General features: G+C 72.7%; 121 protein-coding genes and 1 pseudogene (2 of these 122 cut by a window edge). 32 read left to right on the top strand and 90 right to left on the bottom strand.

The features are described 5' to 3' along the window. The 17 genes from ileS to AB0F89_RS15395 form a co-directional block, all read right to left on the bottom strand. Positions 1 to 2,625, bottom strand: the 5' portion of a protein-coding gene (gene ileS, locus AB0F89_RS15475; protein WP_367136731.1) for an isoleucine--tRNA ligase. Its footprint begins 483 nt before the window's first position; the window shows 2,625 of its 3,108 coding nt (coding positions 1-2,625); the start codon lies at positions 2,623 to 2,625; the stop codon falls past the left edge of the window. A gap of 296 nt (positions 2,626 to 2,921) precedes the next feature. Next, positions 2,922 to 3,431, bottom strand: a complete 510-nt coding sequence (locus AB0F89_RS15470; RefSeq protein ID WP_367136729.1) for a hypothetical protein — start codon at positions 3,429 to 3,431, stop codon at positions 2,922 to 2,924. Between the two features lie 27 nt (positions 3,432 to 3,458). Then, a complete protein-coding gene (locus AB0F89_RS15465) occupies positions 3,459 to 4,274 on the bottom strand; it encodes a DivIVA domain-containing protein (protein WP_053715530.1) in 816 nt (271 codons plus the stop codon). Positions 4,275 to 4,325: 51 nt separating this feature from the next. Further along, positions 4,326 to 4,616 (bottom strand): YggT family protein, encoded by a 291-nt coding sequence (locus AB0F89_RS15460; protein ID WP_367136727.1) that lies wholly within the window; start codon positions 4,614 to 4,616, stop codon positions 4,326 to 4,328. A gap of 20 nt (positions 4,617 to 4,636) precedes the next feature. After that, positions 4,637 to 5,260, bottom strand: coding sequence for a cell division protein SepF (locus AB0F89_RS15455; protein WP_367136725.1), 624 nt, complete (start codon positions 5,258 to 5,260; stop codon positions 4,637 to 4,639). A 71-nt stretch (positions 5,261 to 5,331) separates the two neighbouring features. Further along, entirely contained in the window at positions 5,332 to 6,030 is a 699-nt protein-coding gene (locus AB0F89_RS15450) for a YggS family pyridoxal phosphate-dependent enzyme (protein ID WP_367136723.1), read from the bottom strand. Next, on the bottom strand, positions 6,027 to 6,731 hold the full coding sequence (gene pgeF, locus AB0F89_RS15445; protein WP_367136721.1) for a peptidoglycan editing factor PgeF: 705 nt from the start codon (positions 6,729 to 6,731) through the stop codon (positions 6,027 to 6,029). Before pgeF ends, AB0F89_RS15450 begins: the two co-directional genes overlap by 4 nt. Positions 6,732 to 6,897: 166 nt before the next feature. Next, positions 6,898 to 8,235 (bottom strand): cell division protein FtsZ, encoded by a 1,338-nt coding sequence (gene ftsZ / locus AB0F89_RS15440; protein WP_367136719.1) that lies wholly within the window; start codon positions 8,233 to 8,235, stop codon positions 6,898 to 6,900. A gap of 209 nt (positions 8,236 to 8,444) precedes the next feature. Continuing rightward, positions 8,445 to 8,957: a DinB family protein gene (locus AB0F89_RS15435; protein WP_367136717.1), complete on the bottom strand. Its 513-nt coding sequence runs from the start codon at positions 8,955 to 8,957 to the stop codon at positions 8,445 to 8,447. Between the two features lie 100 nt (positions 8,958 to 9,057). Beyond that, positions 9,058 to 9,828, bottom strand: a complete 771-nt coding sequence (locus AB0F89_RS15430; protein ID WP_367136715.1) for a cell division protein FtsQ/DivIB — start codon at positions 9,826 to 9,828, stop codon at positions 9,058 to 9,060. Next, positions 9,825 to 11,291: a UDP-N-acetylmuramate--L-alanine ligase gene (murC, locus tag AB0F89_RS15425; protein WP_367136713.1), complete on the bottom strand. Its 1,467-nt coding sequence runs from the start codon at positions 11,289 to 11,291 to the stop codon at positions 9,825 to 9,827. Before murC ends, AB0F89_RS15430 begins: the two co-directional genes overlap by 4 nt. After that, positions 11,288 to 12,391 carry an undecaprenyldiphospho-muramoylpentapeptide beta-N-acetylglucosaminyltransferase gene (gene murG, locus AB0F89_RS15420; protein WP_367136711.1) on the bottom strand — a complete coding sequence of 368 codons (1,104 nt, stop codon included), beginning with the start codon at positions 12,389 to 12,391 and terminating at the stop codon, positions 11,288 to 11,290. Before murG ends, murC begins: the two co-directional genes overlap by 4 nt. 35 nt (positions 12,392 to 12,426) lie before the next feature. Further along, positions 12,427 to 13,875: a putative lipid II flippase FtsW gene (ftsW, locus tag AB0F89_RS15415; RefSeq protein WP_367136709.1), complete on the bottom strand. Its 1,449-nt coding sequence runs from the start codon at positions 13,873 to 13,875 to the stop codon at positions 12,427 to 12,429. An 81-nt stretch (positions 13,876 to 13,956) separates the two neighbouring features. Then, positions 13,957 to 14,394, bottom strand: a complete 438-nt coding sequence (locus AB0F89_RS15410; RefSeq protein ID WP_367136707.1) for an Imm1 family immunity protein — start codon at positions 14,392 to 14,394, stop codon at positions 13,957 to 13,959. Further along, positions 14,391 to 14,774, bottom strand: a complete 384-nt coding sequence (locus tag AB0F89_RS15405) for a DddA-like double-stranded DNA deaminase toxin (RefSeq protein ID WP_367136705.1) — start codon at positions 14,772 to 14,774, stop codon at positions 14,391 to 14,393. Before AB0F89_RS15405 ends, AB0F89_RS15410 begins: the two co-directional genes overlap by 4 nt. A gap of 325 nt (positions 14,775 to 15,099) precedes the next feature. Then, positions 15,100 to 15,288 carry a DUF397 domain-containing protein gene (locus AB0F89_RS15400; RefSeq protein ID WP_367136703.1) on the bottom strand — a complete coding sequence of 63 codons (189 nt, stop codon included), beginning with the start codon at positions 15,286 to 15,288 and terminating at the stop codon, positions 15,100 to 15,102. A gap of 19 nt (positions 15,289 to 15,307) precedes the next feature. Next, positions 15,308 to 16,153, bottom strand: coding sequence for a helix-turn-helix domain-containing protein (locus AB0F89_RS15395; protein ID WP_367136701.1), 846 nt, complete (start codon positions 16,151 to 16,153; stop codon positions 15,308 to 15,310). 103 nt (positions 16,154 to 16,256) lie between these two features. Here AB0F89_RS15395 and AB0F89_RS15390 point away from each other — a divergent pair, with 103 nt between their 5' ends. Further along, entirely contained in the window at positions 16,257 to 16,466 is a 210-nt protein-coding gene (locus AB0F89_RS15390; RefSeq protein ID WP_367136699.1) for a hypothetical protein, read from the top strand. Here AB0F89_RS15390 and murD read toward each other — a convergent pair. From murD to mraZ, 8 genes are all read right to left on the bottom strand, one after another. Further along, complete coding sequence (murD, locus tag AB0F89_RS15385; RefSeq protein WP_367136697.1) at positions 16,457 to 17,818, bottom strand: UDP-N-acetylmuramoyl-L-alanine--D-glutamate ligase; 1,362 nt, start codon at positions 17,816 to 17,818, stop codon at positions 16,457 to 16,459. The two genes, AB0F89_RS15390 and murD, sit on opposite strands and share 10 nt — an antisense overlap. A gap of 2 nt (positions 17,819 to 17,820) precedes the next feature. Then, entirely contained in the window at positions 17,821 to 18,909 is a 1,089-nt protein-coding gene (gene mraY / locus AB0F89_RS15380) for a phospho-N-acetylmuramoyl-pentapeptide-transferase (protein WP_367136695.1), read from the bottom strand. After that, a complete protein-coding gene (gene murF / locus AB0F89_RS15375) occupies positions 18,906 to 20,366 on the bottom strand; it encodes a UDP-N-acetylmuramoyl-tripeptide--D-alanyl-D-alanine ligase (protein WP_367136693.1) in 1,461 nt (486 codons plus the stop codon). Before murF ends, mraY begins: the two co-directional genes overlap by 4 nt. Then, entirely contained in the window at positions 20,363 to 21,823 is a 1,461-nt protein-coding gene (locus AB0F89_RS15370) for a UDP-N-acetylmuramoyl-L-alanyl-D-glutamate--2,6-diaminopimelate ligase (RefSeq protein WP_367136691.1), read from the bottom strand. The genes murF and AB0F89_RS15370 overlap by 4 nt, the downstream gene beginning before the upstream one ends. 208 nt (positions 21,824 to 22,031) lie before the next feature. Then, positions 22,032 to 23,936, bottom strand: coding sequence for a peptidoglycan D,D-transpeptidase FtsI family protein (locus AB0F89_RS15365; RefSeq protein ID WP_367136689.1), 1,905 nt, complete (start codon positions 23,934 to 23,936; stop codon positions 22,032 to 22,034). 50 nt (positions 23,937 to 23,986) lie between these two features. After that, positions 23,987 to 24,625 (bottom strand): hypothetical protein, encoded by a 639-nt coding sequence (locus AB0F89_RS15360; RefSeq protein WP_367136687.1) that lies wholly within the window; start codon positions 24,623 to 24,625, stop codon positions 23,987 to 23,989. Further along, positions 24,622 to 25,569 (bottom strand): 16S rRNA (cytosine(1402)-N(4))-methyltransferase RsmH, encoded by a 948-nt coding sequence (gene rsmH, locus AB0F89_RS15355; RefSeq protein ID WP_367136685.1) that lies wholly within the window; start codon positions 25,567 to 25,569, stop codon positions 24,622 to 24,624. The genes AB0F89_RS15360 and rsmH overlap by 4 nt, the downstream gene beginning before the upstream one ends. Before the next feature lie 187 nt (positions 25,570 to 25,756). Further along, positions 25,757 to 26,188, bottom strand: a complete 432-nt coding sequence (mraZ, locus tag AB0F89_RS15350) for a division/cell wall cluster transcriptional repressor MraZ (protein ID WP_073899631.1) — start codon at positions 26,186 to 26,188, stop codon at positions 25,757 to 25,759. A gap of 460 nt (positions 26,189 to 26,648) precedes the next feature. On the opposite strand from mraZ, the gene AB0F89_RS15345 reads away from it, so the two are divergent. The 3 genes from AB0F89_RS15345 (at position 26,649) to AB0F89_RS15335 (ending at position 31,547) form a co-directional block, all read left to right on the top strand. Next, positions 26,649 to 27,755, top strand: coding sequence for an AAA family ATPase (locus AB0F89_RS15345; RefSeq protein ID WP_367136683.1), 1,107 nt, complete (start codon positions 26,649 to 26,651; stop codon positions 27,753 to 27,755). Position 27,756: 1 nt separating this feature from the next. Next, entirely contained in the window at positions 27,757 to 29,022 is a 1,266-nt protein-coding gene (locus AB0F89_RS15340) for a DUF58 domain-containing protein (protein ID WP_367136681.1), read from the top strand. 86 nt (positions 29,023 to 29,108) lie between these two features. Then, positions 29,109 to 31,547 carry a DUF3488 and DUF4129 domain-containing transglutaminase family protein gene (locus tag AB0F89_RS15335; protein WP_367136679.1) on the top strand — a complete coding sequence of 813 codons (2,439 nt, stop codon included), beginning with the start codon at positions 29,109 to 29,111 and terminating at the stop codon, positions 31,545 to 31,547. A gap of 244 nt (positions 31,548 to 31,791) precedes the next feature. Here the strand turns inward: AB0F89_RS15335 and AB0F89_RS15330 are convergent, their stop codons facing one another. The 6 genes from AB0F89_RS15330 to AB0F89_RS15305 form a co-directional block, all read right to left on the bottom strand. Then, positions 31,792 to 32,175, bottom strand: coding sequence for a DUF3040 domain-containing protein (locus AB0F89_RS15330; protein WP_158843046.1), 384 nt, complete (start codon positions 32,173 to 32,175; stop codon positions 31,792 to 31,794). Between the two features lie 1,296 nt (positions 32,176 to 33,471). Further along, positions 33,472 to 34,425: a hypothetical protein gene (locus AB0F89_RS15325; protein WP_367136677.1), complete on the bottom strand. Its 954-nt coding sequence runs from the start codon at positions 34,423 to 34,425 to the stop codon at positions 33,472 to 33,474. A 173-nt stretch (positions 34,426 to 34,598) separates the two neighbouring features. Next, positions 34,599 to 34,856, bottom strand: coding sequence for a hypothetical protein (locus AB0F89_RS15320; RefSeq protein ID WP_367136675.1), 258 nt, complete (start codon positions 34,854 to 34,856; stop codon positions 34,599 to 34,601). 84 nt (positions 34,857 to 34,940) lie between these two features. Continuing rightward, on the bottom strand, positions 34,941 to 35,582 hold the full coding sequence (locus AB0F89_RS15315) for a Crp/Fnr family transcriptional regulator (RefSeq protein WP_367136673.1): 642 nt from the start codon (positions 35,580 to 35,582) through the stop codon (positions 34,941 to 34,943). A 109-nt stretch (positions 35,583 to 35,691) separates the two neighbouring features. Continuing rightward, positions 35,692 to 36,975: a DNA polymerase IV gene (locus AB0F89_RS15310; RefSeq protein ID WP_367136671.1), complete on the bottom strand. Its 1,284-nt coding sequence runs from the start codon at positions 36,973 to 36,975 to the stop codon at positions 35,692 to 35,694. Positions 36,976 to 37,013: 38 nt separating this feature from the next. Then, positions 37,014 to 37,217: a hypothetical protein gene (locus tag AB0F89_RS15305; RefSeq protein ID WP_367136669.1), complete on the bottom strand. Its 204-nt coding sequence runs from the start codon at positions 37,215 to 37,217 to the stop codon at positions 37,014 to 37,016. 62 nt (positions 37,218 to 37,279) lie between these two features. Here AB0F89_RS15305 and AB0F89_RS15300 point away from each other — a divergent pair, with 62 nt between their 5' ends. Beyond that, entirely contained in the window at positions 37,280 to 37,654 is a 375-nt protein-coding gene (locus AB0F89_RS15300; RefSeq protein WP_367136667.1) for a hypothetical protein, read from the top strand. A 12-nt stretch (positions 37,655 to 37,666) separates the two neighbouring features. Here AB0F89_RS15300 and shbA read toward each other — a convergent pair whose 3' ends face one another. From shbA to AB0F89_RS15285, 3 genes are all read right to left on the bottom strand, one after another. Further along, on the bottom strand, positions 37,667 to 38,278 hold the full coding sequence (shbA, locus tag AB0F89_RS15295; protein WP_367138876.1) for an RNA polymerase sigma factor ShbA: 612 nt from the start codon (positions 38,276 to 38,278) through the stop codon (positions 37,667 to 37,669). Positions 38,279 to 38,490: 212 nt separating this feature from the next. Next, a complete protein-coding gene (locus AB0F89_RS15290; RefSeq protein ID WP_367136665.1) occupies positions 38,491 to 39,075 on the bottom strand; it encodes a sigma-70 family RNA polymerase sigma factor in 585 nt (194 codons plus the stop codon). An 81-nt stretch (positions 39,076 to 39,156) separates the two neighbouring features. Then, complete coding sequence (locus AB0F89_RS15285; protein WP_367136663.1) at positions 39,157 to 39,879, bottom strand: class I SAM-dependent methyltransferase; 723 nt, start codon at positions 39,877 to 39,879, stop codon at positions 39,157 to 39,159. 34 nt (positions 39,880 to 39,913) lie between these two features. On the opposite strand from AB0F89_RS15285, the gene AB0F89_RS15280 reads away from it, so the two are divergent. Genes AB0F89_RS15280 through AB0F89_RS15270 form a run of 3 tightly spaced genes read left to right on the top strand, consistent with a single transcriptional unit; the run spans position 39,914 to position 42,611 of the window. Continuing rightward, entirely contained in the window at positions 39,914 to 40,750 is an 837-nt protein-coding gene (locus tag AB0F89_RS15280) for a ParA family protein (RefSeq protein ID WP_367136661.1), read from the top strand. Positions 40,751 to 40,783: 33 nt separating this feature from the next. Then, positions 40,784 to 41,578 carry a DNA-formamidopyrimidine glycosylase family protein gene (locus tag AB0F89_RS15275; protein WP_367136659.1) on the top strand — a complete coding sequence of 265 codons (795 nt, stop codon included), beginning with the start codon at positions 40,784 to 40,786 and terminating at the stop codon, positions 41,576 to 41,578. A gap of 10 nt (positions 41,579 to 41,588) precedes the next feature. Next, complete coding sequence (locus AB0F89_RS15270; protein WP_367136657.1) at positions 41,589 to 42,611, top strand: quinone-dependent dihydroorotate dehydrogenase; 1,023 nt, start codon at positions 41,589 to 41,591, stop codon at positions 42,609 to 42,611. Here AB0F89_RS15270 and AB0F89_RS15265 read toward each other — a convergent pair whose 3' ends face one another. From AB0F89_RS15265 to AB0F89_RS15225, 9 genes are all read right to left on the bottom strand, one after another. Continuing rightward, positions 42,612 to 43,856 (bottom strand): uracil-xanthine permease family protein, encoded by a 1,245-nt coding sequence (locus tag AB0F89_RS15265; protein ID WP_367136655.1) that lies wholly within the window; start codon positions 43,854 to 43,856, stop codon positions 42,612 to 42,614. A 213-nt stretch (positions 43,857 to 44,069) separates the two neighbouring features. Beyond that, the gene (locus tag AB0F89_RS15260; RefSeq protein ID WP_367136653.1) at positions 44,070 to 44,849 is read right to left on the bottom strand and encodes a hypothetical protein; all 780 of its coding nucleotides are present in this window, start codon (positions 44,847 to 44,849) and stop codon (positions 44,070 to 44,072) included. 16 nt (positions 44,850 to 44,865) lie between these two features. Next, entirely contained in the window at positions 44,866 to 45,723 is an 858-nt protein-coding gene (locus AB0F89_RS15255; protein WP_367136651.1) for a PspA/IM30 family protein, read from the bottom strand. A 283-nt stretch (positions 45,724 to 46,006) separates the two neighbouring features. After that, entirely contained in the window at positions 46,007 to 46,432 is a 426-nt protein-coding gene (locus AB0F89_RS15250; RefSeq protein WP_367136649.1) for a helix-turn-helix domain-containing protein, read from the bottom strand. A 156-nt stretch (positions 46,433 to 46,588) separates the two neighbouring features. Next, on the bottom strand, positions 46,589 to 47,062 hold the full coding sequence (locus tag AB0F89_RS15245; protein WP_367136647.1) for a CinA family protein: 474 nt from the start codon (positions 47,060 to 47,062) through the stop codon (positions 46,589 to 46,591). Next, positions 47,059 to 47,592: a CDP-diacylglycerol--glycerol-3-phosphate 3-phosphatidyltransferase gene (gene pgsA, locus AB0F89_RS15240; protein ID WP_367138874.1), complete on the bottom strand. Its 534-nt coding sequence runs from the start codon at positions 47,590 to 47,592 to the stop codon at positions 47,059 to 47,061. Before pgsA ends, AB0F89_RS15245 begins: the two co-directional genes overlap by 4 nt. 47 nt (positions 47,593 to 47,639) lie before the next feature. Then, positions 47,640 to 49,016 carry a 30S ribosomal protein S12 methylthiotransferase RimO gene (gene rimO, locus AB0F89_RS15235; protein WP_367138872.1) on the bottom strand — a complete coding sequence of 459 codons (1,377 nt, stop codon included), beginning with the start codon at positions 49,014 to 49,016 and terminating at the stop codon, positions 47,640 to 47,642. 76 nt (positions 49,017 to 49,092) lie between these two features. After that, positions 49,093 to 49,788: a helix-turn-helix domain-containing protein gene (locus tag AB0F89_RS15230; protein WP_367136645.1), complete on the bottom strand. Its 696-nt coding sequence runs from the start codon at positions 49,786 to 49,788 to the stop codon at positions 49,093 to 49,095. Further along, positions 49,785 to 49,973 (bottom strand): hypothetical protein, encoded by a 189-nt coding sequence (locus AB0F89_RS15225; protein WP_367136643.1) that lies wholly within the window; start codon positions 49,971 to 49,973, stop codon positions 49,785 to 49,787. Before AB0F89_RS15225 ends, AB0F89_RS15230 begins: the two co-directional genes overlap by 4 nt. Positions 49,974 to 50,399: 426 nt before the next feature. Between AB0F89_RS15225 and AB0F89_RS15220 the strand changes: the two genes are divergently transcribed. The 5 genes from AB0F89_RS15220 to AB0F89_RS15200 all read left to right on the top strand — a co-directional run bounded on the left by AB0F89_RS15220 (position 50,400) and on the right by AB0F89_RS15200 (position 53,414). Further along, a complete protein-coding gene (locus AB0F89_RS15220) occupies positions 50,400 to 50,900 on the top strand; it encodes an amino-acid N-acetyltransferase (protein ID WP_367136641.1) in 501 nt (166 codons plus the stop codon). Between the two features lie 63 nt (positions 50,901 to 50,963). Next, entirely contained in the window at positions 50,964 to 51,818 is an 855-nt protein-coding gene (locus AB0F89_RS15215; protein ID WP_367136639.1) for a MerR family transcriptional regulator, read from the top strand. Next, positions 51,815 to 52,189, top strand: a complete 375-nt coding sequence (locus AB0F89_RS15210) for a hypothetical protein (RefSeq protein ID WP_367136637.1) — start codon at positions 51,815 to 51,817, stop codon at positions 52,187 to 52,189. The genes AB0F89_RS15215 and AB0F89_RS15210 overlap by 4 nt, the downstream gene beginning before the upstream one ends. Continuing rightward, positions 52,186 to 52,443: a hypothetical protein gene (locus tag AB0F89_RS15205; RefSeq protein ID WP_367136635.1), complete on the top strand. Its 258-nt coding sequence runs from the start codon at positions 52,186 to 52,188 to the stop codon at positions 52,441 to 52,443. Before AB0F89_RS15210 ends, AB0F89_RS15205 begins: the two co-directional genes overlap by 4 nt. Before the next feature lie 539 nt (positions 52,444 to 52,982). Next, positions 52,983 to 53,414, top strand: coding sequence for a phospholipase (locus AB0F89_RS15200; RefSeq protein WP_367136633.1), 432 nt, complete (start codon positions 52,983 to 52,985; stop codon positions 53,412 to 53,414). 136 nt (positions 53,415 to 53,550) lie between these two features. Here the strand turns inward: AB0F89_RS15200 and AB0F89_RS15195 are convergent, their stop codons facing one another. Next, complete coding sequence (locus tag AB0F89_RS15195) at positions 53,551 to 53,898, bottom strand: hypothetical protein (protein ID WP_367136631.1); 348 nt, start codon at positions 53,896 to 53,898, stop codon at positions 53,551 to 53,553. Positions 53,899 to 53,908: 10 nt separating this feature from the next. Further along, positions 53,909 to 56,173 carry a DNA translocase FtsK gene (locus tag AB0F89_RS15190; RefSeq protein ID WP_367136629.1) on the bottom strand — a complete coding sequence of 755 codons (2,265 nt, stop codon included), beginning with the start codon at positions 56,171 to 56,173 and terminating at the stop codon, positions 53,909 to 53,911. A 52-nt stretch (positions 56,174 to 56,225) separates the two neighbouring features. Between AB0F89_RS15190 and AB0F89_RS15185 the strand changes: the two genes are divergently transcribed. Together AB0F89_RS15185 and AB0F89_RS15180 are read left to right on the top strand one after the other, a co-directional pair. Next, the gene (locus AB0F89_RS15185) at positions 56,226 to 56,447 is read left to right on the top strand and encodes a hypothetical protein (RefSeq protein ID WP_367136627.1); all 222 of its coding nucleotides are present in this window, start codon (positions 56,226 to 56,228) and stop codon (positions 56,445 to 56,447) included. Positions 56,448 to 56,565: 118 nt separating this feature from the next. Continuing rightward, positions 56,566 to 57,339: a lysophospholipid acyltransferase family protein gene (locus AB0F89_RS15180; protein WP_367136625.1), complete on the top strand. Its 774-nt coding sequence runs from the start codon at positions 56,566 to 56,568 to the stop codon at positions 57,337 to 57,339. A 60-nt stretch (positions 57,340 to 57,399) separates the two neighbouring features. On the opposite strand, the gene AB0F89_RS15175 is transcribed toward AB0F89_RS15180, so the two are convergent. From AB0F89_RS15175 to thyX, 8 genes are all read right to left on the bottom strand, one after another. Continuing rightward, entirely contained in the window at positions 57,400 to 57,882 is a 483-nt protein-coding gene (locus AB0F89_RS15175) for a hypothetical protein (protein WP_367136623.1), read from the bottom strand. Positions 57,883 to 58,347: 465 nt separating this feature from the next. Beyond that, complete coding sequence (locus AB0F89_RS15170; RefSeq protein WP_367136621.1) at positions 58,348 to 58,917, bottom strand: dienelactone hydrolase family protein; 570 nt, start codon at positions 58,915 to 58,917, stop codon at positions 58,348 to 58,350. A gap of 31 nt (positions 58,918 to 58,948) precedes the next feature. Next, positions 58,949 to 60,631, bottom strand: coding sequence for a ribonuclease J (locus tag AB0F89_RS15165; RefSeq protein WP_367136619.1), 1,683 nt, complete (start codon positions 60,629 to 60,631; stop codon positions 58,949 to 58,951). After that, a complete protein-coding gene (dapA, locus tag AB0F89_RS15160; RefSeq protein WP_367136617.1) occupies positions 60,628 to 61,524 on the bottom strand; it encodes a 4-hydroxy-tetrahydrodipicolinate synthase in 897 nt (298 codons plus the stop codon). The genes AB0F89_RS15165 and dapA overlap by 4 nt, the downstream gene beginning before the upstream one ends. 38 nt (positions 61,525 to 61,562) lie before the next feature. After that, a complete protein-coding gene (locus AB0F89_RS15155; protein ID WP_367136615.1) occupies positions 61,563 to 62,183 on the bottom strand; it encodes a TIGR03085 family metal-binding protein in 621 nt (206 codons plus the stop codon). 9 nt (positions 62,184 to 62,192) lie between these two features. Next, positions 62,193 to 63,656, bottom strand: coding sequence for a serine/threonine-protein kinase (locus AB0F89_RS15150; RefSeq protein WP_367136613.1), 1,464 nt, complete (start codon positions 63,654 to 63,656; stop codon positions 62,193 to 62,195). A gap of 71 nt (positions 63,657 to 63,727) precedes the next feature. Continuing rightward, positions 63,728 to 64,117, bottom strand: coding sequence for an ACT domain-containing protein (locus AB0F89_RS15145; protein WP_367136611.1), 390 nt, complete (start codon positions 64,115 to 64,117; stop codon positions 63,728 to 63,730). Positions 64,118 to 64,123: 6 nt separating this feature from the next. After that, positions 64,124 to 64,876 (bottom strand): FAD-dependent thymidylate synthase, encoded by a 753-nt coding sequence (gene thyX / locus AB0F89_RS15140; RefSeq protein ID WP_367136609.1) that lies wholly within the window; start codon positions 64,874 to 64,876, stop codon positions 64,124 to 64,126. Between the two features lie 141 nt (positions 64,877 to 65,017). Here thyX and AB0F89_RS15135 point away from each other — a divergent pair, with 141 nt between their 5' ends. Further along, positions 65,018 to 65,539 (top strand): toxin-antitoxin system HicB family antitoxin, encoded by a 522-nt coding sequence (locus tag AB0F89_RS15135; RefSeq protein WP_367136607.1) that lies wholly within the window; start codon positions 65,018 to 65,020, stop codon positions 65,537 to 65,539. A gap of 9 nt (positions 65,540 to 65,548) precedes the next feature. Further along, on the top strand, positions 65,549 to 66,436 hold the full coding sequence (locus tag AB0F89_RS15130) for a DUF4097 domain-containing protein (RefSeq protein ID WP_367136605.1): 888 nt from the start codon (positions 65,549 to 65,551) through the stop codon (positions 66,434 to 66,436). Between the two features lie 71 nt (positions 66,437 to 66,507). Here the strand turns inward: AB0F89_RS15130 and AB0F89_RS15125 are convergent, their stop codons facing one another. From AB0F89_RS15125 to AB0F89_RS15110, 4 genes are read right to left on the bottom strand one after another with little or no spacing between them, the layout of a single operon-like run. After that, positions 66,508 to 67,092, bottom strand: coding sequence for a TetR family transcriptional regulator (locus AB0F89_RS15125; RefSeq protein ID WP_367136603.1), 585 nt, complete (start codon positions 67,090 to 67,092; stop codon positions 66,508 to 66,510). Positions 67,093 to 67,139: 47 nt separating this feature from the next. Beyond that, positions 67,140 to 68,153 carry an aldo/keto reductase gene (locus AB0F89_RS15120; RefSeq protein ID WP_367136602.1) on the bottom strand — a complete coding sequence of 338 codons (1,014 nt, stop codon included), beginning with the start codon at positions 68,151 to 68,153 and terminating at the stop codon, positions 67,140 to 67,142. 49 nt (positions 68,154 to 68,202) lie between these two features. Further along, positions 68,203 to 69,414, bottom strand: coding sequence for a winged helix-turn-helix domain-containing protein (locus AB0F89_RS15115; RefSeq protein ID WP_367136600.1), 1,212 nt, complete (start codon positions 69,412 to 69,414; stop codon positions 68,203 to 68,205). Positions 69,415 to 69,439: 25 nt separating this feature from the next. Then, positions 69,440 to 70,300 (bottom strand): EamA family transporter, encoded by an 861-nt coding sequence (locus tag AB0F89_RS15110; RefSeq protein WP_367136598.1) that lies wholly within the window; start codon positions 70,298 to 70,300, stop codon positions 69,440 to 69,442. A gap of 132 nt (positions 70,301 to 70,432) precedes the next feature. Between AB0F89_RS15110 and AB0F89_RS15105 the strand changes: the two genes are divergently transcribed. Both AB0F89_RS15105 and AB0F89_RS15100 read left to right on the top strand, forming a co-directional pair. Beyond that, positions 70,433 to 70,996 carry a GNAT family N-acetyltransferase gene (locus tag AB0F89_RS15105; RefSeq protein WP_367136596.1) on the top strand — a complete coding sequence of 188 codons (564 nt, stop codon included), beginning with the start codon at positions 70,433 to 70,435 and terminating at the stop codon, positions 70,994 to 70,996. Between the two features lie 10 nt (positions 70,997 to 71,006). Further along, the gene (locus tag AB0F89_RS15100) at positions 71,007 to 71,504 is read left to right on the top strand and encodes a hypothetical protein (RefSeq protein WP_367136594.1); all 498 of its coding nucleotides are present in this window, start codon (positions 71,007 to 71,009) and stop codon (positions 71,502 to 71,504) included. Here the strand turns inward: AB0F89_RS15100 and AB0F89_RS15095 are convergent. From AB0F89_RS15095 to rimP, 22 genes are all read right to left on the bottom strand, one after another. Beyond that, positions 71,455 to 71,832 (bottom strand): PRC-barrel domain-containing protein, encoded by a 378-nt coding sequence (locus tag AB0F89_RS15095; protein ID WP_367136592.1) that lies wholly within the window; start codon positions 71,830 to 71,832, stop codon positions 71,455 to 71,457. The two genes, AB0F89_RS15100 and AB0F89_RS15095, sit on opposite strands and share 50 nt — an antisense overlap. A 60-nt stretch (positions 71,833 to 71,892) precedes the next feature. Further along, the gene (locus AB0F89_RS15090; protein WP_367136590.1) at positions 71,893 to 72,684 is read right to left on the bottom strand and encodes a cellulose-binding domain-containing protein; all 792 of its coding nucleotides are present in this window, start codon (positions 72,682 to 72,684) and stop codon (positions 71,893 to 71,895) included. 227 nt (positions 72,685 to 72,911) lie between these two features. Further along, positions 72,912 to 73,367: a tetratricopeptide repeat protein gene (locus tag AB0F89_RS15085; RefSeq protein WP_367136588.1), complete on the bottom strand. Its 456-nt coding sequence runs from the start codon at positions 73,365 to 73,367 to the stop codon at positions 72,912 to 72,914. A 16-nt stretch (positions 73,368 to 73,383) separates the two neighbouring features. Then, a complete protein-coding gene (dapB, locus tag AB0F89_RS15080) occupies positions 73,384 to 74,142 on the bottom strand; it encodes a 4-hydroxy-tetrahydrodipicolinate reductase (RefSeq protein WP_367136586.1) in 759 nt (252 codons plus the stop codon). Then, positions 74,139 to 75,545, bottom strand: coding sequence for a M16 family metallopeptidase (locus tag AB0F89_RS15075; protein ID WP_367136584.1), 1,407 nt, complete (start codon positions 75,543 to 75,545; stop codon positions 74,139 to 74,141). The genes dapB and AB0F89_RS15075 overlap by 4 nt, the downstream gene beginning before the upstream one ends. Then, the gene (locus tag AB0F89_RS15070; protein WP_367136582.1) at positions 75,542 to 77,779 is read right to left on the bottom strand and encodes a polyribonucleotide nucleotidyltransferase; all 2,238 of its coding nucleotides are present in this window, start codon (positions 77,777 to 77,779) and stop codon (positions 75,542 to 75,544) included. The genes AB0F89_RS15075 and AB0F89_RS15070 overlap by 4 nt, the downstream gene beginning before the upstream one ends. A gap of 225 nt (positions 77,780 to 78,004) precedes the next feature. Next, positions 78,005 to 78,274, bottom strand: coding sequence for a 30S ribosomal protein S15 (rpsO, locus tag AB0F89_RS15065; RefSeq protein ID WP_033432682.1), 270 nt, complete (start codon positions 78,272 to 78,274; stop codon positions 78,005 to 78,007). 123 nt (positions 78,275 to 78,397) lie between these two features. Beyond that, entirely contained in the window at positions 78,398 to 78,850 is a 453-nt protein-coding gene (locus AB0F89_RS15060; protein ID WP_367136580.1) for a 2'-5' RNA ligase family protein, read from the bottom strand. 4 nt (positions 78,851 to 78,854) lie between these two features. Continuing rightward, complete coding sequence (locus AB0F89_RS15055) at positions 78,855 to 79,340, bottom strand: helix-turn-helix domain-containing protein (RefSeq protein ID WP_367136578.1); 486 nt, start codon at positions 79,338 to 79,340, stop codon at positions 78,855 to 78,857. Positions 79,341 to 79,432: 92 nt separating this feature from the next. After that, positions 79,433 to 80,374: a bifunctional riboflavin kinase/FAD synthetase gene (locus AB0F89_RS15050; RefSeq protein ID WP_367136576.1), complete on the bottom strand. Its 942-nt coding sequence runs from the start codon at positions 80,372 to 80,374 to the stop codon at positions 79,433 to 79,435. 10 nt (positions 80,375 to 80,384) lie between these two features. Further along, a complete protein-coding gene (locus AB0F89_RS15045) occupies positions 80,385 to 82,100 on the bottom strand; it encodes a tetratricopeptide repeat protein (protein WP_367136574.1) in 1,716 nt (571 codons plus the stop codon). Positions 82,101 to 82,188: 88 nt separating this feature from the next. Beyond that, a complete protein-coding gene (locus tag AB0F89_RS15040) occupies positions 82,189 to 82,554 on the bottom strand; it encodes a hypothetical protein (protein WP_367136572.1) in 366 nt (121 codons plus the stop codon). A 17-nt stretch (positions 82,555 to 82,571) separates the two neighbouring features. Then, on the bottom strand, positions 82,572 to 83,486 hold the full coding sequence (truB, locus tag AB0F89_RS15035; RefSeq protein WP_367136570.1) for a tRNA pseudouridine(55) synthase TruB: 915 nt from the start codon (positions 83,484 to 83,486) through the stop codon (positions 82,572 to 82,574). A gap of 11 nt (positions 83,487 to 83,497) precedes the next feature. Continuing rightward, positions 83,498 to 84,841 (bottom strand): nitrate/nitrite transporter, encoded by a 1,344-nt coding sequence (locus tag AB0F89_RS15030; RefSeq protein ID WP_367136568.1) that lies wholly within the window; start codon positions 84,839 to 84,841, stop codon positions 83,498 to 83,500. Between the two features lie 102 nt (positions 84,842 to 84,943). After that, positions 84,944 to 86,245 (bottom strand): MATE family efflux transporter, encoded by a 1,302-nt coding sequence (locus AB0F89_RS15025; RefSeq protein ID WP_367136566.1) that lies wholly within the window; start codon positions 86,243 to 86,245, stop codon positions 84,944 to 84,946. A gap of 110 nt (positions 86,246 to 86,355) precedes the next feature. Then, positions 86,356 to 87,369 (bottom strand): bifunctional oligoribonuclease/PAP phosphatase NrnA, encoded by a 1,014-nt coding sequence (locus AB0F89_RS15020; protein ID WP_367136564.1) that lies wholly within the window; start codon positions 87,367 to 87,369, stop codon positions 86,356 to 86,358. 10 nt (positions 87,370 to 87,379) lie between these two features. After that, positions 87,380 to 87,829, bottom strand: a complete 450-nt coding sequence (gene rbfA / locus AB0F89_RS15015) for a 30S ribosome-binding factor RbfA (RefSeq protein ID WP_367136562.1) — start codon at positions 87,827 to 87,829, stop codon at positions 87,380 to 87,382. Positions 87,830 to 87,877: 48 nt separating this feature from the next. Continuing rightward, positions 87,878 to 88,174 carry a DUF503 domain-containing protein gene (locus AB0F89_RS15010; protein WP_367136560.1) on the bottom strand — a complete coding sequence of 99 codons (297 nt, stop codon included), beginning with the start codon at positions 88,172 to 88,174 and terminating at the stop codon, positions 87,878 to 87,880. Positions 88,175 to 88,244: 70 nt separating this feature from the next. After that, positions 88,245 to 91,313 (bottom strand): translation initiation factor IF-2, encoded by a 3,069-nt coding sequence (infB, locus tag AB0F89_RS15005; RefSeq protein WP_367136558.1) that lies wholly within the window; start codon positions 91,311 to 91,313, stop codon positions 88,245 to 88,247. 88 nt (positions 91,314 to 91,401) lie between these two features. Then, on the bottom strand, positions 91,402 to 91,827 hold the full coding sequence (locus AB0F89_RS15000) for a YlxR family protein (RefSeq protein WP_367136556.1): 426 nt from the start codon (positions 91,825 to 91,827) through the stop codon (positions 91,402 to 91,404). Then, positions 91,769 to 92,791 carry a transcription termination factor NusA gene (nusA, locus tag AB0F89_RS14995; protein ID WP_367136554.1) on the bottom strand — a complete coding sequence of 341 codons (1,023 nt, stop codon included), beginning with the start codon at positions 92,789 to 92,791 and terminating at the stop codon, positions 91,769 to 91,771. Before nusA ends, AB0F89_RS15000 begins: the two co-directional genes overlap by 59 nt. Further along, on the bottom strand, positions 92,788 to 93,312 hold the full coding sequence (gene rimP / locus AB0F89_RS14990) for a ribosome maturation factor RimP (RefSeq protein ID WP_367136552.1): 525 nt from the start codon (positions 93,310 to 93,312) through the stop codon (positions 92,788 to 92,790). Before rimP ends, nusA begins: the two co-directional genes overlap by 4 nt. Positions 93,313 to 93,460: 148 nt before the next feature. Between rimP and AB0F89_RS14985 the strand changes: the two genes are divergently transcribed. Next, positions 93,461 to 93,904 carry a hypothetical protein gene (locus tag AB0F89_RS14985; protein WP_367136551.1) on the top strand — a complete coding sequence of 148 codons (444 nt, stop codon included), beginning with the start codon at positions 93,461 to 93,463 and terminating at the stop codon, positions 93,902 to 93,904. After that, complete coding sequence (locus AB0F89_RS14980) at positions 93,901 to 94,335, top strand: ferritin-like domain-containing protein (protein WP_367136549.1); 435 nt, start codon at positions 93,901 to 93,903, stop codon at positions 94,333 to 94,335. Before AB0F89_RS14985 ends, AB0F89_RS14980 begins: the two co-directional genes overlap by 4 nt. Before the next feature lie 103 nt (positions 94,336 to 94,438). Here AB0F89_RS14980 and AB0F89_RS14975 read toward each other — a convergent pair whose 3' ends face one another. The 4 genes from AB0F89_RS14975 to AB0F89_RS14960 are packed head-to-tail and all read right to left on the bottom strand — an operon-like array spanning position 94,439 to position 97,535. Next, a complete protein-coding gene (locus AB0F89_RS14975) occupies positions 94,439 to 95,158 on the bottom strand; it encodes a hypothetical protein (RefSeq protein ID WP_367136547.1) in 720 nt (239 codons plus the stop codon). A gap of 55 nt (positions 95,159 to 95,213) precedes the next feature. Next, positions 95,214 to 96,221 carry an aminotransferase class V-fold PLP-dependent enzyme gene (locus AB0F89_RS14970; RefSeq protein WP_367136545.1) on the bottom strand — a complete coding sequence of 336 codons (1,008 nt, stop codon included), beginning with the start codon at positions 96,219 to 96,221 and terminating at the stop codon, positions 95,214 to 95,216. Positions 96,222 to 96,228: 7 nt separating this feature from the next. After that, complete coding sequence (locus AB0F89_RS14965) at positions 96,229 to 96,708, bottom strand: DUF4442 domain-containing protein (RefSeq protein ID WP_367136543.1); 480 nt, start codon at positions 96,706 to 96,708, stop codon at positions 96,229 to 96,231. 41 nt (positions 96,709 to 96,749) lie between these two features. Then, entirely contained in the window at positions 96,750 to 97,535 is a 786-nt protein-coding gene (locus AB0F89_RS14960) for an SDR family oxidoreductase (protein WP_367136542.1), read from the bottom strand. A gap of 56 nt (positions 97,536 to 97,591) precedes the next feature. Here AB0F89_RS14960 and AB0F89_RS14955 point away from each other — a divergent pair, with 56 nt between their 5' ends. Continuing rightward, entirely contained in the window at positions 97,592 to 97,999 is a 408-nt protein-coding gene (locus AB0F89_RS14955; RefSeq protein ID WP_367136540.1) for a YjbQ family protein, read from the top strand. Here the strand turns inward: AB0F89_RS14955 and AB0F89_RS14950 are convergent. Next, a complete protein-coding gene (locus AB0F89_RS14950; protein ID WP_367136538.1) occupies positions 97,895 to 98,926 on the bottom strand; it encodes an ABC transporter permease in 1,032 nt (343 codons plus the stop codon). The genes AB0F89_RS14955 and AB0F89_RS14950 overlap by 105 nt on opposite strands. 127 nt (positions 98,927 to 99,053) lie before the next feature. Here AB0F89_RS14950 and AB0F89_RS14945 point away from each other — a divergent pair, with 127 nt between their 5' ends. The 3 genes from AB0F89_RS14945 to AB0F89_RS14935 are packed head-to-tail and all read left to right on the top strand — an operon-like array spanning position 99,054 to position 101,361. Then, positions 99,054 to 99,986, top strand: coding sequence for a hypothetical protein (locus AB0F89_RS14945; protein ID WP_367136536.1), 933 nt, complete (start codon positions 99,054 to 99,056; stop codon positions 99,984 to 99,986). Next, positions 99,983 to 100,675, top strand: coding sequence for a hypothetical protein (locus AB0F89_RS14940; protein WP_367136534.1), 693 nt, complete (start codon positions 99,983 to 99,985; stop codon positions 100,673 to 100,675). Before AB0F89_RS14945 ends, AB0F89_RS14940 begins: the two co-directional genes overlap by 4 nt. Next, positions 100,672 to 101,361 (top strand): HAD family hydrolase, encoded by a 690-nt coding sequence (locus AB0F89_RS14935; protein ID WP_367136532.1) that lies wholly within the window; start codon positions 100,672 to 100,674, stop codon positions 101,359 to 101,361. Before AB0F89_RS14940 ends, AB0F89_RS14935 begins: the two co-directional genes overlap by 4 nt. On the opposite strand, the gene AB0F89_RS14930 is transcribed toward AB0F89_RS14935, so the two are convergent. After that, positions 101,351 to 103,096, bottom strand: coding sequence for a proline--tRNA ligase (locus AB0F89_RS14930; RefSeq protein WP_367136530.1), 1,746 nt, complete (start codon positions 103,094 to 103,096; stop codon positions 101,351 to 101,353). The two genes, AB0F89_RS14935 and AB0F89_RS14930, sit on opposite strands and share 11 nt — an antisense overlap. Positions 103,097 to 103,258: 162 nt before the next feature. On the opposite strand from AB0F89_RS14930, the gene AB0F89_RS14925 reads away from it, so the two are divergent. Next, complete coding sequence (locus AB0F89_RS14925; RefSeq protein ID WP_367136528.1) at positions 103,259 to 103,618, top strand: VOC family protein; 360 nt, start codon at positions 103,259 to 103,261, stop codon at positions 103,616 to 103,618. A gap of 53 nt (positions 103,619 to 103,671) precedes the next feature. Then, entirely contained in the window at positions 103,672 to 104,409 is a 738-nt protein-coding gene (gene yaaA / locus AB0F89_RS14920) for a peroxide stress protein YaaA (protein ID WP_367136526.1), read from the top strand. A gap of 21 nt (positions 104,410 to 104,430) precedes the next feature. Here yaaA and AB0F89_RS14915 read toward each other — a convergent pair whose 3' ends face one another. Further along, a complete protein-coding gene (locus tag AB0F89_RS14915; protein WP_367136524.1) occupies positions 104,431 to 104,712 on the bottom strand; it encodes a hypothetical protein in 282 nt (93 codons plus the stop codon). 86 nt (positions 104,713 to 104,798) lie between these two features. Between AB0F89_RS14915 and AB0F89_RS14910 the strand changes: the two genes are divergently transcribed. From AB0F89_RS14910 to AB0F89_RS14895, 4 genes are all read left to right on the top strand, one after another. After that, complete coding sequence (locus AB0F89_RS14910; RefSeq protein WP_367136522.1) at positions 104,799 to 105,746, top strand: helix-turn-helix domain-containing protein; 948 nt, start codon at positions 104,799 to 104,801, stop codon at positions 105,744 to 105,746. Positions 105,747 to 105,813: 67 nt separating this feature from the next. Beyond that, positions 105,814 to 106,338: a hypothetical protein gene (locus AB0F89_RS14905; RefSeq protein ID WP_367136520.1), complete on the top strand. Its 525-nt coding sequence runs from the start codon at positions 105,814 to 105,816 to the stop codon at positions 106,336 to 106,338. A gap of 291 nt (positions 106,339 to 106,629) precedes the next feature. After that, entirely contained in the window at positions 106,630 to 107,550 is a 921-nt protein-coding gene (locus AB0F89_RS14900; protein WP_367138870.1) for a serine protein kinase RIO, read from the top strand. 533 nt (positions 107,551 to 108,083) lie between these two features. Further along, entirely contained in the window at positions 108,084 to 109,427 is a 1,344-nt protein-coding gene (locus tag AB0F89_RS14895) for a DEAD/DEAH box helicase (protein ID WP_367138868.1), read from the top strand. A 129-nt stretch (positions 109,428 to 109,556) separates the two neighbouring features. On the opposite strand, the gene AB0F89_RS14890 is transcribed toward AB0F89_RS14895, so the two are convergent. From AB0F89_RS14890 to AB0F89_RS14875, 4 genes and pseudogenes are all read right to left on the bottom strand, one after another. Beyond that, positions 109,557 to 109,757: a hypothetical protein gene (locus AB0F89_RS14890; RefSeq protein ID WP_367136518.1), complete on the bottom strand. Its 201-nt coding sequence runs from the start codon at positions 109,755 to 109,757 to the stop codon at positions 109,557 to 109,559. A 97-nt stretch (positions 109,758 to 109,854) separates the two neighbouring features. Continuing rightward, positions 109,855 to 111,117, bottom strand: coding sequence for a helix-turn-helix domain-containing protein (locus AB0F89_RS14885; protein WP_367136516.1), 1,263 nt, complete (start codon positions 111,115 to 111,117; stop codon positions 109,855 to 109,857). Positions 111,118 to 111,210: 93 nt separating this feature from the next. After that, positions 111,211 to 111,939, bottom strand: a pseudogene (locus AB0F89_RS14880) (SDR family oxidoreductase); the annotation flags it as partial. 63 nt (positions 111,940 to 112,002) lie between these two features. Then, positions 112,003 to 112,857: a DUF5937 family protein gene (locus tag AB0F89_RS14875; protein ID WP_367136514.1), complete on the bottom strand. Its 855-nt coding sequence runs from the start codon at positions 112,855 to 112,857 to the stop codon at positions 112,003 to 112,005. 124 nt (positions 112,858 to 112,981) lie between these two features. Between AB0F89_RS14875 and AB0F89_RS14870 the strand changes: the two genes are divergently transcribed. After that, positions 112,982 to 113,050, top strand: the beginning of a protein-coding gene (locus tag AB0F89_RS14870; RefSeq protein WP_367136512.1) for a hypothetical protein. The gene runs 231 nt beyond the window's last position; only the first 69 of its 300 coding nucleotides appear in the window; it begins with the start codon at positions 112,982 to 112,984; its stop codon lies off the right edge, out of view.

Here is a 113,050-nt window from a genome sequence, read left to right as displayed (position 1 = left end):
GACCGCCAGCTGGAAGTGGCCGTGCGCGTCCACGTCCGTGGTCAGCTCGACCTCCTTGACGTTGACCTCGTCCCGCAGCACGCCGGTGAACGCCTCCAGCTGCGCCACGTCCGCCGCCGCGATGACCAGCTTGGCCAGCGGCAGCCGGACCCGCAGCTTGTTCGACTTGCGCAGCGACAGCGCCGTGGACGCCACCTGGCGCACCTGGTCCATCGCGGCCACCAGGGCGTCGTCGGCGGGCAGGTCGGCCGCCGACGGGTAGTCGGCCAGGTGCACCGACCGACCGCCGGTCAGCCCCCGCCACACCGACTCGGCGGTCAGCGGCAGCAGCGGCGCGGCCACCCGGCAGACGACCTCCAGCACGGTGTGCAGCGTGTCGACCGCGTCCCGGTCGCCCGCCCAGAACCGGTCGCGCGAGCGCCGCACGTACCAGTTGGTCAGCACCTCCAGGAACTCCCGGATCGACGCGCACGCGCCCGAGATGTCGTAGACGTCCAGCTGGGCGGTCACCCCGGCCACCAGGTCGTGGGTCTTCGCCAGCGCGTACCGGTCCAGCACGTGCTCCGACGACGTCCGCCAAGTGCCCTCGACCCCGTCCGCGTTGGCGTACAGGGCCAGGAAGTACCACGAGTTCCACAGCGGCAGCACGGCCTGCCGCACCGCGTCGCGGATGCCGCGCTCGGTCACCACCAGGTCGCCGCCGCGCAGGATCGGCGACGCCATCAGGAACCAGCGCATGGCGTCCGAGCCGTCGCGGTCGAACACCTCGTTGACGTCCGGGTAGTTCTTGCGCGACTTGGACATCTTCTGCCCGTCGTCGCCCAGCACGATCCCGTGCGCCACGCAGTTGCGGAACGCGGGCCGGTCGAACAGCGCCGTGGCCAGCACGTGCATGGTGTAGAACCAGCCGCGCGTCTGGCCGTTGTATTCCACGATGAAGTCGCCCGGGTAGTGGTCCTCGAACCACTCGCGGTTCTCGAACGGGTAGTGCACCTGGGCGAACGACATCGAGCCGGACTCGAACCAGCAGTCCAGCACCTCGGGCACCCGGCGCATGGTCGACGCCCCGGTCGGGTCGTCCGGGTTCGGCCTGGTCAGGTCGTCGATCGTGGGCCGGTGCAGGTCGGTCGGGCGCACGCCGAAGTCGCGCTCCAGCTCGTCCAGCGAGCCGTAGACGTCCACCCGCGGGTACGCCGGGTCGTCCGACACCCACACCGGGATCGGCGAGCCCCAGAACCGGTTGCGGGAGATGTTCCAGTCCCGGGCGTTCTCCAGCCACTTGCCGAACTGGCCGTCCTTGATGTGCTCGGGCACCCAGTTGATCTGCTGGTTCAGCTCGACCATGCGGTCCTTGAACCGCGAGACCGCGACGAACCACGACGACACCGCGCGCTGGATCAGCGCGTTGTCGCACCGCCAGCAGTGCGGGTACGGGTGGTCGTAGGTCTCGTGGCGCAGCAGCAGACCCGCTTCCTTCAGGTCCTTGATGATCGCCTTGTTGGCATCGAAGACCTGCTGCCCCTCGTACGGCGGCACCTCGGCGGTGAACCGGCCGTGCGCGTCGACCGGCACGACGACCTCGATGTCCGCCGCGTCGGTGACGACCTTGTCCTCCTCGCCGAAGGCGGGGGCGATGTGGACGATGCCCGTGCCGTCCTCGGTGGTGACGTAGTCCGCGGCCAGCACCTGGTGCGCGTTCTCCCGGCCGACGAAGAAGTCGAACGGCGGCGCGTACTTCCGCCCGACCAGGTCGGCGCCCTTGAACCGGGCGACGACCGGCGGCTCCTCACCCAGCTCGCGGGCGTACGCGGGCACCCGCGCCTCGGCGAGCAGGTAGCGCTCGCCGTTCGCCTCGACCGCCACGTAGTCCACGTCGGGGTGCACGGCGGCGGCCAGGTTGGACGGCAGCGTCCACGGCGTCGTCGTCCAGACCAGGGCCAGCTCGCCGGTCTCCAGGCGCAGGCCGACGGTCACCGCCGGGTCCTGCCGGTCCCGGTAGGTGTCGTCCATCTTGGTCTCGGTGTTGGACAGCGGCGTCTCGCAGCGCCAGCAGTACCAGAGCACCCGGAAGCCCTCGTAGACCAGGCCCTTGTCCCACAGGGTCTTGAAGGCCCACATGACGCTTTCCATGTAGTCCAGGTCGAGGGTCTTGTAGTCGTTGTCGAAGTCCACCCAGCGGGCCTGCCGGGTCACGTAGTCGCGCCACTGGCCGGTGTACTGGAGCACCGACGTGCGGCAGGCCTCGTTGAACTTCTCGATGCCGAACGCCTCGATCTCGCTCTTGGACGAGAACCCGAGCTGCTTCTCCGCCTCGACCTCGGCGGGCAGGCCGTGGGTGTCCCAGCCGAAGCGGCGCTCGACGTGCTCGCCGCGCATGGTCCGGTAGCGCGGGACGACGTCCTTGACGTAGCCGGTGAGCAGGTGGCCGTAGTGCGGCAGGCCGTTGGCGAACGGCGGGCCGTCGTAGAAGACGAACTCGTTCGACCCGTTGTCCCCGGCCGGGCGGGCGTCGATCGACGCCTGGAACGTCCGGTCGGACTTCCAGAAGTCGAGCACGCCCTCTTCGAGGGCGGGGAAGGACGGCTGGGAGGGGACGGAACCCCCACCTGCCTTCGGGTAGGCCATCGTGCTGCTCCTCGCGTGCGTCGACCGGCTCACGGGGACGACACGCCGGTCACGGCGCACCGCGGTACCACCCCGCTTGCCAGGGCACGAGGGCACTGGCCTCTCTTCGACGGCTGTGACGGGCCGCACCCGTCCGGTTCTACTGAGGCGCGTCCCGCCGGGGGCGCCCGTTCTTCCGGAGGCTCACCGGTGATGGCCGGATCATCGCCTTGCTGCCACCAAGGGTAGCCGAGCGGCGCAACCCGCTTTGCGCGGTTCCACCCACGTCGGGTCCCGGTGGCCGACCGCGCGAGCGGCTAGGCGGTCTCCTGCTGGTCCGCGGCGCGCTTGCGGGCCGCGAGGTGGGCGTCCGGGCGGCACACGGCGCACGGGGTGAAGCCCAGCTGCCTGGCCTCGTCGACCGGCAGGCCGAGCGACGGCCGCGCGGCGAGCCACGCGCACGCGGCGAGGTGGTAGCGCGGACGTTCGTCCAGCACCCGCACCTCGTCGGTGAGCTCGGTCACCACCAGCGCGTCGGCGGCGTCCGCGTCCTCCTCGTCGGGCTCGACGCCCTGGTCGGGAGGGGGGTCGTCCGACACCGCCGGCACGACCTGTCGATCACCGGCGCCGAACCGGCGACCGCCTGCCGCGGCACCGGCAGCCCCGGAGCCCGACCGGCGGCGAAGCCACCAGTCGAGCACCAGGACCACCGCAGCGGCCCCGCTCGCACCCACGGACAACCACGCCCAGTACGTCTGGTCGCCGGTCAGCGCGGGCACGAGCAACCCCAGGGCTGCCAGCACCAACAGCAGGACTGTGTACAGCACTCGCGCAGACTAGATCAGCCGCGCCGATCAGCCGGCCTCGGCGCGCGCCCCGAAGGAGTACCCGCCCTGCTGGCGACCGTCGGACGGCGCGGCGGGGCCGCGGTCCTGCAGGTCGCGCAGCGAGGACTCCAGCATCGTCTTGAGCCTGGTCCGGTACTCGCGCTCGAAGGTCTGCAGCTTGTCGATCTGCTTCTCGAGCGTGTTCTTCTCCTGGGTGATGTTGCCCATCACCTCGGCGTGCTTGCGCTGCGCGTCGCGGTCGAGCGCGCCGGCCTTCTCGCGGGCCTGCCGCTCCAGCGTCTCGGCGCGGGTCCGCGCGTCGTTCAGCATGGTCTCGGCACGCGTGCGCGCCTCGTTGACCATCGTGTCGGCCTTGGCCCGCGCCTCGGACAGCAGCTGCTCCGACTTGGTCCGGGCCTCCGACAGCATCCCGTCGGCCTCGGCCTTGGCCTCGCCGGTGAGCCGGTCGGCCATCTCCTGGGCCAGGCCGAGCACCTTGGCCGCCTGGACGTGGTGGTCACCACCACCGCCGGGCGACGTCTGCTCCAGCGCCGAGGGGGGCGGCACCGGTGCGAGCCTGCGGGGCTCGTCCACGACGCGGCTCGGGCCGACGCCCGCGGCAACCTTCGCCCGGGCGTCTTCGAGGTCGGCACGCGCGGTCTCGACCTGCTGGTCGAGCTGCTCGACCTGCTGGCGCAGGTCGTTGTTCTCCTCGATCAGGCGGGCCAGTTCGCCCTCAACCAGGTCGAGGAACGCGTCCACCTCGTCCTCGTTGTAGCCCCGCTTGCCAATCGGCGGCTTGCTGAACGCGACGTTGTGCACGTCCGCGGGGGTCAACGGCATCAGATCACCTCACGCACTCCTGGGCTGTGGAGATCCCTGGACCCTGTCCCCTCACAACGGCCTGGGATCGGCTACTCGCATCAGAATGATAACGACCAGCAACAGCACAATAATGGACAAGTCCAGACCGACGCCCCCGATCCGCACGGTCGGGATGAGCCGACGCAGCAGGCGGACCGGAGGATCGGTCACGGTGTAGACGGTCTCAAGCGCCACCGCGACCCCGCCCGCAGGCCGCCATCCCCTGGCGAAACTTCGGACGAGCTCCACGACGACACGCGCCGTGAGCAGCAGCCAGAACGAGAACAACACGTAGTAGACCACGAGCCAGAGGGCATCCACATGCTCAACTGTGCCACCACTCAGCCCTGGTTGAGGAACCCGCCCTCCGCGAGTCGCCTTCGGTCCTCCGCGGTCACGTCGATGTTCGGGGGTGAGAGAAGGAACACCTTGTTCGTCACCTTGTCGATCGAGCCGCGCAGGGCGAAGGCCAGACCGGCCGCGAAGTCGACCAGCCGCTTGGCGTCCGCGTCGTCCATGTCGGTGAGGTTCATGATCACCGGGGTGCCGTCGCGGTAGTGCTCGCCGATGGTCCGCGCCTCGTTGTAGCTGCGCGGGTGCAGCGTGGTGATGCGGCCGAGCTGGTGGTTGTTGGTCGCGGGCTCGGCGGCCGGCCGCAGCCTGCTCACCGGCTCGCGCTGGGGTTCGACGGCCAGGGCGCCGTGCGTCTCGGGGCTCCACGGGCGACGGGGGCGCGGGCCGCGCTCCGGCTCGTAGTCCTCGGCGTCGTCCGGTTCGGGGCGGTAGCCGTTGAACGAGCGGCGGCGCGCGGTGCGCTGTTCCGGGTACGTCTCGTAGTCGTCCGCTTCGGCGTACTCGGACCGGTAGTCCGCGTAGCGCCGGTCGTCGTCGTAGGCGGCCGGGTCGTCGGCGTACTCGGCGGGAACCATCCCGAAGTAGGCCTTCAGCTTGTGAAACCCGCTCATGGCTAGAGCCCTTCCTCCGCCGAGATCCCTACCCGCAAGGACGTCGCGGCCGTCCCAGAGGTTCCAGACAGTTACGGCGAGGCTAGTCCGCGGCTGCCCATCAACGCTGTTCCGACACGCACGCACGTGGATCCGTGCGCTATCGCATCCTCCAGGTCACCGCTCATCCCCGCCGAGATCACGGTGGCATCGGGATGATCGGCACGCAAGCGGGTTACCGCTTCATATAGAGCGGCAAACGCCTGCTGTGGAGACATCCCAAGGGGTGCGACGGTCATCACACCGCGCAGAAGAAGTTCACTCGATTGTGCTACGTGATCGGCCAGTCGCGGAAGGTCATCGATCGGGTGCCCGCCACGGGCCCCGTCCCCGTCGATGCTGACCTGGAGCAACACCTCCGTCGGTTTCGCCGCCGCCTTGGCGAGCGCGTCGGCGAGGCGGGTCGAGTCGACCGTGTCGACCCGGTCGGCCCAGCTCAGGACCGACTTGGCCTTGTTGCGCTGGAGCGAGCCCACCATGCGCCAGGTCACGGGGGTACCCGGTCGCAGCTCGGCGAACTCCTGCGTCTTGCGACCGGCCTCCTGGTCGCGGTTCTCGGCGAACGCGGTCAGGCCCAGGTCGCTGAGGATCGCCACGTCCTGCGCCGGGAACGTCTTCGTGACGGCCAGCAGCTCCACCTCGTCCGGCGACCGGCCCGCCGCCGCGCACGCCGCGGCGATCCGCTCCCGCACCTCGGCCAGCGACAGGGCCAGCTCGTCGCGCCGGTTCACGGTTCCATCCAGACGACGCCCGCGAGCCGCCCCGTCCCCGGGTCGCGGCGGTGGCTGAAGAGCGACCGCTCCTCCACCGTGCACCTGGGGTCCACGCCGATCCGGCCCACCCCGGCGTCGGCGAGCTGCTGCCACAGGCCCGCGCGCAGGTCGAGGGCGGGCTTGCCGGAGCGGGTCTTGGACGCGCTGCCGGGCAGGTGCTCCTCGACGTCGTCGCGCATGGCGGCGGGCACCTCGTAGCACTGGCCGCAGACGGCCGGTCCGAGCAGCACCTCGACCCGGTCCCTGCTCGCGCCCAGCTCGACCATCCGGTCCAGCGCCGCCGGCACGACGCCGACCCGCGCGCCGACGCGTCCGGCGTGGACGGCGGCGATCACGCCCGCCTCGGGGTCGCCGAGCAGCACCGGCACGCAGTCCGCGGTGAGCACGACCAGCCCGAGCCCTTCCCGCGCCGTCACGACCGCGTCCGTCGCCTCCAACGGCTCCGGCGCCGGTCCGTCCACGACGCCGACCGTCCGGCCGTGCACCTGTTCCATCCAGACCAGCCGGTCCGGGCTCAGCCCGATGCCCTCGGCCAGCCGCCGCCGGTTGGCCGCGACGGCGCCCGGGTCGTCGCCGACGTGGTCACCGAGGTTGAAGGAGTCGTGCGGCGGTTTCGACACGCCGCCTTCACGAGTGGTCAGGACACGACGGATGCGCACCCCCCCAGCTTCCCAGACCCCGCGAGTCGAACCCCCGCGTCCCGCGTGTCGAACGTTCAAGACCCCCGAGTTCCACGTTCGCGGCGGCTGGTGTGCCGTCCTGAACGCAGAACTCGGGGGTCCTGGGTGTTCGACTCGCGGGGCGCGAGCGTTCGACTCGCGCGGGCTAGCGGCGCATGAAGGGCGGGACGTCCACCTCGTCGTCGGGGTCGTCGGTCACCGGCACAGCCCGGTTCGGCAGCGAACCGCTGACGCTCCCCGGCACGTTGGGCTGCAACGACCGCGGCATGGTGGGCTGCGGCGCGCCGTAGGGCGAGCCGTTGCCCTGGCCGGGCTGCGGCTGCTGCGGCACGGTCGGCCGCGGCGGGACGACCTGGGCCTGCTCGACCTGCTGCACCGGCTGCGGCTGCGGCTGTTGCTGCTGGACGGGCGGGGGCTGCTGCACCTGCTGCACGACCTGGGGCACGTGGTTCACCTGCCCCGCCGTCGCCGGCGCCACCGGTGTGCCCCGCGGCGGGCTGGACAGGGCCTGTGGCTCCAGCTTCTTGTGCGTCGGCCCGCCACTGTCAAAACCCGCCGCGATCACCGTCACGCGGACCTCGTCGCCGAGCGAGTCGTCGATCACCGTGCCGAAGATGATGTTCGCGTCGGGGTGCGCGGCCTCCTGCACCAGCGAGGCCGACTCGTTGATCTCGAACAACCCGAGGTCGCTGCCACCGGCGATGGAGAGCAGCACGCCGTGCGCGCCCTCCATCGACGCTTCCAGCAGCGGCGAGTTGATCGCCTTCTGCGCGGCCTGGACGGCTCTGCCCTCGCCGCGGGCCGAGCCGATGCCCATCAACGCGCTGCCCGCGCCGGACATCACCGACTTCACGTCGGCGAAGTCCAGGTTGATCAGACCGGGCGTGGTGATCAGGTCGGTGATGCCCTGGACACCGGACAGCAGCACCTCGTCCGCGGAGCGGAACGCGTCCATCAGCGAGACACCGATGTCGCCGAGCTGCAGCAGCCGGTCGTTCGGGATCACGATGAGGGTGTCGCACTCGTTGCGCAGCGCCTGGATGCCCTCTTCGGCCTGCTTGGCCCGGCGCTTGCCCTCGAACGAGAACGGCCGCGTGACCACACCGATGGTCAGCGCGCCGAGCTTGCGGGCGATCGAGGCGACGACGGGCGCGCCACCGGTGCCCGTGCCACCGCCCTCGCCCGCGGTCACGAACACCATGTCCGCGCCCTTGAGGACTTCTTCGATCTCTTCGCGGTGGTCTTCGGCGGCCTTGTGGCCGACTTCGGGGTTGGCGCCTGCGCCGAGGCCGCGGGTCAGCTCGCGGCCGATGTCGAGCTTCACGTCGGCATCCGACATGAGCAGCGCCTGGGCGTCGGTGTTCACCGCGATGAACTCGACGCCCTTGAGCCCGACCTCGATCATGCGGTTGACGGCGTTGACACCGCCACCGCCGATGCCGACGACCTTTATCACCGCGAGGTAGTTGTGCGGGGGCGTCATCGGTCCGCCTTCCTGATCGTGTCCGTGCTCATGTGCTGGAGTGGATGACCACCGGTGTCACAGCCCGGACGGATCTCCACCCGGATTGAAACTCTCAACCAGAGGTTCAGAGTTATGTCAACCCCGTATGTTCCTGCTGGACGTTATGCATCAGCAATGCCTCGGTCCAGCAGCCACGCCGTGTTGTGTCCTGACCGGGTGAGCTGTCTCTACTCGCCGGTCACCCCGTCGAGCAGTTCGCGCACCGCGTCCAGGTGTCCTGCGTGCCGACCCGTCTCCTCGAGCATGTGGATCAGCACCCAGCGCACCGAAAGCCGCTCGTCCCCGCGGAACACCACCTCGTGGTCGAGGTCGAGGCCCGCGGCGACCTCCCGGCTCACCGCGCACTGCGCAGCGTAGTCGGCGAGCAATCCGGAGATCGTCTCGCCCGGCTCGACGCGCCAATCGGCGTCCGGGTCCTCCTGGGTGTAGGGCGCTTTCGACGGCCGTCCGGACAGGACGACCTCGAACCAGTAGTGCTCGACCCAGCGCAGGTGCTTGACGATGCCCGCGGCCGTGTTGAGCTGGGACGGGAGCACCGGGCGGCGTGCGTCCGCCTCGGCCAGGCCCGCGCACTTGAACTCGATCGTCCCGCGCATGAAGTCCACGAAACCGCTCAGCAGCGTGCGCTCGTCGCCGGTGTGGGGCAGTTGGATCCGGTTGTCCACCGGCGTCGGGGCCATGGCCGAAGTATCGCCCGCCGGGCGACGAGCTGACGATCGACTTGCGCGGATATGCGATGTGGCGGTTTTCACCGGAATCCGGCGTTTGGCGCGGATTCGCTCACGAGACGGTCGGCAGCTCCGGGCTGGACACGTCGAACACCGAGCCCTTGCGGGTCATCAGGACGTCGAGCACGGCGGCCTTGCGCGGCGAGTCGTCCGACGACCCCCAGCGCACCTCCCGCCCGCCGCTCAACGCCAGCCGCACGTCCGACGGCGAGTCGGCGGCGACGCTGAGGACTTCGGCGCGCAGCCCTTCGGGAATCCGGGTCAGCACGGCCACCGCCGCCGCCACCGCGTCCTGCGCCGCCTTCAGCTCCGGCAGCCCGTCCGGCGGCTGCACGACCGTGGCGTAGTCCTTGCCGGTCGCGTCGACCAGGTGCGCGCCGTCCGCCGCCACGACCACCCCGACCGGCTCGCGCTCGTCCACGGTGAGCCGCACGGTGCCGGGCACCACGCGCTCGACGGTGACCCCGGCGACGCGCGGCAGCTCGCGGACCCGACCGGCGACCGCGTCGACGTCCAGCTGCACCAGCGGTGTGCCGGACTCGACCGCGGCGGCCTGGCGGACCTCGTCGGCGGTCAGCTCGGCGGTGCCGCGCACGTCGACCTCGCGGACGCCCAGCACGGGCGTGAACCAGACCGTGCAGACGACCGCCGTCACCACGAGCATGGCGAGGATCGCGCCGATCCGGCGGCGCACCACCTTGCGCCGGTACAGGTGGGCCCGGGTGGGGCGGCCGGGCGCGCCGCGCGGTCGGCGGCGCGCGGTCGGCCGGGAGCCCGGCCCGGTGGCCGCTCCTGAACGACGACGCGCCGCCTGCGTGCTCATGCCCCGTCCAGCTCCCCGGCCTCGACCGTCTCCCCCGCCGCGGCGGGCTGCCCCGCCTTGGCCAGCTCCCCGACGATCTCCGGCCCGAGCATGGTCACGTCGCCCGCGCCCATCGTCACGACCAGGTCGCCGTCCGACACCAGGCCCGCCACCAGCGCGGGCACCCGGTCGAACGACGGCTCGTAGACCACGTCGCCGACGTCCAGCGACACCAGGCCCGAGACCAGCGCGCCGGTGACACCGGGCTCCGGCTCCTCCCGCGCGCCGTAGACGTCGAGCACCACGACCGCGTCGGCCAGGCTGAGCGCGGCGGCGAACTCCTCGGCGAACAGCCGGGTCCGCGAGTACAGGTGCGGCTGGAACACGACCACCAGCCTGCCCTCGCCCGCGACCGGCCGGGCGGCGGTGATCTGCGCGGCCACCTCGGTCGGGTGGTGCGCGTAGTCGTCGTACACCCGCACGCCACCGGCCTGGCCCTTGAACTCGAACCTCCGGCGCACGCCGCCGAACGCGGCCAGGCCGGCCAGCACGCCCTCGCGGTCCGCGCCCAGCTCCAGCGCGGCGACCAGCGCGGCGATGGCGTTGGCCGCCATGTGCTCGCCGGGCACGGCGACCCGCACGTCCAGCACCTCGTCGGCGTCCGCCCCGCCGGCCAGCTCGACCCGCGCCACCCCGCCGGAGTCGGCGGGCCGGTAGTCGACCAGGCGCACCGAGCCGGGGCCGGTGGCCGTGCGGCCGTACGGGCGGACCCGGATGCCGAGCTTCGCGGCCCGCTCGGCCAGCGCCGCCGAGCCCGGGTCGTCGGCGCACGCGATCAGCACACCGCCGGGCTGGATGCGCTCCAGGAACGAGTCGAACACCGCCACGTACGCCTCGACCGTGCCGTGGTGGTCGAGGTGGTCGGCCTCGACATTGGTCACGACCGCGACCGACGGCGAGAAGAACAGGAACGAGCCGTCGCTCTCGTCGGCCTCGGCGACGAACACGCCGCCGGCGCCTTGGTGGGCGTTCGCGCCGGACTCGTTGAGGTCGCCGCCGATCGCGAACGACGGGTCCAGCCGGCAGTGCTGGAGCGCGACCGTGAGCATGGAGGTGGTGGACGTCTTGCCGTGCGTCCCGGCGACGCACGCCACCCGGTGGTCGAGCATCAGCGCGGCCAGCGCCTCGGCCCGCCGCAGCACGACCGCGCCCCGGGCGCGGGCCGCCACCAGCTCCGGGTTGTCCTCGCGGATGGCGGTGGACACCACGACGGCCGTGGGGCCGCCGGGCAGCTGGTCGAGGTTCGCGCCGTCGTGGCCGACCGCGATCGCCGCGCCCTGCGCGCGCAGCGCGAGCACGGTGCGCGAGTCCTTGGCGTCCGAGCCGGACACCTGCGCGCCGCGCGCGAGCAGGATCCGCGCGATGCCGCTCATGCCCGCGCCGCCGATGCCGACCAGGTGCACCCGGTCCAGGACGTCGCTCACTTCCCGATCACCTCCAGCACCATGCGGGCCAGCACCTCGTCCGCCTCGCGGTGGCCGGTGCTCAGCGTGGCCGTGGTCATCGTGGCCAGCCGGTCGCGGTCGGCGACCAGCGGCACCACGTTCGCCGAGATCCACTCCGGCGTGAGCTGGTCGTCCGGCACCAGGATGCCGCCACCCGCGGCCACCACGGGGTTGGCGTTGAGCGCCTGCTCGCCGTTGCCGTGCGGCAGCGGCACGAACACCGCCGGCAGGCCGACGGCGGACACCTCGGCCACCGTCATCGCGCCGGACCGGCACAGCACCGCGTCGGCGGCCGCGTAGGCCAGGTCCATCCGGTCCAGGTACGGCACCGGCACGTACGGCGGCGCGCCCGGCACCGACTGCACCGCGACGGTGTTCTTCGGGCCGTGCGCGTGCAGCACCGCGATGCCCGCTCGGGCGAACGCGGAGGCGGCGCCGGACACCGCGTTGTTGATCGACCGGGCGCCCTGCGAGCCGCCGAACACCAGCAGCGTCGGCGCGGTCGGGTGCAGGCCGAAGTGGGCGCGGGCCTGGTGGCGCAGTTCCGCGCGCTTGAGCGAGGTGATCGAGTAGCGCAGCGGGATGCCGATGACCTCGGCGTCGGTCAGGCCCGAGTCGGGCACGGCGGCGGCGACCCGTTCGGCGAACTTCGCGCCGACCTTGTTGGCCAGCCCGGCCTTGGCGTTGGCCTCGTGCACCACGATCGGCACCCGGCCGCGGGCGGCGAGGTACGCGGGCAGCGCGACGTAGCCGCCGAAGCCGACCACGACGTGCGCGCCGACCCGCTCCAGGATGCCGCGCGTGTGCCTCACCGCGCCGCGCACCCGCAGCGGCAGCTTGAGCAGGTCGGGCGTCGGCTTGCGCGGCATCGGCACCGGCGGGATCAGCTCCAGCGGGTAGCCGCGGGCCGGCACGAGCCTGCTCTCCAGACCGCGCTCCGTGCCGAGCGCCACCACGCGCGCGTCGGGCCGGAGCCGCATGACCGCGTCGGCCAGCGCCAGGGCGGGCTCGATGTGCCCGGCGGTGCCGCCTCCGGCGACCACCACACACGGTCCGGCCTGCTGGGGAACCCCGGTCACGCACTTCCTCCTCGCGTCGATGTACCGCTCTGCGGCTAGCGCCCGTCGCGCCGCCTGGACCGCACGTCCCGGTCCTGGCCGGCCTTGCGGGATTCGCGACGACGGTACTCCGACGGCGGAGCGTGACGACCGGCCATCCTCCGCTCGTCCACCGGCGGCGGCGCGGCCTTGCGACCGCGCGGCGGCGTCGACGGCCGGACGGGACGGCGCTTCGGCGGCGGTTTGTACGCCTCGGGCGCGGGGAGCTTGAGGACGCCGCCGACCCGGCCGGGCCCGAGGGACCGCAGCGCCGAGACCGCTTCCGGCTCGTGGCGGGCGCAGTTGGCCAGGATGCCGAACACGAACATCGTGGTGACGACCGACGTGCCGCCGGAGGAGATCATCGGCAGCGTGATGCCGGTGACCGGCAGCAGCTGCACGACGTAGCCGATGTTGATGGCGGCCTGCGCGACCAGCCACACGGTCAGCGTCGCGGCCACCATCCGGATCCACGGGTCGGTGTTGCGCGCGGCGATGCGCAGGCCGACCACGGTCAGCATGGCGAACAGGCCCAGCACCAGCACGCAACCGATGAAGCCCAGTTCCTCCCCGATCACGGCGAAGATGAAGTCGCTGTGCACGTTGGGCAGGTAGCGCCACTTCGAGCTGCCGTTGGTGAGGCCCTTGCCGAGGAACCCGCCCTCCGCCAGCGCGTACAGCGCCTGCAACGCCTGCAGGCCGTCGCCCTGCGGGTCCTGCCAGGGGTTGAGGAACGTCTCGACGCGCTTGAGCCGGTAGGTCGCGTTCAGCGCGAGGATGAGCGCACCGGTCACCGCGCCCACCGCGATGATCCCGAAGATCCGCATCGGCGCGCCGACGAACCAGAGCAGGCTGATCAGCACCACGCCGAGGGTGATCGTGCCGCCGAGGTCGGGTTGCAGCATCACCAGCGCGAACACCAGCATCGCCACCGGCACCACCGGGACCAGCAGGTGCCGGTACTGGTCGAGCAGGGCGCGCTTGGTGACCAGGACGTGCGCGCCCCAGAGCGCGAGGGCGAGCTTGGCCGGTTCGATCGGCTGGAACGAGATGGGTCCGACCGTGAACCACGACTGCGCGCCGCCCAGGACCGACCCGAGGGGGGTGAGGACGAGGACGAGCAGGATGACCGAGACGAGCATCGCCATCGTGCTGGAGTGCCGGATCGTGCGCAGCGGTATGCGCAGGACGATCAGGAAGACGACCGCGCCGACGCCCACGTACAGCAGCTGCTTCTTGAAGACGCTGTAGGCGGAGGCGCCCTCGGCCACCTCGCCCGGCGCGGACGCGGACAGGACCATGATCAGGCCCAGCACGGTCAGCATGCCGAAGATCGCGAGCAGCAGGTGGAAGTCCGCCAGCGGCCGGCCGAGCCACGCGGTCAGCGAGGTCCGCGAGACCACCCGCTTGGTGCGCCGTGCCGTTCTGGGCGGTCTCTCCACCGACGTCCGGTCCACCGCAGTCATGCGCCCATCGTCTCCCGACAGGGGCGGCGACCGCCGACAATCGACCGCGTGTCGCGCCCCGTGACCGTGATCCAGGACAAGCTACCCGCCCAGCACGTCCCGCCACCGGACGGAGGTGGGTCGGGCGGCGGTGGTGCGGAACTCGTCGATCAGGTCGACCAGGGTGGTGAGCGGGACGCCGGTGCCGGGGTGGAAGTAGTTGCTCGCCGTCGTGGTCCAGCCAGGCGAGTCGGGCGAGCCCACGCTCTGGACGAAGTCGTCTTCTCCCGCGTACTCGATGTACCCGAACCCGTCGCAGACGGCCACGATGACCTGGTGGTCCGGGATCGTCCGGCCGGTGACCGAGTCCGTCTCCAGCGGTCGGGCGGAATGGATCAGCTGAGCCTCGCTCGTGTCGGGCAGGGCGAGCCGCTGGACGAAGACCTGCACATCGGGACGGGTCGCGAGCACCTGCTCGTGCAGGTCCTTCGACAACACGGTTCCCGGTTCGAGATCGGACCAGATCGCTTCGACCGTCATCTCGCTCGCTTACCTCGATAAGTAACTCGTGTGCCGTCAGGTTCGACCACGGTCAACGTAGTGCCTTCTTCGAGCACTGCCGGCAGATACCCGTCACAGGTGTACCGGTACCTGGCGGTCTTCGGATCACGACCGCACACCACCCGGTCCATGACGACGACCTCGTGGGTGGGCGGTTTGCCCAGCAGTCGTATGGCGATCTTGATCTCGACGTGCTTGGCGAGCACTGCCAACGCGGGGCCTTTGCCGGGAAACTCGCGCTTCAGGAACTGTTCGGCTTGCTTCTGCCAACTGTTCGGGTCGTCGTCCTCTCCGCTGAGAACCCGGGTCCGGCTGCCATCGGAGTGGAGCCACCAACCGGCCGCTTGAGCCTTGGGCACACCTGGACGGAGATTTCGGCGGGCGGCTTGGACGCGGTCTTCGGGCACCGGGAGTGGTGGGCTGTCGCCGATCAGGCCGATGATCCGGGTGAGGATCGCTTCGACGGTGACGCGGAGCCGGGCGCAGTGGGCCAGGAGGTCGGTGTTGTCCTGACGTGCCTCGGCGAACGTGCCGATGACCTGCTCGACCTCCGACTGGGAGGTGCCGGCGGTGGCGGTGGCGAGGTCGGTGTGGGCGTCGTCCAGCAGGTCGGCCGACCGTCCCAGGGCCGAGACGATCCGGTCGACCAGGTCGAGGACCCGCCGGAGCGCGCCGGCTACGGCGTCAAGCGTGGTCGAGAACGCCCCGCTTCGCGGTGGTCAGGAAGGCCGTCATGGCCCCACCGCCGAAGACGAGGACGGGTCCGGCGGCGTTCTTGCTGTCCCGGACCCGGAACGCGGCGGAGGACGAAGAGACCTCCACGCAGTTGCCGGCACCGTTGCTCCGGCTGCTCTTACGCCACTCCGACCTCATCGCGTTCTCCTCGGCCGAGCTAGAAGTCCCCTGCCACCCGCCCGACCAGCGCAACCGACTCTTGCGGGTCGAGCGCCGTGGCTCGCAGGTGGTCCAGGACCAGGCTATACCGCTCCACCTCGGCCGTTTCCTCCAGATAGAGGCCGCCGGTCAGGTTGTCGATGTAGACGACGCTCGGGAAGTCGGCGAACTTGAGCACTGTGAAAGCGGTGCCCATCGCCATGTGCTGTCCCTTGCCGAAGGGCAGCACCTGCAAGGTCACGTTGGGCAGGTTCGCCAACTTCCGCAGGTGGATCAGTTGCTCCTCCTGCACCTGCGCGCCACCGACAACCCGGCGCAGCGCCGCTTCATCGAGGATCGCCCACACCGACAGCGAGCCGTCTTCCACCCGGCGCTGACGCGTCTGGCGCAGTTCGGCTCGCTTGTGGATGGCTTCATCGGTCGCGTCCGGGGCGTAGGACCGCATGACCCAACGGGCGTAGGCCGGGGTTTGGAAGAGGCCGGGGATCAGGTCGATCTCGAAGGTGTCGATCGCGATCGCCTCGGATTCCAGGACCACGTACTCGGAGAACCAGTCGAACAGGACGTCGCCGTACACGTGCCACCAGCCGCGCTTCTTCGCGACCTTCGCCAGCCGCAGCAACCAGGCCGTCTTCTCGGCAGTGGCCCCGTAGAGGTCGGCCAGCGCCCTGGTGTCTACTATGGACACACCGGTGTACGCCGACTCGATGCGGCTGATCTTGGACTTCGAGTAGCCCAGGTTCTCGACCACGTCGTCGAAGTCGAGCCCGGCCTCCTCGCGGAGCTGGGTCAGCGCGCTCGCCAGGACGCGCCGCCGGACTCCCGGACCTTGGTTCTGCGGCATGGTGCGACATTAGCGGGGAACCAGGACACCGATCGGGTGAACTTCTGCCGTAAAGCAGATTGCCGTGTTGCACGGCAAGCCGTCGAGGTGCACTTTTAGCCCCATGATCTCCGGCGCACTGGCCCGCGCCCACCACCTGCTGAACCAGGACATGCTCGGCTACCTGGACACCGTCGAACTGCTGACCAACGACCAGGACACCGACGACGACACCGTCCTCGCCGTCGCCCGCACCCCGTGGCCGTGCGCGGTGATCGACTCGGCGCACACCCACCTCAAGGACCCGGACCGGGTCCTCGAGGATCAGCGCTGACCGACCAGCTCCAGCACCGCGTCGGTGAACGCCTGACCGCGGTGCGCGTAGTCGGCGAACATGTCCATCGACGCCGCCGCCGGCGCCAGCACGACGGCGTCGCCGTCCCGCGCCATCGACCGCGCCGCGCGCACGGCGTCGGCCATGGTTGCGTCGTCCAGCACCGCCACCGGCACCGAGGGCGCGTAGCGGGACAGCGCCGAGGCGATCACCTCGCGGTCCGTCCCGATCAGCACCGCCCCGCGCAGCCGGTGCCCCTCGTGCCGCACCAGCTCGTCCACCGACGCGCCCTTGAGCAGCCCACCGGCCACCCACACGACGCTCTCGTGCGACCGCAACGACGCCTCCGCCGCGTGCGGGTTCGTCGCCTTGGAGTCGTTGACGTACGACACCCCGTCCGCCGTCGCCACCGGCACCGCGCGGTGCGCGCCCGGGCGGAACGAGCGCAGCCCCTGCGCCACCGCCGAAGCCGACACGCCGTGCGCACGCGCCAGGGCCGCCGCCGCCAGGGCGTCCGAGATCCCCGGCGGCCCGCCCGGCTGGACGTCGACGGCGGGCAGCAGCACCACGTCGGCGGACCCGAACGCGCGGTCGACCAGCAGGCCGTCCCGCACCCCGAGCTGCCCCTCCTCGGGCTCCCCGAGCGTGAACCCGACGTGCGCCGCCGCGGGCGAGTCCGCCAGCATCGACGCCACCACCGGGTCGTCCACCCCGCCGACCGCGACCTCGCCGGTCAGCACACCGGCCTTCGCACCGGCGTACGCCTCGAACGTGCCGTGCCAGTCCAGGTGGTCCTCGGCCAGGTTCAGCAGCACCCCGGCGAACGGCCGCACGGACGGCGACCAGTGCAGCTGGAAGCTCGACAGCTCCACCGCCAGCACCCGCCGCCCGGCCAGCAGCGCGTCCACCACGGGCAGCCCGACGTTGCCGCACGCCACCGCGTCGATCCCGGCCGCGCGCAGGATCGACTCCAGCATCCCGACGGTCGTCGTCTTGCCGTTGGTCCCGGTCACCGCGAGCCACGTCGGCGGGTCGGCCAGCTCCAGGCCCATCCGCCAGGCCAGCTCGACCTCGCCGATCACCTCGACGCCCGCGACCCGCGCCGCCTCCAGCAGCGGGCTGGACGGGCGCCAGCCCGGACTGGTCACGACGAGTTCCGTGCCGGGCGGCGGCTCCGCCAGCCCCGGCGTCAGCGTCACGCCGGGCGACAGCTGCTCCAGCGCGGCGAGCCGGTCCGCCGAGCCGTCGGTCACCGTGACGACGGCGTCGGCCGCCAGCAACGCCTCCGCCGCCGACCGGCCGGTCACACCGGCGCCCGCGACCAGGACGCGCCGACCTTCGAGGAATCCCATGGTCAGCTCTCTACCGCGGTCAGCCACTCGCTGTAGAACAGGCCGAGCCCGAGCATGCAGCACATGCCCGCGAGCAGCCAGAACCGGATGATCACCGTGGTTTCCGCCCACCCGGCGAGTTCGAAGTGGTGGTGGAACGGCGCCATCCTGAACAACCGCCGTCGTGACGTCCGGAAGACCGCGACCTGCAGCACCACCGACAACGCCTCGACCACGAACAGGCCGCCGATCACGACCATCAGCAGCTCGGTGCGCGTCGCGATGGACAGGCCGGCGACCAGGCCGCCCAGCGCGAGCGAGCCCGTGTCGCCCATGAAGATCTTGGCGGGCGCGGCGTTCCACCACAGGAAGCCGATGCAGCCCGCCATCGCGGCGGCGGCGACCAGCGCCAGGTCCAGCGGGTCGCGCACCTCGTAGCAGCCGGCCACCAGCAGGTTCGAGCAGCTGTAGCGGAACTGCCAGAAGCTGATCACGACGTAGGTGCCGAGCACCATCGCGGACGTGCCGCCGGCCAGGCCGTCCAGGCCGTCGGTCAGGTTCACGGCGTTCGACCAGGCGCTGATCGCGGCGTAGCAGAACACCACGAAGCCGACGACGCCGAACGACACCACGGCGATGTCGCGCACGAACGACAGGTTCACCGACGCGGGCGTGAGCCCCTCCCGGTTCGGGAACTGCATGACCAGGACCGCGAAGATGATCGTGGCGACGAACTGGCCGACCAGCTTCGCGGTCTTGTTCAGGCCGAGGTTGCGCTGCTTGCGGATCTTGATGAAGTCGTCCAGGAAGCCGACGATGCCCAGCGACGTGGTCAGCATCAGCACCAGCAGCCCGGACGCGCTCGGCGTCTGGTCCTGCGCGGACGCCGACATGGAGTTCACCAGGTGCGCGCCGAGGTAGCCCGCCCACATCGCGACCAGGATCGCGACGCCACCCATGGTGGGCGTGCCGCGCTTGGTCTTGTGGCTCTGCGGCCCCTCTTCGCGGATCTCCTGGCCGAAGCCCTGCCGGGAGAAGATCTTGATCAGGTACGGCGTCAGCATGATCGACGCGATCAGCGCGATGGCCGCCGCGATGAGGATGCTCTTCACTTGCTGACCGCCTCCAGGAGAGCCTCGGCAACCCGCCACAGGCCGTATGAGTTGGATGCCTTCACCAGGACGACGTCGCCGGGCCGCACCTGGTCGCGCAGCAGCTCCACGGCCGCCGCCACGTCGGGCACCAAGATCGCTTCTTCGCCCCAGGATCCTTCCAGGTGCGCGCCTTGGTGCATCGCGCGGGCGTCCTGCCCGACGACGACCAGCTTGTTGATGTCCAGGCGGACCGCGAGCCGTCCGATTTCGTCGTGCGCGCGGATCGAGTCCGCGCCGAGTTCGGCCATCGGGCCCAGCACCGCCCAGCTGCGGCGGGCGGGCGTGGTGGCCCGGGAGATGGTGGCGAGCGACTTCAGCGCCGCGCGCACCGACTCCGGGTTGGCGTTGTACGCGTCGTTCACGACCGTCACGCCGTCCGGGCGCTCGGTGACCGCCATGCGGTGCGCCGACACCCGTTCGGCGGCGCCCAGGCTGTCCGCGATCCCCTGCGGCGTCGCGCCGAGTTCGAGCGCGATCGCGGCCGCGGTGAGGGCGTTGCCGACCTGGTGCGGTCCGTGCACGGCCAACCGGACCCGGGCCTCGCCCTGCGGCGTGACCAGGGTGAACCGGGCGCGGGCCTGCTCGTCCAGCTCGACGCCCTCGGCGCGGACCTGGGCGGCCGGGTTCTCGCCGACCAGGACGACCTTGGCCCTCGTGCGGCTCGCCATGCCCGCGACCAGCGGGTCGTCGGCGTTGAGCACCGCGATGCCGTCCTCGGGCAGCGCCTCGACCAGCTCGCCCTTGGCCTGGGCGATGCCCTCCCGCGAGCCGAACTCGCCGAGGTGGGCGCTGCCGACGTTGAGCACCGCGCCGACCCGCGGCACGGCGACCCGGCACAGCTCGGCGATGTGCCCGACACCGCGCGCGCTCAGCTCCAGCACCAGGAAGCGGGTGCTCTCGTCGGCGCGCAACGCCGTCCACGGGTGGCCCAGCTCGTTGTTGAACGACCCGGGCGGCGCGATGGTCGGCCCGAGCGGCGACAGCACGCCGGCGATGAGGTCCTTGGTGGACGTCTTGCCGGACGAGCCGGTCACGCCGACGACGGTGAGGTCCGCCAGCCGGTCCGTGACGTGCCTGGCGAGCCTGGCCAGCGCCGCGAGCACCGCCGCGCCCGCGCCGTCGGTGTCGCCGGACAGCACGTAGGCATTGCCCTCGGACCGGTCGACGGGCGGCGCGATGACGGCGGGCGCGTCGACCTCCCGGCCCGCCAGCACCCCGACGGCGCCCCGGTCGACGGCCGCGGCGGCGAAGTCGTGGCCGTCGACCCGCTCGCCGGGCAGCGCCAGGAACAGGCCGCCGGGCGTGATCTCGCGGGTGTCGAACTCGACGGAGCCGGTGACCACCTCCGCTCCGGTGGCGCGGTGCAGCTTGCCGCCGACGACCTCGGCGATCTCGGCGAGGCTGAGCTGGATCACCTGGTGGCTCCTCTGATCGCCGCGGTCAGTGCGTCCACGTCGGAGAACGGGTGCACTACACCCGCGACCTCCTGGCCGGTCTCGTGGCCCTTGCCCGCGATCACGACGACGTCGCCGGCGCGCGCGAGCGAGACCGCGTGCTCGATGGCGCGCCCGCGGTCGCCGATCTCCACCACGTCGCCGCGCTCGTCGTCCGGCACGGCCAGCGCGCCGTGCAGCATCGCGGCCCGGATCACCGCCGGGTCCTCGCTGCGCGGGTTGTCGTCGGTGACGACCAGGACGTCGCTGCGCCGCGCGGCCTCCTCGCCCATGAGCGGGCGCTTCGCGGTGTCCCGGTCACCGCCGCAGCCGAGGACCGTGATGACGCGGCCGGTGGCGCGGGCGCGGACCGCGTCCAGCGCGAGGGCGACGGCGGCCGGCTTGTGCGAGTAGTCGACGACGGCGGTGAAGTCCTGGCCCTCGTCGACGCGCTGCATCCGGCCGGGCACCTGGACGGTGCGCAGGCCCTCCTGGATGGCCGCCCGCTCCACGCCCTGGGAGTGCAGGCAGGCGATGGCCAGCAGGGCGTTGGCGACGTTGAAGTCGCCGGGCAGGCTGAGCTCGACGTCGAACTCCGCCCCGTCCGGGCCGTGCGCGGTGAACGCCTGCTCGCCGGTGGCGGACACGGTCACGCCGGACGCCGTCCAGTGCGCGTCCTTGGTGGTCGCGACGGTGATCGTGCCGTCCTCGACCAGCCGTGGACCCCACTCGCCGTCCACGCAGACCACCTCGGTGCGGGCCCGGCCGTCGAACAGCTCGGCCTTGGTCCGGAAGTAGTCCTCCATGTCGGGGTGGAAGTCCAGGTGGTCCTGGGAGAGGTTGGTGAACGCGCCCACCGCGTACCCCACCCCCGCGACCCGGCCCAGGCGCAGGGCGTGGCTGGAGACCTCCATCGTGACGTCGGTGGTGCCGCACTCCAGCATCACCGCGAGGAGCGCTTGCAGGTCGGGGGCTTCCGGCGTGGTGAGGGCGCTGTCGAGCCTGCTGCCCGCGACGCGCGTCTCGACCGTGCCGATCAGGCCGGTGACGCGGCCGGCCGCGCGCAGCGCCGACTCGACCATGTAGCTGGTGGTCGTCTTGCCGGACGTGCCGGTGACGCCCCAGACGGCGAGCTTGGTCGACGGGTGGCCGTAGACGCTCGCGGCCACCCGACCCAGCACGGCCCGCGGGTCCGGGTGGACCAGCACGGGCACCCCGTCGACCCTCCGCGCGCCCTCGGCGTCGGTCAGCACGGCCACCGCGCCGTGCTCGACGGCCTGGGCGGCGAAGTCGGCGCCGTGCACCCGCGCGCCCGGCAGGGCGGCGAACAGGTCTCCCGGCCGGACGTGCTGGGCGCGCAACGTCACGCCGCTGACCTGGACGTCCGCCAGGTCGGGCGCGGACAGGTGGGCGTCGACGGTCGTGGCTAGCTCGGACACGGCAACGGGCTGGGTGCGGGAAGGGCGAGGCGGAGCGGTCGCGACCTTGCCCTCGAGCTTGGCAGGCACGCGCGGAAGGCTACCGGCGCACGGAGAGTGTTCGTCCGGCACGTCCACTCCGGACGGGCTCGGCACGCCTTGCGACGCGGCAAACCCGAAATATCTTCCACAAAACGGACCGTGAGGCCGCGCGGACGCGCCCGGGGCCTCAGTGCACCAGCGGCACGAACGGGCTCTGCTCGGCCGACAGCGGGATCTGGTAGCGCTGCGTCAGGTACGACGCGATGTCGTGGAACAGCGGCGCGGCCGACTGGGGGCTCCCGGTCGGGTTGTCGAGCATGATGCCGACCACGAACCGGGGGTTGTCCGCGGGCAGGATGCCGGCGAACGTGATCCAGTACTGCGAACTGCTGTAGCAACCGCACTTCGGGTCGATCTGCTGCGCCGTGCCCGTCTTCCCGCTGATCTGGTAGCCCGGCAGCGCCGCGGGCACGCCCGTGCCGCTCTGCTCGAACGCGTCGCGCCCCGGCACGTCCTGCACCACCGCCCGGAACATGTCGCGCACGGTCTTGGCCGTCTGCGGCGACACGACCCGCTCGCCGTCCGGCGGGTCCGCCGCCTTGCGACCGCCGTCGGCCGACACCTCGGCCCGCACGATCCGCGGCGGCACGCGCACGCCGTCGTTGGCGATCGCCTGGTACATGCCGGTCATCTGCAGCAGCGTCATGTTCAGGCCCTGGCCGATGGGCAGGTTGCCGAACGTCGAGCCGGACCACTGGTTCAGCGGCGGCACGTAACCCGGCTCCTCGCCGGGCAGCCCGGACTGGGTGCGCTTGCCGAGGCCGAACTTGCGCAGCATGTCCGCGTACCGGTCCTGGCCGATCTTCTGCGCGGTCAGCAGCGTGCCCACGTTGGACGACCTGGCGAACACGCCGGTGAACGTCATGTCCAGCGGGCCGTGGTTCCACCAGTCCCCGATGACCCGGTCGGCGACCTTGATCGAGCCGTCGACCTGCAGCACGCTGTCCGGCTGGAAGATCCCGTCCTCGATGGCCGTCGCCGCGGTCACCAGCTTGTTCACCGAGCCGGGCTCGAACACCGACGTGACCGCGAGGTTGCGCAGCTGGTCCTCGCTGGCCTTGCCGAAGTCGCTCGGGTCGAACGTCTTGTCGTTGGCCATCGCCAGGATCTCGCCGGTGCGGGTGTCCAGCACCACCGCGGACCCGCTGCGCGCCGCCGTCTTCTTCGTGTAGTCGGTGACCATGCGCTGGACCGCGTACTGCGTGTCGATGTCGAGCGTCAGCTCCAGGCTCTTGCCCGGGACGGCCGCGGCCAGGTCCCGGGACCGGTTCGGGCCGGGGATGACGACGTCGTTGCCCTGCATGGTGTCCACGACGCGCTGCCCGTTGCGACCGGCGAGCAGGTTGTCCTGCGCGATCTCCAACCCCAGCAGGCCGTGCGTGGCGGGCGGCTCCTCGTTCTTGCGCCAGTTCGCCGCGCCGATGATGTTCGACGCCAGCTCGCCGTTCGGGTACACCCGCACGGCCCGGTACTCGGAGCCGATGTCGACGTACTTGTCGTTGATGACGGCGGCCTTGCCCGGGTCGACGTTGTCGACCAGCTCGATGTAGGTGGTGTCCTGGGACAGCTTGGCCAGCATGGTGTCCCGGTCGGTCTTCTGGCCGGCGACCTCGCGGCCGAGCGTCTGCTCGATGAACCCGGCGATGTCGGCGAGGCGGTCCTCGAAGCTGCCGATGTCCGGCTTGGCCTCCAGCGCCTCGGCCCACGTCTGGCGCATCATCTGCGGCAGCGCGTAGAGCGCGCGCGCCTCCACGCTGAACGCCAGCTGGTTGCCGTTGCGGTCCAGGATCGAGCCGCGCGCGGCCGGGATGTCGATCTTCGTGGCGCGCTGCTTCTCTGCCTGGGCGGACAGCGCCTCCGCCTGGAAGCCCTGGACCTGCACGAGCTTGAGACCGGCCAGGAGCAGCGCGCCGACCAGCAGCAGCCGGCCCACCGCGAGGCGGACCCGGCTGTTGCCGCCCCGCCGCTTCGGCGCCGGTCCACGGACCGACAGCGGGCGTCGCACTGGCTTGCCCCGGGTGGGCCCCGGCATCACTGACCTCCTGGTACCGGCTGTTCCACGGCGTGCTGTCGGTCCCGCACCTAGCCGCCCTGACCCGCCGCCGGCGCGTCGGCGGACTGCGTCGGCGCGGCGTCCGCGGGCGGTGTCGGCGGCGCGTCGGCGGGTGCCGTCTGCGGCGCGTCGGCGGGCGGCGCCTGCGGCGGTGCGGAGGACGTCGAGGTGGGCGGGGGCGGTTGGACCGCCGACGGCTTGCCGTACACCTCGACCGAGCCGTCCGGCAGCTGCCGCAACCGGGCCGGGTCGCCCGCGGGCAGCAGGCCGAGCTTCGCCGCGGCCTCGGCCAGGCTCTGCGGCGACTCGGCCAGCGCGACCTCCTGCCGCAGCTGCTCGACCTGCCTGGCCAGGCCGGTCTCCTCGGCCCGCGCGTCCTGCAGCCGGTAGGAGTCCGCGGTCGCCTGGGTCGACAACCACATGATCGCCGCGATGCCGACGCCGAGCACGACCATCACCATCACCACGAACGGCGCCTTGGGCGCCACCACGGGCTGGCGGGTGACCGCCGGACCGCGCCGCGACGTGCGCTGGGCGCGCCGCGCGTAGGCCCGTTCGGCCGCGGCGGACCGGCGGCGCTCGGGCGGCACCGCCTTCAGCGAGCGCTCGCGCGGCTTGGCCTGCCTGATCGGGGTCGACCCGCCACCGGTGCGTGCCGGTGCGCTCACGTCGCCTCCCGGATGCGCTCGGCCGCCCTGAGCCGCACCGAGGCGGCCCGGGGGTTCTCGTCGACCTCCTGCTCGTTCGCCTGCTCCGCGCCCCTGGTCACCAGCTTCAGCTGGGGCCCGTGGCCGGGCAGTTCGACCGGCAGGTCCTGCGGCGAGGTGGACGTGGCCAGCGCGGTGAACGCCCGCTTGACCATCCGGTCCTCCAACGACTGGTAGGACTCCACGACGATCCGGCCGCCGACGGCCAGCACCGACAGCGCGGCGGGCAGCGCCAGGCGCAGCGACTCCAGCTCCTGGTTCACCTCGATGCGCAGCGCCTGGAACGTCCGCTTGGCCGGGTGGCCACCGGTCCGGCGGGTCGCTGCGGGCACCGCGGCGTACAGCAGCTCGACCAGCCGGCCGCTGGTGGTGAACGGCTCGCGCTCGCGCTCCCGCGCCACCGCGCCGGCGATCTTGCGGGCGAACCGCTCCTCGCCGTAGTCGCGCAGGATGCGGGTCAGCTCGTCCACCGGGTACGTGTTCAGCACGTCGGCCGCCGTCGGCCCGGTGCCCGCGCTCATCCGCATGTCCAGCGGCGCGTCCTTGGAGTAGGCGAAACCGCGCTCCTCGGCGTCGAGCTGCAGCGAGGACACGCCGAGGTCCATCAGGATGCCGTCGACCGGCTTGCCGCCGACCGCCTCGGCGATCCCGTCGTAGGTGGTCCGCACGAACTCGACCCGGTCGCCGAACGGCGCCAGCCGCCGCCGGGACAGCTCGATCGCCTGCGGGTCGCGGTCCAGGCCGATCAACCGCACCCCCGGGTGGGCGCGCAGGACCGCTTCGGAGTGCCCGCCCAGGCCGAGCGTGCAGTCGACGAACACGGCGTCCCGGTCGGCCAGCGCGGGGGCCAGGAGGTCCAGGACGCGGTCGAGCAGCACCGGCACGTGTCGCGCCTGCTCCACCACGCCCACTCCCTCGATGGTCCCCCCTCACAAGTCGGTCACGAGCCACGTGTTGAACGAAGGCGGGTGTCGTCAGGTCCCCGCCCGCCCGTCGAACCTGGCGCCGGGGAAGGTGCGCCAGGGCCGATAGCCGAGCGGACCGAGGCCTCACGGCACCCGATGCCTCGAAACAACGGCCGATCCGGTCGAACTAGAAGACGCCGGGCAGCACCTCCTCGCGAGCCGTGGCGTAGCTGTCCTCGTGCTCCTCGAGGTAGCGCTGCCACGCCTGCGCGTCCCAGATCTCCAGCCGGTTGATCGCGCCGATGACCACGCACTCCTTGGTCAACCCCGCGTACCGCCGCAGCTCCGGTGCGATCGACACCCGGCCCTGGCCGTCCGGCCGCTGCTCGTCGGTCCCCGCGAACAGGTAGCGCTGGTAGGCGCGGACCGCCTCGTTGGTGAAAGGAGCCTCCGCCACCTTGCGCGCCATCTGCTCGAACTCGGCCCGGGGGAACACGTAGAGGCAGTGGTCCTGGCCCTTGGTGACCATGAGACCCCCCGCTAGCGCGTCCCGGAACTTCGCAGGCAGCGTCAGTCGGCCCTTGTCGTCCAGCCTCGGGTAGTGCGTGCCCAGGAACACGGCGCCCACCTCCCGACGCCGGAAGCTCCACTTCCGACCGGCAGTGGAGCCCCCGTCTGCCCCACCGGCCGCCACAGTACCCCACTTTTCACCACAGTCAACGCTGAAACGGGTGGTTGCGGGCTACCCGCCGGGACGTTTCCGCAGGTAGAGCGAAGATGACCACTGTGGAGCGTGGTGGGGGAAGATGAGCGCGACCACCTCCGCGAGTGAGCTGAACCGGCCCCAGATCCACCCGGATGGCGCAGTGAAATCGGGCAAAACCGGTTCACCCGCGCCCCTGGTGGGGAATCGTGGTGGAAGGGGGTGAACCGGCCGGATCGCGGGGCCGTGGAATCCGCCGGCCCGAAACTGTTCAATCGGTGTGGGGCGCTTCGCCCCGGTTTGACACACTGCGTGAAACGCTCACCGCCACCGCGAACCGGTCGCGGTAGGGCCGCGCCCTGCTCCAGGAGGTCGAGTGACTCCGAGTACACAGCCCGCCGCACTACCAGAGCACTCCTACGGGGGCGGCGCGCCCACGGGCGGCAACGCTGTCTCCAACGGCGCGGCGCCCGCCCGCCTGGAGGAAGGGCTCGGAGAGCTGCACGCCGCGGTCGGGCGGATCGCGGCCAACGTCGAGAAGGTCATCGTCGGCAAGCCGGACGTGGTCCGGGTCGCGCTGGTCACCCTGCTCGCCGAGGGCCACCTGCTGGTCGAGGACGTGCCGGGGGTCGGCAAGACGTCGCTGGCCAAGGCGCTGGCCCGGTCGATCGACTGCACGGTGAGCCGCATCCAGTTCACCCCGGACCTGCTGCCCAGCGACATCACCGGCGTGTCGATCTACAACCGGCAGGACAACGACTTCGAGTTCCGCCCCGGCCCGGTGTTCGCGAACATCGTGGTGGGCGACGAGATCAACCGCGCCTCGCCGAAGACCCAGTCGGCGCTGCTGGAGTGCATGGAGGAGCACCAGGTCACCGTCGACGGGCAGACCTACCCGCTCGGCTCGCCGTTCATGGTGATCGCCACGCAGAACCCGATCGAGATGGAGGGCACCTACGCCCTCCCCGAGGCCCAGCGCGACCGGTTCACCGCGCGGGTCTCCATCGGCTACCCCGACCCGCAGGCCGAGCTGGCCATGGTGGACGAGCACGCGGGCCACGACCCGATGGCCGACCTGCGCCCGGTGTCCGACGCCGAGCAGGTGCTCCGGTTGGTCCAGGTCGTGCGGCGGGTGCACCTGTCGCCGGAGGTCAGCCGGTACGCCGTGGAGCTGGTCGGCGCCACCCGGCGGCTGCCCGAGCTGCGGCTGGGCGCGTCGCCGCGCTCGACGTTGCAGCTGGTCCGGGCGGCCCGGGCGCAGGCCGCGCTGGCGGGCCGCGACTTCGTGGTGCCCGACGACATCCACGCGGTGGCCGTCCCGGTGCTGGCGCACCGGCTGGTGCTGACCGCCGAGGCGCAGGCGGCCCGCCGGTCGTCGGCCGACCTGGTGCGCAACCTCGTCCAGCGGGTGCCGGTGCCGCACGCGGCGCCCGACCCGAACGGGCAGTTCCCGCACAACGCCAACCCGAACCACCACCGCTGACATGCGCGGGGCCCTGTCCGGGCTGACGACCCGGGGCCGGTGCCTGCTGGCCGCGGGGTTCGCGGCCGGCCTGTGCGCGATCGTGCTGAACGAGCGGGACCTGCTGCGCGTGGCGGCGTTCGTGGTGGCCCTGCCGCTGCTGGCGGCGTGGCTGGCGCAGCGGGCCAGGGTCGGCCTGCACGCGAACCGGTTCCTGCACCCGAGCCGCGTCCAGGTGGGTTCGGCCACCGACGTGCGGGTGGAGCTGCGCAGCGCCGGGCGGCTGCCGACCGGCGGGCTGCTGCTGGAGGACGCGGTGCCGTACGCGCTGGGCGCGCGCCCGCGGTTCGTGGTGGAGCGGCTGCCGCGCAACACGGTGACCGTGCTGCGGTACCCGCTCAAGCCGGTGATGCGCGGCGTGCAGCAGGTCGGCCCGCTGATGGCCCGGATCACCGACCCGTTCGGCCTGGCCGAGTTCGACCGCGAGATGGCGGGGCGCAGCCGGCTGGTCGTGGTGCCGCGGGTGGTGGGGCTCGCCGGCCTGCCGAGCGGTTCCGGCATGGGCTCCGGTGACGACGGCTCGATCCGGCTGCGCGCCGGTCAGGGCGAGGACGACGCGGTGGTGCGCCCCTACCGGCACGGCGACGACCTGCGGAAGGTGCACTGGCGCTCGACCGCGCGGCGGGACGAGCTGATGGTGCGCGTCGAGGAGCGGCCGTGGCGCGGCGGCACGACCGTGCTGCTGGACCACCGGCTGGTCGCGCACCGGGGCAGCGGTCCCGGCGCGAGCCTGGAGTGGGCGGTGTCGATGGCCGCGTCCGTGTGCCTGCACCTGCACCGGTTCGGCCACCAGGTGCGGCTGGTCGGCGACGACGGCCGGGTGCTGGCGGGCGGGCCGGGCGACAGCGGGTACAGCGACTCGGTGGTGCTGGACGCGCTGGCCGCGCTGCCGCCGTCGCACCGCCGCGAGCCGGCCGTCGGCGTGGACCCCGGCGCGGGCCAGGAGGTGATCGCCGTCCTCGGCGGCTGCACGCCCGCCGTGGTCGACTCGCTGATCCGCAACCGGCCGCGCGGCACGCGCAGCCTCGCGGTGGTGCTGGACGTCCGGGCGTGGGCGGCCGCTTCGGAGGACCCGGCACCCGACCCGGCCGAGGCCCAGCGGCTGCTCAGCGGCGCCGGGTGGGGCGTGGTCGTGGCGCGCCCGTCGACGCCGATGGGGCAGGTGTGGCAGGAGCTGTGCCACAGCGCGGGCAACCGCGGGCCCGTGGTGCGCACGGAGGTGGGTTAGGTGATCGGCGAGGCGGCCGTGGTGCGCGCGGACGTGCGTCAGGTGATCGGCGAAGCGGCCGTGGTGCGTGCGCGGAGGTGGGGCGGATGAGCGGCAGGGCGACCGTCGGCACGGGCGGCAACTGGGTGGTCAGCGCGACGCCCGCGGTGGCCGGCCTGGCGACGCTGTGCGCGGCCACGGCGTTGTCGAGCGTCATCGACGGCGTGCTGTGGCTGGTGTACCTGGCCGTGGCGATCGCGGTCGTCGGCGGCGCCGGGGTGCTGTTGCGAGCGACCAGGCTGCCCGCCCCGGTGGTCGGCCTCGGCCAGGTGCTGGCGCTGCTGTGCCTGCTGGTGACGATCTTCACCCGCAGCGGCGTGCTGATCGTGCTGCCCGGTCCGCAGTCGCTCCAGGACCTGGTGACCGTGCTGGCCGACGCGATGTCCGAGGTGCAGACCGGCGTGCCGCCGGTGCCGGACAGCCCGGCCATGCGCTGCCTGGTGATGGTGGCGATCGGGGTCGTCGCGATCCTGGTGGACACGCTGGCCGTCAGCGCGGCCGCGCCCGCCGCGTCCGGGCTGGTGCTGCTGTGCGTGTTCGCGGTGCCGGCGTCGCTGGCCGACGAGATGCTGCCGCTGTGGACGTTCGTGTTCGGCGCGGGCGCGTTCGCCCTGCTGCTGGCCGTCGACGGCCAGCACCGGCACGAGGCGTGGCGCGGCAGGCTGCCGAACGGCGGGCAGAGCGGGTCCGGTCCGGCGGCGACCGCCGTGGCCGGGCTGGCCGTGGTGGTCGCGCTGGTGGCCGGCGCGAGCCTGACGCTGGTCGGCACGGTCGGCAGGCTGCCGGGCACCGGCGAGGAGATCGCCGGTGGCAACGGCGGCCTCGGCATCGACCCGATGACCCAGTTGCGCGGCATGCTCAACCAGGGCGCGCCGCGCGAGCTGTTCCGGGTGCACGACCTGCCGTCCGCGTCGCTGTACCTGCGGGCGATGACGCTGCGCCAGTACGTGCCGGACAAGGGCTGGGAGCTGGGCGGGAACATGCCGGAGGGCGTGCCCGCGAACGGCGAGCTGCCCGGGCAGCCCGGCGACCCGGGCGGCGGCGAGGTGAAGACCGTCGAGATCGAGCCGATCAACTGGGTGGACAACTGGCTGCCGGTCTACGGCAAGCCGCGCGGCCTCCAGGACGTCGACGAGAACTGGCGGTACGACCCCGTGCGCGGGATGGTCTACAGCGTGCGGGCCCGCAAGTCCGGGCCGTACAAGCTGGAGGCGGTGTTCGAGACGCCGTCGGCAGGCACGCTGCAGGAGGTGTCCGGCCAGGCGGACGTCGACCCGGAGTACCTGGAGGCGCCGGGCGTCGAGGGCCGGGTGGCGGAGCTGGCGCGCGAGGTCGTCGCCGGGCACGACAACCAGTTCGACCGGGCGACCGCGCTCTACAAGCACTTCACCGACGGCACGCAGGGTTACGAGTACACCACGCAGACCACGGATTCGAGCACGTCGGTGGACGCGTTGGAGGACTTCGTGCTCAACGGCAAGAAGGGGTTCTGCGAGCAGTACGCGTCGGCGATGGCGATCATGGCGCGGTCGGTCGGGATACCGGCGCGGGTCGCGCTCGGGTTCACCGCCGGGTTCCCCACCGGCGAGTACCAGACGATCACGTCGCAGGACGCGCACGCGTGGGTCGAGATCTACTTCCCCGGCTACGGCTGGATCACCTTCGACCCGACACCGCTGACCGACGGTCGCGGCGTGACCCCGCCGTACATCTCGGGCCTGGAGGCCGACGACGAGGAGGACGGCTCCAGCGCGGGTGCGACGACCACCACGACCACGACCACCGCGCCGGGCACGTCGTCCTCCGCGACCGCCGCGCCCGACGCGCAGGACGACGACGGGTCGGCTTCGACGGAGGCGTTGGCGCCCACCTGGCACTGGGTGACGCTCGGGGTCGCGTTCGTGATCGCGCTGCTGCTGACGGCGTTGGCGCTGTTCGGCGGGGCGCGGTTGGCCCGGCCGTCGTGGTTGCGGGCGGCGGTGCCGGCCGGCGCGGCGGTGGCCTGGGTGGTCGTGGTGACGTTCGCCGTGGGGTTGCTGTACTGGCCGGCGGCGTTGCTGGTGGCGGTGGCGCTGGTGGCGTCCGCGCCGGCGGCGGTGCGCGCTTGGCGGCGGCAGGAGAGGCTGCGGGCGGTGGCCGCCCTGGGGCCGGACGCGGCGAGCGCGGCGTGGCAGGAGCTGGTGGCGGAGTCCGTGGACCGGGGGACCCTGGTGCCGCGCACGGAGACCGTGCGGGTGGCCGCGCGGCGGTTGGTGCGAGCCCACAACCTGGATGAGCAAGGTCGGGACGGGCTGCGCGCGGTGGTCGGTGCGGTGGAGCGGTCCTGGTACAGCGCCCAGTCGACGACGGACCCGGCGTTGCCGGGCGCGGTGGACAGCGTCCGCCAGAGCCTGAACCGCAACGCGCCGCTGGCGCTGAAGGCCAAGGTCCTGCCCCGGTCGGTGCTCCAGCCGAAGCCGCCGGCGGAGCCGGACGCCGACATGTGACGCTGTGGCGTGAGGAAGAGGGCCGGGGGATCCACTCCCCCGGCCCTCTTCACGTTCCCCTCGGTGTGACGCGGTTCCACTCCACCACGGTCCGGCGGCCCGCGACACGCACGACTGCGGTCAGGGGGTGGTCAAAGGCGAGGTCCAGGACGTGTCAGGGCATGCGCACGGCCCGCCCCGTGGTGCTGACCGGGGCGGGCCGTGTGCGTTGTCCTGCTCTTGATCGGTTGGGCTGTCGCGCGGACTACTCGTCCTCGAAACGGCGACGGAAACGTTCTTCCATCTTCTGAGAGAACGAGCTGCGGCTGGGCCGGCTTCCCTCTTCGCTGGGTTCCTCGGCACCCTGCTCACCACGACGCAACGTCGTCACGGTGAGCAGCACGCCGAAGAACATCAACAGGAAGCCGACCACGCTCACCACCGGGATACCAGCGAGCTTCGGCAACATCACACCTGTCACGAGCAGCGCGACACCCACGGCGAACAACGCGATGCCCTGGATGCGACGCCGTCGGGACGGCTTGCGCAGCTTGGCGCCGCGCACGGTGGATGCGAACTTCGGGTCCTCGGCGTAGAGCGCGCGCTCGATCTGGTCGAGCAGTCGCTGCTCGTGCTCGGAGAGTGGCATGGCTCCTCCTCCGGCACAGCGGTCGCGGGCGCCGGGTAATCACGGTTGCCGCCGGTCCCGGCGGACGCCCCGCCCTGGGGGCGTCACAACCAGGATACGATTCGGGAGGCTCCTCGACTACCCAGTCCGTGCTCCTAAGCGGTTCGTTCTGTCACCATCATCCTCACGGGTCAACGGTCAGACCACCGTGAGGTCGTGCGAGTCGACGGCAGGCCAACTGTCAAGGCCTGAGAAAGCCCCTTTGTTCACCCTGATGCGCGACCTGCGGCCGATTTCCCACCACCGGACCACAGTCCGGTAGGCCTTCCTCTCCCGAATCGCCGCCCCTTATCCCACGATCGAGACTGCTCAGTCACGCTCCGTGGCGGTAGGTGTGGGGCGACGATCGGAGCGATGGAGACCGAGGTCACAGCCGAATGCCGTTCACACGGCCGTGGGACGGGCCGATGGCGGCGGGGTACGGGACCACGAAGCCCGGCCTGTGACGGGGCGGTCGCGGCGGGCTCACCCCGGCTCCCCGGCGGGGTGTTGGCGGTGCGGGTCGGCCGGTCTCGCGGAGGGCCGAGTGATCAACGGTGTGCGCTTGCGACAGGGGTGGCTCCTTTCTCAGGACAAGACGGACCAGCCGGTGGATCGGTCGGCTGGTGGATCGGTCGGCGGGTCGGGCGGCCAGTGGGTCGGTCGGCGGGTCAGGCGGCCGGCGGGTCAGGTGGCCGGTCAGTAGGTTGGCGGGTCGGCCGGCGATCGGCCAGTGAGTCGACCGGTCGGTGAGTCGATGGGCCGGGCAGGCGCCCGGTCGGCAGGGTCGGTCGGCGAGGCGGACAGGCGGTCGGCCAGGCAGGCGGCTGGTCGGTCAGGTGAGGTCGGCCGGGCGGGCAGGTGGGAGGGCGGGCAGGCGGGCAGGCGGGCAGGCGGGCAGGGCGACAGGCTGCAGGGCGGTTGGGCAGGCGGCCGGGTGGTGGGTAGGCGATCAGGTGGTCAGGCGGCGGCAGAGTGGTCGGGCCGACAGGCGGGCGGCGGGGTGAGCGGGCGGCGGGCGAGCGGCAGGTGGGCGAGCGGTTGGGCACGGCTGGGCGGACCAGCGGCAGGGCGGGCGACCGAGCAGGCAGGCGGGCGGTGGGGTGGTCCAGCGGCAGGCTGGGCGAGCGAGTGGGCGGGCGGGCAGTGGGGCGGACCAGCGGCAGGCTGGGCGAGCGAGTGGGCGGGCGGGCAGTGGGGCGGACCAGCGGCAGGCTGGGCGGGCAAGCGAGCCGGCGGACGGTGGGGTGGGTGAGCGGGCGGTGGGTGGGTAGGTGGTCAGGGCCAGGTGGTTGGTAGGTGAGGGGTTCGTTGGGCAGGTAGGTAGGCCAGCGAGTGCGCGGTGATGGCGGGCTTGGGGCGGGTGGTGGCTTGGCAGGCGGCTTCCAGCAGGGCGTCGGCCACCGAGGTCGGGGAGCGGCGGAGGTCGGCCGGGGTGGTGTGCAGGACGGTGGCACCGGCAGCGGCCAAGGGGTCCGGGTGGGAGGTGGAGCCGGTGAACTGCCAGGCCAGCGCCAGGTCTTCCCACCAGGCGTCGGCGGTTCCCAGCGGGTCTCCCCTGCTCGACTTCAGGTGCGCCGACCAGGTCGCTGGCGGGAGGGGCAGGTCGTGCAGGATCGTCCGCGCCCACGCCTCCGGCACGGAGCGGACGCCGGCGGTCAGTTCGGCCAGGACCTGCCTGGCCGGTTCCGAGCCGCGCACCAGGCCCGGTTTCAGGTCGGCGACCTGCACGCCGCCCTGGCGCACGACCTCGGTCAGGACGGCGCGGATGTCGTCGCGGGTGCGCAGGGACCTGGCGGCGTCCACCGCCGCTCGGGCCAGCGGCACGGTCAGGAAGCCCCGGCGCAGCACCGGGTCGGGCAGGCAGCGGGTGCGGGTGATGCGGATTCGAGGAGTGGGCTCGACGGCGCGGTTGACCAGGACCTGCACCGGGCCGGTGGCGGGCAGTGCCCGCATCCCGTGCAGCTGGAGCGCGTCCAACCCGGTCAGCAGTGCTTCCGGACCGCTGTAGCGAAGGGCGGCGCGCACCAGTTGCGCGCGGCTCGGGGGTGTTCGGGACAGCAGCAGGATGCCGGGCAGGACGTGCTGCCACGGGCCGTTCGGGCGGCAGCGGGTGGCCAGGGTCTCGCCGGGCAGGCCCAGGGTCAGCAGTTCCGAGGCGGTGGCGACGCGCTGCGGGAAGATCCCGGCCAGGGCGTCCAGGTCGATGGTGGTGCGGGTCGCGGTGTGCATGGGTCCACGGTGGACCGGTTCGGGGCGGGGTGCGAGGAGCGGATCGGAAACTGTGGACAACTCGATTTTTGATGCATAACTACAAACACGGATGAGGGGCCTCCCGCAGACCCGACCTGTCTGCGGAAGGCCCCTGGAGAACGGCGGTCACCCCTCGTTGACCGCCGCGTGGTCTACAGGCGCACCAGCTCGTCGCGGATCTCGACGTCCAGCTCTCGGCGGACGGAGCGGACCTCGCGCCAGGCGTCGTACACCCCGAGCAGCCCGGCGGCGAGCACGAAGGCGATGGCGAGCGCGACCACGCCGTCGAAGTCGGCCTTGAAGACGATCACGACGGCCGCCCACAGCTGGACCGCGGTGAAGACGAGGGTGCACGCGAGGCGTTCGGTGAACTTCCGGCGGGACCTGGCCGGCTCCTCCATGTGGTTCATGACTCCCCCTCTGAACTCGGCTGATGCCTCATTTGTACGAGGCCGGCGCGCCGAGTTCTGCGTCAGATGACGCACTGGGGGAAATCAGTTGGTGAAGTCGTACAGCCTGGCGACCCGGTGGATCTCGATCTTCCGGCGCCCGGTGCTGATGATGCCCTCCTCGCGCAGCGCGCGCAGCACCCGCACGAGCGATTCCCGCGACGTGCCCGCGATCCCGGCGAGGTCTTCCTGGCTCAGCGCCATCGCGCCCTGGTCGGCGATCCCGCGTTGCAGCGCCATGTCGATGAGCACGGCGGCGACGCGCTGGGTCGCCGTGCCGCTGATCTGCACCCGCTGCCGGTCGGTGTCGCGCTGCCTGGCCACCACCACGAGCAGCACGGACCACGCGATGCGCGGGTACCGCTGGCACAGGCCCGCGAACGAGTCGGCGGACAGCACCAGCGCCTGGACGTCGCCCAGCGCGCACACCGTCGCCGAACGCGGCCGGCCGTCGACCGCCGAGCGCTCGCCGACGATGTCGCCCGCCCCGCGCACGGCCAGCACCTTCTCGCTGCCGTTGGCCGTGGTCGCGGTCACCCGCAGCAGACCGCGGCGCACCACCAGCACGTGCCGGGTGACCTCGCCCTCGTGCACGACGACCGAGCCGTTCGGGTAGTGGCGAACGACGCCCGCGGCGGTGAGCACGTCGTGCTCCGCCGGCGTGAGCAGACCCCAGAACCGATCCACGCCACCACTGTGCCCGGTGCTCGTCCCGCGACGGCCGGATCAGGCCCGCGACCACCCGAACGGCTCGATCACCGACCGGTCGCGACACCCGGGCGGGCCACCGGAGCGGTCACGGCTCCCGCTCGGGCTTCGGCTCCCGCAGCCCGGACCGGGTCGGCCCCTGGCCCAGCAGCGAGGCCGGGCGGATCGCCGCCGTGCCGAACCGGGACCGCGCCTGGTCGGCCGCCTGCTCCGCCTCGCGCCACCCGCGCTCCGGCGCGTCGAACATCAGCTGCTCCCCGCCGTCGCCCTCGACCAGCTGCTCCACCCGCACGCCGATCAGCCGCACCGCCCCCGGCGGCACCTGCTCGTCCAGCAGGGTCGACGCGGTCCGGTACACCTCCTGCGCCACGTCGGTCGCCACCCGCAGCGTCTTCGACCGGGTGATCGTGGTGAAGTCGGCGAACCTCACCTTGATCGACACCGTGCGCCCGCGCAGCCCGCGCGACCGCAGCGTCGCCGCCGAGCGCTCCGACAGCCGCAGCAGCTCCCGGCGCAGCAGCTCCCGGTCGAAGTGGTCGACCTCGAACGTCTCCTCCGCGCCGATCGACTTCTCCCGGGTGGACGGCACCACCGGCCGGTCGTCGTGCCCGCGCGCCAGCGCGTGCAGGTGCTCGGCCAGCGCCACGCCGATCAGCCGCCGCAGCCGCGGCAACGGCGTCGCCGCCACGTCGGCCACCGTCTCCAGTCCCACCTGGTCCAGGTGCTCGGCCGTCCGCTGACCGACGCCCCACAGCGCCGACACCGGCAGCGGGTGCAGGAACGACAGCACCTCGTCGCGCGGGACGACCATCATCCCGTCCGGCTTGCACATCCCGGACGCCAGCTTGGCCAGGAACTTCGTCGGCGCCAGGCCGACCGAGCAGGTGATGCCGTGCGCCTGCTCCACCTGCTCCCTGATCAGCTTCGCGACCTGCGCCGGGCTCAGCCGCAGCCGCTTCAGCGCGCCGCTCACGTCGAGGAACGCCTCGTCCAGGCTCAGCGGCTCGACCAGCGGGGTGATGTCGCGGAAGATCGACATCACCCCGCGCGAGACCTCCTGGTAGCGGGCGAAGTTCGGCGGGACGAACACCGCGTGCGGCGCGAGCCTGCGCGCGTGCGCGGTCGGCATGGCCGAGCGCACGCCGAACTCGCGGGCCAGGTAGTTGGCCGACGCGACCACGCCCCGGTGCGCCGTGCCGCCGACGACCACCGGTTTGTCGGCCAGCTCCGGCCGGTCGCGGATCTCGACCGACGCGTAGAAGGCGTCCATGTCCACGTGCAGCATCGTGCAGCCGGTGTCGTCCGGCCAGACGTCGCCGCGAGCGCGGAACCGCTCGACCAGGCCGCGCGGCAGGTTGGCGCTGCGGCCCACGGCCACCCCCGTCGTCTGTCGAACGCCCGTTCGAGATACTACGCCAAGCGGTAGGCCCGGTGCGCGTTCTCCCACCCGATCAGGTGAGTAATCCGCTCGGCGTCCGTCTGCGCGAGAGCATGCTCCCGCAGACCCGCCGACAGGAAGTCGGACAGCGCCCGGCGGAAGAACAGCGCGCCCAGGTAGTACAGCTCGGACAGCGCGAACGCGTCGGTGGAGAACAGGAACTTCCCGAACGGCACGACCTCCGTCGGTCGCCGGCTGCCTGCGGCTGGCGCCGCGGAGCTGGGCGGGCGCGTTCGCGGTGTGGGGCCTGGAGAACCGGGAGGCGGCGCTGCGCCTGGTCGCGGGCCGCGACCAGGAGGTCAAGTGCTACGACCTGTGGGCGAACCCGTACCTGGTGGTGGCGACGACGATGGCGGCCGGCCTGGCCGGGATCGTGGACCGGGCGAAGCTGCCCGAGCCGGTCGGCGTCGACCCGGACTCGCTGCCCGGCGCCGAGCGGCTGCCGACGTGCCCGGAGGAGGCCGTGGCGGCGTTCGAGGCGGACGAGGTGCCGACCGAGGCGTTCGGCGCGGAGTTCGCCGCGACCACCGCCGACGTGCGGCGCGGCGAGGTCGCCCGGTTCGCCGACTGCTCACCGGAGGAGATCGCCGCGCTGACCCGCTGGCGGCGCTGAGGCGACACCGCCTCACGCGCCGTTCGCAACCCCGCCCATCGCCTTGCGCAGCCGGGCCAGTGCCCGGTGCTGCGCCACCCGCACCGCGCCGGGCGTCGAGCCGACCGACGCCGCGGTCTCCTCGGCGGACAGGCCGAGCACGACCCGCAGCACCAGGATCTCCCGCTGCCGCTCCGGCAGGACGTCGAGCAGCCTGCCCATCCGGTCGGACAGCTCGCCCTGCAGCGCCCGCAGCTCGGGGCCCGGCTCCGCGCCCGCGCTGTCCGGCAGCTCCGGCACGGACTCGGCCCGGTTGCGCGCCGCCGCGCGGTGCGCGTCGGCGACCTTGTGCGCCGCGATCCCGTACACGAACGCCATGAACGGCCGGCCCTGCTCGCGGTAGCTGGGCAGCGCCTTCAGCACGGCGAGGCAGACCTCCTGGGCCACGTCCTCCGCCGACGTCGACGACCGCTGCCCGCCACCGAGCCGGGCGCGGCAGTACTTCACCACCACCGGCCTGATCTTGGCCAGCAACGCCTCGACCGCACGCCGGTCACCCCGGACCGACGCCTCCACGTACGCCTCCGGTCCGCCCTCCACCCGTGCCGGTGAGGAGGACGGGACGTCCTCGCACGGCACAGCCATCACCGCCCTCCCCGCGTCACCGCGAAATCCCTGCACCGCTGCGAACCCGACCACCACTGCTGCTGCCATCGCGAGCTCCTCGGCGTCCGCGCGCTGGACGACCCTCGGGGGCACATGCGAACGCGACGCAGGTCCCACGCGGTGATGACGCCGGTCACAGAAAGTTACTCCGAACGGATGCGTTTGAACCCCGATCGGACTAATAAATATTGTTACTGGACGCGTTGAGTCACCACAGCGCGTTCGATTTCCTTCCGGAGCCGCGTCAGCGCCCGGTGCTGGGCCACCCGGACCGCGCCGGGCGTGGCGTCGACGGCGTCGGCGGTCTGGTCGGCCGAGAGCCCGACCACCACCCGCAGCAGCACGATCTCCCGCTGCCGGTCCGGCAGCAGCCGCAGCAGCTCGCCGATCTTGCGGGACAGCTCGACCCGCAGCGCGGACTGCTCCGGGCCCACCTGCTCGTCCGGGCCGTCGGGCACCTCGGGCACCGGCTCGGCCCGGTTGCGCAGCGCCGCGCGGTGCGCGTCGGCGACCTTGTGCGCGGCGATGCCGTACACGAACGCCAGGAACGGCCGACCGTGGTCGGAGTAGGTGGGCAGCGCGTTCAGCAGCGCCAGGCACACCTCCTGGGCCACGTCGTCGGCGGACGTGAACGACCGCTCCTGCCTGCCGACGCGGGCCCGGCAGTAGCGCACGACGAGCGGTCGGACGGTGGTCAGCAGCGACGAGACGGCCCGGCGGTCCCCGGCGACGGCCGCGCGCACCACCTCGTCCAGGTCGGGCGGCGGGCCGGCCATCAGCAGGCTCCGGCTAAGTGCGGGTCTCCCACGGCGATCGGTCCTCTGCGGTAGGCGGCGGATGACTCCGTTCTACCGCACTCAGGCGGGCTTTCGGCCCAACACGTGCAAGCGGGCGGCCACGTCGCGCAGCGGCGAACGGGTGGACGCGGCCAGCTCCAGCTCGGCCAGCGCCTCCGCCGCGCCGGGGCTCGACTCCAGCACCGAGCCCGGCACCAGGTCCGACACCACGCCGTGGCCCTGCACCAGCTCCACCTTCAGGCCCGCCGCCAGCGCCAGCGCCTCCAGCCCGGCCACGTCGAACCGGCGCAGCAGCGGGTCGCGGGCGCCGACCAGCTGACCGGCCTCGTCGTCCAGCAGCCGGCGCGCGTCGACCAGCCGACCGGCGATCGCCCGGTGCAGCACGGCCGCGTACCGGTTCGCCACCAGCAGTGACACCGCCCCGCCCGGGGTCGCGGCGGCGGCCAGCGCGGCCAGCGCGGCGACGGCGTCGTCCACGACCTCCAGCAGCCCGTGCCCGAGCACCAGGTCCGCCGAACCGTCCCGGTCCAGCGCGTCGGTGTCGCCCTGGACAGCGGTGATGCGGTCCAGCACGCCCTGGTCGGCGGCTCGGCGGTGCAGCGTCGCCAGCGCGTCGGGGCTCGGGTCGACCACGGTCACCGAGCACCCGGCCACGGCCAGCGGCACGGCCCACACACCGCTGCCGCCGCCGACGTCGAGGACGCGCGGCGGCTCACCGCCCCGGCGGTCCCGCGCGGCGGTCAGCTCGGCGTCGAGCACCCTTTGTACGGCGTCCGGTCGCATGGACGTAGAGCGTAAGGGCCGTAGGCTGCACTACGTGCATACGGTGGCGGTGCTCAGCCTCAAGGGTGGCGTTGGGAAGACGACGGTCGCGCTCGGTCTCGCGTCGGCGGCGCTGCGGCGCGGCGTCCGGACGCTGGTCATCGACCTCGATCCGCAGTGCAACGCCACCTCGACGCTGGAGCCGGGCGACACCGGGGCCAGCATCTACGACGTGCTCCAGGACCCGAGCGCGGACACGCTGGACAAGGCGATCGCGCCCAGCGCGTGGGGCGACGGCGTCGACGTGCTGGCCGGTTCGGAGGACGCCGAGTCGCTGAACCACCCCGACCCCGGCGAGACCAGGCTCGGCCGGCTGCGCGAGGCGCTGCGGCTGCTCCAGGACGACGAGGAGCCCTACCAGCTGGTGCTGCTGGACTGCCCGCCGTCGCTGGGCCAGCTGACCCGGTCGGCGCTGGTCGCGGCGGACCGGGCGCTGCTGGTGACCGAGCCGACGATGTTCGCGGTGGCGGGCGTGCAGCGGGCGTTCGAGGCGGTGCAGGCCGAGCGCGAGCACAACGAGGTCCTGCAGCCGCTGGGCGTGGTGGTGAACCGGGTGCGGCCGAGGTCGCACGAGCACCAGTTCCGGATCGACGAGCTGCGCGACATCTTCGGCCCGCTGGTGATGCCGGTGGCGCTGCCGGACCGGCTCGCGGTGCAGCAGGCGCAGGGCGCGTGCATGCCGATCCACGAATGGGGCACCCCTGGCGCGCGCGAGGTGGCGCTGGCGTTCAACCTGCTGCTGGCGCGGGTGCTGCGGATCAGCCGCAGCAGGCGTCGCGCGGTGCACCACGACTTCGACGACGAGGAGATCGAGGAGGCGGTGGAGGCGTGAGCGCGTTCGGCGGGAAGGTGGCGTCCGACACCGGTGCCCGAGGGTGACACGGTCTTCCTGGCCGGGCGGCGACTGGACGGAGCGCTGGCCGGCCACCGGCTGCTGCGCGGCGAACTGCGCCACCCGAGGCTGGCCACCGCCGACCTGAGCGGCCGGGACGTGCTGGCGGTGCGCTCGGTCGGCAAGCACCTGTTCACCCGGCTCTCCGGCGACCTGAGCCTGCACAGCCACTTCCGGATGGATGGCGCGTGGCACCTCTACCGGCCGGGCGAGCGCTGGCAGCGGCCAGGTCATCAGGTGCGGGCGCTGCTGGAGGTGCCCGACCGGGTCGCGGTCGGGTTCGCCCTGCACGACCTCGAACTGCTGCCGACCGACCAGGAGTCGCGGCTCGTCGGGCACCTGGGGCCGGACCTGCTCGGCGAGTGGGACGACGACCGCGCGGCCGAGGGCGCCGCGCGGCTCGCGGCGGACCCGGACCGCGAGCTGGGACTGGCCCTGCTGGACCAGCGGGTCGTGGCCGGTGTCGGCAACCTCTACAAGGCCGAGGTGTGCTTCCTGCTCGGCGTCTCGCCGTGGTCCCCGGTGTCGGCGGTCGACCCGGCGGAGGCGGTGCGGCTGTCGCGCAAGCTGCTGCTGGCCAACGCGTGGCGACCGGAGCAGATCACGACCGGTCTGGCGGGGCGCGGGCGGCAGCACTGGGTGTTCGAGCGGGGTGGCAAGCCGTGCCTGCGCTGCGGCACGAGGGTGCGCGTCGGCGGGCAGGGCGCGGGCGTGCTGGAGCGTCCCGCGTACTGGTGCCCGCGCTGTCAGCCAGGGCCGATCGCTTAGGGTTACCGCCGTGGTCTACAAGAGCGTGGTGCGCAAGGCGTTGTTCCGGATGCACGGCGGGGACGCGGAGCGGGTCCACGAGACCACGCTCGGCCTGCTGGCGGCGGTCAGCCCGGCGGCGAAGCTGGTGAAGCGCAAGCCGGCGGCCGGGCGCACGGTGTTCGGCGTGCGGTTCCCCAACCCGGTCGGGCTGGCCGCCGGGCTGGACAAGAACGGCCGGGCGCTGCCCGCGTGGGGCGCGCTCGGGTTCGGTTTCGTCGAGGTCGGCACGGTCACCCGGCACCCGCAGCCGGGCAACCCGAAGCCGCGCCTGTTCCGGCTGCGCGACAGCGAGGCGATCATCAACCGGATGGGCTTCAACAACGACGGCGCGCTGGAGCTGGCCAACCGGCTGGACCGCCTCGGCCCGCTGTCCGTGCCGCTCGGCATCAGCCTGGGCAAGTCCAAGGTCACACCGGTCGAGGACGCGGTGGAGGACTACCGGACATCCCTGCGGGCGCTCTACCGGCACGGCGACTACTTCGCGGTCAACATCAGCTCGCCCAACACGCCGGGCCTGCGCAGCCTCCAGGACCGGGGCGCGCTGACCGAGCTGCTGTCCGCGCTCAACGCCACCGCGCGCGACCTGGCCGGGTCGGAGCCGCGCAAGCCGATCCTGGTCAAGATCGCGCCCGACCTGACCGACACCGCCATCGCCGAACTGCTGGAGGTCTGCGCGGCGCACGAGGTCAGCGGCCTGATCGCGACCAACACCACGCTCGCGCGCGACGGGCTCGCACCGGCCGACCGGCGCCTGGCGCACGAGGCGGGCGGGTTGAGCGGCCGGCCGCTGACCGAGCGCGCCCGCGAGGTGGTGCGGTTCGTCAGCCGGCAGACCGACGGGAAGCTGCCGATCATCGGTGTCGGCGGCATCGCGGGCGCGGACGACGCCAAGCGGATGCTGGACGCGGGCGCGAGCCTGCTCCAGGTCTACACCGGGTTCATCTACGAGGGCCCCGGCCTGGTGCGGAGCATCACCCGGTCGCTCGGGTGATCAGACCCGGCGCGCGGCCCGCAGCCAGCGCAGCACCGGGTGCAGGATCACCACCAGCAGCGAGCCCCAGACCAGGCCGCCCAGCTCCATGTCGCCCAGCTCCAGCGTCAGGTCGCCCACCCCGGCGACCAGGGCCGCGCCGCCGACCAGCGCGTTGCCGGGGTTGGTCAGGTCGACCCGGTTGTCCATCCACACCCGCACGCCGACCAGGCTGATCAGGCCGAGCAGCACGAGGGTCGCGCCGCCGACCACGCCCGCCGGGATGGTCGAGAGCGCCGCGGTGGCCTTCGGCGAGAAGGCCATCAGCACCGCCGCCACCCCCGTCACCGCGTACGCGGCGGTGGAGAAGACCCTGGTCACGCCCATCACGCCGATGTTCTCGGAGTACGTGGTGGTGCCCGAACCGCCGCCCAGCCCGGCCAGGGCGGTGGACACGCCGTTGGCGATGACCGAGTCGCCGACGTTGCCGTCGAGGTTGCGGCCGGTCAGCGCGCCGATCGCCTTCACGTGGCCGACGCTCTCCGCGACCAGCACGATCACCACCGGCAGCACCAGCAGGGTGACCGTCGGCCGCAGCTCGGGCGCGTGGAACTCCGGCAGCCCGAACCAGGCGGCCCGGCCGACGGCGGCGGTGTCGACCAGCCCGAGGCCGAAGCCGAGCAGCCAGCCGGCGACCACGCCGACCAGCACCGAGAAGCGGAACGCCAGGCCGCGGCCCAGCACGCCGCACAGCAGGATGATGCCCATCGTCACCACGGCGGGCAGCGGCTGCTCGGCGAACGAGTCGGTGGCCCGGTGGGACAGGTTGAGCCCGATCAGCACGACCACCGCGCCGGTGACCACCGGCGGCATCACGGCCTCCAGCAGCCGCACGCCCAGCGCCTTCACCGCCACGCCGAGGATGATCACCAGCAGGCCGGCCGCGAGCACGCCGCCCAGCTGCGCGGCGATGCCCTCGTCGCGGGCGGCGGACAGCGGCGCGATGAACGCGAACGAGGCGCCGAGGTAGCTGGGCACGCGGTTGCGGGTGATCACCAGGAACAGCAGGGTGCCGACGCCGGAGAACAGCAGGGTGGTGCTGACCGGGAGGCCCGTGGTGGCGGGGACGAGGATCGTGGCGCCTGCCATCGCGACCAGGTGCTGGACGCCGAACCCGATGGTGCGCGGCCAGCTCAGCCGTTCCTCCGGCCCGATGGCGTCACCATCGGTGGGGCGGCCGTCGCCGCGCACGGTCCACAACGCCACTCAACGACCTCCCCGGCGACCAGGACGGACCACGCTGTCCGACTCAGGGATCCTGCCACGCCAAGTAGTGGCTGCGGCTATATAACGGTCTGATAATCACACGATTGCAGCAGCGTACGCCACCGCAGGCGCGAAGTTGGCCGTACTCCGCTACGCAACGTGACGCAGTAGTGGTTCGTGCAGATGGCCGTCCGGCTGTGAACGGGCGGCGCGTCAGCTCGACAGCTCGCGCAGCCCGGACGCCAGGCCCGCCAGGTGGTCGGTCGCGTCGACCAGCACCTGCCTGGGGTTGGACGCGGTGCTCTCGGCGAGCACCCGGCCGGCCGCGGCGACCAGGCCGCAGTAGCCGTCCACGCCCTCGTCCAGCTGGGCCCGCAGCCTGCGCACGCCCTCGACCAGCGGGGCGCGGTCCAGCGGCGGCGCGGTGTCGCGCGCCCGTTCCACGGCCTGGAGCTGGCGGGACACGGCCCGGATCGCGGACGACGCCTCGGCGCCGGTCGCGCGGGCCTGCTCGACCGAGTCGGTGGGGATGGACGTCAGCGCCGCCGAGTCGAGCTGGCGCAGCAGCTCCCGCAGCGTGTCCTCGGCCTCCTCCAGCCGCTCCACCGGCTGGCGCGCGGCCGAGGAGCGGGCGGGCAGCGGCTCGTGCACCGGCGCGACCGCCAGCTGCTTGCGGGCGGCGTCGATGCCCCGCATCTTCATGTTCGTGCGCACGGCCAGCACGGACGTCCCGGCGAACCCGAGGGCCGCGCCGATGCCGATGCCCGGTGCGAGCGCGCCCGCCAGCGTGAGCGTGCCGACCACCGCGAGCAGGGCCAGCACGATCAGCCAGAAGGTGAGCACGCGGCTCGACCGGCGGTAGCGCCGGTCGAGCTTCGCGCGTGGGTCGTTCCAGGCGGCGTACCGCCGTTTCACCTGGTCCGCGAGTTGCCCTTGGAGCTGGCCCCCGACGAGCTGGACGATCTCACCGGCTGCCTTCCGCCGGGGTTCCATCGCGGACACCATCCTCTCAGCCCTGGCTCGCCGGCGGGTTCTGCTGCATCTGCTGGGTCGGCTGCGCCTGCGTCTGCTGCACCCGCTGCTGGATCTCCTGCTGGATGCTCGCGCCCGCCGACTGGCCGCTGGTGACCTCGCCGGCGACCTTGCCGCCGCCCATCGAGGCCCGGATCTGCTCCAGGCGGGACTGGCCCGCCATCTCGGTGGTCGACTGCTGGACCTCCAGCATCCGGCCCTGCACCGAGTTCTGCGCCAGCTCCGCGGAACCGAGCGCGGTGGTGTACCGCTTCTCGATCTTGTCGCGGACCTCCTCCAGCGACGGCGTGTTGCCCGGCGCCGCAAGCTCGGTCATCTGCCGCAGCGAGTGGGAGACCTGCTCCTGCATCTTGGCCTGCTCCAGCTGGCTGAGGAGCTTGGTGCGCTCCGCCAGCTTGGTCTGCAGGACCATCGCGTTGCGCTCGACCGCCTGCTTGGCCTGCGTCGCGGCCTGCAGCGCCTGGTCGTGCAGCGTCTTCAGGTCCTCGATGCTCTGCTCCGCCGTGACCAGCTGGGTGGCGAAGCCCTGCGCGGCGCTCTCGAACTGCGTCGCCCTGGCGTCGTCGCCCTTCGCGCGGGCCTCGTCGGCGAGCACGAGCGCCTGGCGTGCGGATGCCTGCAGCTTCTCCACCTCACCGAGCTGGCGGTTGAGCTTCATCTCGAGCTGGCGCTGGTTGCCGATCACCGCGGCGGCCTGCTGGGACAGCGCCTGGTGCTGCCGCTGCGCCTCCTCGATGGCCTGCTGGATCTGCACCTTCGGGTCGGCGTGCTCGTCGATCTTGGACGAGAACGCCGCCATGAAGTACTTCCACGCCTTCACGAAAGGGTTGGCCATCTCCTACGCCTGCCTTCTCCGCACTTCCCTGGCTCGCGCTCGTGATTGGCAACGACCCGGTGCCGGTGTTGGTTCCATCGTGTCAGTTGTCCCGCGCTGCTTCCACCGACCTGGGGAGATATCCGGGATCACCCTGAGTCACCCCCCGACTTTCGTCGGCATGGTCATCCTGCCCGTACCGCTTCCGGTGGACGCGCCGACCCCGGGCTGGGTTGCCAACTCGTTGCAAGCACCGAGAGCCGAGCCGGTCGGACCGGCTCGGCTCGGACTCGGGTGCGCTGGGTTACGCCGCCACCACCGCGTTGCGCGGCTTGCTGATCGAAGTCGACAGCCGGTGCGTGAGCACGGGCTGCAGCCGCAGGTCGGACAGGTCGTTGCCGATCACCGCCGGCACCATGGAGCCGGCTTCCAGACCCGCCGGAGCGGACGCGGGAGCGCGCTCGGCGAGCTCGGCGGGAGTCGGGACGGGCCGCTGGACGGCGCCGATGTCCGAGGCGACCAGGTGCAGCAGCTCCGACAGGGGCAGGTCCAGCGCCTCGCAGATCGCGGCCAACAGCTCGCTGGACGCCTCCTTGCGGCCACGTTCCACCTCGGAGAGGTACCCCAGGCTGACGCGGGCGGTCCTGGAGACCTCGCGCAGCGTGCGGCGTTGGGTGGTGCGGGCATGGCGGAGCCGATCACCGATCGCCTCGCGTAGCAGCACGGTCATCGCGCGCCTCCTTCCGGCCGGCCGTGCCACCACGTTACCGACCCGTCCCGTCGACGGGCAGTGACTTCCCGACACGTCCGCCAAGGGCGAACGAGTGAACTCGCCGGTAAGTTCCCGCGTGCGTGGCCGGATTCGGGCGGGAACGCCCTGCTCACGTCACCCGACGGGGATCTTGAGCCGGTCGTGGAGGATGTCCAAGGCTGCCGTTGTCGAACTCTTGCGCACTTCGTCACGACCACCACCCAGAGTGAGCGTGTGGACGGTCGAGCCGGACGGACCGGACAAACCGATGTGGACGGTGCCGGGCGCGACGCCGTCCTGCGGGTCCGGGCCGGCCACCCCGGTCAGACCGAGGCCCCACGTCGCGCCGCAGCGCTCACGTGCGCCCTCGGCGAGCTGCCGGGCCACCTCGGGGTGCACCGCGCCGTGCTCGGCCAGCAGCGCCGCGTCCACGCCCGCCAGCGCGTGCTTGAGGTCGGTCGCGTAGACCACGAGCCCGCCGCGCACCACGGCGCTGGAGCCGGGCACGGTGGTCAGCTCGACGGTCACCATGCCCGCGGTCAGCGACTCGGCGGTGGCGACCGTCTCACCGCGCTCCCGCAGCGCCCGGACGACGTCGGCGGCGCTCACGCCCCGGCCACCGCCCGCTTGCCGCGGGCCCGCAGCCGGAAGGCCCGGATCACGTAGTCGACGCCTGTGACGACGGTCAGGACCACCGCCGCGCCCATCGTGGCCACCGAGAAGGCGTCCAGCCAGGAGGGCAGCGGCAGCACGTACAGGCCGATGGCGACGATCTGCACGAGCGTCTTGGCCTTGCCGCCGCGGCTGGCCGGGATCACGCCGTGCCGGATGACCCAGAAGCGCAGCAGCGTGACGCCCAGCTCGCGGACCGCGATGACGACCGTCACCCACCACGGCAGCTCGCCGAGCAGGCTCAGGCCGACCAGCGCGGCGCCGGTCAGCGCCTTGTCCGCGATCGGGTCGGCGATCTTGCCGAAGTCGGTGATCAGGCCGAGCTTGCGGGCCAGGTTGCCGTCCACGTGGTCGGTGACCGACGCGACGGCGAACACGCCGAACGCCGAGAGCCGCCACCAGAACTCGTGGCCGCCCTCGGCGAACAGCAGGTAGAGGAAGACCGGCACGAGCACCAGCCGGGACATCGTCAGCACGTTGGCGATGTTCAGCACCGGCACGCGCGCGGGTTCGGTCACCTCGGCAGCACCTCGATCGCTGTGACGACCAGGTCGACGCCCTCGGACGCGTCGACCCGGCAGCGGACCAGGTCGCCGACCTTCAGGCCGTCGGCGTTGGTGACGACGCACTCGCCGTCGACCTCGGGCGCCTGGTGGGCGGCGCGGCCGACGCAGTCGTTCTCGTCGTCCTCCTCGGTCTCGACCAGGACCACGACCTCCTCGCCGACGCGGTCCTCGGCGCGCTGCGAGGTCAGCTCCTCGACCAGGTTGGAGATGCGGGCGACGCGCTCGGCGATGGTGTCGGCGTCCAGCTTGCCCGGCAGGCCCTCGGCCTCGGTGCCGTCCTCGTCGGAGTAGCCGAACACGCCCACCGCGTCCAGGCGGGCCGCGGTGAGGAAGCGCTCCAGCTCGGCCACGTCGTGCTCGGTCTCGCCGGGGAAGCCGACGATGACGTTGCTGCGGATGCCCGCGCGCGGCGCGAGCGAGCGGATCTGCTCGACCAGGCCGAGGAACGACTCGGTCGACCCGAACCGCCGCATCCGGCGCAGCACCGGCTCGCTGGAGTGCTGGAAGGACATGTCGAAGTAGTCGGCGACGCCCTCGGTGGTGGCGATGGCGCGGACCAGCGTCGGCTTCGTCTCGGCGGGCTGGAGGTAGGACACCCGGACCCGGTCGATGCCGGGCACCGCGGCCAGCCGCTGGACCAGCCGCTCCAGGCCGCCCAGCTCGCGGGGCAGGTCCTTGGCGTAGGAGGTCGAGTTCTCGGAGACCAGGAACACCTCGCGGACGCCCTGCTCGGCCAGCCACATGGCCTCGGCCACCACCTCGTCCGGGTGGCGGGAGACGAACGCGCCGCGGAACGACGGGATCGCGCAGAACGAGCAGCGGCGGTCGCAGCCGGAGGCGATCTTCAGCGGCGCGAAGGGCGTGTCGGCGAGGCGGGTGCGCACCACGCGCGGCCCCCAGCCGTGGCCCGGCACCTGCACCTCTTCGGCGGCCTTCGGTCGCTGCACGGGGGTCAGCGGCAGGAGCGTGCGGCGGTCGACCGGCTTGTGCGACTCGATGGCCTGACCGGCCAGGACGTCGTCCAGGCGGTCGGCGAGGTCGGTGTAGTGGTCGAACCCGAGCACCGCGTTCGCCTCGGGCAGGCTGTCGGCCAGCTCGGCGCCGTAGCGCTCCGCCATGCACCCGACCGCGACCACCTTCGCGCCGCTGTCGGCGGCGGCGAGGAGGGTGTCCACGGAGTCCTTCTTGGCCGACTCCACGAAGCCGCACGTGTTGACCACGACCACGTCGGCTTCGTCGTCGACCAGCTCCCACCCGCCCGCCGTGAGGCGGCCGGCCAGCTCTTCGGAGTCGACTTCGTTGCGGGCGCAGCCGAGGGTCAGCATGGCGACGCGCTTGGACGTGGTGGGGGAAGACACGGTGCTCAGGGTAACCGGCGCCGGCCCGTGCCCCGTCCGGTGCTCAGGTCCGACGTGCGCGGGCCGGCCCCGACGCGGGCGGCCGGACCGGCCGCTCGGCGCTGTAGGTGCTCTCCTTCAGCCGGGAGAGCCGTCGCGACCTGGTCTCGGCGGGCGAGGGATCGCCGTCGGGCGCGAGACCTCCGCACAGGTGGTCCAGGTAGTCGACCCAGAGGATTTCCGCCTTCTCGCCCTCGTACCCGCGTTGCCGCAGTTCGAGCCAGAGCCTCAGGACGTGCCGGATCTCCGGCTCGGGCAACCCGCACGCCTCGACGAACCGCGCGACCTGCCGGAAACGGGTCGGCAACGTGCCGCGCGCGACCATCGAGTACGCCTGGCTACGCGGAATTCCCGCCATCTCGCCGATCTTCGCGGGCGACAAGCCGGAGCGCAGCTGGATGTCCTTGAGCAGCCGGGTGAATTCACGCTCGTTCGCGCACCGCAATTCGGAATCCTCCGAACCTGCTGCCGCCAGGTGGTCCGGAGGAGCGGCCGGCGGGCCCGCGACTTCGTACGCGGCTCTGATCCGCTGTCGTTCTTGCCGGTCCAGGGCGAGGTCGAACAACATCTCGGTGTACTGCGGCCAGTCGAGCAGCCGCGCGTAGTCCAGCGCGAGGACGAACCGCACCGGTGGCGCTACGCGGTGAGCCCTGAAGGTCTCGGCGACCAACCGGTTGAACGCGTCCACCGAGCCGGTCATCCTCGACCACCCGGAACAGGGCCGGCCAGGCGCAGCAGAAGTCCGCGGACCCCACCCGGCTCGACGCGCGGCACGAGCACCACGACAACGACCACCACCAGCGCCACGCCCACCGAGGTCCGCGGAGCGTGGCCGGCGGCCAGGAGCCAACCGGTGAACGCCAGCGCCACGACGACGAGGACCACTTCCGCGACGGTGGCCGTTCGACGCGTCGAGGAGCACTGCTTGCGCGGTGAGGCCGCACCCCGGTCACCATATGACGTGTTGCCCATTCGAAAATCCTCTCTGTTCACGCGATAGTGGAGTTCGCCATACCCGAGTTGCGAACGGTTCCATGGTCGCACTACGCGGAAAACCGTCCGACATCGCGGTGCGAGCGCAACCAGAGGCATTCACCCGTTAGCGCGTCAGGTGTCGAATGTGACCAACGGTCCACCCGAATTGAAGTGCGATCGGATTCCCAGAAGGTCATGCTTGGAGTCGTCTAAAACCCGCCCGTGGTGTTGCCCATGCGCACCATCGCGATCCATCCCCACCTCGGTGGACCGGGCCGGTGGCGCTTGGTGTCACCTGGGCGCTCGCGCCGGCGGCGCAGGGCATACGTTTGCACCGTGAACGACCCGATCAACGTGCGTCGCGCGCGCACCGACGACGTGCGGGCGATGAAGGCCCTCATCGACGCCTACGCCGGAAAGGTGCTGCTGGCCAAGCCCCTGGTCACGCTGTTCGAGGACGTCCAGGAGTTCTGGGTGGCCGAGGACGACGGGGTGGTGCTCGGGTGCGGCGCCCTCCACGTGCTGTGGGAGGACCTGGCCGAGATCCGCACGGTGGCCGTGTCGCCCGGCGCGCTGGGACGGGGCATCGGGCGCAAGATCGTGACCCGGTTGATCGAGACCGCCCGCGAGCTGCAGCTGGAGCGGTTGTTCGTGCTGACGTTCGAGACCGAGTTCTTCAGCCGGCACGGCTTCGTGGAGATCGACGGCACGCCGGTGTCGCCCGAGGTCTACGAGGAGATCATGCGATCGGCCGACGAGGGGGTGGCCGAGTTCCTCGACCTCTCCTACGTGAAGCCGAACACGCTCGGCAACTCGCGGATGCTGCTGCACCTGTAACTCTTCGAGTGATAACTCGAAGAGTCTTGACTCTGCGAGCGTCGACCCGCCAAGATCGGCGCCGTGGAGCAGTTGACGGTCGACGAGCTGGCGGTCCGGGTCGGGCTGCCCGGCAGCACGATCCGGATGTACCAGACCAAGGGTGTGCTGCACCCGCCGCGCAGGCAGGGCCGCGTCGCCTACTACGACGCCTCCCACCTCGAACGGCTCACCCTCGTCCAACGGCTGCAGTCGCGCGGCTTCTCGCTGCCCGCCATCGCCGAGCTGGTCAAGGCGCGCGAGAAGGGCGCGAGCGTCGCGGCGGTGCTCGGGGTCGGCGAGGCGGAGGGTCCGGACGACTGGGTCCGGATCAGGGTCCGCGACATCAGCCGCCTCGTCCCGATGGGCGACGTCCGGCCGCGCGTGCTGCGCCGCGCCCTCCAGCTCGGCCTGGTCCGCTGGCGCCGCGGCTGGCCGCACGTCCGCCGCTGGGCGCTGGAGGCGGGCAACCGGCTCGCCGCGCTGAGCGTGCCCAGCGACGACGTGCTGGACAAGTTCGCGAACCTGCGCACCGCCACCGACGGCATCGCGGCGGACTTCGTGGAGGTGTTCGAGCGCAGGTTGTGGCCGCAGCTCGCGGACAACGCCGACCAGGAGGACCAGCTGGACCGGATGCGCGCGCTGCTGGTCGAGCTGACCTACACCGCCGAGACGGTGGTGATCGGCACGCTGCGCGAGTCCATCCGGGACGCCGCCGAGGAGTTCGCCCGCCGCCACCGGCTGCTGCCCAGCGACGAGTTCCAACCCGCCTGGGTGGAGGAACCGGTGCCGATCGCCGAACGTCTCATCGACACCGAGGAGGACGACGAGTTCCCCGACGAGCCGGCGATCCAGCGGTTCCTCGACCGGGGTGACGACCAGGACGAGGCGGTCCGGTGACCGCCCTCGTGCCGAACCCGGCCCGGCGCGCCCGGGCGTGGGACGAGGGCCTGGTCGTGCGCGCCGGAGCGGACCTCGCCCACCTGCTCCCGGATGTGCCCGGAGCCGAGGCGCGGGTGCTGGTCGAGCTGGTCGAGCCGGTGCGGAGGGGTACGGCTCGCCCAGCTCGACCCGGATCGGCTGACCGCGTCGGTCCGCGCGCACCTGCTGCTGGACCACCGCACGGCGTCGCTCGGCCCGTTCGCAGTGCCGGGCGCAGGGCGTACGTCGCCGCCAGGCACGTCGCCGCCAAGCACGTCGACGCCAAGCACGTCGACGCCGCCGGCCTTCAAGTCCACCGCTTCTACGCACGCAGGAGGGCGGCGGCGTGATCGCACTCATCGGCGCGCTGGTCAGCCTGCGCGCGGGGTACCGGTACGACCGCTCGATCGGCAGGCACCCGCTGCGGTCGGCGCCGAAGCGGTTGGCGTTCTGGGCGCTGCTGTTCGTGGCCGAGTCCCTGGTGGTGCCCTCGGTGGCGGCGGCGGTGGGGCCGGTGGTGGCCCTGGTGGTGTTCGCGTACGTGATGGCCGTGGGCCTGACCGGGCCGTGGGTGTCGGAGTACTACCGCAGGCGGGCGATGTGATCACGCCATCGTCCGTGCTGCTGCGCCGGCTTCGCCGCGGTGCAGTCCACTGGAGACGGTCGCCGAACCGGACGGGTCGTGCCGGCGGCTGGACGGGTTCAGCCCGCACAGCCCGGGGTAGCGGGCCCGACCGGGCACCCGTCGGCGGGCGGGTTGCGCCGGTCTGGGTGCGGCTGCGCGAAGTGCCGGCCGCCGACACCGAACCCGCGCCGGCGCCGGCGCTCGTCCTGGCGGACCAGCCGGTGTTGGTCGGGTACGGGCAGCGCGGTGGGCGGTTCGGCCTGCTCGAAGCGGGCGCGGCGGCCCAGTCGGTGTGCCTGCGGATGGCCCAGCAGCGGCTCGGCGGGTACCTGCGCGGCGGACGCCGATGTGCTGGCGCTACGGGAACTGCGCGACCAGCCGGTGCGGCCGGCGGCGGTGACCGCGTGCGGCCCGACGTTCACCCGTCGTTGCCGCGGTATGAGCCGATTGGGGCTGTTGTGCGTTGATCGCGGGCCGGTAAGAACACCCCTCAAGCCCGTGAACCGAGGGGAAGAACAGTGCTCGCGAAATCCCTGCGCAACGCTCTCACCGTCGTGATCGCCTCGCTCGCCCTGCTGGCCGGCGCCGGTGTTGGCCAGGCGGCCATCAACGCGCCCGCCGTCACCGACGACTACCTGTTCGGCAAGTCCCTGTCCCAGTTCAGCTCCTTGCGGGCGCAACGGCCGTACAGCGATCAGCTCGACTGGTCGTCGGACGGCTGCTCGTGGTCGCCGGACAACCCGTTCGGGTTCAAGTTCCTGCCGGCCTGCCACCGGCACGACTTCGGCTACCGCAACTACAAGCGGCAGGGGCGGTTCACCGAGACCACCCGGCTGCGGATCGACAACAACTTCAAGTCCGACCTCTACCACCAGTGCGCGGGCAACTGGTCGTGCAACCGCACGGCCGACCTGTACTACCAGGCCGTCCGCGAGTTCGGCGCCAGCTGACGCCGGTCGCGAACCACGCTGCGCAGGGGTCCTCGCCCAGGGGACCCCTGTTCTTATTGTGCCGGCGGGGTCCGACAAAGAAGCGTTGAACGCGGAGCGCCGGGAACGTCCCGACAGTCCCGAGGTGGAACGGCGGTCAGCGGTCGGAGGCGGCAATCGTCCAGCCCAGGGCACGGGCCACGGCGTCCAGCAGGCGTTCCTGAGCCCGACCGGTCGCCTCGTCCGGCCACCGCGCCGTCCGCGACGAGTGCGGGCACCACAGCGCCACGTCCAAGCCGACCACCTGGTCGTCCGCGGCCGTGGCGCAGCGGCCGGCGGCGGTTTCCGGGGTGACGGCCAGGTTGCCGGTCTCGTCCCCGGCCGACCACCTGCCCTCCGACCACCTGCCCTCCGACTGCCGCAGCCCGAGGGCGGCCAGGTGCTCGGCCACCACCGACGACGGCAGGGGCTGGTCGTCGCCGCGGATCGCCGGGTACTCGCACACCGCCGGCGGCTCAGCCCTCGTCGTCCGCGTCCGGCTCCGGGCCGCCCCCACCGCGGATGAGGTACACCACCGAGTCCAGCTCGTCCGGCTTGATCAGCACCTCGCGGGCCTTCGAGCCCTCCGACGGGCCGACCACGCCGCGCGTTTCCAGCAGGTCCATCAGCCGGCCCGCCTTGGCGAAGCCGACGCGCAGCTTGCGCTGGAGCATCGAGGTCGAGCCGAACTGCGACGTGACGATCAGCTCCGCCGCCTGGATCAGCAGTTCCAGGTCGTCGCCGATGTCGGCGTCGATCTCCTTCTTCTCACCGGCCTTCGCCGCCGTCACGCCGTCGGTGTACTCGGGCTGCGCCTGGTCCTTGGTGAAGTTGACGATCTCCGAGATCTCGTCGTCCCCGACGTACGCGCCCTGCACGCGCACCGGCTTCGACGCGCCCATCGGCAGGTACAGGCCGTCGCCCATGCCGATCAGCTTCTCGGCGCCCGGCTGGTCCAGGATGACCCGCGAGTCGGTCAGCGACGACGTGGCGAACGCCAGCCGCGACGGGACGTTGGTCTTGATCAGGCCGGTGACCACGTCCACCGACGGCCGCTGGGTCGCCAGCACCAGGTGGATGCCCGCCGCGCGCGCCTTCTGCGTGATCCGGACGATCGCGTCCTCGACGTCGCGCGGCGCGGTCATCATCAGGTCGGCCAGCTCGTCCACGATCGCCATGATGTACGGGTACGGCCGGTAGACGCGCTCGCTGCCGGGCGGCGCGGTGATCTCGCCCGACTTCACCTTCCGGTTGAAGTCGTCGATGTGCCGCACCCGGTTGACCTGCATGTCCTGGTAGCGCTGCTCCATCTCCTCGACCAGCCAGGCCAGCGCGGCGGCGGCCTTCTTCGGCTGGGTGATGATGGGCGTGATCAGGTGCGGGATGCCCTCGTACGGGGTCAGCTCGACCATCTTCGGGTCGATCAGGATCATCCGGACCTCGTCCGGGGTGGCCCTGGCCAGCAGCGACACCAGCATCGAGTTCACGAAGCTCGACTTGCCCGAACCCGTGGAGCCCGCGACCAGCAGGTGCGGCATCTTGGTCAGGTTCGCGGTGACGAAGTGGCCCTCGATGTCCTTGCCCAGCCCGATGACCATCGGGTGGTTGTCCTTGACGGTGGAGGGCGAGCGCAGCACGTCGCCCAGCCGCACCATCTCGCGGTCGCTGTTGGGCACCTCGATGCCGACCGCGGACTTGCCCGGGATCGGGGCGAGCAGCCGCACGTTGTCGGTGGCGACCGCGTAGGCGATGTTCTTGGTCAGCGCGGTGATCTTCTCGACCTTCACGCCGGGACCCAGCTCGACCTCGTACCGCGTCACCGTCGGGCCGCGGGTGAAGCCGGTGACCTGCGCGTCGATCGAGAACTGGTCGAGCACGCCGGAGATGGCCTCGATCATCAGGTCGTTGGCCTTGCTGCGGGCCTTCGGCGCGTCGCCGTCCTTGAGGATCGTCGGCGGCGGCAGCTTGTAGTCGCCCTCGACGGCGCGCACGGCCAGCGCGGCGGTCTTCGGCAGCTCGGGCGTCGCCTTCGGCTTGGGCGCGGGCTTGACCGGTGGCGGCGGCGGAGGCGGCGGCTCCTCGTCCAGCGGCAGCTCGGGCTGGTCCTCGACGGCGGCGGCCTGGCGGCGGGCGCGGGACGGGCGGCGCAGCTTGGCGGGCTTCTCCTCCGGCTCCGGCTCGTCACCGAACTCGTCGCCGAACTCGTCGGGGCCGTCGAAGCCGTCGAGCCGGTCGCCCTTGCGGTGCAGCAGGCCGCCGAGCCGCGCGGGCACCTCGCGGATCGGCACGTGCACCAGCAGCAGCACGCCGTAGCCGAAGATCAGCACCAGCAGCGGTCCGGCGACCCAGGACGTGAGGCCCTGGGCCAGGAAGCCGCCGGCCAGGTAGCCGAGCGCGCCGCCGGCGTCGCGGCGGGCGAGCGGGTCCATCGGCAGGCCGCCCGCGAGGTGGAACACGCCGAGGAAGCCGACCGTGACCAGGATCGAGCCGATGACCAGCCGGGGCCGGGCCTCCGGGTTCGGGTCGGTGCGCATGAGCGCGACGCCGATCACCAGCAGCAGCACGGGCAGGATCACCGCGGGGCCGCCGACGGAGCTGCGCACGGCCACGTCGACCCACCGGCCGACCGGTCCGCCCGCCTGCCACCACACGCCCGCGGCGGTGATCACGGCCAACGAGATGAGCACCAGCGCGAAGCCGTCGCGGCGGTGCGCCGGGTCGAGTTCCTTGCCCCGCCCCACCGCGCGGACCACCGAGCCGACGCCGCGGCCGAACAGCCCCCAGACCCGGCCGATGGAACCGGGGGACCTCCGCGCCGGCGCGCGTCTGGCGGACGACCGCTTGGCCGCCGAACCCGACCGGGACGAACCGGAGCGCGCCGAACCGGACCGGGCCGACGCCGAGCGCGACGAGCCGGACCGGGACGCGCTCGAACGGGGCTTCGACCCGGTTCCGGTGCTGCGGGTCGTGCCCTTGCGCGAGGTCCCAGTTCGGCCGGCCATGTGCCTACGGTAGTCCCTCCAGCCCCAACGACCCCAAGCTTCACGGGGCGACGTGACGCGCGCTGCCCGATGCCCCATGGTTGCCCCGAACCCGGTGCGCCGACACCTCGACACGCCGTAGCCTGCCCGTCGTGCCCACACCACTGCTGTGGCGCGTGCTGACCGCCGTCGACCAAGGGGTCGTCGGTCTCAGCGGACGACTCGAAGTCACCGGCGACATCCCGGCGGACCTCAGGGGACGTCCCCTGCTGCTCGCGTCCAACCACATCGGCAACCTCGACCCGTTCGTGCTGATCGCCGCCTGCCGCAGGCTCGGTGTCGCGCCGAGGTTCCTGCTCACCGGCGGGCTGCTCGACGCGCCGGTCCTGGGTCCCCTGCTGCGGGCCTCCGGCCACCTGCGGGTGGACCGGGCGGCGGCCAACGTCGGCGACGCCTACCACCGCACGGTCGAGGCGCTGCGCCGCGGCGGCGACCCGATCGCGCTGTACCCGGAGGGCCGGATCAGCCTCGACCCGGGGCTGTGGCCGGAGCGCGGCAAGACGGGCGCCGCGCGGCTCGCGCTGAGCGGCGACATCCCCGTGGTCCCGGTCAGCCAGTGGGGCGCGCACGAGGCCGTCTACTGGGGCAACACCGGGGTCGGGGGTTGGGAGGACGCCAAGCCCTACCTCACGTCGTACCTGCGCGGCCTGCGCCGGCGGCCGACGTTCAAGGTGCACTTCGGCAAGCCGGTGGACCTGTCCGGGCTGGAGGACGGCAAGCCGGGCGACGCGCGGCGGGCGCACGAGCGGATCATGCGCGCCATCACCGCGGGCCTGGCGCCGCTGCGGGTCGACGAGCCGGACCTGCCGAAGTTCCACGACCCCACCCGGCCGACCACGGGCAGCAGCCCGTGGCGCCCGGAGTAGGGCCGGCCGGGAACCGGGTGACCGCCCCGGTCCGCCGGGTGGCGGGCCGGGGCGATCCGGTCAGATCGTGAACGCGGGGCTGTGCAGCTCGGGGAACTCGGTGATCACGCCGTCGGGCCACTCGACGTAGCCGATGGCGGCGATGAAGTAGGTCGCCTGGACGTAGGGCGACACGGACGCGTTGGTGTTGACCTGGATCGTGGACGTGTCGTAGTCGGTGGCGATGCTGACGAGCGTGTTGTTGCGGACGACACCGACGAAGATCTCCAGCTGCGGCATGACGTGGCTGCAGTTCAGCCAGCCGGGGCCCTGCACGCCGCCGCCGGAGCCGCCCCACCACCGACCGGGGTTGCTCACCGTCAGCTTGCACGACCACGAGCCCCGGGTGATCGTGTTCTCGGCCTGGGTGGAGATCGCCGAGCCCGTCAGGGACGCCGCCTGCCCGGTGATCGCCGACCGCGGCGCGGTCGTGGTCCCCGCCTGCGCGGCCGGGCCGAGCACCAGCGCCGCCGCGGCCGCCAGCACGAGAGCGACCGCTCTCACCACTGCGACACCGGTTCTTCGCCCACGCGTTCTGCGCATGGATCACCTCACCATTCGATCGCGGAGTGCACGGGAATCGAGTGATTCCAGGCGCAGACGTTAGGCGGATTCGATTCACCGGGTAAATGCGGCGAACGAGTGTCGACTGATCGGCGCGCGACCGTAAGCAAAGCGCCGATCGACCATTCGTTCCCACCCGGGACGCCGATTCGCGGAACTGCGACCGCCAGGCCGCACATCGCGTGCGACCTGGCGGGATACGGTCCTGGAGCTATCCGTAAACAACCGTCTCGCGGCGCAGCGGTCATCGGTTGTTCGGGTCAGTTGCGCCGGGCAACCAGCGGCGCTCCATTCGGCAGTCGCGACGGCGCGCGCGGGCCGGTAGCGTTCGCGTCCCGCTGCTCGGAGGCTTGCTCCGCCGCGGTGGTGCGGGAGGGCGCGACGCCGCTCCCGCACCACCGGTGGCTACTTCAGGAACGCGAGCACGCGCTCCATCATCAGCACGGCGGCCACCTCGTCGTACGACGACAGGCTCTCGTCGGCGAACAGGTGCCGGTCGCCGGGGTAGAGGAACAGCTCGCCGTCCGCCGCGCCCGCGACCAGCGCGCGGGCCGCTTCCAGGTCGCCGTCGTCCACGAAGAGGTCGTCCTCGGCCATCGCGTGCACCTGCACCGGCACGCTCGCGGGCCACGCCTCGCCGAACTCCGTCACCGGCACGCAGGCGCTGAACAGCAGCGCGCCCGCCGCGCCCGGCTTGCTCTGGGCCAGCATCTGCGCCGGCAGCACGCCCAGCGAGAACCCCGCGTACACGACGTCGCCGGGCAGGTCGGCGGCCGCTTCGAGGCCGCGCTCGGCGATCGTGCCGAACCCGACCTCCTGCGCGTAGTCCAGCCCCGCGCCCAGGTCCACGAAGACCCGGCCGCCGAACAGGTCCGGCACGTGGACGGTGTGCCCGGCCTCCGCCAACCGCTCGGCGAAGGCCGCGACGCCGGGCGTCAACCCGTGCGCGTGGTGGAACAACAGCACCTCGGCCACGTCAGCTCCTCTCGACCACGCGCGCGGGCGGTCAGTTCACCGGGATGATGGTCGGCACGATCATCGGCCGACGGCGGTAGGTCTCGGCGACCCAGCGGCCGACCACCCGGCGCACCGCCTGGGCGATGCGGTGCGAGTCGGTGATGCCCTCGGCCTCGGTGCGGGACAGCTCCATCTCCACCAGCGACACCGCCTGGTCCAGCGCCTTCGGGTCGTCGGAGAACCCGCGGCCGGAGACGGTCGGCGGCGCGACCGCGCGACCGTTGGTCGAGTCGACCGCCACCGTGATGGCGATGAACCCGCCCTCGCCGAGCACCAGCCGGTCGGACAGCGTCGACTCGCCGACGTCGCCGACGGACAGGCCGTCGACGTAGACGTGGCCGACCTCGACCTTGCCGCTGATCGCCGCCTTGCCGTCGACCAGGTCGACCACCACGCCGTCCTCGGCGATGACGACCCGCTCCTCGGTCACCCCGGTCGCCACGGCCAGCGCCGCGTTCGCCCGCAGGTGCCGCCACTCGCCGTGCACCGGCATCACGTTCGACGGCCGCACCGCGTTGTACAGGAACAGCAGCTCGCCGGCGGGCGAGTGGCCGGACACGTGCACCTTGGCGTTGCCCTGGTGCACGACCGTGGCGCCCAGCCGGGACAGGCCGTTGACCACGCCGAACACCGCGTTCTCGTTGCCCGGGATCAGCGACGACGCCAGCACGATCGTGTCGCCCGCCTTGATCGAGATCTGCCGGTGCTCGCCGCGCGCCATCCGCGACAGCGCCGACAGCGGCTCGCCCTGCGAGCCGGTCGACACGAACATCACCTGGTCCTCGGGCATCTCCATGGCCTCGTTGAGGTCCACGAACAGCCCGTCCGGCACGTTCAGGTAGCCGAGCTCGGCCGCGATGCCCATGTTGCGCACCATCGACCGGCCGACCAGCGCGACCCGCCGGTGGTACTGCACGGCCACGTCCAGCACCTGCTGCACGCGGTGCACGTGGGAGGCGAAGCAGGCCACGATGACCCGCTGGTTGGCCTTGCGGACGACGTTCTCCAGCACCGGCCCGATCTCGCGCTCCGGCGCGACGAAGCCCGGCACCTCGGCGTTGGTCGAGTCGACCAGGAACAGGTCGACGCCCTCGTCGCCGAGCCGGGAGAACCCGGCCAGGTCGGTCAGCCTGCCGTCCAGCGGCAGCTGGTCCAGCTTGATGTCGCCGGTGTGCAGCACCAGGCCGGCGGAGGTGCGGATGGCGACCGCGACGGCGTCCGGGATCGAGTGGTTGACCGCGAAGAACTCCAGCTCGTACGGCCCGAAAGCGCGCCGCTCGCCGTCGGTGATCTCCATCAGCCTCGGCGTCTGGCGGTGTTCCTTGCACTTGGCCGCGAGCAGCGCCAGGGTGAACCGCGAGCCCACCACCGGCAGGTCGGGGCGCAGCTTGAGCAGGAACGGCACCGCGCCGATGTGGTCCTCGTGCCCGTGGGTGAGCACCAGCGCGTCGATGTCGTCCAACCGGTCCTCGATGGCCCGGAAGTCGGGCAGGATCAGGTCGACGCCCGGCTGGTCGTCCTCGGGGAACAGCACGCCGCAGTCCACGACGAGCAGCCGGCCGGCGTGCTCGAACACCGTCATGTTGCGGCCGATCTCGCCAATTCCGCCCAGTGCGACGACGCGCAGACCTCCGTCGGGCAGTGCGGGCGGGGGTGAGCTCGGGTTGATCACGCGTTGACTCCCAATTCGGCCTCTACGGCCTTGATGTCCTCGGTTGATGCGGGTACCAGCGGCAGCCGCGGGTCGCCCACGTCCAGCCCGCGCAGGCGGAGCGCGGCCTTGGCGTAGGTGACGCCGGGCATCCGGCTGAAGGGCCGCAGCAGCGGCAGCAGCGACTGGTGGATCGCGGTCGCGCCGGCGACGTCGCCGGACTCGAACGCGTCGAGCAGGTCGCGCAGCCGATCCGCGGCGATGTGCGAGATGACGCTGACGAAGCCGACCGCGCCGACCGACAGCCACGGCAGGTTCAGCGGGTCGTCACCGGAGTAGTAGGCCAGGTCGGTGGCCGCGATGACCTTGCTGCCCGCGAGCAGGTCGCCCTTGGCGTCCTTGACCGCCACGATACGCGGGTGCTCGGCCAGCCGCAGCAGGGTTTCCACCTCGATGGGGATGACGGAGCGCGGCGGGATGTCGTACAGCATCACGGGCACGCCGACCTGGTCGGCCACGGTGGTGAAGTGCGCGTGCACACCCTCCTGGGTGGGCCGCGAGTAGTACGGGGTGACCAGCAGCAGACCGTGCGCGCCCGCCTCCTCGGCCTGCCTGGCCAGGTGCGCGCTGTGCGCGGTGTCGTAGGTCCCGGCCCCGCTGACCACGGTCGCGCGGTCGCCGACCGCCTCGACCACGGCGCGGACCAGGTCCGACTTCTCCGCGTCGCTGGTGGTCGGCCCCTCCCCGGTGGTGCCGTTGACCACAAGACCGTCGTTGCCCAGCTCGACCAGGTGCTCGGCGAGCCGCTGCGCCTTGTCCAGGTCGACCGCCCCCTCCGCGTCGAAGGGGGTGACCATGGCGGTGAGCACGCGGCCGAACGGTCGGCCGGGCGAGGCGGCAGGACTTGCGGTCATGTGCGGAAATCTACCGCGTCACCCTCGGCAAGCTGCGACTACATGCTCCGGTCCAGGCCCCGCACCAGCCGCACGGCCTCGGGCGCGCCGTCGTACTCGACCCGCGCGGCGGACCGGCCGAACACGTGCACCACCAGTTCCGAGACCTGCCCGGTCAGCACGACGGGTTCCGCGCCGCGCCTGGCCACGACGGCCTGACCGTCCGGGCGGCGCAGCACCACCCCGACGGGGCTCTTGCGGTACATCATCCGGGCGGTCGGCCCGAGCCGCCGCCACAGCACGTCGTCTCGTACCGGATCGGGTGAACGCGGCTCCCAGCCGTCCCGCGCCCGCCGCACGTCCTCGTGGTGCACGAAGTACTCGACGGCGTTGACCAGCTCGTCCACCAGCGCGTACGGCGACAGCCGGGGCGGCCCGCCGCGGACCAGCCCGACCAGCTCGTCCCACGGCTTGGCGGCGTAGGCGTCCTGGACCTTCCGCGTGTGCCCGGCCAGCGGCTTGAGCAGGATGCCCGCCGCCGCGTCCGGGCGGCGCTCCCGCAGCACCAGGTGCGCGGCGAGGTCGCGCGTGCGCCACGGGTCGCACAACGTGGGCGCGTCCGGGCCCACCTCGGCGAACAGCTCGGTCAACTGCCTGCGTTCGTCCTGCGCGACGCCCATGGCCCCACGCTACTCGGCGTACACCTGGTCCTTCATCGCCGTGCCGTCCTTGTTCCACAGCACGCACACCACGTCGCGGTAGCGCTTGTCCGACGAGGAGGACGCGGACGCCGGGTTCTCCGACCACACGCCGGAGGTCGGCACGACGGCCACGTAGCGGAGCTCGGACTGCTTGTCCTGCACCGGCACCCGGTCGGACATGAAGTGCAGCGTGCAGTAGTCCTCGGCGTAGTTGCGCAGCCACTCGTCGCCCGGGTAGGCCATCTTGTCCGACCCGAACGGCTCGACCGCCGCGTACACCTCGACCCGGTGCACCGCGTCGCAGTCGACGTAGTTGACCGTCGTGTTCGGGTCGAGCAGGTTGTCGCCGCACTGCCCGCTGCCCGGCTTGAACTGGGCGGGCTCGATCGTGCCGCCGGGCCCGTAGGTGACCGTCTGGGCCATCGCGGCGGGCGGGGCGTCCACGAACAGCCACCGGCCGATGAACGCGCCGCCGACCAGCAGCGCCACCGCCGCCACCGCCGTGGCGGTGATCAGCAGGTTCTTCAACCACGGCTTCCGCGCGGCGGCGGCGGCGTTGGGCGGGGTGTAGTGCATGGTCGGGTTGGGCGCGCCGAACCCGGTCGGCGGGGTCGGCTGGGCGGCCGCGCGCTCCAGCATGGCGCGGGCCTGCGGGCCGGTCAGCCGGGCGTTCGGGTCGGGCATCATCAGGCCGGTGATGACCGCGCCGAGCACGCCGTGCGCCCTGGTCAGCCGGGGCATCTCGTTCATGATCGCGTGCAGGGTGGACGCGGTGGTCGACCGCTCGTAGGGGTTGGCGCCCTCGACGGCGTAGCAGAGCGTCGCGCCCAGCGCCCACAGGTCGGAGGCGGGCGACGCCTCGTTGCCGTGGATGCGCTCCGGCGACATGTAGGCGGGCGAGCCGATGAGGCTGCCGCTGGTGGTCAGCCTCGGGTCGTCCACGGCCTGGGCGATGCCGAAGTCGGTGAGCTTCACCCGGCCGTTCGGCGTGACCATCAGGTTGCCCGGCTTCACGTCCCGGTGCACGATGCCCGCCTGGTGCGCGGAGTCCAGCGCGGACAGCGCCTGGATCGCCATCGCGATCACGCGGTCCTGCGGCATCGGGCCGTGCGCGCTGACCAACGTGGACAGCGTGGCCGCCTCGACCAGCTCCATCACGATGTAGGTCATGCCGCCCTCGGCGACCACGTCGTACACGGTGACCACGCCGGGGTCGTTCAGCCGGCCCGCGGTGCGCGCCTCGCGCAGCACCCGCTCCTCCAGCACCCGGCGCTCCTCCAGCGCGATCCCGTCGGGCAGGTGCAGCTCCTTGATCGCCACCTGGCGGCCGATCACGTTGTCCTGGGCGCGCCAGACGACGCCCATGCCACCGCGACCCAGCTCGGCGAGCAATGCGTACCTGCCCGCGATCACCCGCGGCCGGGTGCTCACGCCTTGCGTCGGACCAGTCACCGTCACTCCTCGAAACCCCGCGCGCGGACCGGCGGAACGCTACTTCAGACCCCGCGCCGCCCGATCCGGTTTCACGGTTTCGTGACTTCGTGCCCGGACGCGCGCAGCGCCTGGACCGCGCGGTCCAGGTCGGACTCCTTCACCAGCAGGTGGTCGGTGTCGTACGTGGACAGCGCGAACAAGCTCACGCCCGCCGCCGCCAGCTCGCCCGACAGCGCGGCCATGATGCCGGTGAGGGTGAACTCCAGCGGGCCGCGCACGGTCAGCAGCCGCCAACCGGGCTGCGCGGCGGCCGCGTCCGGCGCGTGCTCCTCCGGGCACACGATGGACAGCTCGTCCGGCGTCCTGGTCACCGAGACCAGGCCCGGCGCGTCGAGGAGCCCGGCGGGCGCCGGCGCGTCGGCGGGCAGCCGCACGACCGCGTACCCGCCCGGCCGGACGTCGACGATCAGCCGCTTCACGGGCCGTCAGCCCTCGGTGACCAGCGGGCTGGAAGCGACCTCGGAGCCGTCGGCCAGGGTGGAGATGGTGAAGTCGGCGAAGGCGTTCGCCGCCGCCTTCTGCAGCTGGCGCAGGCACTCCACGGCCAGCGCGCGGATCTCCACGTCGGCGTGCTCGGTGGCGCGCATGGCGATGAAGTGCCGCCACGCCCGGTAGTTGCCGGTGACCACGATGCGGGTCTCGGTGGCGTTCGGCAGGATCGCGCGAGCCGCCTGGCGGGCCTGCTTGCGGCGCAGCGTGGCGCTGGGCACGTCGGAGAACTTCTCCTCCAGGCCCTTCAGCAGCTCGTTGTAGGCGTCGACGCTGGCCTGGGCGGCGGCCAGGAACTTCTCGTGCAGCTCGGGGTCGTTCGCGATGACGTCCGGCTCGACCATGGCGGCGTTGCGCTCGGGCACGTACCGCTGGGACAGCTGCGAGTACGAGAAGTGGCGGTGCCGGATCAGCTCGTGGGTCAGCGAGCGGGAGATGCCGGTCAGGTAGAAGCTGACCGAGCCGTGCTCCAGCACCGACAGGTGGCCGACCTCGATGATGTGCTTGATGTAGCCGGAGTTCGTGGCGGTGGCCGGGTTCGGCTTGGTCCAGGACTGGTAGCAGGCGCGACCGGCGAACTCGGCCAGCGCCTCGCCGCCGTCGGCGTCGGTGGACCACGGGACGCCGTCCGGGGGGAAGAACTCCGTCTTCGCGATCAACTGCACCTTCGGCGCCACCGTCTCAGCCATGCCCGAACCCTAACCGAAACCCGGGCAGCCCCCTTTTGCAGCACCGACCGTTCGGCCTCCCCCGTACGTCCGTTCGCGGTGACGCCGCCGCGACATCACGATTTCCTTGACTGATGTCACTTTTGACGTCATGGTGGTGTCATGGATCTGTCGCCGTACATCGCCGCACTGCGCGAAGACCTCGCGACGGCCGCGTCCGCCGGGGACGACAACACCCGGCGCACCGCCGCCCTGCTGTCCGCAGCCTTGGAGCCCGCCGCGCGGCTCGCGCTCATGAACGCACTGTCCGACCTGGCCGCGGAGGTCACGGCAGCCCTGGACGGGCCCGTGGTCGACGTGCGGCTGGACGGGCGGGACGTGCAGGTGGTCGTCACCGGCACGTCCCCGCGGGAGGAACACGAACCGCGGACCGAGGAAGTTCCCCGGCCGTCCGCCGGCGACGCCACGCGCGTCACCCTGCGGTTGCTGGACGAGCTGAAGGCCAAGGCGGAACAGGCCGCCGCGGCTCAGGGCATGTCGTTGAACACGTTCGTCGCGCAGGCCGTGCAGGGCGCGGTCGGCGGGCGTCGCGGTGGTGGTCACAAGCACTGGGGACCGCCGAAGGACCAGTCGGGCGGCGGCTCCTCGTCGGCGTCGCGCGTCCGCGGCTGGGTCCAGGGCTGAGGGGGAATCGTGGAATCGGAAATCGTGCGCCGGCAGAGCTTCGAGGTCGAGGGAGTCGCCGAGCTGGAGGTGGCCGTGACCGCCGGGCGGGTGCGCGTGCACCTGGTGGACGAACCGGGCGTGCACGTGGACGTGGAGCACGACCCGGCGCCGGGAGAGTCCTGGACGACCGCGCTGTCGGGGCTGTTGAACTGGGCGAACACCCAGTTCGGCAGCGTGCCGGGTCAGCCGGCGGGCCCGTCGGAGGCGGTGCGGGACGCGCGGCTGGAGCTGTCCGGCACGCGGGTGAAGGTGCACTCGTCCAAGGCCCTGCCGCTGCGCGCCGTGCCGCTGCGGGTGACCGTGCGCGCGCCGATCGGCTCGCACGTGATCGCCAAGGCCGGTTCGGCGGACGTGACGGTGACCGGCGCGGCGGGTCGGCTGGAGATCCAGACCGGCACCGGTGACGTGACGGCGGACCGCGCGGACGCGGCGTCGCAGGTCAACTCGGGCTCGGGCAAGCTGCGGCTGGGGCCGATGCTGGGCGGGCTGCGGGCCAAGACCGGCAGCGGCGACATCGAGGTGTCGTCGGTCGGCGGCAACTCCGTGCTGAACACCGGCACCGGCGACGTCTGGCTGGGCGCCGTGCAGGACGACGTGCAGGTGCGCACCGGCGGCGGCGACGTCACGATCGCCGACGCGGCGGCCGGCGAGATCCACATGGGCACCGGCTCGGGCGACATCCGCGTCGGCGTGCGCCCCGGCGTGACGGCCCAGGTCGACCTGGTGTCCAACTCGGGCTCGGCGCGCAGCGAGCTGGCGGTCTCCGACACCCCGCCGGCCGACGAGCCGGCCCTGTCCATCACCGGCCGGACGGGCAGCGGCACCGCCCTGGTGACCACCGCCACCACGTCCTGAGCCCCGCTGCGGCGTGCGCACCCCCGATGCGCACGCCGCAGTCGCTCATCCGAGCAACCGCCGGCCCTCCGTCACCTCCCGGACCGCAGCCCCGCCACCACCAACGACACGACGGCTTCGAACGCGGCGTCGGTGTCCGGGGAGGACCACTCGTCGGCGTGCGCCGGGTCGTGGAACAGGGCGGTGGCGTGGAAGACCGCCCTGGCGCTCGCGGCGGGGTCCGGGGTGGTGAAGTCCCCCGAACCCACGCCGTCGGCGACGATCCTGGTCAGGTCGTCGACCAGGTGCGCGATGTGCGCGGCCACGACCGCGCTGTTCTCCCGCACCAGGACGGTGAACGTGGCGAACAGCTCCGGGTCGCCCAGGGCCTTCGCCCGCTTGGCCTGGAACAGCGCGGCCAGCCAGTCCCGCAGGCGCTGCGGCGCCGGGGCGCCGGCGGTGGCGATGTCGGACAGGCCCGCGTGCGCGCGGTCGAGCCAGCGCTGCGTGACCGCCTCGCGCAGCGCCGCCTTGGTCGGGAAGTGGCGGTACACGCTGCCGTGGCTCACGCCCAGGGCGCGGGCCACGTCCACGACCGTCGCCTTGGCCGGGCCGAAGCGGCGGAGGACGTCCTCGGTCGTGCTGAGGATGACCTCGGCGGTCAGTGCTTCGGCCACGGTGGAACTCCCTGCGGATCGCGGAACGGTGTGCTGATTGTGCGCGATCAGCGCTCGCTGTCCAGGTGCGCCATCAGGGCCGGCGCGTAGCGCTCACCGGCGACGGCGCCGGCGGGCACGGCGGCCTCGATCCGGGCCAGCTCGTCCTCGGTCAGCACGACGTCCAGCGCGCCCAGCGCCTCGGCCAGCCGGTCACGGCGGCGCGCGCCCACCAGCGGCACGATGTCGTCGCCCTGCGCCAAGACCCACGCGATGGCCAGCTGGGCGACCGTGACGCCCTTGGCCTCGGCCACCGCGCGCAGGCCCTCCACCAGCGAGAGGTTGTGCGACAGGTTGTCGCCCTGGAAGCGCGGCGAGACGGCGCGGAAGTCCTGCGGCCCCTTGGTCGCGGTCCAGTGGCCCGAGAGCAGGCCGCGGGACAGCACGCCGTACGCGGTGATCGCGACGCCCAGCTCGCGGGCGGTCGGCAGGATCGACTCCTCGATGCCGCGCGAGACCAGCGAGTACTCGATCTGGAGGTCGACGATCGGGTGGACGGCGTGCGCCCGGCGCAGCGTGTCCGCGCCCACCTCGGACAGGCCGATGTGCCGCACGTGGCCCTTCTCGACCTGCTCCTTGATCGCGCCGACGGTCTCCTCGATCGGCACGGCGGGGTCGAGGCGGGCGGGGCGGTAGACGTCGACGTGGTCGGCGCCCAGCCGGCGCAGCGTGTAGGCGAGGAAGTTGCGCACGGCCTCGGGGCGGCCGTCGCTGCCGTGCCAGCCGCCGTCCGCGTCGCGCAGCGCGCCGAACTTGACGCTGATCGCCACGTCGTCGCGGTTGCGGTCGCGCAGGGCCTGCCGGATCAGCAGCTCGTTGTGCCCCATGCCGTAGAAGTCGCCGGTGTCCAGCAGCGTCACGCCCGCGTCGACAGCGGCGTGGACGGTGGCCACGCCCTCGGCCTCGTCGGCCGGGCCGTACAGATCGGACATGCCCATGCAGCCCAGCCCGAGCGCCGACACCCGTGGTCCGGTCGCGCCGAGGGCGCGGCGGGGCAGCCCGCGGTCAGTGGAGTTCGTCATGACTCCACTATGACCATTGGGCTGACAGATTTCAACATCTGTCATTCATTCATCGCACCACCAGCTTCAACGCCGGCGCGAGATCGCCCTTGGGCGCCACTTCCACGTCGTCCAGCTCCAGCCAGTCGGCCATGTGCCGCAGCTCGGCGGCCAGCTCGACCGCGACCCGGCCGACGTCCGCCGTCGGCTCCGAGTACGCCGCCTGCACCCGCAGCACGCCCGCCGCCCGGTCCGCCTTCAGGTCGACCCGCCCCACCAGCTCGCCGTCCAGCAGGAACGGGAAGACGTAGTACCCGTGCACCCGCTTCGGCGCGGGCACGTAGATCTCGATCCGGTAGAAGAAGCCGAAGATCCGCTCGGTCCGGGCCCGCTCCCAGATCAGCGGGTCGAACGGGCACAGCAGCGCCCGCCCGGTGATCCGGCGCGGCACGCGCGCCTCGACGTGCCGGTACGCGGGCGCGCCCCAGCCCCGCACCTCCACCGGCTCCAGCACACCGGCCTCGACCAGCTCCGCCACCGCCTGCCGGCTGCGCGCGGGCTGGAGCCGGTAGTAGTCGCGCAGGTCCGGCTCGGTCGCCACCCCCAGGGCCGCCGCCGCCCGCGCCACCAGCTCCCGCGAACCCTCCTCCGCCGACACCGCCGACCGCCTGGCCAGCACCTCGGGCGGCAGCACGCGCTCGGCCAGGTCGTACAGCCGCTCGAAGCCGCGCCGCGACCCGGTGGTCAGCACGCCCTCGCCGAACAGGTACTCGCACACCTTCTTGACCTCGGACCAGTTCCAGCCCCAGTGGTCCTTGGCCCGCGGCCCGCCACCGGCCAGCGCCCGCTCGATCGCGCCCGCGCCGACCGGCCCCAGCTCCTCCACCACCGCCAGGATGTCCTCGACGAGCTGCGGCGAGCCCTCGGCGACCGCCGTGTACCCCTTCCACCAGCCCTGGCGCTTGGCCCCGGAGTGCAGCAGCGGCCAGTCCCGCACCGGCACCAGGCTCGCCTCGTGCGCCCAGTACTCCACCAGCAGCCGCGGCCTGCGGGCGCTGTGCGACCACGCCGCCTCGTCCACCAACGAGGGCGCGTACGACCCGAGCCTGCTGAACAGCGGCATGTAGTGCGCGCGGACGGCCACGTTCACCGAGTCCAGCTGCAGCAGCCCGATCCGGGACAGCACCTTCTGCAGGTGCCGCCTGGTGGGCTCGGAGCCCGGTCTCGGGTCGGCGAAACCCTGTGCGCCCAAGGCGATGCGCCGGGCGACGTCTGCGCTCATCTTCTGCACGGGTGGATACTCCCACTCAGGTACGACGATCCCGCTCGGCGCGGACCACCAGCCCCACCGCCGCGACCACCAGCAGCCCGCCGAGCAGCTGGAACGGCCCGAACCGCTCGTCCGCCAGCCACACGCCGAGCACCACCGCGATCACCGGGTTCACGTACGCGTAGGTCGCCACCGTCGACACCGGCAGCTGCCCCAGCACGTAGACGTACGAGCTGAACGCCAGCAGCGACCCGAACACCACCAGGTACCACCACGCCACCCACGACGACGTCGTGATCGTGCCGAACGACACCCGTTCGCCGACGACCAGCCCCACCACCGCCAGCGCCGCGCCGCCCGCCAGCATCTCCACCGCCGACAGCGCGAACGGGTTCGCGGGCGTGTCCAGCCGACTGCTCAGGAACGAGCCCAGCGCCCACCCGAACGCCGCCAGCAGCACCACCCACGGTCCCCACCACGTCGACTCGCCGACGTCTTCGAGCAGCAGCACGGCCAGCCCGACCAGCCCGATCGCCACGCCCGCGTACGTCACCCGGTGCGGGCGCTCGCCGGTGAACCGCCGCATCAGCACCACGTACAGCGGCACGGCGGCCACCAGCAGCGCCGCCAGCCCGGACGCCACCGACTGCTGCGCCAGCACCACCAGCCCGTTGCCCCAGGCGGGCAGCAGCAGCCCCAGCAGCACCGCCGACCCGAACTGCCGCCGCGTCATCCGCAGCCCGCCGCGCCACGCCACCAGCAGCGCCAGCACCGCGCCCGCGACCAGGAACCTGCTCCCCGCCGACAACAGCGGCGGCATCGACTCGATGGTGAACCTGATGGCCAGGTAGGTCGAACCCCAGACCACGTACACGACGACCAACGCTGCCCAACGCACGTCGCTGACGCTTTCATGCCGCACGGCCGCGAATCACGCGGTTTTCGGCCACCACCTCGGGAGTCCGCCGGGTCGGGCCGGAACCCCGGTGGCCGGCGGCCCCGCTCCCCGACCGGCCGCTAGGGTGCCCGCATGGCCGACGCCACCACGCGCACCGCGCAGCCCGACGACGTGGCGGAGATCGCCCGCATCCACCGAGACACCTGGCGAACCGCCTACCGGGAACTCGTGCCCGCCGAGGTCCTGGAAGCCCTCGACGTGGACGACACCGCGCCCGCGTGGGCCGAGGCGGTCGCGCGCGGGCAGGTCTTCGTCGCCACCGAAGGCGCCTGGACGGTCGGGTTCTGCGTCGCGGGCATCGCGCCCGGAGGAGAAGTCGCGCACGCGGACGGCTCGCTGCCCGAGGACGCCGCCACGACGGCGTTGGTGAGCGTGCTCGTGGAACCGCGCTGGGGACGGCGCGGGCACGGCGGCAGGCTGCTCGGCACGGCGGCCCGCCACCTGCGCGAAGCGGGCGCGACCAGGGGCGTGGCGTGGGTGCCGGAGGCGGACAAGGCGTCGACCGGCTTCTACGGCAAGGCCGACTGGGAGGCCGACGGCACGGTCCGGACCCTGGACGCGGGCGGGCGGCCGCTGCGCGAGATCAGGGTTTCCGGGGGGCTGTCCCTACTGCTCACGCCGTCACCCCACAGGTAGCCTCGACCGGGTGATTGGGTGGCTGTGCCTCACGTTCGGGATCGCTTTCGGCTCCGCGCTGTTACCCCTGATCAGCATCGAGATCTTCGTCGTCGGACTGGTGACCCAGCAACCCGGCATCTCTTGGTGGTGGATCGGGCTCGCGGTCGCCCTGGGCCAGGTCCTGGGCAAGATGTTCTACTTCCTGGCCGCGCGCGGCACGTTGCACCTGCCCGCGTTCCTCAAGCGCGAGGAGAAGGGGGAGAAGGCGCTGTCGCCGCGGCGGCAGAAGTGGAAGGCGCGCCTGGAGTGGGTGCGCGTGCGCTGCCACCGGCACCCGCACTGGATGTTCGGCACGCACGCGGTCAGCTCGGTCGTCGGCCTGCCGCCGTTCATGTTCACCACCGTGCTGGCGGGCCTGGCCGGCATGTCGTCCTGGCTGTTCGTGTCGACCGGTGTGGTCGGCCGGTTCGCCCGGTTCAGCGTGCTGGCCGCGTCGCCCGCCGCCGTTGCCGGCTGGGTGCACTGACGCCGGCGGGCTGGTGGCGCACCAGGCGCTGCTCCGGCAGCCGCAACCCGTAGTGGTCGTGCAGCTCGGCCTGCTCGGCCTCGGACAGGTCCCGGTCGCCGACCCGCGGCGCGTCGCGCACCTCGCGCTCCTCCACCGGCACCACCAGCCTCCGGTCGCGCACCTGGCCGCCCCGGATCGGCACGAGCGTGGTCCCGCCGTCTCTGCGGACCGACGCCCACAGCGGCCGGCCACCGGCCAGCCACAGCTCCGCGACCGGTCCGATGGGCCGGCCGTGCCGGTCGAGCACGTCGCAGTCGAGCAGTCGGTCTACCGCTGAACGATCCATGCCCCTCCGGCTACCCGGCCGAACGGTTTGCCGCACCCGGAACCACTCGGTCGTGTGACCCTAGGGTCGCTCACCGGGACGGTCGCCGGACCGTCCGAGGTGCCGGCGCACCACGAGCAGGACGGCGGTGCCCACGGCCGCCACGAGCAGGCTGATCACCAGGCCCAGGCGCAGCGCGTCCACCCCGCTGTCGGGGCTCACGTCCGCGGACAGCACGACCGCGGGCTTCTGCGACGCCGTCGGCCAGGCGATGGTCTCGGACGCCGACGACTCCGCGGGCTCGCTCACGGCCGACGACGAGGACGAGGGCGCGGACGCGGTCGTGGTGGTGGTGGTGGTCGTGGGTGTGGTCGTGGTCGTCGCGGCGGACGACCCGGTCGTGAGCGGCGGCGTGGAGGGCGGCGTCGTCGCGTCGCTCGTCGTGCCGGCGGTCACGACCGAGCCGGTGCACGGCACGCCGTTCAGGGTGAACGCCGCCGGCGCCGGGTTGCTGCCCGTCCAGGAGCCGTTGAAGCCGACCGTCACCGACCGGCCCGTGGCCAGCGCGCGGTTGTAGTCGGCGCTCCGCACCCGCACGGCGCTGCCGGTCTGGCTGAACACGCCGTTCCACGTCTCGGAGCCGATCCGCTGCCCGGCGGTGAACGCCCACTCCAGGGCCCAGCCCGACAGCGGGTCGCCGAGGTTGGTCAGGGTGACCCGCGCGCCGAACCCGCCGCGCCACTGGTCGGTGACCGCGTAGTCGACGGCGCAGCCGGGCGCCGCGTGCGCCGGGGCGGCCGGGGTGGCGAGGCCGCCCACGACCAGGACCGCGGCGACGGCGAGGACCGCGCGGGCGATCCGAGCGAGGTGCATGGCTACTCCCGGGGACGTGCGGCGGTTCGCCTGATTCTTCCCCAGGAAGTCGCCCGATCAGCCGAAGGTGAGCGCGATACCCAGCGCGATCGTGACGACGACGCAGGCGACGGTCAGCCGGAGGTTTTCGCAGGTCTTGGTCACGTCACTCAGAGTAGCGACCACGGCCGACGAATCCAAGGCAAGAGAACGTTAAGACCGAATGAATCACGTCTCACCCGGGTGACTCACACCCGATTCGTCGGCGACTGGAATAGCTCGATCGCTTTCCGCATCGTCTCCCGCGCCCGGCCGCGGTCACCGGCCAGGTCGTACGCCTGGGCGAGCAGGAACCATGTCCGCCAGTCGTCCGGCCGGGCCCGGACGTCGACCGAGCGCTCCTCGAACCACGCGTCGGCGGCCTCCCGGTCCACCCGGCCGGACGGGCGGCGCGGCAGGCCGGACGTGTCGAGGAGACCGCCCTCGGCGTCGAGCTGCCGCGCCATCCGCTCGGTGGTGAAGCCGAACCGCAGGTTCGTCCACGCGATCCACGCGCCGATCAGCGGCAGCAGCAGCACGCCGACGCCGAGGCCGATGCCGACCGGGTCGCCGGTGCCGAGCAGCACCACGGCCCGGCCGCCGAGCAGCACGAAGTACACCGCCAGCGCGGCGGTGATCAGGAACGCGACGGCACGGGTCCTCATCGGCGCGCGGACCCGCTCAGAGGTCCATGTACTTGTCGAGGCCCACGGACAGCCCGGGGTGCGCGGCGATCGACCGCACGGCCAGCAGCACGCCCGGCATGAACGACTTGCGGTCCAGCGAGTCGTGCCGCAGCGTCAGCGTCTCGCCCTCGGTGCCGAACACGACCTCCTGGTGCGCGATCAGCCCGGCCAACCGCAGCGCGTGCACCCGCACGTCGCCCACGAGGGCGCCACGCGCGCCCGGCGCCTCCTGGGTCGTCGCGTCCGGCATCCGGCCGAGCCCCGCCGCCTCGCGGGCCTGCGAGATCAGCCGGGCCGTGTGCGCGGCGGTGCCGGAGGGCGCGTCCACCTTGCGCGGGTGGTGCAGCTCGATGACCTCGACCGACTCGTAGTACGGGGCGGCCAGCTCGGCGAACCGCATGGACAGCACCGCGCCGATGGCGAAGTTCGGCGCGATCAGCACGCCCAGCTCCGGCTTCGGCTCCAGCCACTCCGCGACCGCGCCCAGCCGCTGCGCGTCGAACCCGGACGTGCCGACGACGGCGTGGATGCCGTTGTCGACGCAGAACCGGAGGTTGTCCATCACCACCTCGGGGTTGGTGAAGTCGACCACGACCTCCGCGCCTGCGTCGGCCAGGTTGAACAGCCAGTCGCCGGCGTCCACCATCGCGACGACTTCCATGTCCGGCGCCGCCTCGACCGCGCGGCACACCTCGGCGCCCATGCGGCCCCTGGCGCCGATGACGCCGACGCGGAGTGGTTCTGCGGAACTCAAGAGATCACCTCGTGCACCTGGGAGGGCAGATCGTCGGCGTGAGCGTAAGGGCCGACCACAGCGGCGGCGACGGGGCGTCGCAGCAGATCACGCGCCAACGCCGCCACGTCGTCCGCCGTCACGGCCTCGATGCGCGCCAGCGTCTGCTCGACGGACAGGTAGTCGCCGTAGTTCAGCTCGCCCTTGCCGATGCGCGACATCCGCGAGCTGGTGTCCTCCAGGCCGAGCACGAGCCCGCCGCGCAGCTGCCCCTTGCCGCGGGCCAGCTCCGCGTCGCCCAGGCCCTCGCGGGCCACCGTGGACAGCACGTCGCGCACCACCCCGGCCACGTCGCCGAGCCGGTCCGGCTGGCAGCCCGCGTACACCGACCACGTGCCGGTGTCCGCGTACAGGCCGACCGAGGAGTAGACCTGGTAGGCGAGCCCGCGCCGTTCCCTGACCTCCTGGAACAGCCGCGAGCTCATGCCGCCGCCCAGCGCGGCGTTCAGCACGTTCAACGCGAACCGGCGCTCGTCGTGCCGGTCCAGCCCGCGCACGCCCAGCATCAGGTGCGCCTGCTCGGTGTCGTCGGAGTGCAGCACCAGCTTGCGCGAGCCGGGGATGCGGGCCCGGCCCGCGCGCGGCGCGACCGGCGTGCCGACGCGGTCGAGCCGGTCGCCGACCTGCTTGCGCACCAGGCGCATCACCTGCGCGTGGTCGATGTTGCCCGCCACCGCGAGCACCATCCGCGGCAGCGCGTACCGCCGCTTGTAGAAGCCGAACAGCGCGTCCCGGTCCATGTCCCCGATGGACTGCTCGGTGCCCAGCACCGGCCGGCCGAGCGCGTGCTCGCCCATCAGGGCGTCCAGGAACGCGTCGTGCAGCAGGTCTTCCGGGTCGTCGTCGCGCATCGCGATCTCTTCGAGCACCACGCCGCGCTCGGTCTCGAAGTCGCGCGGCTCGCACAGCGCGTCGAACACCACGTCGCACACCAGGTCCATCGCCAGCGGCAGGTCCTCGTCCAGGACGTGCGCGTAGTAGCAGGTGTGCTCCTTGGCGGTGAACGCGTTCAGCTCGCCGCCGACGGCGTCGATCTCCTCGGCGATCGCCGCCGCCGTGCGGTTCGCGGTGCCCTTGAACAGCAGGTGCTCCAGGTAGTGCGCGGCGCCCGCGACCTCGACCCGCTCGTCGCGCGACCCCACCTGCACCCACAGGCCGACCGACGCCGACCGCACGCCGGGGATGCGCTCGGTGATGACCCGCAGGCCGGACGGCAGCAGCGTGCGGCGGACCGCCACGCCCGCGTCGCCGCGTTCCAGCGACACCGTGCTGCCCGGCTTCTGCAGGTGCCCGAGCCTGCTCGCAAGCGGACGGCCGCGGGTGCTGGAAGCACCCGCGGCCGTCCTGTTGACGCTCTTCGTCACTGCGCCGGGGCCTCGGCGGGTGCGGCGTCCTGGGCGGGGTTGTCGGCGGCCGGGGCCGCCTCCGCGTCCTCGTTGACCAGGACCAGGCTGATCTTGCCGCGCTGGTCGATGTCGGCGATCTCGACCTGGAGCTTGTCGCCGACCTTGACGACGTCCTCCACCTTGGCGATGCGCTTGCCGTTGCCCAGCTTGGAGATGTGGATCAGGCCGTCCTTGCCCGGGAGCAGGGACACGAACGCGCCGAACGCCGCGGTCTTCACCACGGTGCCCAGGAAGCGCTCGCCCACCTTCGGCAGCTGCGGGTTCGCGATCGCGTTGATCAGGCCGATCGCGGCCTCGGCCGACGGGCCGTCCGCCGCGCCGACGTAGATCGTGCCGTCGTCCTCGATGGAGATGTCGGCGCCGGTCTGCTCGGTGATCGAGTTGATCATCTTGCCCTTCGGGCCGATGACCTCGCCGATCTTGTCGGTCGGGATCTTGACCGACGTCACGCGCGGCGCGAACGGGCTCATCTCGTCCGGGCTGTCGATGGCCTCGGCCATGACCTCCAGGATGGTCAGGCGCGCGTCGCGGGCCTGGCCCAGGGCGCCCGCGAGGACGTCGGACGGGATGCCGTCCAGCTTGGTGTCGAGCTGGAGCGCGGTCACGAACTCCTTGGTGCCGGCGACCTTGAAGTCCATGTCGCCGAACGCGTCCTCGGCGCCGAGGATGTCGGTCAGCGCGACGTACTCCGTCTTGCCGTCGACCTCGTCGGACACCAGGCCCATGGCGATGCCCGAGACCGGCGCCTTCAGCGGCACGCCGGCGTTGAGCAGCGACATCGTGGACGCGCAGACCGAGCCCATCGACGTCGAGCCGTTCGAGCTCAGCGCCTCGGACACCTGGCGGATCGCGTAGGGGAACTCCTCGCGCTTGGGCAGCACGGGCATCAGCGCCCGCTCGGCCAGCGCGCCGTGGCCGATCTCGCGGCGCTTGGGCGAGCCCACGCGGCCGGTCTCACCGGTGGAGAACGGCGGGAAGTTGTAGTGGTGCAGGTAGCGCTTGTGCGTCTCCGGGGACAGCGAGTCGATCTGCTGCTCCATGCGCAGCATGTTCAGCGTGGTGATGCCCAGGATCTGGGTCTCGCCGCGCTCGAACAGCGACGAGCCGTGCGCCCGCGGGATCAGCTCGACCTCGGCCGACAGCGACCGGATCTCGGTGAGGCCGCGGCCGTCGATGCGCACCTTGTCGCGCAGGATGCGCTGGCGGACGAGCTTCTTGGTCAGCGAGCGGAACGCCGCGCCGACCTCCTTCTCGCGACCCTCGAACTGCTCGGCCAGCTTCTCCAGCACCGACGCCTTGACCTCGTCGATGCGGGACTCGCGCTCCTGCTTGCCGCCGATGGTCATCGCCTGCGCCAGCTCGCCCGACGCGGCCTGCTCGACGGCCTCGAAGGCGTCGGCCTGGTAGGCCGGGTAGGTCGGGAACTCGCCGGTGGCCTTCGCGGCGACCCGCGCCAGCTCGGCCTGCGCGTCGCACAGCGCCTTGATGAACGGCTTGGCCGCCTCCAGGCCCGCCGCGACGACCTCCTCGGTCGGCGCCTGCGCGCCGTCGCCGATCAGGTCGATCACGTTCTCGGTGGCCTCGGCCTCGACCATCATGATCGCGACGTCGTCACCGACCACGCGGCCGGCGACGACCATGTCGAACACGGCCTTCTCCAGCTGCTCGTGGGTCGGGAACGCCACCCACTGGCCCTCGATCAGCGCCACCCGGACGCCGCCGATGGGGCCGGAGAACGGCAGGCCCGCGAGCTGCGTGGACGCGGACGCGGCGTTGATCGCCACGACGTCGTACAGGTCCTGCGGGTTCAGGCTCATCACCGTGATGACGACCTGGATCTCGTTGCGCAGACCGTCCACGAAGGACGGGCGCAGCGGCCGGTCGATGAGCCGGCAGGTCAGGATCGCGTCGGTGGACGGGCGACCCTCGCGGCGGAAGAACGAGCCGGGGATGCGGCCCGCGGCGTACATGCGCTCCTCGACGTCCACCGTGAGGGGGAAGAAGTCGAAGTGCTCCTTGGGGTGCTTCGACGCCGTCGTCGCCGACAGCAGCATGGTCTCGTCGTCCAGGTAGGCGACGACCGAACCCGCCGCCTGGCGGGCCAGGCGACCGGTCTCGAAGCGGATGGTGCGGGTGCCGAACCGACCGTTGTCGATCGTGGCGGAAGTCTCGTGGACCTCGATGTCCGTCATGTGTCAGGTACTCCTCGTCATGCGGGTCACAGCGCGCTCAGGCGCGGGATCGCGGTTCGGACGAGGCCGGTCTTCGATCGAAGTCCCCTGGGTTTCCTCTACCAGGGGGCCACTACCGAGGACCGGCGAACTGTCGTCCCGGGCGCCGCGCGTGCTTCCCTCGTCTTCGTTTTCGGCAATGCCCGAGGGGGAGCGACCGCAGCGGTCACTCCCCCTCGGCAGGTCTCACCGGCGCAGGCCGAGCCGACCGATCAGGTCGCGGTAGCGCTGGATGTCCACCTTCTGCAGGTAGTTCAGCAGCCGCCGGCGGCGGCCGACCAGCAGGAGCAGGCCACGACGCGAGTGGTGGTCGTGCTTGTGCTTCTTCAGGTGCTCCGTCAGGTCGGCGATGCGCTTGCTCAGCAGCGCGACCTGGGCCTCGGCGGAACCGGTGTCCGTGTCGTGGACGCCGTACTCGGCGAGGATGGTCTTCTTCTGCTCGGTCGTCAGTGCCACGTGCGCGTTACTCCTTGTGCTGGTTAGGTGCCGTGCGGCCCCGTGCGAAGCGGGGTAGTCGGTACTGGCCGCCACGGACCGCAGCCAGACCCAAAGGTCGAGGTTACCAGCAGTGCCGGACGGTTACCCGTTTGACGTGCTCAAGGGCACTCGGTCGAGGACGGTGTAGCCCTCCGCCGGGCGGCTGCGGACCAGCGCCACCTCGGTGGCGGTCCACTCGCGACCGGAGAACTCCACGCGCGGCGTCGGCTCGCCCCTGGCCACCGTCAGGTGCGGCAGCCAGTCCGGCGGGACCAGGGCCGCCCCGCCCAGCTCGGCCAGCGGGCCCTCCACCCCGATCCACAGCACCTGCCGGAACGAGCCGCTGTCGCGCAGCCGCAGCACGGGCGCGGTGACGCGGTCCAGGCCGGCGAGCTGACCGGCGGGTTCGGCGTCGCCGAAGAAGCGGACGGTGACGTGCCAGCGGGAGGGGTGCTGCCAGCGCAGCCGCGGGTGCCGCGCGCGGACCGGGCGGAGGGCGGCGTCCAGCTCCTCGACCACGTCGGCGGGCGGGAAGATCGCGGAGAACAGGCTCACGGGGTCAGGCTTCGGTGACCTTGCCCGCTCGGCGCAGCAGCTCGGCCAGCGCCGGGAAGTCCTCGCCGAGCACGTCGGCGGCCTGGGACAGCTCGCGGCGGTCGGCCAGCCGGCGCAGGAACGGGAACACCACGGCCTCGGCGTCGGCGGCGTTCACCGGCAGCGAGTCGCGGCTCACCGTGGGCTTCGACTGGCGGACGTCCTCCAGCGCGCGCTGCAACGCCTCGGGCGCGCCGGACGCCACGTCGGGGGTGAGGACCTTGCGCTCCAGCATGATCATCCGGGCCAGCACGGAGGGGTTGCCGATCTTGGCCCGGCGGCCGCTCATCACCTGGCTCAGCATGGGGGCGCTGATGCCCAGCACCTCGGCGAGCTGCGCCTGCGAGACGTTGAACGCGACCACAAGCCGGCGCACCCGGTCGCCCAGGGGTTCGCCGTACCACTCGCGCTGCAGCGCGAGGTTGCGCTGGACGATCTTGTGGTCCTCCACCTTCGCCTCTCCCCTGACCGACGGACGTCACCGGCATCCTGCCAGGTCGGCACGTGTCGCACGGCCGGTTCCACTCACCTGGTCCAACCCGGTCAGGCGTCCTCCGACGCCGCCAGGAGGTCGCGGGTCGTGGCGACGTCGCGGTGCATCTGCTCCAGCAGCGCCTCGACGCCGTCGAACTTCTCCATGTCCCGCAGCCGGTCCACGAAGTCCAGCGCCACCCGCTGGCCGTAGAAGTCCTCGTCCACGTCCAGCACGAACGCCTCGACCCGCCGTTCCCGGCCGGAGAACGTCGGGTTCGTGCCCACGCTCACCGCGGCCTTGAGGCGGCGGCCCGAGCCGTGCACGAACCAGCACGCGTACACGCCGTCGGCGGGCACCGCGGCGAACCGCGTGGTGGACAGGTTGGCGGTGGGGAAGCCCAGCTCCTTGCCCCGGCCGTCACCGCGCACCACGATGCCCTCCAGCCGGTGCGGCCGGCCGAGCGCCTGCGCCGCGGCGGCCACGTCGCCCGCGTCGATGCACGCCCGGATGTAGGTGGAGGAGTACGTCACGCCGTCGTCGGTCACCAGATCCGCCCCCTCGGTCACGAAACCGAACCTCTTGCCCAGTGCGCGCAGCAGGTCCACGTTGCCCGCCGCCCGGTGGCCGAAGGTGAAGTTCTCCCCGACCACCACGGCCGCCACGTGCAGCCGGTCCACCAGCACCTCGTGCGCGAACTCGTCGGCCGGGGTGCGCGCCACCTCGGCGGTGAACGGGAGCACGCAGAACACGTCCACGCCCAGGCCCTCGACCAGCTCGGCCCGGCGGCGCAGGCTGGTCAGCTGGGCCGGGTGGCTGCCCGCCCGGACCACCTCCGACGGGTGCGGGTCGAACGTGATGAGCACGCTCGGCACCGCCTTGTCCGCTGCCAGCCCGACCGCCCGCCCGATCAGCGCCTGGTGGCCGCGGTGCACCCCGTCGAACACGCCGATGGTCACCACGCACCGACCCCAGCCGCCCGGCAGGTCGTCAAGCCCTCTCCAGCGTTGCACGCGGGCAAGCCTACGGGTTGGGCCCGACGTCCCCGAGGAGGCCGAGCAGCTTCGCGGCCTTCTCCACCACCTCGTGATCGGCGCCCAGGACCGGCGCCCCGGCGCTCCGCACCGCTTCGCACTCCTCGCGCGCCGCGGCCCACCGCCCCTGGCCCAGCCAGACCTGGGCGATGCCCAGCCGCGCGGCGAGCACGTCCGGGTGGTCCGGTCCCAGGACGTGCCTCCGGGTCGCCAGCGCGTGCGAGTACAGCTCGAACGCGAGGGTGTCGCTGCCCGAGAACCGGCACAGCTCCGCCACGTCGAACGACGTCCGCGCCAGTGCCAAGAGGGTGCCGTCGGGGCTGCGCCCGAGCAGGCTGGTCCACTCGGGCAGGAGGTCCGCGTGGGCGAACAACGCGTGCCAGTGCAGCATCGCGTGGAAGTCGTCGCCCTCCATCCGGGTCACGGCCGCGTCCAGCAGGGCCGCGCAGCACTCGGTGTACAGCTCGGCCTCGCCGTCCAGTCGGACCTGGCTGCGCACGACGTCCCGCACGACCGGGTGCAGGGCCACCCCGGACACGATCGCCGGCCCTCCACTCGCCACGTCGAAGAGGGCCGGGTTCTCGATGGCCGTCGGGTCGAGCAGGCCGAGGTCCGCCAGACCGCGCAGCACGTGCGCGAGGGTGGCCGCTGTGATGCCCTCGAACGCGGCGAAGCCCGCGATGACGTCGGCGTCGAGCAGGAAGTGCGGCACGGGTTCCCGCGCGAACCACGACAGCAGCCGCAGCACGGCCCGCGCCGACCGCAGCCCGCGATCCGCCAGCAGGTCGAGCGAGAGGTCCCAGGTGCGGTGCAGCATCTCGCGGCTCGGCGCCGTGCCTGGGGACGCCGCGAGCAGTTCCGGGACGACGCCCTCCGGCGAGTCGAGGAAGGCGGCGAACGTGCGCGGCAACCGCAATCCCGGCAGGTCCGGACCCCCGCCCGCGACGGCGAGGTACCTCCCGATCGCGGTCAGAGCGAGCGGCAGCCCGCCGAGCCGCTCCGCGAGGCGGCGCGCGTCGGCGGCCGACCCGGCGGCGGGCGCGAGGTCGAGCAGCACGCACGTGGCGTCGTCCACGCCCAGCACCGGCACCGCGACGTGCGCCGCCATCCGGCCCCACACGTGGGTGTCGTGGTCGCGCGTGGTGACGAGCACCCCGCCGTGCGGTCCCGGCTCGCGCACCCACCCGGTGCCGTCGCCCACCCGGTGCCCGGCCGCGGCGAGGAGCTGGACGTCGTCCGCGTTGTCCACGATCAGCAACCACCGCCGACGCAGGGCGTGCAGCGACCTCCAGAGCAGGTCCGGCGCGGATGCCTGACCGGACCACGCCCTCGCCACGTCCTCGTGCGCCGAGCCGGCGCGCGACGCCACTTCCCGCAGCCCTTCCACCAGGCTCGTGCCGGTGCTCGCGTCGACCCACCACACCTGCGCGTCGACCTCCCGCGACACGCACAGCGCGACCGTCGTCTTGCCACGACCGCCCGCCCCGTGCAGGACGCCGACCCCTCCGCCGACCCGGTCCGAGACCTCGGCGACGAGGTCGTCCCGACCGAACACGCCGTGCCCGAGCCGGCCCAGCGGCGGCGCGACGGACACGAGTCCGGGTTCGAACGCGCGGCCCTCGACCCCGACGTACAGGTCCCGCCCCGCCTGGTTGATCCGGCTGGCGCCCGAGCCGTCCGCGCTCTGGCCAGGTGTCGTGATCACGGGCCCGTCACTCCGATGCGGACGTCAAAGGTCGTCTATATACCGAGTCCACCTCCACGGGGCCGCACAAGTGCGGACCGGCTTCCACCTAGTCCCGGCGGATGTCCCGGCCGGCCTGGTGGACGGCGCCGCCGTCGCGGGCGACGGCGGTCTGGTTGATCGTGGTCGGCGAGTTGACGGTGACCGGGCCGGCGACGTCGCCGGTCTGCGTCAGGCCGCCGTGCACGGTGCCGCTGGCGCTGTTGTTCACCTTCGGCCCCGGTTCGGGCCCCGGCGCGGCGGGCGGGGGCGTCCCGGCCTGCACGCGCAGCGCGATGACGACGCCCAACGCGGTCAGCAGCACGACCGTCACCCACGCCCACGGGTTGCCCCCGCGGTCGGTGGCCAGGTTGATCGCCACCCCGGTGGCCGACGTCACCACACCGGCCGCGGCCGGCCACACCCATCTCGACATGCCGTCCACGGTAGGGCTCACCCGGCCGGCGTGAGTACCACCAACGGCTTGGCGATCGGGCCCTCGTCCTTCGCCAGCGCGACCACGTGGCCGTCCGGGCCGAACACGCCGTACGTGCCGTCCAGCCCGCCCGCGGCCAGGCGCTGGCCGTGGGAGAGGGCCACCGCCTCGCGCGGCGCGATCTCGCGGCGGGGGAAGGCGGTCGACACGGCGGCGTCCAGGTCCAGGGACAGGCCCGGCGCGCTCTCCAGCTGCTCCAGGGTCTTGGCGACCCGCAGGTCGAACGGGCCGACGCGGGTGCGGCGCAGGGCGGCCAGGTGGCCGCCGACGCCGAGGTCCGCGCCCAGGTCCCGGGCCAGCGCCCGCACGTACGTCCCGGACGAGCACTCGACCATCACGTCCAGCTCGGTGCCGCCCTCCTCGCGGCGGACCGCCAGCACGTCGAACCGGTGCACGGTCACCGGGCGCGCCGGGATGTCCACCGCCTCGCCCGCCCGGACCCGCGCGTAGGCGCGCTTGCCGTCGATCTTCACCGCGCTCACCGCGCTGGGCACCTGCTCGATCGGACCGGTCAGCTTCGCCACCCCGGCCCGGATCGCGCCCTCGTCCACTCCGGACGAGTCCGCCGTGGACAGCACCTCGCCCTCGGCGTCGTCGGTCGTGGTGGCCGAGCCGAGGCGGATCGTCGACAGGTACGCCTTGCTGTCCAGCGCCAGGTGGCCGAGCAGCTTGGTGGCCCGCTCGATGCCGAGCACCAGCACGCCGGTCGCCATCGGGTCGAGGGTGCCCGCGTGCCCGACCTTGCGGGTGCCGAGGATGCGGCGGACCCTGGCCACCACGTCGTGCGAGGTCATGCCGTCGGGCTTGTCGATGACGACGAGACCGGGCGGGACGGGTGGCCCGAGAGAACGGGCACGAGAAGATGCGGGCACGGTGGAGGATCCTAAGCCTCGACCAAACTCCGCTCGTCGGCTCGGCCCACGTCCCAGCGCCGGCGGCGGAGCTGCACCGGCACGGCCTCGCCGCGGTCCTCGGCCGCGAACACTGCGGCACGCGCGCGACGCCACCACACGACCGTGCGCCACACGCCTACCAGCAGCACGGCGACCACCGACAGCAACGCGATCCGGTACGCCTGCGGCGCGGCGACGGCGGGTTCGACCACGTCCAGCAGCACGCCGACGGCGAGCGCGGTGAACGTGACGGCGCCGAAGCCGCCCACGTTGGCCACGCCGGTCGCCGTGCTCACCCGGTGGATCGGGTTGTAGTCGCGGACCAGCGCGAACGCCACGCCGGACACCGGGTTGCCCACCGCCAGCACCGCGAACACCGCGTACAGCACGGGCGTCGGCAGCACGCCGCCCGGCCAGCCGAGCAGCACCGCCCAGCACAGCACGGCCACGGCCAGGTAGGAGCCGACGATCGGCATCCGCCACTCGGGCCGGCTGCCGATGACCGTGCCCAGCACCGGCCCGACCACGATCGCCACCAGCACCAGCGTGCTCAGCACCGCCGACGCCGACGGCCGTGACAGGCCCTGCGCCTCGACCAGGTACGGGAACCCCCACAGCAGGCCGAGCACCGCGGGCGCGGACATCGACGTGAAGTGCACCCAGAACCCGAGCCGGGTGCTCGGCTCGCGCCACGCGCCGCGCACCTTCGCGCCGACCGAGCGCAGCGGCACGGGCTCGACCACCGGCTGCGGCACGCCGTCGGGCACCTCGCGCACCCGCCACGCGACCACCACCGAGTACAGCGCCGTCACCAGGCCGGCGGCCAGGAACGTCGCCGTCCAGCCCGCGTTGTCCAGCAGCAGCGTCAGCGGCACGGTCGCGACCAGGTTGCCCGCGCCGCCCAGCGCCGCCGACAGCGTCATGACCAGGGTGAACCGGCGGGGCGGGAAGTGGGCGGCGGCCAGCCGCAGCACGCTGACCCACGTCATGGCGTCGCCGACGCCGAGCACGGCGCGCGCGGCCAGGCCGAGGGGGTAGGAGTCGGCGAGCGCGAACAGGACCTGGCCGACGCCCATCAGCAGGGCGGCGGCGGTCAGCACGCGGCGCGGGCCGAAGCGGTCCACCAGCAGGCCGGTGGGGATCTGCATCAGCGCGTAGAGGCCGATCTGCAGCACGGTGAACGTGCCGAGCGCGGCCGGTCCGACGGCGAAGCGGTCGCCCGCCTCCAGGCTGGCCACGCCCAACGAGGTGCGGTGGAACAGCGCGGCGACGTAGACGACGACGGCGGTCGACCAGATCAGCCACGCTCGTCCCGTGGCGCGATCGACCGGCAAGGCGGGTCTCCTCGGCTGTTCCGTGCGGCGGCACTCCCAGTATCGACAAACAGTTGCCTACTGTTAACGATTCCCGGCGTGCCCCTCACCACAGTCGACGGGTCACCACACCGCGCCGACCCGCGCCCACTCCCCCGACCTGGTGCGCGCCAGCACCAGCGCCAGGCGCAGCACCATGAACGCCGACAGCCCGCTCCAGATCCCGACCAGGCCCCAGTCGAACACCGCCGACGCCCACACCAGCGGCAGGAACCCCAGCGCCGCCGCGGCCAGCGTCGCGGTCCGCAGGAACTTCGCGTCACCGGCGCCGAGCAGCACGCCGTCCAGCGCGAACACCACCCCGGCGACCGGCTGCAACCCGACGAAGAACCACCAGGCGTGCGGGATCTCGTCCAGCACCGCCCGGTCGGAGGTGAACACCAGCGGCAGCGGGCCGGACAGCGCGGCGAACACGACGCCGAGCAGCACGCCGAACCACAGCCCGTAGCCGGTCACCTGCCAGGCGAACCGCCGCGCCTGCTCCCGGCGTTCCGCGCCCAGCGCCGCGCCGATGATCGACTGCGCGGCGATCGCCAGCGAGTCCAGCACGAGCGCGAGGAACGTCCACAGCTGCAGCACCACCTGGTGCGCGCCCACCGCGCCGACCGACGTGCGCGCGGCCACCGAGGCGGCCGACAGGAAGCACGCCTGGAACGCGAGGCTGCGCAGCACCAGGTCCCGACCGAGGCCGAGCTGCGCGCGCATCCGCCGCCAGTCCGGCCGCAAGCCCACCCGCTCCGAGCGCAGCGCCTTGAAGAACAACCCGGCCGACAGCACCTGCGCGACCACGTTCGCGACCGCCGAGCCCTCCAGGCCCCAGTGCGCGCCGTGCACCAGCGCCGGGCACAGCACGGCCGAGATGCCGTTGCCGACCAGCACGTACCGCAGCGGGCGGCGGGTGTCCTGGACACCGCGCATCCAGCCGTTGCCGGCCATCGTGACCAGCACGAACGGTGCGCCGAACAACGCGATCCGCAGCCAGGAGACGGCGTTGTCGGCCACCTCGCCGCCACCGGCCAGCAGCCGTGCGGCGGGACCGGCCAGCAGCTGGCCCAGCACGATCACCAGCGCGCCGACGGCCAGCGCGAGCCACGTCGCCTGGACGCCCTCCTCCACCGCCTCCGCCCGCCGCCCCGCGCCGAACAGCCGGGCCGTGCGCGCGGTCGTGCCGTAGGACAGGAACGTCAACTGGGTCGCGACCTGCGTGAACAGCACGCCGCCCAGCGCCAGCCCGGCCAGCGGCAGCCCGCCGAGGTGGCCGACGACGGCCGTGTCCACCAGCACGTACAGCGGCTCGGCAGCCAGCACCACCAGCGCGGGCGCGGCCAACCCGACCACCCGCCGCGCCGGAACCCGGTCCTCCACCCGCACTCCCCCCCGAACGCCGGACTCTCGCCCGCCCAACGTACGACTCTCGCGAGAGTCCTACGCCCAGGCCACGGGAGTCCTGCGTTCAGGGCGCCTGGATTCAACGCTCAGGACGCGGTGACCGTCTCCAGGGCGGCCCGCAGGGCGGTCAGCACGTCGTCGGCCGAGCCGGTCGCGGTGAAGCCCGCGGCCAGCCGGTGGCCGCCACCGCCGAGCACCTGCGCCACCTCCCGCACGTCGACGTCCCGCACCGCGCGCAACGACACCGACCACGTCGACGGCCGCAGCTCCTTCAGCACCGCCGCCACCTCGGCCTCGGACGTGGTGCGCACCAGGTCGACCACGCTCTCCACCTCCTCGGGCCGCAGCCCGGAGGCGTCCTCCAGCGTCACGACGGCGTGCACGAACCCCAGCCCGCCCGCCGCGTCGCGCTCCAGGCACGCCCGACCGAGCACCTTCGCCAGCATCCCGAGGTACCCGAACGGGTGAGAGTCCATCAGCGGCCGGGCCACCGCCTCGGCGTCCACCCCGGCCGCGAGCAGCCGGGCCGCCACCTCGTGCGTGGACGCGGACGCGTGCCGGAACGACCGCGTGTCCGTCACCAGGCCCGCGTAGACGCACCGGGCCACCGGCTCGTCCAGCTCCACGCCCAGCGCGTCGAGCAGCCGCAGCACCACGATCGCCGTCGCCTCGGCCCGGTCGTCCACCACGTTCACGTGCCCGAACCGCGGGTTCGACACGTGGTGGTCCAGCACCACGACCACACCGGCGGTGGACACCCGGTCGCCCAGCGGCCCGAGCCGCCCGACGCTGCCCGCGTCCAGCGCCACCAGCACCGGCGGCGCGGCGGGCACCTCCGAGGCGGGCACCAGCAGGCCCGCCACGTCCAGGTCGCGCAACGTCTCCGGCACCTCGTCCGGCGCGCCGAACGACACCCGCACCACCGCGCCGCGGCGGTGCAGCGCCAGCCCGAGCGCCAACGCGCTGCCCAACGCGTCCGCGTCGGGGTTCACGTGTGCCAGCAGGGTGACGTCGGTGGCGGTGGACAGGACGCGGGCCGCCGCGGCGAGGTCGGCGTCCAGGTCGGACTCGACCGGGTTCAGGTTCGGATCGTTGTGCACGGCGAGAACGCTAGTCGGCGTCCTCGGCCTCGCGCGGAGGCTTGTACGGGTCGGGCTCACCCGCGGGTTCGGCCCCGGACGCGATGCGCGCCACCTCGGCGTCCAGCTCCCGCGCCTTCGCCAGCAGCTCGTCCATCCGGGCCGCCTCGGCGGGCACGGTGTCGGTGACGAACGTCAGGGTCGGCGTGAACCGGACGCCGGTCTGCTGGCCGACCATGGTGCGCAGCACGCCCTTGGCCTTCTCCAGCGCCGCCGCGGCGCCGGCGAGGTCCGGCTCGGAGTCCAACCGCTCGCCGAGCACGGTGTAGTAGATCGTCGCGTCGTGCAGGTCGCCGGTCACCCTCGTGTCGGTGATGGTGACGCGCGCCAGCCGCGGGTCCTTCACCTCGTGCTCCAACGCGGAAGCCACGATCTGCGAGATCCGCTTGGCCAGCTTGCGAGCCCGTGCCTGGTCGGCCACGGCGCTCCCCTCCTGTCGTTGCGATCCGCCGCCCGGGGGCGACGTCTGCTAGTCGTCCTCCGACCCGACCAACCGGTGTCGGGCGGAGAGAAGTTCCAGTTCGGGCCGTCCGGCCACCAGCCGCTCGCAGGCGGCCATCAAGTCCCTCACATGCTCGGCTTCGGCGGCGACCGCCGCCACTCCGATCAGCGCGCGGCGGTGCAGGTCCAGGTGGCCCGCCTCGGCGGCGGACACCTCGAACTTCCGGCGCAGCTCGGCCACGACCGGCTTGACCACCGACCGCTTCTGCTTCAACGAGTGGACGTCGCCGAGCAGCACGTCCAGCTCAAGGACACCCACGAACACGATTCATCACCCGGGGGTTGAAGGGGCGGGGCCGTCCCGAGGGACGGCCCCGCGCCGCTGTCGAGGACGATCAGGCGCGCGGCTTCTCGCGCATCTCGAACGTCTCGATCATGTCGCCGACCTTCAGGTCGCCGTAGTTGCCGAGCGTCAGACCGCACTCGAAGCCCTCGCGGACCTCGGTCGCGTCGTCCTTGAACCGCCGCAGCGAGCTGATCGGCAGGTTCTCCTGGATGACGTTGTTGTCGCGCAGCAGGCGGGCCCGCGCGTTGCGCCTGATCTCGCCGGACATCACGAGGCAACCCGCGATCGTGCCGACCTTGGAGGACTTGAAGACCTCGCGGACCTCCGCGCGGCCCAGCTGGACCTCTTCGTACTCCGGCTTGAGCATGCCCTTGAGGGCCTGCTCGATCTCGTCGATCGCCTGGTAGATCACCGTGTAGTAGCGGACGTCCACGCCCTCGCGGTTGGCCAGCTCGGTGGCCTTGCCCTCGGCCCGGACGTTGAAGCCCAGGACGATGGCGCTACCCGCGACGGCGAGGTTGATGTCGCCCTCGGTGATGCCACCGACGCCGCGGTGGATGACCCGAAGCTCGACGTCGTCGCCGACCTCGATCTTCATCAGCGCGTCTTCCAGCGCCTCGACGGTGCCGGAGTTGTCGCCCTTGATGATCAGGGTGAGGGCGCTGGTCTCCTTCAGCGCGGCGTCCAGGTCCTCCAGGCTGACGCGCTTGCGCTTCGCGGCGTTCATCGCGTTGCGGTTGCGGGCCTGGCGGCGCTCGGCGATCTGCCGGGCCACCCGGTCCTCCTCGACCACGAGGAACGTGTCGCCCGCGCCGGGCACCGAGGTCAGACCGATGACCTGCACCGGACGCGACGGGGTCGCCACCGTGACGTCGACGCCGTGCTCGTCCACCATGCGGCGCACGCGACCGTAGGCGGCGCCCGCCACGATCGAGTCACCGACGCGGAGCGAACCGCGCTGCACCAGCACCGTGGCCACCGGACCGCGACCGCGGTCGAGGTGCGCCTCGATGGCGACGCCCTGCGCCTCCATCTCCGGGTTGGCCCGCAGGTCGAGCGAGGCGTCGGCGGTCAGCAGGATCGCTTCCAGCAGGCCGTCGATGTTGATGCCCTGCTTCGCCGAGATGTCGACGAACATGGTCTCGCCGCCGTACTCCTCGGCGACCAGCCCGTACTCGGTGAGCTGCTGGCGGATCTTGGCGGGGTTGGCCCCCTCCTTGTCGATCTTGTTGACCGCGACCACGATCGGCGCGTCGGCCGCCTGGGCGTGGTTGATCGCCTCCACCGTCTGCGGCATGACGCCGTCGTCGGCCGCCACCACGATGACCGCGATGTCGGTCGAGTTCGCACCACGCGCACGCATGGCGGTGAACGCCTCGTGACCCGGGGTGTCGATGAAGGTGATCAGGCGCTCGTTGCCCTCCAGCTCCGTGTTCACCTGGTAGGCGCCGATGTGCTGGGTGATGCCACCCGCTTCGCCCTCGGCCACCTTCGCGGTGCGGATCGTGTCGAGCAGTCGCGTCTTGCCGTGGTCGACGTGACCCATGACGGTCACGACCGGCGGCCGGATCTGGAGGTCCTCCTCACCACCGGCGTCGTCGCCGTAGGTGATGTCGAACGTCTCCAGCAGCTCGCGGTCCTCCTCCTCGGGGGACACGACCTGCACGACGTAGTTCATCTCGGAGCCGAGCAGCTCCAGGATCTCGTCGGACACCGACTGCGTCGCGGTGACCATCTCGCCGAGGTGGAACAGCACCTGCACCAGCGAAGCCGGGTTGGCGTTGATCTTGTCGGCGAAGTCGGTCAGCGAGGCGCCCCGCGGCAGGCGGATCGTCTCGCCGCTGCCCTTGGGCAGGCGGACGCCACCGACCGACGGCGCCTGCATGTTGTCCATGTACTCCTGGCGCTTCTGCCGCTTCGACTTGCGGCCACGACGCGCCGGACCACCGGGGCGGCCGAAGGCGCCCGCGGCACCGCCGCGACCACCGGGACCGCCACCACCGGGACGACCGCGGAAACCGCCGCCACCACCGGCCGGAGCGCCACCGCCACCGCCGCCGGCGCCACCGGGGCGGAAGCCACCGCCGCCGCCACCGCCGCCACCGGGACGGAAGCCACCGCCACCGCCACCGCCGCCACCAGGGCGGAAGCCGCCACCGGCGCCGCCGCCGCCACCGGGACGACCGCCGCCACCGGGACCGCGGCCACCGCCGCCGGGACCACCGGGGCCACGACCGCCGCCGCCACCGCCACCGGGGCGGGGCGCCGGACGACCGGGCATCATGCCCGGGTTCGGCCGCGGCGGCATGTTGCCGGGGTTGGGCCGGGGACCGCCGGGGCCGCCACCGGAGCCACCCGGACGGGGGCCGGCCGGGCGCGAGTCACCGGGCTTGGGGCCGGACGGCCGCTCGCCGCCACCGGGCGCGGCCGGGCGCGGGGCCTGCGGACGCGGAGCCGGGGCGCCGCCGCCGACGCCGAACGGGTTGTTGCCCGGACGCGGGGGCCGCGGACCGGCGGGCTTGGGGGCCTGCGGGCGCGGCGGGACCACGGACGGGGGGTTGTTCTGCGCCGCCGCGGGCTGCTGCTGCGGCGCGCGGGGGCCGGGACGCGGGCCGTTCGGCCGGGGCGCCTGCTGCGGGGCCTGCTGGGGCTGCTGCTGGGGCGCGGCAGCCGGTGCGGGCGCCTGGGCCGCCGGGGCCTGGGCCGCCGCCGGGGCGGGGGCCTGCGGCTGCGCGGCGGGCGCGGCCGGAGCCGCGGGCGCCGGGGCGGCGGGCTTGGCGACCGGCTTCGGCGCCATCGGCTTGGGGCCGGGCACCGGGCGCGGACCCGGCTTGCCCGCGGGGGCCGCCGGGCGCTGGGCCTGCTCGTTCCTGGTCTCGGCCGAGCCGGAACCCGACGCCGAGGGCGCGGGCTTCGGCGGCGCCGGGCGGGCGCCGGACGACTTGGGCTTCGCGTCGCCCTTGGCGTAGGCGTCCCGCAGCCGCCGGGCCACCGGGGCCTCGACGGTGCTGGACGCGGACTTCACGTACTCGCCCTGGTCGGCGAGCTTGGTCAGCAGTTCTTTACTCGTGACACCGAGCTCTTTGGCGAGCTCGTGCACGCGGGCCTTACCTGCCACTGCACTCCTCTGTGAGGGAGGCCGGCGGGCAAGTCCCGTCGACCTCGTCCTAACGTCGCGCGTTCATGTCTTCAGCTTCACGGCTGACTCATGACGGGTCGACCTGCTTCCTTGCTTCCTGCTGGTCACGGGGCGATCCCGCGACCTCCTGCCCACACCGCTCGAGATGACCGCGGACGCGTTCCACGTCGAGCGCCCCCTGGACCCGGAAGGCCCTGGGGAACGCCCGGCGCTTCTCGGCGTTGCGGAGGCAGTCCGGATCGGGGTGCAGCCATGCTCCCCTACCGGGCAACCGCCGTCGTGCGTCCGGGACCACGGTCCCGTCCACGACCACCACGCGCAGCAGCTCGGAGGGCAACGTCCGAGCGCGGCATCCGATGCACGTACGAACCGGGCCGATGTGCGTGGGATCCGATCCCCGACGTTGAACCACTGAGAAGTCTATCCCCTGTTGCCTATTCAGCCGAACCGGATGTCGCCGCGCCCGCCGGAGCGGACCCGCCGGCCTCCGCATCACTGCGGATGTCGATGCGCCAGCCGGTGAGCCGGGCGGCCAACCGGGCGTTCTGGCCCTCCTTGCCGATGGCGAGGGAGAGCTGGAAGTCCGGGACCACGACCCGTGCCGTCTTGGCGCGCTCGTCGAGCACCCGCACGGATACAACCTTCGCCGGTGACAAGGCATTCCCGACGAACGTGGCGGGGTCGTCGGAGTGGTCGATGATGTCGATCTTCTCGCCGGCCAGCTCGCTCATGACGTTGCGCACACGTGCCCCCATGGGGCCGATGCAGGCGCCCTTGGCGTTGACGCCGGACACCGTCGTGCGGACCGCGATCTTCGAACGGTGACCTGCCTCACGTGCCACCGCGGGGATCTCCACGGTGCCGTCGGCGATCTCGGGCACCTCCAGCGCGAACAGCCGGCGCACCAGGTTCGGGTGCGTGCGCGAAAGGGTGATCTGCGGGCCGCGCGCGCCGCGGGAGACGCCGACGACGTAGCACTTGAGCCGCGAGCCGTGCTCGTAGGACTCGCCGGGCACCTGCTCGGCGGGCGGCAGCACGCCCTCGGTGTCGCCGATCTGGACCACGACCATGCCGCGGGCGTTGGCGCGGGCGTCGCGCTGCACCACGCCGGCGATGATCTCGCCCTCCTTCGCGGAGAACTCGCCGAACGTGCGCTCGTGCTCGGCGTCGCGCAGGCGCTGGAGGATGACCTGGCGGGCGGTGGTGGCGGCGATGCGGCCGAACCCCTCGGGGGTGTCGTCCCACTCCTCGGCCACCGTGCCGTCGGGGTTCAGCTCCTGGGCCAGCACCCGCACCACGCCGGTCTTGCGGTCGATCTCGACGCGGGAGTGCGAGTGGTGCCCGTCGGTGTGCTTGTAGGCGGTCAGCAGGGCGGTCTCGATGGCTTCGAGGACGGTGTCGAAGGGGATGTCCTTGTCCCGTTCGATCGCCCTGAGAGCGGCGATGTCGACGTTCACTCCGACTCCTCCTTCAGGTGCTTGCCCTCGAGGAGCGCGAGCTCTTCGACCGGGGGCTGCTTGAACTCGACTTCGACGACGGCGCGCTCGATCGTCCGGTACTCGACGCGGCGCAGCTCGCCCTTGACCAGCAGCACGACGCCGGTGTCGTCGGCGTCGCCGACGCGGCCGAACCACTCGACCTGCTCCGGCTGCTTGACCTTCACCAGGCGCAGCCGGTTGCGCGCCCAGTGGCGTGGCTTGGTGAGCGGGCGGTCCGCGCCGGGCGAGGTGACCTCTAGCGTGTACGGCCCGGCGATCAGGTGCTCGTGGGCGTCGAGGGCGGCGGACACGGCGCGGCTGGCCTGCGCCACCTCGTCCAGCCCGATCCCCTCGTCGCCGTCCACGACCACCTTGACCAGCCTGCGACGCCCAGCCTGGTTCACGTCGAGCAGTTCCAGGTCGAAGCCGATGGCCTCGACCGCCTCCCGCACGACGGGTGCTAGCTGCGCGGCGAGTTCTCCGCGCGGCGGGCTGGACACGTGGTGACTCCAAGTTCTCTTCGAGTGCAGAGGGCACGGCAACCCCGGCCGACGCTGCACTTCGCCGGCCGTGGTCGCCCAGACTATCTGGTTCGGCGGCCTCCCACGTCCCACGGGCGATCGGCCCGCTCTGGCAGGATCGGAACACGTGATCGGAAGAACGGCGCTCAGCAGGCGCGGAGTGCTGCTGGCGGCGGCCACGGCGCCGCTGGCAGTCGCGTGCACCACACCACCACCCCCTCCACCGCCGCCGGACCCGCTGGCCGAGCTGGTGCGGTCGGCGCTGTCGGACGCCGCGCTGGCCACCGCCGTCGGCGCGACCGAGACGGCCGCCGCGCGCACCGAGCACGCCGCCCGGCTGCAGGCGGAGGTGGACCGGGCCACGCCGAGGGTGCCGGGCTCGTCCGCGCCGCCGACCACGTCGGCGCCGGTGGCGCCGCCGGCGGGCGCGTCGCGGGAGTCGCTGGCGCCCGCGCTGCAGGCGGCCCAGAAGCAGGCGGGTGACCTGGTGGCGTCGGCGGAGCCGCACCGGGTGGGGTTGGTCGCCTCGGTGGCGGCCGGGTGCGCGAGCCTGGTGGAGGCGTTGTCGTGAACGTGGACGCGGTGCAGGGGGCGCTGGCCGCCGAGCACGCGGCGGTGTGGACGTACGGGCTGGTCAGCGCGTTCATCGCGGGCCCGCAGCAGGAGGCGGCGGTGGCCGACGGCGCGAACGCGCACCGGGCGCGCCGGGACGTGACGGAGCGGTGGCTGCGCGACGCGGGCGCCACGCCCCGGCCGCCCGCGCCCGCCTACCTGCCGCCCCAGCCGGTGGACAGCGCGGCGTCGGCGATCGCGGCGCTGATCGCGGCGGAGACGGACGCGTGCCTGGCGTGGCGGGGCGTGCTGGAGCGGACCGACGACGGTGAGCTGCGGCGGTCGGCGCTGGACGCGCTGACCGCGTCGGCGGTGCGGGCGACGCGGTGGCGGAAGGCGGCCGGGCTGACCCCGGCGTCGATCACGCTGCCGGGCGCGGCGGTGGGCTGACCGGTCGGGGTCCGGGCCGACCGGGGTCCGGGCCGACCGGGGTTCGGGCGGATCGGGTTCGGCTCGGTAGGGGTTCGGGCCGGTCAGGGCCGGTCAGGGCCGGTCAGGGGTTCAGGTCGGCGGCGAGCCGGAAGGCGTCGTCGCTGATCCGCTTCATCAGGCGGTTGTGCGCGGCCTCGTCGGGGCCGTGCTCCACCGAGTCCGACTCGATGATCACCACGTCGCGGTCCTGCTGCCTGGCCGCGAAGCCGCCGTTGCCCAGCGTGGTCAGGCCCGTCACCTTCACCGCGCCGTCCTTGACCAGGTCGTTGACGTTGCCGGTGCCGTCCTGCGTGGTGAGGTCCTTCAGCTTCGCGGCGTCCTCGGGGGACTTCATCCGCACCACCGACACGGACGTGTAGACCTTCATGCCGTCGGGGGTGGTCGTCGTGTACAGCGCGCGAGTGAGCTGCTGGCACGGCGTCGCGGTCAGGAACGCCTTGGTCTGGCCGTAGGCGTGCGACGCGCAGTCGCTGTCCTTCATCGGCTCGGGCACGTCCGGCGAGGCGGCGAAGTCGAACTCGCCCACCTTGGCGGACGTGGTGGCGGGCGTGCCGGTCGTGGTCTCCTCCGGCATCACGACCAGCCACACCAGCCCGGACACCACGGCCACGCCGAGCAGGCCCGCGATCTTGAGCAGCAGTCCCTTACGTGAGCGCGGCGCGGGCGCGGGCGGCGGTGGTGGTGGCGTGGGCGGGCCGAGCAGCGAGTCCAGCTGCCCGATCTCCGACCGCCACAGCGGGGCGGTGTCGGACGGTCGGATGGGCTGAATCCGCTGCGTCACCTCTTCGGGTGATTCGGGAGGAACCGACACAAAGACCCACGGTAACGGAAGAGGGTCAGGCGAGCGCTCTGAGCACCAGATCGGCATCGGCCACCGTGTTGTACAGGTGAAACGCCAGCCGGACGCGCCCGGCGCGGACGCTGGACCGGACGCCCGCCGCCGCCAACCGCTCCCCCGCGCCCGCCAGGTCGAGCGAGACGATCGCCGACCCGCGGGCAGGCAGCCCGAGGCCGGCCAGCAGCCCGTCGGCCAGCGCCACGTTGTGGTCCCGGACCCGTTCCAGGTCGAGCGACGCGAGGTAGGGCAGCGACTCGGCCGCGCCGTGCTGGGACAGCCAGACGGGCGACAGGTCGAGCCGCCGGGCGTCGGGCGCGAGCCGCAGCGGCAGCCCGTACACCGTGGCCCAGGGGTCGTCACCGGCGAACCAGTTGGCCGCCACCGGCACCGTGCGCTCCAACGCCGACGGCGAGCACGCCAGCCACGCGCAGCCGCGCGGCGACATCAGGAACTTGTAGCCGATGGCCACCACCCAGTCCGCCCACGCCAGGTCGAGCGGCAGCCAGCCGACCGCCTGGGAGGCGTCCAGCAGCACCGGGACGCCGGCCGCGCGCAGCCCTTCGAGGTCCGCGATCCGGCCGTCGGCGGACTGCACGACGCTCACCGCGACGAGGTCGTGCGCGCCCGCTTCGGCCGCGATCCCGTCGAGATCGACTTCGGTGATCCGCAAGCCGCGGGCGGCGAACGGGAACGTGAGGCTGGTGAACTCGCCGCGGGCCACCAGCACCGACGCGTCGGCGGGCAGGCTCGCCGCGACCAGGGCCACGAGCTGGGACGCCGACGCGCCCACCGCCACCCGCTCGCCCGGCACCCCGACCAGCTGCCCGAACGCCCGGCGCGCCGCGGTCACCCGGGAGTCGGCCACGTCGGGGCCGTCCGCGCCGGTGGACCACCGCCGCACGGCGTCGGCGACGGCGGTGGCCGCGGGCGTCGGGGGAACGCCGATGCTCGCGGTGTTCAGGTAGCCGGGGGGTGCGTCGAACGTCGTGCCGAAGGCGGAGCGCATGTGGTCATCACACGTGCTCGGCGACCCCGCCGTCCACCGGTTTGCGGTCCTTGCGCCGGGCGTAGACCTGCTTGCGGGTGCGCGCGACGACGTCGCCCGCCTCGTCCACCACGTCGGTGGCGAACCAGACCAGCGCCTTGCCGCCGCCCTCGGCGAGCGAGCGGACCTCGGCCAGCCGCTCGTCGGTCAGCCGGAACTCGGCGTGCACGGTGCCGCGGCCGGGCTTGACGAACTCGATCTCGCCCGCCCGGTCCCACACCAGGTGCTCGCGGCCGAGGTGGTGCAGCACGAGCAGCATCCAGAACGGGTCGGTCATGGCGAACAGCGAGCCGCCGAAGTGGGTGCCCACGTAGTTGCGGTTCCACCAGCGCAACCGCATCCGGACCCGGGCGTGGCGGTAGTCGTCGGACAGCTCGACCACGCGGATGCCGGCGAACAGGAACGGTGGCCACAGGTTCATGCCGCGGCGCAGACGGGAAGCCTTCACGACGGCTATGTTACCAGCGGGTAATACCAACCCGGGTGGTATCAGCGCAGGCTGATGACGTTCTTCGTCACCTTCCCCGCCGCGTCCGAGCACAGGAACGCCACCACGTCGGCCACGTCCTCCGGCTGCGACACGACGTGCTCGGCGCGCACCGCGTCGTTGACCCAGCCGGTGTCGGTGACGCCCGGCTTGACCACGTTCGACGTGATGCCGTGCGGCCACAGCTCGGCCGCCGCCGACATGGCGTAGTTGTCCAGCGCCGCCTTCGCCGCGCCGTAGGACACCTCGCTCGGGAACCCGAGCGGGCCGCCCGAGGTCAGGCCGACGATCCGGCCCCAGTTGCCGCCGCGGGCGATGTGCCGCCGGGCGAACTCGGCGATCAGCAGCGCGCCCGCCCGCGCGTCGACGGCGAACTGCGCGTCGAACGTCTGCGGCGTCACGGCCCGCAGCACCCGGCCGAACTGGTCGGTCTCGGCGGCCAGGAACGTGTCCTGCACCCAGCTGGAGGCGTTGTTGACCAGGATGTCCACCGGCCCGAACACCCGCTCGGCGGTGTCGAACAGCCGCCCGGGCGTCAGCGGGTCGGCCAGGTCGGCCTCGACCGCGTGCGCCCGGCCGCCCGCCTCGGTGATGGCGGCGACCACGTCGTCCGCGGTCGACTCGCGCGCGGTGAAGTAGTCCCGCGGCAGGCTCGGGTCCGGCGCGGGCGCGAACCGCAGGAACGTGATGACGACGTTGGCGCCCGCGGCCGCGAGGGCCTTGGCGGTCGCGGCGCCGATGCCCTGGTTGGCCCCGGTGACGAGCGCGGTGTGGATCACGACCGGCATCCTGCCCGACCGCGCGGCCCGGCCGCACCGCGATCCCGTTCGTAAGCTCTGCAGGCATGCTCAGCGAAGAGATCGAGGTCCGCACCGGTTCGACCGAGGTCGTGCACGACCTGACCCGCGCCTGCGAGGAGTTCCTGGCCGGCGTGGAGGGCGACGGGCTGCTGCACGTCTGGGTGCCGCACGCCACCGCGGGCCTGGCGGTGCTGGAGACCGGCGCGGGCAGCGACGACGACCTGCTGGCGGCGTTGCGCGAGCTGCTGCCCGCCGACGGCCGCTGGCGGCACCGGCACGGGACGCCCGGCCACGGCCGCGACCACGTGCTGCCCGCGCTCGTGCCGCCGCACGCGACGATCCCGGTGCTAGGCGGTGTGCTGGCGCTCGGCACCTGGCAGTCGGTCTGCCTGGTCGACACCAACGTCGACAACCCCGTCCGCAAGGTCCGGCTGTCCTTCCTCGCGGGGTAGCAGCAGCACGGCCAGCCCGACCACCGCGAGCGCGGCGAACACCCAGACCTGGGCGGCGTCCGGCGAACCGCCGTGCAGCAGGGCGCGCAGGCCCTCGGCCGAGAACCGGAACGGCGTCCAGGACCACAGCAGCGCCCGGTAGGCGGGGTCGAGCAGTTCCGGCGCCTGGCCCGCGACGGCGGGCGCGATCAGGTACAGCGGCCCGAGCACGGCCATCGCGCGGATGCCGAGCAGCTTCAGCAGCGCGCCCTGGACCAGCGCGAACGCCGCCCCGACCAGGGCCAGGTAGCCGAGCACGCCCCAGCCGAGCGGCAGGGTCGAGTCCCACAGCGCGAAGAAGCCCGCCACCACGGCGACGCCGAGGGCGGTCGCGGTGAGCACGCCCGTCAGCCGTGCGGCCGTGGTCGGCTTGCGCGCCACCAGCGTGAACGCCGCCGCGGCCACCAGCCCTGCGATCCACAGCAGCGTGCTCGCGGCCAGCGGCGCGGTCCGACCGGCGGCCGACGACGGGTTCAGCGTGACGACCTCGGGCTGCGTCCCGGCCGCCTGGGCGACGCCGGTGAGCACCTGCTGGGCGACCTGCGCGCCGGCCGGGTTCACCGCGCCGGAGAGCACCACCTTCGCGCCGCCGGGCGCGAGTTCGAGGACCCCGTAGACCTCCTGCCGGGACAACAGGTCCCGCGCCTCGTCGGGTGCGGCCACCCGCCACGCGACCTCCGCCGCGTCGCTCGCGGCGAGCTCGTCGGCGACCCCGCGCAGCTGCGGCGGCGCGTCCGCGTCGACGGCGACCGCGAGCGGCACCGCGTCCGGGTGCGCCGTCGCCTGGACGCCGAACGTCAGCAGGCCGAGCACGAGCGCGATCAACGCGCCCACGACGGCGGTGGCCACCGCGATGACGGCGGGCGGCCGGTCGTGCAGTGCGGCCATGGTTCCCTCCCCAGTAGTTCATCATGTGTTGAATTGGAGGCTACGGCGTGCCGCCGACAGAAGTCAACGCGTGATGAATTACGTGGAGCGGGTCGGGTTGTCGGTGCGAGCGGGTACGGTTCACGCCGTGACTCACCCAGGTGACGGGCAGTCCGGCTGGGGCGGCCAGCCCGGCCGGGGCGACTGGGGCCCGCAGGACCAAGGCCACCCCCAGCAGGGTTACCCGCAGCCGGTCTACCCGCAGCAGCAGGGCTACGGCGGCTCGTACGGCGGCCTCGGCGTGTTCTCCGGCGGTGACGAACCCCCGCCGAAGAAGGACCGGACCAAGCTGTGGCTGGCGATCGGCGTGATCGTCGTGCTCGTCGGCGGCGGCGTGACCGCGTTCGTGCTGACCCGCCCGGACGACTCGACCCCGGTCGTCCAGGGGACCACGAGCAGCGCGACCACGACGACGACCACCGGCACGCCGAGGTCGACCGCGTCCAGCGCGCCGAACGCCACCTGCGAGCCGGTCAAGGCCGGCTGGAACTGCCTGCCGGTCCCCGCCCTCGCGTACAGCTACGACGTCCCCAAGGGCTGGTCGCCCTCGCCCAGGACCGCGCCGGTCGACGGGATGGACGACGTGGAGCTGACCGGGCTCACCGTCACCGGCGCCTACGACTGCGGCGACAGCGGCTTCAACCGGGGTGGCGCGGGCGGCGTCCTGGTGCCGCGGGCCGACCTCACCGCGACCGCCAAGGACTTCGCGCAGAAGCTCGCCACCCAGTACTACAACTCCGCGCCGCAGTCCGAGGTGAAGCTCGGCGAGCCCAAGCCGGTGAAGATCGCCGGCACCCGCGGCGAGGTCGAGGGCGTGCAGGTCGACGCCGTCGCCACCACGTCCGGCGACCCGTGCCTGGCCACCAAGGGCGTGGTGAAGGTGCTGGTGCTCCAAGGCGACAAGGCGCTGCACGTGTTCATGGCCAACGGCGACCTCGAAGGCGGTCCGGCCGAGCCGAAGCCGCCGACGGAGGCCGAGCTGCAGGGCATGGTCGACTCCGTCCGGTCGCTGGGCCGGTGAGCTACACCGGGCTGGGCGTCTACCAGCAGCCACCGCCGAAGCGACCGGACCGCGCGCCGCTGTGGATCGCGCTGGCCGTCGTCGCCGTCCTGCTCGTGGCGGGCGGCGTCACGGCGTTCGTCGTGCTGAACGCCGGCGACGACCGGGCCGACGCGCCACCGACCACGTCGACCTCCGCCGCGCCGGACTGGCAGGAGGTGGACGACACCGAGGCGGGCCTGGCCTACGAGCTGCCGCCGTCGTGGGAGTCCACCGGCGGCGGCGCGTCCGGGCGGGTGCCGCTGTCCGAGTCGCACGTGTCCCGGCCGTTCCAGTGCCAGGGCCGCAGCATGATCCAGGCGCAGTCGGTGTCCGGCTCGGTCATCGACGACGACCCCGAGCAGGTCGCCACCGAGCTGGTGAACCGGATCGCCGCCGGCGGCTACACGATCGCCGGCGCGGCGCCCGAGATCACCGAACCCCGGGTCGAGGGCTCCGACGACGGGGTGGTCCGGCTCAGCGTCGAGGTGACGCCCAAGTCCGCCAACGCCTGCTACGCGCCCAAGGCCACGGTCAGCGCGGTGGCCGTGCGCAACGGCGCCGAGGTGGCGGTCTTCGTGCTCAACGTCGCCCAAGGCGGGCCGCACGTGGCCGAGGGGCCGTCGGACGACGACGTGACGCGCATCCTGGAGAGCGTGCGCCGGTCGTGAACACGTTGGTGCTGTGGGACATCGACCTGACGTTGATCGACGCGCGGGGCCTGGGGCGCGAGTGGTACCGCACCGCGTTGCGCGCGACGGCGGGCCTGGACGTCGTGCGGTCGGTCGTGTTCGCCGGGCGCACCGAGCGCGCCATCTCGCGCGAAGTGCTGGCGGTGCACGGCCTGGAGCCCACCGACGAGCTGGTCGCGCGGCTGCACGCGGCCCTGGTCGACGTGGCCGAGAGGGAACGCGGGATGCTGCCCGTGCAGGGGCACGTGCTGCCGGGCGTGCTGGAGGCGCTGCGGGCGTTGGCGGCGCGGGACGACGTCGTGCAGTCGCTGGTGACCGGCAACCTGGTGGAGATCGCCCGGTTCAAGCTGGCCGCGTTCGGGTTGGACGAGCACCTGGACCTCGGGATCGGCGGCTACGGCGCGCTGTCCGAGCACCGGCCCGACCTGGTGCGGGAAGCCGTGCGGCTGGCCACCGCCAAGCACGACCGCGAGTTCCGGACCGTCGTCATCGGCGACACGCCGCACGACGTGGACGCCGCGCTCCGCCACGGCGCCGTCGCCATCGGTGTGGCGACGGGCCGCAGCGGGGTCGCGGAACTGCGTGGAGCGGGTGCGCACGTGGTGCTGGACGACCTGTCCGACACCACCGCGCTCGTCGCCGCCGTCCTGGGCGTCAGCCCCTGACGACGGTCAGCAGGTGCTGGACGGCGTCGGCCACCGGCACCTCCTCGCGCTCGCCGGTGCGCCGGTCCTTGACCTCGACCAGGCCGTTGGCCAGGCCGCGGCCCACCACCAGGATCGTCGGCACGCCGATCAGCTCGGCGTCGGCGAACTTCACGCCCGGGCTGGCCTTGCGGTCGTCCAGCAGCACCTTCAGCCCGGCGGCGGACAGCTCGCCGGCCAGCTTCTCGCCGCCCGCGAGCAGCGTCTCGTCCTTGCCCGCGACGACCACGTGCACGTCGGCGGGCGCGACGTTGCGCGGCCAGATCAGGCCCCGGTCGTCGTGGCTCTGCTCGGCGATCGCCGCGACCAGGCGGGACACGCCGATGCCGTAGGAGCCCATGGTGATCCGGACGGGCTTGCTGTCCGGGCCGAGCGCGTCCAGCGAGAACGCGTCCGCGTACTTGCGGCCGAGCTGGAAGATGTGCCCGATCTCGATGCCGCGCGCGGCGACCAGCACGCCCTTGCCGTCCGGCGACGGGTCGCCCTCGCGCACCTCGGCCACGTCGATCGTGCCGTCCGGCGTGAAGTCGCGGCCGACGACCAGGTCCACCACGTGGTGGTCGGGCTTGTCCGCGCCGGTCACCCACGCGGTGCCGCGCACCACGCGCGGGTCGACCAGGTAGCGGACCCCGTTGGCCAGCAGCGCCGCCGGGCCGATGTAACCCTTGACCAGGAAGGAGTTGCGGGCGAAGTCCGCCTCCTCCAGCATCGCCACCTCGGCCGGCTCGACCGCCGCCTCCAGGCGCTTCAGGTCGACCTCGCGGTCGCCGGGCAGGCCGACGGCCAGCAGCTGCCAGTCCTCGTCACCGGGCTTCTTCGTCTTCACCAGGACGTTCTTCAAGGTGTCCGCGGCGGTGAAGGAGCGGTCGGTGTTGGCGTTCAGGAAGGCGACCAGCGACTCGATGGCCGGCGTCCCCGGCGTGTGGTGCACCTGCGCCTCGGGCTGCGCCGCCGGGTCCTGCTCGGCGGGCGCGGGCGTGGTGACCGCCTCGACGTTCGCCGCGTAGCCGGACTCCGTGCTGCGGACGAAGGTGTCCTCACCGGTCGCCGCGACCGCCAGGAACTCCTCCGACGCCGACCCGCCCATCGCGCCGGACGTGGCGGAGACGATCACGTACTCCATGCCCAGCCGGTCGAAGATGCGGATGTAGGCGTCGCGGTGCTGCTGGTAGGAGTGCGCCAGGCCCTCGTCGGCGAGGTCGAAGGAGTAGGAGTCCTTCATCACGAACTCGCGGCCGCGCAGGATGCCCGCGCGGGGGCGCGCCTCGTCCCGGTACTTGGTCTGGATCTGGTAGAGCGTGACCGGGTAGTCCTTGTACGACGAGTACTCGCCCTTCACGGTGAGCGCGAACAGCTCCTCGTGCGTGGGGCCGAGCAGGTAGTCGGCGCCCTTGCGGTCCTTGAGGCGGAAGATGTTGGGGCCGTACTCGGTCCACCGGTTCGTCGCCTCGTAGGGCTCCTTCGGCAGCAGCGCGGGGAACTGGATCTCCTGCGCGCCGAACGCGTCCATCTCCTCGCGCACGACCTGCTCGATGTTGCGCAGCACCCGGAGCCCCAGCGGCAGCCACGAGTAGCCGCCCGGCGCGACGCGGCGGACGTAGCCGGCGCGGACCAGCAGCTTGTGGCTGGGTACTTCGGCGTCGGCCGGGTCCTCGCGCAGGGTGCGCAGGAACAGCGACGACATCCTCGTGATCACGGTGGGTGCTCCTCGTGGGCGGGTTGTCCGGGAAAGGGTAGTGAACCGCCCCTGATCAGTTCCAACGGGTTCCGCCTGGGCGCGTCGCCGGACCGGCGTCGGCCGACGGCGGTCCGGCGGTGGTGATCGGGATTGTCGGTGCGCGGGTCTAGCGTGCCGGCCATGGCCATGAGCATCGGGATGATCACCATCGACACCACCGACCCCCAGCGGCTGGCGGAGTTCTGGACCAGGGCGCTGGGCACGTCGGTCCAGCACGACTGGGACGAGTTCCTGGTCCTCGCGCCCGGCGGTGGGGGCGGTGTGCAGCTGGGGCTGCAGCGGGTGGACGACCCGACGCCGGGCAAGAACCGGGTCCACTTCGACGCCCACGTGCCGGACCGGGCGGCGGAGGTGGCCCGGCTGGTGGGGCTGGGGGCGACGGAAGTGGGCGAGCACACCGTGCCGGGGCTCACGTGGACCGTGCTGGCCGACCCGGAGGGCAACCAGTTCTGCGTCGGCCAGCTCGGGGAACCGGCCTGAGGCGCGGGCGGGGCGTGCGAGCGGACGAGGGGTGAGCGCCTAGCCTGACCGCCGTGCTCGTACTGCTCCCCCCGTCGGAGACCAAGGCCCTCGGCGGCTCCGGTGCGCCGCTCGACCTCGACCTGCTGTCGCACCCCGAGCTGAACCCCGTGCGCGGCAAGCTGCTGGACGCCCTGGCCGACCTCGCCGCCGACGTGCCCGCCAGCCTCGCCGCGCTGGGGCTGTCCGAGCGCCAGGCCGGCGAGGTGGGGCGCAACGCCGAACTCCGCCGCTCGCCCACCCTGCCGGCGCTCGCGCGGTACACCGGGGTGCTGTACGACGCGCTCGGCCTGGACTCGTTGACGAAGGCCGAGAAGGCCCGGGCCTTCAGGCGCCTGGCGGTGGCGTCGGCGTTGTTCGGGGTGGTCGGCGGCGGGGACCCGATCCCCGCGTACCGGTTGTCCGGCGGCAGCGCGCTGCCGTCCGTCGGGCCGCTCGGCGCGCTGTGGCGGCCCGCGCTCGAACCGGTGCTGGCGGCCGCGGACGGGTTCGTGGTGGACCTGCGGTCGAGTCCGTACACGTCGCTGGCCCGCATCCCGCACGCGGCGGTGATCAGGGTGGTCACGGAGGACGCGAAGGGGCGGCGCAACGCGGTCAGCCACTTCAACAAGGCGCACAAGGGTCGGCTCGCGCAGGCGATCGTGAAGTCGCGGGCCGAGCCGACCGACCTCAAGGGGTTGCTGAAGGTCGCCGCGAAGGCCGGGTTGCGGGTGGAGCCGACCGGGCGTGACGCGGCCGACCTGATCGTGTGACCGACCGTCGACGGCCGGGGGTCAGGCCGCGTGGACCGAGCGGACCTGGGCGGTCGGTCGGCGGGTGGTCGGGCGGTGGGTGGTCGGGGCCGGGTTGGCCGGGGCCGGGGTCGCCGTCGCGGGGCGGGAGTTCGCGCGGGTGGCCGTGGCGTGCAGGTCGGCCGTCACGCGCGGCAGGTCGCGGTCGTCCGCGTTGGCGCTCCCGGACAGGCCGGGGTCGAGGCGGAGCTGACGTCGGTGGTTGCGCTCCAGGCCGTAGCCGATCAGTGCCACTACTGCCAGGGCGAAGAGGATCGCGGTCATGGCACTAACTGTGCGACCCACAAGAACCTGCCACAATTGGCAGGTGTGCCGTTGTACGTCAAGATCCTGCCAACTACCCTGAGCGCATGCTCCGCACCGTCGCCACCGTGGTCATCGACGGCCTCGCGCCGTTCGAGTTCGGCGTGATCTGCGAGGTCTTCGGCATCGACCGCACCGAGGAGGGCATCCCGCCGATCGACTTCCTGGTCTGCGGCGAACGCCCCGGCACGCCGATCCGCACCAGCGTCGGCGCCTCCCTCACCCCCGACCACGGCCTCGACGCCCTCGACCGCGCCGACCTGGTCGCCGTCCCGGCCGTCACGATCCGCGACGAGTACCCGCCCGCTGTCGTCGAGGCCATCCTGCGCGCCCACCGCCGGGGCAGCACGTTGCTCTCCGTGTGCAGCGGCGCGTTCGTCCTCGGCGCGGCGGGCCTGCTGGACGACCGCCGCTGCACCACCCACTGGAGCCACGCCGCCGACCTGGCCGAGCGCTTCCCCCGCGCCGAGGTCGACCCCGACGTGCTGTTCGTGGACGAGGGCGACATCGTCACCAGCGCGGGCACCGCGGCCGGCATCGACGCCTGCCTGCACGTGGTGCGCCGCGAGCTGGGCGCGGCCGCCACCGCCACCATCGCGCGGCGCATGGTCGTCGCGCCGCAGCGCGACGGCGGTCAGCGCCAGTTCGTGGAGCTGCCCGCACCGCACCGGGCCGACAGCCTCCAGCCGCTGCTCGCGTGGCTCCAGGACCACCTGGAGCACGAGCACACCGTGACGAGCCTGGCCGAACGGGCGACGATGTCGGAGCGCACGTTCGCCCGCCGCTTCTCCGCCGAGACGGGCACCACGCCGCACCGCTGGCTGACCACCCAGCGGGTGCTGCTCGCCCGTCAGCTGCTGGAGGAGACGCAGCTCGCCGTGGAGGACGTGGCGCACCGCTGCGGTTTCGGCACGGCCGCCTTGTTGCGGCACCACTTCGTGTCCGTGGTGGGCGTCGCACCGAAGGATTACCGAAGGTCCTTTTCACACCGATAACCGCCATTTGCGTGACCGAGGGCGAGCGATTTGTCACCTGTCGTGATGCTGATGTCAGAATGACCGGGTGACCTCCAACACACCTGGCGACACCCCCGGCGACACCCGCGATCACCCGAGGTCGGAAGCGGTGACGTCCGCGCAGCTCCGGGGGGTCACCGAGGACCTGCGGTCGGGCGAGCTGGACGCGCCGGCGGTGTTGCGGCAGGTGTGGTCGGGGGTGTGCCTGGCCCGCCTGCTCGGGCTGCGGCTGGCCCTGGCGGACCGGACCTGGCGGCAGCGGCAGGTGAACGCGGAGTCGGTGGAGCACCAGTTGGCCCGGGACCTCGGCACTTCGGCGACGTTCGGCGGCGCGGTCCTCGAACTGCCGTGCGCGGAGGCGTCCGACCCCCTCGCGCCGGAGGCGGTCGGACCGGCGGTGGAGGCGTTGGTGGAGTTCAGCGGCACGGCCCGGAAGCGGATGCTGGCGGTCGCGCCGACGGCCGAGCGGTGGCACGACGAACGGGTGCTGCGGCACGACTCGCTGGTGATCGCGCAGTTGGCCAAGGCGTGGCTGGGCGAGCGCGGCAGCTACCGGGTGGAGGCCCGCTAGCCGTCGCGGCGGTAAATCGGTTGCGCCCGTGCGACGAGGGCGGGCAGCCTGTGCGAACGCGTGGAGCGCCGGTGGTGGCAGACCACGGCGGAGTCGAGGAGGTGCCGCATGGCGACAGCTGTCCGGGACGTGGCGCCGACCCGTCCGCTCGCCCCTCTCGCCTGACGCGACCCCGCGCGAAGGACCACACCGCGCCGGGTGGGGCGTTCACCCCCTTCACCTGGAGCACATCCAGTGCGCGAGCACGAGAACTACGCCGATTTCGAATCCGAGTTCGACCACGCCGACGACCTGCGTTGGCGGGCCAAGAAGACCAAGAAGTCGTCGGCGCGCGCCGACGGCGACGTCGAGCCGGGCCGGCGCGGCCGGCTCACCGAAGAGGCCAAGGACCGCCTCGCCCAGATGCGGGAGGACGCGCTCGCCGCTGACGTCCCGGACTCCGGCGACCGGTGGTCCACCTGGGGCGACGCCGACCAGGGGCCGAAGCCGCACCCGTCGTGGCTGGTCACGGACCTGTCCGCGGTGGACCGCGAGCTGGGGATCGTGAAGACCGGCAAGGAGGCGGACGTCTTCCTGCTGGAGCGCGCGATGCCCGGCACCGACCGGTCCTGCCTGATGGCGGCGAAGCGGTACCGCAGCAACGACCACCGGCTGTTCCACCGGGACGCGGGTTACCTGGAGGGCCGTCGGATGCGGCGGTCGCGGGAGATGCGCGCGATGACCAACCGCAGCGCGTTCGGCCGCAACCTCATCGCGGAGCGGTGGGCGGTGGCCGAGTTCGCGGCGCTGGCGAAGCTGTGGCAGTTGGGCGCGCCGGTGCCGTACCCCGTGCAGCGGGACGGCACCGAGCTGCTGCTGGAGTTCGTCGGCGCGGACGGCGCGGCGGCGCCGCGGTTGGCGCAGTTGCGGCCGGAGCCGGACGGGTTGCTGGACCTGTGGCGGCAGTTGGTGGACGCGCTGGGCGTGATGGCGGGCGCGGGCCTGGCGCACGGCGACCTGTCGGCGTTCAACCTGATGGTGCACGACGGGCGGTTGGTCGTGATCGACCTGCCGCAGGTGGTGGACCTGGCGGCGAACCCCCGCGGTCCGGAGTTCCTGGAGCGGGACGTGCGCAACGTCGCGGGCTGGTTCACCGCGCGCGGGCTGCCGCCGGAGTTGGCGGAACCGCGCGAGGTGACCGAGTCGTTGTTGGATCTCGCGGGTCTGCGGTGACCTCCACCCCCGATCGGTGATCACCGTTCGGGATGATCAGGATCGGACGAGAACGGGTCGACCGGTGGTCGAACCGCAGGTCAGGTGGTGGTTCCCGGGTCGAACCCGGCCTGGGAACCACCACGCCGCACGCCCTCGTTCACCAGCGCGTGACCGACCCGTTCGCCACCCGTGTGCGACAGAACACCGTCGTGGTGCCGGATCACGGCGCGTGATCAGCTAGACTGAGTGGTGCACCGCCCGGTGGCGCCACTGAGCGCCCCAGGCCGCCAGAGTGGCCGGTGGTGCTTCCCAACCACTATCGGCGCGATCCGCGCGCCGGGCCCGTCCCCGCGATCGCGCCTGCTTCAGCAGAGCAATCCTCGAGACGTGCCGTGTCCCGGAGGTTTGTTTTGCCGACAATGTCCCAAGGCCGTTCCGAGCGCCAGCAGCAGTTCCGCAAGCCCCGCAGCAGGCGCCCTGGCCAGGGCAACCGTCGTCCCGCTCCCACCGCGGAGCTGACGACCACCATTCCCGACCACGTCGAGAGCACCATGCCCGAGGGCCCGCTGCCCTCGTTCGCCGAGCTGGGCCTGTCCGAGGAGCTGCTGCGCGCGCTCACCCAGGCGGGCATCACCGAACCGTTCCCGATCCAGGCCGCCACGCTGCCCGACGCGATGGCGGGCCGCGACCTGCTGGGTCGCGGTCAGACCGGCTCCGGCAAGACGCTGGCGTTCGGCCTGGCGCTGCTGTCCCGCCTGGCCGGTGGCCGGGCCAAGCCGCTCAAGCCGCGCGCGCTCGTGCTCGTGCCGACCCGCGAGCTGGCGATGCAGGTCGAGGAAGCCCTCAGCCCGTTCGCCCGCGCGCTGGGCCTGTGGTGCCGCACGGTCGTCGGCGGCACGTCGTTCCCGCGGCAGACCGACGCGCTGCGCCGCGGCGTCGACCTGCTGATCGCCACCCCCGGCCGGTTGTCCGACCACGTCCGGCAGGGCACGGCGGACCTGTCCGAGGTCATGTTCACCGCGCTGGACGAGGCCGACCAGATGGCGGACATGGGCTTCATGCCGCAGGTCCGGGCGATCCTCGACCTGACGCCGCAGGACGGTCAGCGGCTGCTGTTCTCCGCGACGCTGGACGGCGACGTGGACAAGCTGGTGCGCCAGTACCTGCACGACCCGGTGGTGCACTCGGTGTCGCCGCCCACGGGCAGCGTGACCACGATGGAGCACCACCTGCTGTTCGTGTCCGCCGAGGACAAGCAGTCGGTGGTCACCGAGGTCGCGGCGCGCGAGGGCCGGACGATCATGTTCGTGCGCACCAAGCACCACGTGGACCGGTTGGCCAAGAAGCTGCGGTCGATGGGCGTGCACGCGGGCGCGTTGCACGGCGGCAAGGCGCAGAGCGCGCGCACGCGCGTCCTCGGCCAGTTCCGCGAGGGCAGCATGCCGGTGCTGATCGCCACCGACGTGGCGGCGCGCGGCATCCACGTGGACGACGTGAGCCTCGTCGTGCACGTCGACCCGCCGGCCGACCCGAAGGACTACCTGCACCGCGCGGGCCGCACCGCGCGGGCCGGCCAGTCGGGCACGGTCGTCACGCTGGTCACGCACGACCAGCGGCGCGCCGTGCAGGGCCTGACCACGCGCGCGGGCATCCGCCCGGTCTCCACCAAGGTCCGCCCGGGTGACGAGGAACTGGTCCGCATCACCGGCGCGCGGGTGCCGAGCGGCATCCCCGTGGTCGAGCCGGAGGTCCCCGTCCGCGCCCGTCGCGGCGGTGGCGGCGGTCCTCGGCGCAGCGGCGGCGCCGCCGGCGGCAGCGGCGGTTTCCGCGGCGGCCGCTTCGACCGCGAACGCGGCGGTTCGAGCGCCGGTCGTCCTCGTCGGGCGACGTACTAGTCCACAGATCACGGTCCACAGGGGTCTGACGGCCCGAAACTGTCAGACCCCTGTGGCAGGGTAAAAGCAGGGGTCCCCTTTGCCGGGGACTCCTGCTTTTCGTTGTTCGGGGCCGGTAAATGCCGGAGGTCAGTGCTGCTCAAGCAGCGTGTCGAACACTCCCTGGGCCTCGTCGACCAACTTCTCCAACGCGGGCTCGGTCAGGACCACCTCCAGCGCCCCACCGGCGAACGACAACACCGCCTCGGCGCCGACCCGACGGCACTCGACAGCACCGGAGACCTCGACCCGCGCCTTCGTCACCACTTGGGCGCCGATGGAAATCTGCACACCGGGACTTTCCTGCATCACTTCGACACTTCTCCCTGTCGACTCCGGACGGACGGCTCGTTCCCGTTCCCGACGGGACGCTATGACGTCCGGGTGGTCAGCCGTTCACAATCTGTGAACGCACGCCGAGCCTGTTCTTCAACGACCGCAACTCCCACGACCGCACATGGGCGCGGTGGTCGAGTTCCACCAGCAGCTCGCGGGCCACCGGGTCGTGGCGGACCCGCTGTGGCGCGATCCGGTCGGCGGTGTCCAGGTGCCGCAGCGCTGCTCCGTCCCGCGCACCACCCGCCTGGCCGTAGGCGCGGGCCAGGTCGAAGTGCAGGGCGGCGCGCCGGTCGGCGGCGGTCAGGGCGTCCGCGTAGCCGGGTGTCGCCTCGATCCGTTCCGCCTCGGCCGGACCTCCACCCGCTTCGACCGCCACCGACAGGCTCCACGCCCGGACGTTGGCCGGACCGAAGCTGAACCACAGGGCGTTGCGCTCGCCGGTCCGCTCCGCCAGCGCGGCGGCCTCGGCCAGGTGCGCCGCCGCGTCGTCGGGCCGCCCGGACTTCGCCGCCAGCTGCGCCACCGACAGGTGCAGCATCCCCGCCGCCTCGGCGGCCGCGGTGTCCGGCGCGGTGGGGTCCGCCACGTCTGCCAGGCGGTCCAAGGCCGACGCCGCGACCTTCCCGGCGCGGTGCCGGGCGCCCAACCGGCTCAGGGCGCCGGCGCCGGCCATCGCCGTGAATCCGAGCAGGGCCGGAGAACCCAGCCGCCGGGCCGCTTCCCCACCCCGCCCGGCGGCGGTCACCGCCAGGTCCGCGTTGCCGAGGCTGCGCGCGACGCCGCACGCCACCACGCACGCCTCCACCAGAGCCGCGAGCGCGACCCTGCGATCGGCGGCGTTGCCGGTGACCACGTGGACGTGCAGGTCGGTGAGCAGCGCGCCGAGACCGCGTCCGGCCTGCGAGTAGCGGCTGTGCGCACAGTGCTCGTTGGCCCGCGCCGCTTGGGCTACCAGCTCGCGCAGCGGGCGGGCGGGTACGTCCGGCGCGTCGTGCAGGGTCGTGTCGTAGAGGGCCACCGAGATCGACGGCAGCGTGGCCAGCGCCTCGGCGCTCGCGCGATCACCGGGCAGGTACGGCTGCCCGGTGAGGTCGGTGACGGAACAGCCCAGGGCTCGGGCGATGTCCTCCAGCAGCCCGCGCCGCTCGAACCGGCGTTGCCCGCGTTCGAGCATGGAGAGGTAGCCCTTGGTGATCCCCGCCAGACCGGCGGCCGCTTCGAGCGGGAGGCCCCGACGCCTCCTGATCGACCGGACCCGCGCGCCGATCTCCGGAGGAGCGGGTTCCCGCTCTCGGCCGACCGGTTCGTCCATCCACGCCTCCCGCCGCACTGGCAGTGACCGAGCCGCTGCATGTGGTGCTCGTGGCGAACGGTACTCGGTCAGCAGGTGGCCGGGCCCAGCTCATGCTTCCTGGTCGGAGCCCGAGAACTGCCACGCCACGGCGGCGGACGAGGCGACCTCGATGACCGGGTCCAGGCCGAAGCCGAGCGCCTAGGCGAACCGGGCGCCGCCGTCCACGTGCAGCACGGCGCCGGTGACGAACGGGTTGGTCACGGCGTAGTGGACGGCCTGCGCGACGTCCTCCGGCCGCCCGACGCCGCCGGTCAGGGCGCGGTCGCCGGCGGTGGCCAGGAACTCCGGCGGCCAGGCGCCCGAGTCGACGATGCCGGGCGAGACGGCGTTGACCCGGACCGGCGCCAGGTCGACGGCCAGGGCTTCCACCAGGAACCGCACCGCGCCGTTGGTCACGGCCATGACGGCCCGGTCGCGCTGCGGTCGCCACGCCGCGAAACCGGAGAACACCGTCAACGACCGCGTGACGCGCAGGTGCTTGGCCAGCAGCAGCGGCCCGACGACCTTCGCGTCGAACGCCCGGCGGATGCCGTCGGCGTCGAGGTCGCGCAGCGGTCCGTTGGCGGGCATGGCGGCGGTGGAGACGACGTGGTCGACCTCGCCGACGGTCTCGGCGAACTCGGCGACGCCGCGCTCGTCGGCGAGGTCGAGGCGCGTGCCGTGCCGGGGGCTGGCGGTGATGACGTCCGCGCCCAGCGCGGTGAAGCTCTCGGCCAGGTGCCGCCCGAGGTGGGAGCCCCCGATGACGACGACGCGGGTGTCCTGCAGTGAATCGGTCACCGGTTAAAGGTGCTTGACCAGCGGACATAAATCCAATGCATCCTCTGCACGCAACCCATTACCTCAGCTCATCAGCGCGTCCGCCCGCGTGGTCCGCATGTGCAGGACGTGCCGCCCCTCGCGCCGCGTGGTCACCAGCCGGGCCGCCCGCAGCACGCCGATGTGCTGGGACACCGCGCCCGCCGTGACGCCGAGCGCCGCCGCCAGGTCGGTCGTGCTCCTCGGCGCTTCGAGCAGCGCGAGCAGGTGCGCCCGGGTGCGGCCGATCAGGGCGGCCAGGTCGTGCGGCGCGCCCCGGTCCTCCCACAGCGCGCCGATGCCGCGCGCCGGGTAGCGCAGCACGCCCTGGCCGACGGGGTCGAGCGCGATCCACGCCTTCGGCCAGCAGAACACGCTGGGGCACAGCACGAGCCCGTGCTCGGCCAGGTCGACCCGGTGCTCCGGCTTGCGGTGCAGCACCAGTTCGCCGTCCGCCCAGGCGACCTCCGGGTGCAGGTCGTGGAACACCGCCTCGACACCCTTGTCGGCCAACGTCGCGGCGCGCGCGGCGATGTCGGCTTCGAGGACGGCGGTGATGCGCTCCCAGTGCGGCGCGATGAGCCGTTCGTGGCAGCGGCGGATGACATCGGCCTCCGGGCGCGCGACGTGCCGCAGCTCGGCCTCCAGGCCGGGCATCCGCACGTCCGGCACCGGCATCAGGTCGGCCGGTTTCGCCGGGCCGTCCAACCGGGCCAGCAGCGCGTCCAGGCCGGCGATGCCGTCGACCCGCTCCCGCGCCCACCGCACCCACGGCAGGTGCACGGCATGAGCGCCCGGCGTGCGCAGACCGTCGACCGCCATGACGGTCTCGAACACCGGGGAGTAGGCGAACCGCACCTTGGCCAGCCCCACCCCGGCGAGCCGAACCCACACCGCCACGCCGACCCCGTTCCGCGCGGCCCGCCGTCGCGACCGGGCCTCGACGCCATTGTCACACCCCGTCCGGGGGCAGGGCCTGCCCCACCTCCGGGCGCGGGGCCCGCACCAGTGATCCCGCGGGCGGGTGCTGCGGGGCGCGCCGCTGTGGGCGAAGCCGTTCAAGTTCGCGGTGTCGCCGGCGGTCTACTCGGCC

This window comes from Saccharothrix sp. HUAS TT1, assembly GCF_040744945.1.
In the GTDB taxonomy this organism is placed as follows: Bacteria; Actinomycetota; Actinomycetes; order Mycobacteriales; family Pseudonocardiaceae; genus Actinosynnema.
The sequence above is the reverse complement of the archived record's forward strand: the minus strand, read 5'-3'. Positions and strand labels throughout refer to the sequence as shown.

Bases quoted from the DNA above. Each gene is read 5' to 3' on its own strand.
- AB0F89_RS15465 (WP_053715530.1), bottom strand. From the start codon at position 4,274: ATGCCGTTGACCCCCGCGGACGTGCACAACGTCGCGTTCAGCAAGCCG.
- AB0F89_RS15455 (WP_367136725.1), bottom strand. From the start codon at position 5,260: ATGAGCGGGTTTCACAAGCTGAAGGCCTACTTCGGGATGGTTCCCGCC.
- ftsZ (WP_367136719.1), bottom strand. From the start codon at position 8,235: ATGACGCCCCCGCACAACTACCTCGCGGTGATAAAGGTCGTCGGCATC.
- AB0F89_RS15435 (WP_367136717.1), bottom strand. From the start codon at position 8,957: ATGGCCCCGACGCCGGTGGACAACCGGATCCAACTGCCCCACACCGGC.
- AB0F89_RS15430 (WP_367136715.1), bottom strand. From the start codon at position 9,828: ATGAGCACGCAGGCGGCGCGTCGTCGTTCAGGAGCGGCCACCGGGCCG.
- ftsW (WP_367136709.1), bottom strand. From the start codon at position 13,875: ATGACTGCGGTGGACCGGACGTCGGTGGAGAGACCGCCCAGAACGGCA.
- AB0F89_RS15410 (WP_367136707.1), bottom strand. From the start codon at position 14,394: ATGACGGTCGAAGCGATCTGGTCCGATCTCGAACCGGGAACCGTGTTG.
- AB0F89_RS15400 (WP_367136703.1), bottom strand. From the start codon at position 15,288: ATGAGGTCGGAGTGGCGTAAGAGCAGCCGGAGCAACGGTGCCGGCAAC.
- AB0F89_RS15395 (WP_367136701.1), bottom strand. From the start codon at position 16,153: ATGCCGCAGAACCAAGGTCCGGGAGTCCGGCGGCGCGTCCTGGCGAGC.
- AB0F89_RS15390 (WP_367136699.1), top strand. From the start codon at position 16,257: ATGATCTCCGGCGCACTGGCCCGCGCCCACCACCTGCTGAACCAGGAC.
- murD (WP_367136697.1), bottom strand. From the start codon at position 17,818: ATGGGATTCCTCGAAGGTCGGCGCGTCCTGGTCGCGGGCGCCGGTGTG.
- AB0F89_RS15365 (WP_367136689.1), bottom strand. From the start codon at position 23,936: ATGCCGGGGCCCACCCGGGGCAAGCCAGTGCGACGCCCGCTGTCGGTC.
- AB0F89_RS15340 (WP_367136681.1), top strand. From the start codon at position 27,757: ATGCGCGGGGCCCTGTCCGGGCTGACGACCCGGGGCCGGTGCCTGCTG.
- AB0F89_RS15335 (WP_367136679.1), top strand. From the start codon at position 29,109: ATGAGCGGCAGGGCGACCGTCGGCACGGGCGGCAACTGGGTGGTCAGC.
- AB0F89_RS15330 (WP_158843046.1), bottom strand. From the start codon at position 32,175: ATGCCACTCTCCGAGCACGAGCAGCGACTGCTCGACCAGATCGAGCGC.
- AB0F89_RS15325 (WP_367136677.1), bottom strand. From the start codon at position 34,425: ATGCACACCGCGACCCGCACCACCATCGACCTGGACGCCCTGGCCGGG.
- AB0F89_RS15320 (WP_367136675.1), bottom strand. From the start codon at position 34,856: ATGAACCACATGGAGGAGCCGGCCAGGTCCCGCCGGAAGTTCACCGAA.
- shbA (WP_367138876.1), bottom strand. From the start codon at position 38,278: ATGGCTGTGCCGTGCGAGGACGTCCCGTCCTCCTCACCGGCACGGGTG.
- AB0F89_RS15290 (WP_367136665.1), bottom strand. From the start codon at position 39,075: ATGGCCGGCCCGCCGCCCGACCTGGACGAGGTGGTGCGCGCGGCCGTC.
- AB0F89_RS15285 (WP_367136663.1), bottom strand. From the start codon at position 39,879: ATGCGACCGGACGCCGTACAAAGGGTGCTCGACGCCGAGCTGACCGCC.
- AB0F89_RS15260 (WP_367136653.1), bottom strand. From the start codon at position 44,849: ATGGAACCCCGGCGGAAGGCAGCCGGTGAGATCGTCCAGCTCGTCGGG.
- AB0F89_RS15255 (WP_367136651.1), bottom strand. From the start codon at position 45,723: ATGGCCAACCCTTTCGTGAAGGCGTGGAAGTACTTCATGGCGGCGTTC.
- AB0F89_RS15250 (WP_367136649.1), bottom strand. From the start codon at position 46,432: ATGACCGTGCTGCTACGCGAGGCGATCGGTGATCGGCTCCGCCATGCC.
- pgsA (WP_367138874.1), bottom strand. From the start codon at position 47,592: ATGTCCCGGCTGGTGCTCGTGCCGGTCTTCCTCTACCTGCTGTTCGCC.
- rimO (WP_367138872.1), bottom strand. From the start codon at position 49,016: ATGCTGACCCTCGGCTGCGCCCGCAACGAAGTCGACTCCGAAGAGCTG.
- AB0F89_RS15230 (WP_367136645.1), bottom strand. From the start codon at position 49,788: ATGACCGGCTCGGTGGACGCGTTCAACCGGTTGGTCGCCGAGACCTTC.
- AB0F89_RS15185 (WP_367136627.1), top strand. From the start codon at position 56,226: ATGGAACCGGGGGACCTCCGCGCCGGCGCGCGTCTGGCGGACGACCGC.
- dapA (WP_367136617.1), bottom strand. From the start codon at position 61,524: ATGACCGCAAGTCCTGCCGCCTCGCCCGGCCGACCGTTCGGCCGCGTG.
- AB0F89_RS15155 (WP_367136615.1), bottom strand. From the start codon at position 62,183: ATGGGCGTCGCGCAGGACGAACGCAGGCAGTTGACCGAGCTGTTCGCC.
- thyX (WP_367136609.1), bottom strand. From the start codon at position 64,876: ATGGCTGAGACGGTGGCGCCGAAGGTGCAGTTGATCGCGAAGACGGAG.
- AB0F89_RS15135 (WP_367136607.1), top strand. From the start codon at position 65,018: ATGGATCTGTCGCCGTACATCGCCGCACTGCGCGAAGACCTCGCGACG.
- AB0F89_RS15120 (WP_367136602.1), bottom strand. From the start codon at position 68,153: ATGACGAACTCCACTGACCGCGGGCTGCCCCGCCGCGCCCTCGGCGCG.
- AB0F89_RS15115 (WP_367136600.1), bottom strand. From the start codon at position 69,414: ATGAGCGCAGACGTCGCCCGGCGCATCGCCTTGGGCGCACAGGGTTTC.
- AB0F89_RS15105 (WP_367136596.1), top strand. From the start codon at position 70,433: ATGGCCGACGCCACCACGCGCACCGCGCAGCCCGACGACGTGGCGGAG.
- AB0F89_RS15095 (WP_367136592.1), bottom strand. From the start codon at position 71,832: ATGGATCGTTCAGCGGTAGACCGACTGCTCGACTGCGACGTGCTCGAC.
- AB0F89_RS15090 (WP_367136590.1), bottom strand. From the start codon at position 72,684: ATGCACCTCGCTCGGATCGCCCGCGCGGTCCTCGCCGTCGCCGCGGTC.
- AB0F89_RS15085 (WP_367136588.1), bottom strand. From the start codon at position 73,367: ATGAGGACCCGTGCCGTCGCGTTCCTGATCACCGCCGCGCTGGCGGTG.
- AB0F89_RS15070 (WP_367136582.1), bottom strand. From the start codon at position 77,779: ATGACGGACATCGAGGTCCACGAGACTTCCGCCACGATCGACAACGGT.
- AB0F89_RS15040 (WP_367136572.1), bottom strand. From the start codon at position 82,554: ATGTCGAGATGGGTGTGGCCGGCCGCGGCCGGTGTGGTGACGTCGGCC.
- AB0F89_RS15000 (WP_367136556.1), bottom strand. From the start codon at position 91,827: ATGCGGAGGCCGGCGGGTCCGCTCCGGCGGGCGCGGCGACATCCGGTT.
- AB0F89_RS14970 (WP_367136545.1), bottom strand. From the start codon at position 96,221: ATGCGCTCCGCCTTCGGCACGACGTTCGACGCACCCCCCGGCTACCTG.
- AB0F89_RS14960 (WP_367136542.1), bottom strand. From the start codon at position 97,535: ATGCCGGTCGTGATCCACACCGCGCTCGTCACCGGGGCCAACCAGGGC.
- AB0F89_RS14955 (WP_367136540.1), top strand. From the start codon at position 97,592: ATGCTCAGCGAAGAGATCGAGGTCCGCACCGGTTCGACCGAGGTCGTG.
- AB0F89_RS14950 (WP_367136538.1), bottom strand. From the start codon at position 98,926: ATGGCCGCACTGCACGACCGGCCGCCCGCCGTCATCGCGGTGGCCACC.
- AB0F89_RS14925 (WP_367136528.1), top strand. From the start codon at position 103,259: ATGGCCATGAGCATCGGGATGATCACCATCGACACCACCGACCCCCAG.
- AB0F89_RS14915 (WP_367136524.1), bottom strand. From the start codon at position 104,712: ATGACCGCGATCCTCTTCGCCCTGGCAGTAGTGGCACTGATCGGCTAC.
- AB0F89_RS14910 (WP_367136522.1), top strand. From the start codon at position 104,799: ATGCTCCGCACCGTCGCCACCGTGGTCATCGACGGCCTCGCGCCGTTC.
- AB0F89_RS14895 (WP_367138868.1), top strand. From the start codon at position 108,084: ATGCCCGAGGGCCCGCTGCCCTCGTTCGCCGAGCTGGGCCTGTCCGAG.
- AB0F89_RS14885 (WP_367136516.1), bottom strand. From the start codon at position 111,117: ATGGACGAACCGGTCGGCCGAGAGCGGGAACCCGCTCCTCCGGAGATC.